We start from the raw sequence: 115,343 nt of genomic DNA on the forward strand, positions 1-115,343 counted from the left end.
GACTGCACCAGCATCGTCTCGTCCTGCTTCAGCGTCCGCAGCGTGCGCTGCATCGCATCGAAGGAACGCCAGTCCCGGGCCGCCTTGCCCGTCCCGCCGTAGACGACCAGCTTGTCCGGATGCTCGGCCACCTCCGGATCCAGGTTGTTCTGCAGCATCCGCAGGGCGGCCTCCTGCTGCCACCCGAGAGCCGAGAGGTCGGTGCCGCGGGCCGCGCGGACGGGGCGTGCGCCTGTCATGTGAGTACCTTTCATCGAATTCTCGAAGTCGTCGTGAGGGGAGATCAGCGCAGCGGGCCGGTGACGGACTCCGCGGCGCCGAGCGCCCGGCCCGAGGCCACGTACTGGACGGCCGCCTCGATCTCGGGGGCGAGGTAGCGGTCGGTGCCCGGGCCCGGTACCTCGGTACGCAGTTCGGCGACGACCGCGGCGGAGGCCGGGGCGGGCGTCAACGGCGCGCGCAGGTCGAGGGCGCGGGCCGCGGTGAGCAGTTCGATCGCGAGCACGCGGGTGAGGCCGTCGACCGCCTTGCGCAGCTTGCGGGCCGCGGCCCAGCCCATGGAGACATGGTCCTCCTGCATGGCGCTGGAGGGAATGGAGTCCACCGACGCGGGCGCGGCGAGCCGCTTGAGCTCGGACACGATCGCGGCCTGGGTGTACTGGGCGATCATGTGGCCGGAGTCGACGCCGGGGTCGTCGGCGAGGAACGCGTTGAGGCCGTGGTTGCGCGCCACGTCCAGGAAGCGGTCGGTACGGCGCTCGGCGATCGAGGCGACGTCGGCGACGGAGATCGCGAGGAAGTCCAGCACCGCGGCGACGGGGGCGCCGTGGAAGTTGCCGTTGGACTCCACCCGGCCGTCGAGGGTGACGACGGGGTTGTCGACCGCGGCGGCCAGCTCGCGGGAGGCCACCAGCTCGGCGTGGCCGAGGGTGTCCCGCGCGGTGCCGTGCACCTGGGGCGAGCAGCGCAGCGAGTACGCGTCCTGGACGCGGGTGCACTCCGGGCCGCGGTGGCTGGCGACGATCGCCGAGTCGGCGAGCACGGCGCGCAGGTTGGCGGCGCTGTCGGCCTGGCCGGGGTGCGGGCGCAGGGCCTGGAGGTCGGCGGCGAAGACGGCGTCCGTACCGAGCTGGCCCTCGACGCTCATGGCGGCGCTGATGTCCGCGGTGGCGAGCAGGCGGCGCAGGTCGTGGGCGGCCAGGACGAGGGTGCCGAGCATGCCGTCGGTGCCGTTGATGAGGGCCAGGCCCTCCTTCTCGTGCAGCGTGACCGGCTCGATGCCGGCGGCGGCGAGCGCCTCGGCGGCCGGGCGCAGCTCGCCGTCGGCGTCGCGGACCTCGCCCTCGCCCATGACGGCGAGCGCGCAGTGGGCCAGCGGCGCGAGGTCACCGGAGCAGCCGAGGGAGCCGTACTCGCGGACGACCGGGGTGAGGCCGGCGTTGAGCAGCGCGGCGTACGCCTCGGCGGTCTCCAGGCGGACGCCGGTACGGCCGGTGGCGAGGGTGGAGAGACGCAGCAGCATGAGCGCGCGGATCACCTCGCGCTCGACCTCGGGGCCGGAGCCCGCGGCGTGCGAGCGGACCAGGCTGCGCTGGAGCTGAGCGCGGAGCTCGGTGGGGATGTGGCGGGTGGCGAGGGCACCGAAGCCGGTGGAAACGCCGTAGTGCGGGGTGACGTCGTCGGCCAGGGCCTCGATGACCTTGCGGCTGCGAGTGACCTCCTCGCGGGCGGCGAGGGAAAGCTCGACGGGGGCGCCGTGGCGGGCAACGGCCACGACATCGTCGGCGGAAAGCGCGCCGACGTCGATAACAACAGTTGACATGCCTCAATGAAGCACCAGGTCAGAACCCCTGTTCCATCCCCACCGGCGGCTTTCTGTCTGGTATCCCAGACAACCCCGTCAAGGGCGCGGGGAACTGCGCGCGCAACCACAACGCCGCAGTACCGGGCCACCGGACCGCTCCCCCACGGCGGAAGTCACCGGTCACCCGCGGCTACGCTCAACCGCATGGCCATCGTCCCCGCAGCCGCCCAGGTCCTGGCGATCCTCCGGTACCTCGCCGGCCAGCTCGGCCCCGCTTCCGCGGCCGCGATCAGCCGGGACGTGGGGCTGCCCCGCTCGACGACGTACCACCTGCTCGACACGCTCGCGCAGGACGGGTTCGTGGTGCACCTGGCGGACGAACGGCGGTACGGCCTCGGTGTCAGCGCCTTCGAGCTGGCTTCCGGGTACAGCCGCCAGGCCCCGTTTCAGCGGCTGGCCCGCGCCCCGCTCACCGCGCTGGTCGACCGCACGGGCCACAGCGCGCACCTCGCGGTGCTGCACGGGCGCGAGGTCATCTACGTCATCGAGGAGCGGGCGCCGGGCCGGGCGCCGCTGGTCACCGAGGTCGGCGTACGGCTGCCCGCGCACCTGACGGCGAGCGGCCGGGCCATGCTCGCGCGGCTGCCGCACGCCCAGGTGCGCGCGCTCTTCCCCGACGCGTCGGCCTTCGTCGTCCGCCACGGGCACGGGCCCGGCTCCCTCTCGGCCCTGCGCCACCTGCTGGTGGAGGTGCGGCGGCGCGGCTTCGCCACGGAGGAGGGCGAGGTCACGCCGGGGTTCTCCTCGGTCGCGGCGCCGGTGCTCGATCACAGCGCGCATCCCGTCGCGGGGGTCGCCGTGACGTTCCCCGCCGCCGAGGTGCGGCCGGAGCGCCGGGCGGGCATCGCCGAGCAGGTCCTGCGTACCGCCCGCGACCTGACCCTGCGCATCGGCGGCACGCTGCCGGCACCGTAACGGCGGCAGGCCCGCTCGGGCCCCCGGGGCATGCTCACGGGTGCATGCGCGCGCCCTTGACGATCTTGTCGACGGCGTTCTTCGGGCCGTACACGGCCAGCCCCACCAGATCCAGCTGGTCCCGGCCGACGGCCCGGACCGCGGCGCGGTTGGCCCCGTCGTGGCCGGTGGCGAAGAGGTCGGAGGTGAAGACCGACAGGGCGACGCCCCGGCCGAGCGCGCGGCCGTGCGCGGTGGTCAGCGTTTCCTTGGTCCCCTCGAAGACCAGCACGGGCTGGCGGAACATCCGCAGGTAGTCGTTGCCGTCGGCGTCCGCGTACGGCTCGCCGATCACGTCGGGCACCTCGGTACCGATGCCGCTGACCAGGAAGGCGGTGACGTTCAGCCGCTGCCAGGTCTCCAGGTCCGCGCGGAGCAGGACGGCGATCTTGGTGTCGAAGCGGACGGGGGCGGACGCGGGCGCGTCCGGGGCGGCGGGGTGTTCAGCGGTGTGCGGGGTTTCCATATCGTGGATTCTTCCGAGCCGCTCCCGGCCCCGTCTTGTACGTTTTTTGCATGGTCAGCCGTCCTCGTCCTCAGGTCAGGGCCTGGCGCCCGGCGGTGACCGGGATCGCCGAGGTCTACCACGCGCACCTGACCGGCCATGCGTATCCGCTGCACACGCACGGCGCGTGGACGCTGCTCCTGGTGGACGACGGCATGGTCCGCTACGACCTGGACCGGCACGAGCACGGTGCCCTGCGGAGCGGGGTCACGCTGCTGCCTCCGCACGTGCCGCACAACGGCTCGCCCGCCACACCGGACGGCTTCCGGAAGCGGGTGCTCTACCTCGAACCGGAGGCGGCGGGGCTGGGCGAGGAGTACATCGGGCTCGCGGTCGACGCCCCCGTACTGGAGGACGGCGCGCTGCGCGACCGGATCCACCGGCTGCACGACAGCCTCGTCCTGCCCGGCGAGGAGCTGGAGGCGGAGAGCCGGCTCGCGTTCATCACCGAGCGGCTGCGGGGGCACCTGGAACGGCGCGGCGGACCGGCCGGCGCGCCGGCCGACGCGCCGGAGCTCGCACGGCAGCTGCGCGACCTGCTCGACGCGCGCACCGCGGAGGGGCTGACCCTCGACGAGGCGGCGGGCCTGCTGCACGCCCACCCGGCACATCTCGTACGGGCGTTCAGCCGCGCGTTCGCGATCAGCCCGCACCGGTACCTCACCGCGCGCCGCGTCGATCTCGCCCGGCGGCTGCTGGTGGACGGGATGGCGCCGCGGGACGCCGCTGCCGCCGCCGGATTCCACGACCAGTCGCATCTGACCCGGCACTTCACGCGCATCCTCGGCGTTCCGCCGGGACGCTTCACGGGCCGCCGCGCGGCGCCCGTCACAGGCCGGTGCCCGGCTCCAGCGCCGTCACGGTGAACTCGCCGCCGCAGACCCGCGGCTCGTCGGTGCGGAGGGTCATCGCCTCCTTGGAGCCGGGGGGGTAGGTCTGGAGGAGGTACGGGCTCTTCCAGCACGGGGTGTCCTTCAGCCCGTCCTGGATGGTGTGCAGCACGGCGTACGCGCTGGCGCCCGGCTTCAGGGTGACGGCCTTGCCCGCGCCCCCCTCGCGGGTGGCGGGCTTGCCGATCATCTGGCCGTCGCGCTGGATGAGCGAGACGCCGGGGTAGCCGCGGAGCGTGCAGGTGGACTTGGCCTTGTTGGTGAACACGAGCGGGGTGTGGATGTTGCCCGCGCCCACGTCGGCGCGGCCCAGGCGCAGGCCCAGCTCGTCGGCGGTGCAGCGGTCGGAGGCGCTGTCGGCGGACGCGGACGCCGCGGTACGCGCGGAGGCGGTACGGGCGACGGTCGCCGCACCCTTGCCGGGCGGGATCTGCGAGGCGTCCTGCCCGCCACTGCCGGTGTCGGCGCCGCTGCCGCTCCCGGAGCTGCCGGTGTCGGCGCTGCTGCCGCCGCCCGTGGCGGGGGCGGCCGAGGACGAGGACGCCGCGTCGGACGCGGACCCGGCGGCACCGGAGTCGCCGGATCCGGTGCCCTGGCAGGCGGTGAGCGCGACGGCCGCGGCGGCGGCGATCAGCGTGGCGGTGGCGGCCTTGCGGCCACGGCGGAGACCGGCGTGGTGCGACATGGGAATCCCCTCATCGAGTCGTCGCGTACGGGACTCTCGTCCCGCACGGTTTCACCATGCCGGGTCCCACTGTTGCCTCACTAACAAGCCACTAACGCGCCCCGAACCACGCGAACTCGGCCCGGCGGTCCGGCAGTCCGGCCTACGGGCGGCTACCCGGCCGGCCGCTCGTGGAGCTGCCGGAGGAGGTCCGCCAGCTCCTTCCGGGCCGGCCCGTCCACCAGGCGGCCGTCGGTGACCTTGGCGGCGGCCCGCGGTATCGGCAGGCCCTCGGGGAGGACGTCGGCGCCCATCATCGTGAGGGTCTCGCGGAGCCAGGCCTGCGCGCGGTCGCCACCGAGGGCGGACGGGGAAGCGCTCACCAGCGCGACCGGCCTGGCGTACGGCTGACCACCGCCGACCAGCCACTCCAGGGCGTTCTGGAGGACGCCGGAGGTGCCGCGCGCGTACTCCGGCGTCGCGATCAGCACGCCGTCCGCGGCCCCCGCGCGCTCCCGCAGCTCCGCGACGGCCGGCGGCAGTACGCCCGCCTCCTCCACGTCCTGCTCGAAGAAGGGCAGCCGGCCGAGGCTCGGCGCGATCCGGACCTCGTGCGGCGGGGCACACAGCTCCGCCGCCGTCCGCAGGACAGCGGCGTTCAGCGACTGCTTCCGCAAACTGCCGCACAGGGCAAGGATGTTCATCGCGTCAACTTGTCCGACCAGCTGTCCGAGCGGCCCGGTCCGGCCGGGCGCGACGGCGACAGCCCGCGCGGCGTACAACCGGTCACCGCACGCCGCCCGGGTCCACCCCTCAGCGCCGGCCGCTCGCGACCTTGCCGCGTACCAGGAACCAGCCGCCGACCAGGGCGGCGACGATGAGCGGTACGCAGGCCACCGACCACGCGGCGTCCCCGCCGTCCACGCACATCAGGACCACGACGCCGGCCAGGAAGGCGAGCGTCAGCCAGGACGTGAAGGGCGCGCCCGGCAGCCGGAAGGCGGGCCGTTCGACCTCGCCGCGCGCGGACCGGCGGCGCAGCACCATCTGGCAGATCATGATCATGACCCAGGTGCCGATCATCGTGATCGCCGAGAAGTTCAGCACGATGGAGAACGCCCGCTCGGGCACCACGTAGTTGAGGACGATGCCGAGGATGTAGCAGGACGCGGTGAGCAGAATGCCGCCGTAGGGCACGCCGCGCTTGTTCATCAGGGTGGTGAACTTCGGCGCCGAACCGGCGAGGCCCATCGACCGCAGCACACGGCCCGTCGAGTACAGGCCCGAATTGCAGCTGGAGAGGGCCGCCGTGAGGATCACGAAGTTCATCACCCCGCTGACGCCGGGCACCCCCAGCTTGCCCAGCAGCGTGACGAACGGCGACTCGCCCGCCTTGTACGCGCTCCAGGGCAGCAGCAGCACCAGGAGCAGCACGGTGCCGACGTAGAAGACGACGATGCGCCAGGAGACGGAGTTGATGGCGCGCGGGATGACCTTGCGGGGGTTCTCCGTCTCGCCGGCCGCGATGCCGACCATCTCGATCGCCGCGTACGCGAAGACCACGCCCTGGATGAGCACGACGGAGGCGAGCAGCCCGTTGGGCATCATGCCGCCGTGGTCGGCGATCAGCTGCGGGCCGGTGCTGTGGCCGTCCACGGGGTGCCGGCTGGCCAGCAGCCAGCAGCCGATGGCGAGGAACGCGATGATCGCGGCGACCTTGATGATCGCGAACCAGAACTCGAACTCGCCGAACCAGCGCACCGAGATGAGGTTGGCGGTGAGCACCACCAGCAGCGCGAAGAGCGCGAGCGTCCACTGCGGGATGTCGCGGAAAGCGCCCCAGTAGTGCAGATACATGGCGACCGCGGTGATCTCCGCGATGCCGCTGCACACCCAGTGCAGGAAGTAGACCCAGCCCGCGGTGTACGCCGCCTTCTCGCCGAGGAACTCCCGCGAGTACGAGACGAACGAACCGGACGTCGGGCGGTGCATGACCAGCTCGCCCATGGCGCGGGCGATGAAGAAGGCGAACAGGCCCGTGACGGCGAAGACCACGACCAGGATCGGGCCCGCCGCGTGCAGCCGCTCACCGGCGCCGAGGAAGAGGCCGGTGCCGATGGCGCCGCCGACCGCGATCATCTGGACCTGGCGGTTGCGCAGGCCCGCGGCGTAGCCGCCCTCGCGGACCGGGGCGGCGGAGGCCGCGGGGGCAGTGCCGGGGGCCGCGGGGGTACCGGGAGCCGCGGGGGCTCCGGTGGCCGGCGTGGGCGGTGCCGCCTGCTCGGCTTCTGCTGTGTGCTCCATGGTTCTCCGTGCATAGCGGTACGCCGCACACCGCCCGTTTCCGGGCGTGCGAGGGTCGCGCGCATACAGCGCGGCGTACCTGTTGAAGTGGGCCGGCGCCGATAGGCATGGCCGGTATGTCCATAGGGTGACCGGGCCACCCTAAACCGTTTGCTCAGGCAACTATGAACTGGTGGGTAGCCAAGGTGGCAGCCGCAGTTGCGGCCGTGGTCACGGCCGGCGTTCCGACCGCAGCCCGGTGAGCGCGCCCGCCTGCCCCGCGCCGCTCTCCGCCAGCACCTCCGCGACCGTCTGCGCCGCCCTGACCTGCGCGAACGTCACCGCGCCCGCGTCGTCGACCACGTAACCGACCACGGCCGGGCGCGGCAGGCTGTTGTAGTGGAAGTGGGTCGAGAAGTAGTACGCGCCCGTGTCGTACAGCGCGACGAGATCGCCCGGCGCCAGCTCCGGCAGCTCCCGCCCGCGCGCCACCAGGTCGCCCGCGAAGCAGCAGGGCCCGGCCACGTCCTGCACCAGCCCGGGCGCCGCCTTGGGGCGCCCCCGTCCGTCGAAGGCACCGACGCGCAGCGGCCAGGAGTCGGGCACGAAGACGGTACGGGTCGCCACCTGCGCGCCCGCGTGCGTGACGGCGATGCGCCGGCCGCCGGAGGTCTTGGTGTACTCCACGTGCGCGGCGATCAGCCCCTGCTTGGCCAGCAGCGCGCGGCCGAACTCCGTCACCAGGGCGTACCGTCCGTCGAACAGCCCCGGCACGGTGGCGCGCAGCAGCTCCGCGTACTCGGCGAAGGACGGCGTGACCTCCTCCGACGCGAAGTTCACCGGCAGGCCGCCGCCGATGTCGAGGGTGTCGATCTGCTGCCGCCCCGCCTGCGCGTTGATCTTCTCGGCCAGCTCGTAGACGACCCGTACGCCCTCGGCCATCAGCTCCAGGGGGACGCCCTGCGAGCCGGTGTGGGTGTGCAGCCGGGTCAGCCAGGGACGGTCGCGGAAGGCGTCGAGGACCCACTGCTCCGCGCCCTCGTCCCGCAGCGCCACACCGAACTTCGACGTGGCCGTAGCCGTGCTCATGGCCCCGATGGAACCGGTCCCGACCTGCGGGTTCACCCGTATCCCGATCGGCGGGGCCACCGGCCCTGCCGCCTCCGCCACCAGCGCGTCGATACGGGCCAGCTCCTGCGCGTTGTCGGCGTTGACCGCGATGCCGTGCGCGAGGGCGTCACGCAGCTCGCCGACGGTCTTGGCCGGCGAGTCGAAGACGATGCGCCCGGCGGGCACGCCGGCGGCGCGCGCCAGTTCCAGCTCACCGGGGCTCGCCACCTCGGCGCCCACGCCCTCCTCGTTCAGCAGCGCGAGGACGGGCACGAGCGAGGCCGCCTTCACCGCGAAGGTGTGCAGCACCTCCCCGCCGCCCTCGACGGCGAACGCCGCCCGCAGCTCCCGCACCGTGGCCCGGACCCCGTCCACGTCGAGCAGCCCGAGCACGGGCGCGTCCGGCCCGACCAGCCCCTGCGCGACGGCGGCACGCACGGCCGCTTCCCTGCGGGCGACGGAATCAAGAGCCATGGGAGATGACCTGCCTTCTGTACGGGGACGTGGGGGCGGAGGGGTCCTGTACGGATGTCCCCTGCGTGAGGTCGGAAACCGACCCCGTCACTGTGCAGGTCGGCGCGGGGCGGTGTCTGCGTGCCGGACGACGAAGTCCTGGCCCCGGCCACTGTCGACGTGCACAACACCCGAGCCGCGGCCCCGCGGGCGTGGTGCACCAGCACAACCGCCGGCCCGCACGCGTGGTGCACCGCACCAAAGGCCCGCCGCCGCGCTCCGGCTCTCCGCCTGGCTCCGGCTCCCGGCCTCACTCCAACTTCCCGTCTCACCCCGGCGGGATCAGCCCGGCCCGTCGCAGCCCGAGCTCGGTCAGCAGCCGTACGTCCGCGTCCTCCAGATCCAGCCCGAACAGCTCCCGCACCCGCCGCAGCCGGTAACGGAGCGTATTGGGGTGGACGCCCAGATGACGCGCGGTAGCCGCCGCGTCCCCGAAGAAGGCGAGATGCACGGCGACCGTGCGCGGCAGGTCCGTCCCGTGCTCCGCCTCGTACGCGAGCAGTTCCCGCACCGCGTCCGTCGCCGACGGGGTCAGCTCCGCCACCGCGTCCACCACCCGCATGGCGTCCAGCGCGTGCCGTACGTCGTCGGCCGTGGCGACCTCCGGCGCGCCCCGCTCCCGCAGGACCCGCAGCACCAGCTCGGCGCCGGCCCGGGAGGCGGCGGCCTCCCCCAGCCCCGCGCCGACGGGCCCGATGGCGACCAGCGGCCGTACGCCGCTGCCGCGCAGCACCGTGGCCAGCTCACCGCCCAGGCGGTGTGCCGCACCGGTTGCCGGGTCGGTGAGGAGGACGTCGAGCCGGGCGCCGTCGCGGTGTGCGAAGGCCGGGCTGTGATGCGCGGCGGCGCGCAGGGACGCGAGGTGCAGGGCGCGGTCGAGCGCCTCGGGCAGGGGCGCGGGCGGCGCCGCCGCGACGGTCAGTACCGTGCAGGGGACCTGCGGGTCGACCTCCAGGGCCGCGGCCGAGTCCGGCACGTCCGGCTGCCGCCCTTCGAGGAGGGCCCGCACCGCCTGCTTGCGGCGGGAGGCGGCGGACCGGGACCGCAGTCGGTGGTGCAGCAGATGCGGCACGGCGGTCTCCGCCGCGGCACGCAGCGCGTCGCGCGCGTCGGCCGGCAGCGGCTCCCCGTCGGCGGCGGCCCACAGGGACCCCAGGATCTCGTCCCCACCCCGTACGGCAATGGCGAGCCGCTCGGGAAACCGCCCGTCAGCAGGCCGATGCACCACATCGGGCGTGGCCCACAGGGTGTCGAGGAACCCGCTCTCGGCCAGCTCGGCCACCCGCCACTGCGGCACCCGCCGCCCCAGGATCGTCAGCCGCCGCAACGGATCCGCGGTATCGGCGGTGGGCGAGTACGCAAGGACATTCGAGTCCGGGTCCTCAATGGTGATCGCACCCCCGACCAGCGCCGCGAGCGCGACGGCGAGCCCCGGCAGATCCCCGAGCGCCACGTCGACGGCGGCCTCCTGCCGCGCCCCGCCCCGGCTGAGCGCCGCCCGCAGCAGCCCTATCAGCTCGCCCCACTCGATCCACGGCGCCCGCGCGAGCAACGCGGTCCCGCCCTCGTCCGCCGCCGCGACCAGCCGCTCCGACACCCCGTCCGCGCCCCGCCGCATCACCAGCGCGGCAGCCCCCGCCCGCGCGGCGTCCCGCAGCACCCGCGGAGCATCGTCCGCCGAGGTGTCGACCCCCACCGCGACCAGCACCTGCCCCGCGGCCTCCCACGTCTCCCCCGCGTCAAAAACCCCCACCCCGCGCACCGCCACATCCAGCCCCCGAGGCGCCCGCACCACCTCGACCAGCTCCATCCCCCCGACCCCGAGCACCTCCCCGAGCGACGGCGCGCCGCCACGCGAACCGGTCACGAACGCATCATCAAAACTCGGCCGGGGTTCCATGGGGCCAGTGTCCCCGATACCGGGCACGAGGACCCTGCCGGTCAGGCCCCCGGTACGGGCAACCGCGTGATCACAGAAACCTGTGTGCCGGCTGTGAACCTCCTGTTAACGTGACGCATCTTGTCGATCTTGGGCCGTTCGGCCGATCGGCAAGATGCATACAAAACGGGAGGAAAACAAATGAATCGCAAGCTTGCGGTGGGCGCTCTGACCGGCGCCCTGTTCGTAGGGGGAGCCGGTGCCGCCTTCGCGGGATCGGCAGGAAACGTCGAGGCCGCAGCCTCTTCGTGGCACAAGATATCGACGCGCAAGAGCAGCGGCGTGTCGTTCCACTCGGGCTCGTACAAGTTCGAGCCCAAGGGTGCCAAGCGTGGCGCCTTCCACTGGAAGGGCTACCTGAAGGACACCAGCGCGGGCGACGGCCACAACGTCTACGCGCAGGTCCGGGTCGAGGGCTACGGCTGGGGCCGGTTCAACGGCAAGCAGAAGAAGTCCGTGTGGAAGGACAAGCTCTCCTACGACGGCGCCGCGCTGTACACGAAGGACGCCTGGATACGCGCGTGCCGTGACCGCGGCTCGTTCCATCCGGACAACTGCTCCCCGACCAAGCACTACAAGCGGTAACAAGGGGAGCCGTCCGCCGACCGCCCCGTCCTGAGGGCGGCGGCGTTCACTTACGGTGAGGGGCCCCGGCCGAGGGCGTGTTGACCGCGCGTCCACCGGCCGGGGCCCTGCCCGGCCCACTGGGGGAAACACCATGAATACGACAGAAGTGCTGGCCGCCCGCGGAGTTGACCTCTCCTACGGCTCCACACCCGCGGTGCGCGACGCGCACCTCTCGCTCGCGCCCGGCGAGGTGACCGCGATCACCGGCGCCAGCGGCTCGGGAAAGTCCTCGCTGCTCTACTGCCTCGCCGGAGTGCTGCCGCCGCAGCGCGGTGACGTGTGGTTCGAGGGCCGGCCGTTCAGCAAGCTGGACGACGAGGAGATCAGCACGCTGCGCCGTGAGCGCTTCGGGTTCGTCTTCCAGTACGGCGAGTTGCTGCCGGAACTCACCGTGGAGGAGAACACCGCCCTGCCCCTGCGGCTGGCCGGCCGGCGCAAGGCCCCCGCTCTCAAGGCCGCCGCCGAAGTACTGGAGCGGCTCGGCATCGCCGAACTGCGTGAGCGACGCCCCTCGCAGATCTCGGGCGGACAGAGCCAGCGCGTGGCCGTCGCCCGTGCGCTGGTGCACCGGCCGTCCGTGGTGTTCGCGGACGAGCCGACGGGTTCGCTGGACAGCGCCAACGCGGGCGCGGTGCTGGAGGAGTTCCTTTCGCTGGCCCGCTCGCAGGGCACGGCCGTCCTCCTGGTCACGCACGACGCCGGCGTGGCGGCCCGGGCGGACCGGCACTGGACGATGGCGGACGGTGTCCTGGCCGCGACGGGAGCCGCCGCGTGAGGGAGTTCCTCCTCGGCCTGCGCCTGCTGCTCGGTTCGGGGCGCGGTGCACGGGCCCGCTTCTGGCTGATGACGCTGGGCAGTTCGCTCGGTGTCTGCTGCCTCGCGCTCGTCCTCACCGTGCCGGCCATCCTCGACGCACGCGACGGACGCGCCGGCGACCGCGACCCCGTCGTCTTCTCCGGCAAGCCCACGTCCGGCCGTACGCTCGTCCTCGAACGCACCGACCCGCACGGTTCGCGCCCGTTCAACCGGGTCTTCCTCGCGCGCGGCACCCGGGACACCCCCGGCCCGCCGCCAGGTCTGGACGCCCTGCCCGCTCCGCACCAGGTGTTCGTCTCCCCTGCCCTGCGCGAGCAGCTGCGCCGCGAGCCGGGCCTGAAGAACCTGCTGCCGGGAACGGTGCGGGGCACCATCGCCCCCGCCGGCCTCACCGACCCCAACGAGCTGTACGCGTACGTCGGAGCCGCCGAGAGCGACCTCGGCCACGCCTCCGCCACCCGGGCCCTCAAGAGCTGGGGCAGCGGCTACGCCCCCAACCCCGCCGTGGACCCCTCCACGCTGGACATCCTGCGCTTCACGATGGCCACGCTGGTGCTGCTGCCACTGGCCGTCTATCTCTCGGTCTGTGCGCGGCTCTCGGCCGCCAGCCGCAACCGCCGGCTCGCGGCGCTGCGCCTGCTCGGCCTGAGCGCGAAGGGCACCCAGCGGGTCAACGCGGCCGAGACCGTCGTGGCGGCGCTGCTCGGCGCGGTGCTGGGCATCGGCGAGTACTGGCTGCTCAACCAGATCATGGCCCGGACCGGACTGCCCGGCCTGAAGTGGTACCCCGGTGACGGCACCCCGACCGCCGGCACGCTTGCGCTCTGCCTGATCGGCTGCCCCGTGCTCGCCTGGTTCGTCGGCCGTGCCAGCGCCCGCGCGGCAGCGACCAACCCCCTGAGCACCCGCCGTACGGCCATGCCCCGCACCCCCCGGATCTGGGGCGGCCTGCTCCTGGTCACCGGTCTCGGCATCGTCGTCGGCTACAGCCTGACCGGGCTGACCGCGCACCCGGCGGACAGCTCCGGCATCAATGCCCTGCTCGTGCCCCTCGGAGTGCTCCTGACCGGCCTCGGCCTGGTCCTCTCGATGCCGCTCCTGTCGTACCTCATGGCCCGCCGTCTGGCCCGCTCCAAGTCGCTGACCCTGAATCTCGCGATGCGGCGCAACGAGGTCGAGCCCGGCAGCGCCATGCGCGTCGTCAGCGGCCTCGTCCTGCTCGTCTTCTCCGCGTCCCTCGCGCAGGGCGTCCTGGTCGAGGAGTCCCAGATCACCCGCTCCTCCTCCCCCTCGCAGGAGTACGGGATCCCCCTGGCGGGCCTCACCCCGCACCAGCAGCACAGACTCACCGGCATCCCCGAACTCCGCGCGCACGCACTCGTCATGGAACCGCCCTTCAATCCGAACGCCGAGGGACCGCGCATCCCCGCCCGCGCCCTCGTCGCCACCTGCGGACAGTTGAAGTCGCTGGTACGGCACGTGGAAGGCTGCGTCGACGGCAAGGCCCTGCGCCTGACCGACCCGGCGGTGACACCGGAACCGGTCGCGTCCTCCACGATCCGGCTGCGCCAGGGCGACCGGCACACCTCACTCAAGATCACCGTGCCGCGCCAACGCGTGCTCTTCTCCGGTTACGACGTCACGTCCGTGGACACCCCGGTGCTCTACCCGCCGTCCAAGCTGCCGTCCGGCGCCGTCCCGGCGGCCGGCACGCTCGTCCTGGCCAGCGCCTCCGACCCCGCCACGGTCCGCGCCGTACTGGACCGTATCGGCGCCATCGCCCCCACCGCGGACGTGGACCCGGTCGGCATCAACGTCGACGGACTCCAGCAGATCAGCGTCATCGAAACGCTGCTGGCCCTCGGCATGGTGATGGGCCTGGTGGTCGGCGCCGCGGCGTTCCTGGTCTCCGCGACGGACCGTGCCGTGGAACGGCGCTCCCAGGTCACGGCCCTCGCCCTGATCGGCGCCCGCCCCCGCGTCCTGCGCCTGGTGCAGTGCGCACAGGTGGTGCTCCCCCTGGCGGTAGGCCTGCTCCTGGCCCTCATCACCGGCAAACTCGCCGAAACGTCGTACCTGGTCACCGGCGGCGGCGAAATCTTCTGGGACGACGCAGGCATCCCCCTGCTCGTAGCAGCCGCAGGAACAGTCCTCCTCGCCGCCGTACTCGGCACCCTCCCCCTGGTGGGCCGCCGAATCGACCCGGAGATGATCCGCCGGGACTGAGGCGCCTCGCCCGCGGCGAGCCGCTTCCGATTCAGTGCGCCGGGGTTTCAGTGCTCGAGGCCTTCTTCCACGGGCTGACACCGAGCTTGCCCGTGGTGCCGAGGTCGAGCTCCGGCGTCACTGTCACGGCCCCGGCACCGGACTTGGTCCTGACCTGCACGTACGGGACGTTCGCAGCTATACCGCCACCCGTGGTGTTACGCCACACCAGGCCGGCGGACGCCGCCTCGCCCGGTTTCAGGGTCACCGGCCGGGGCGGCGCGTCGAAGCCGGCCACGGTGGCGATACTGCCGCTGCCGCGCAGGACCCGGATGCCGGAAACCGGTTTCCTGTCCTCGTCCAGCAGCTTGAGAAGCGGATAACCATTGAGGTGATAAGTGCGTTTTCCGCAGTTCCGCAGGCGTAGCCCCACCACGCGTAGCCCCATCGCCGCGTCGCCGGCATCTGCCGTGACGCGGACCCCGGAAGCCGGACAAGGCCCCGACTCGGCCGGGAACTCGTCCGACGGGACGCGCCTGACCTTGGCGATCCGCACCCGCCCCTGGCCGCCCATGACCGTCCGCCCGTCCAGGCGGACGGTACTCCGCACGGTCCCACCGGGCCGCACGGAAGCCACCGTCCGGTTCGTGTTCATCTGTACCCCTCCGGACTCGGACAGCAGGTCGAAGGTGACGGTATACGTGAACGGTTCGGCCTCCCGGTTGGTGACCTCGAAAGCGGCGGTAACCGATGACGGCGCGTCAGCGGTGGACCGGTCGCTGCTCATGCCGATGATCCTGACACCGTCCTTCGCCAGATCGGCGGGGTCACCAGGGATGCCCGGGCTGTCCGCCCCGCTGCCCCCGCCGCCCAGCGCCGAACGGTCACCCGCCGGCCCTGCGACCTCCGACCCGCACGCCGCCAGAAGCAGCCCATTCGCAAGAAACGCCATCAGGACAAGCGGAATGCTCGTACGCATCTTCCGTATCACCTTCGCCTCAGCCATCCCTGAATTGCACGGTCACCGTTAGGATTTGCCACACCCATATGACTGTCTGACGAACGATATGGACGGTCATGCGCCACAGAACCACGAAGCGGGGACAGCACATGCGGGAAGGCCGGTGGACGACGGTCACCGAGTCCGAGTTCGACCACGAGCGCCGCGGTCTGGAAGCCATCCGCGAGCAGTTGCCCGACGCCGACCCCTGGCGGGCCTGGTCGAACTTCACCTTCACCGCGAACACCGGGCACGTCCGGGAGGTCGACCTCCTCGTCATCGCGCCGGGCGGCGTCTGCATGATCGAGTTGAAGAACTGGCACGGCTCGCTCACCAGTGAGAACGGCACCTGGATACAGACCACGCCCAAGGGCCACCGCCGCCCGCATGGCAACCCGCTGCACCTGGTCAACAAGAAGGCCAAGGAGCTGGCGACCCTGCTCGGCCAGAACGGCAAGCGCGTGTGGGTCGGCGAGGCCGTGTGCTTCACCAACGACGGTTTACGCGTCCGGCTCCCGGCCCACGACCAGAATGGTGTCCACACCGTCGCCGAGCTGGTCGAGATGCTCAAGCGGCCACCGCGCGATGCGAGTCGGCGGATCGACGCGACCCGCTCCCGTGAGATCAAGAGCGCCCTGGAGCGCATCGGCATCCGCCGCAGCGACGCGGAGTACAAGATCGGCCCCTATCAACTGGAGCGGCGGTCCTTCGACTCCGGTCCGACCTGGGCCGACTACCTCGCCACCCACAGCGAGTTGCCCGAGGCCGCCCGTGTCCGCATCTACTTGCGCGAGCGCGGTTCGGATGCCTCCATCCGGCAATCGGTGGAGAACGCCGCCCGACGCGAAGCCGCGGTGCTGCGCCGCTTCCGCCACCCCGGTGCCGTACAGCTCAAGCAGTACGACCCGTCGGGCCACTCCGCAGGCCCGGCACTGATTTTCGACTACCACCCGCACACCCTGCGCCTGGATGAGTACTTGCTCCAGTACGGGGAGAAACTCGACGTCCTCGATCGCATGGCACTCGTGCGACAGTTGGCCGAGACGATGCGGTCAGCGCACTCCAGCCGCATCCACCACCGGGCACTGGCTGCCCGTTCCGTGCACGTCATTCCCCGTAACAGGGGCCGCCGAGGCCGGGCCGTCGGCGAAGAAGCCGCATGGCTGGCCCCGCACTTGCAGATCTCCGACTGGCAGATCGCCACGCAGCGCAGCAGCACCGACAGCTCCTCGGAAGGCCTGAGCCGGTTCGCACCGACGGCGCTGTCCGCGATGCACCTGTCCGACGGCTCCGACCCGTATCTCGCCCCCGAGCTCACCGCGCTCAACGCCGACCCGGTGTATCTGGATGTCTACGGCCTCGGCGTCCTCACCTATCTGCTGGTCACAGGCCAGGCACCGGCTGCCAGCCAAGCGGAGCTGGTGGCCCGCTTGGAGGCCGGTGAGGGGCTGCGCCCCAGTTCGCTGGTCGACGGCCTGTCCGAGGACATCGACGATCTGGTGCAGGCGGCCACCGCCTACCGCCCCGTGCAGCGGCTGTCCACCGTGGATGAGTTCCTGGAGATGCTGGAGCTGGTCGAGTCCACGCTCACCTCCCCGGCAATGGCACCCGCTCCGGAAGCCGCCGAGAAGGACGCGCTGGAAGCCGTCGCCGGCGACGTGCTGGGCGGCCGCTGGGAAGTCCGCCGCCGCCTCGGCACGGGGTCGACCAGCCGCGCCTTCCTCGTACGTGACCTGGAGGCCGAGGCGCGCGGCACCCGCCCGCTCGCCGTGCTCAAGGTGGCGCTCTCCGACAGCCGGGGCGAGATCCTGGTCCGCGAAGCCGCGGTGATGCGACAGCTGCGTCCCGCCTCGGGCGTCATCAGGCTCGTCGAGCCGGAGCCGCTGCGCCTCGGCGAGCGCACGGCCCTCGCGCTGGAGTACGTGGGCGACGAGCGCGCGGAGACCAGTGACAGCACCGAGCCGAGCACCCGTACCCGCCGTCGCGAGGAAACCGTCGCGCGTCAGCTGCGCGAGCGCGGCCGCCTCCCGATCGACCAGTTGGAGGCGTACGGCGACTACCTCTTTGGCGCCGTCGATTTCCTGGAGGGCGAGAGCGTCTGGCACCGCGACATCAAGCCGGACAACATCGCCATCCGCGTCCGCCCGAACCGCACTCGTGAGCTCGTCCTCATCGACTTCTCGCTCGCCGGCTACCCGGCGAAGGACTACGAGGCCGGCACGGAGGGCTATCTCGACCCCTTCATCGGCACGCTGACCCGCACCGCCTACGACTCACACGCCGAGCGGTACGCGGTCGCCGTCACCCTCCACCAGATGGCTTCCGGGGAGCTCCCGAAATGGGGAGACGGCTCGGTCCTCCCACGGATGACGGACCCGAAAGAGCTCCCCCACCCGGTCATCGCCGCGGACGCCTTCGATCCCGGAGTGCGGGACGGTCTGGTTGCCTTCTTCAAGAAGGCCCTCCACCGGGACGTCGCACAGCGATACCCCGAGCTCAAGCCGATGCGGGACGCCTGGAAAAAGATCTTCCTGGACGCCGCACAGACCGTGCCGTCCAGCCACCGGTCGTCCCACCACCCCGAGGCAACCGACCGGGCTCTGGCCCCCGGCGTCGCCGCCATCGCGGAAGCCGAGCCGCTCACCGCCGAGCAGCGGCGCGAGCAGCTCGCCGCGCAGGTGACCCGGGACACCCACCTCTCGGCCGCCGGCCTCACTCCGGCCGCGGAGTCCTTCCTCTACGGCCTCGGCATCAACACCGTCGGCGATCTCCTCGACCACAGCCGCCGCAAGCTCGTCAACGCGCCGGGCCTGGGCGCCAAGACCCGCAGCGAGGTGCAGCGCCGCCAGCGCGAATGGGGCGAGCGGCTGCGCGAGGCGCCGGTCTCACCACTGACCCCCCGCGGCCGGGCCGAGGCGAAGGAAGAGCTGGCGCAGCTCACGGCCGCAGAATCGGCGCTGCTCGGCACGCTCGCGACGACCGAGAGCGCGGGCGGCCTGTCCACCGCAACGCTCCGCTCGGTCAGCCTGGACACCCTCGCCACGCTCTTCGTCCCGGAGCTGAACAACAACGGCTCCAATCGCAACAAGGTCGACATGGTCCGGCTGCTCCTGCGGCTGCCCAACGAGCGTGGCGAGCTGCCCGACATCGGCGTCTGGCCCAAACAGAAGGACGTCGCGGACGTACTGGGCCTGTCGGCCGGGCGCATCCCGCAGATGCTCAAGGAAGAGCGCAAGCGCTGGAAGAAGCACCCGGCGATACAGGCACTGCGCGCCGACGTCATGGATCTCCTCGCCGGGCTGGGCCGGGTCGCCTCCGCCGTCGAGATCGCCGACGCTCTCGCCCTGCGGCGCGGCACGCAGCTGTCCGAACGTGAGCAGCGACGTGCGCTGGCGCTCGCGGCGGTACGGGCCGTGGTGGAGGTCGAGCAGCTCGAACCGATGGAGGCCGAGTTCCAGCACCAGCCCAACCGCAAGGCCACGGAAGAAGCCCTGGGCGCGGGCCTGCTCGCGCTGGACGTACGGGAGAACGACGCCCCCGACACCCCTACCGCCCCCGGCCTCCTCGACTACGCGACGCGTCTGGGCCGTACGGCCGACCGCCTCGCCAAGCTCGACACGCTGCCGACCGCGACGACGGTACTCAGCGAACTGGGCGCGCTCACCCCGCCGCCGGGAGCTATCGAGTGGGACGAGCGACGCCTGGTAGAGCTGGCGGCCGCGGCCTCGGTCAACGCCGCGGCAACCCCCCGCCTGGAGATCTACCCGCGCAATCTCCCCCTGGTACGCGCACTGCGCCTCACGCAGGCGGGCCTCGTGCGCCTGATCCCCGGCGTGCCGGAGGAGCGGCAGCCCGGCGTGACCGGCGAGGACGTGCACGAGCGCGTACGGGCCCGTTTCCCCGAGCTGGTCGTCGTCGGCCCCCGCGGCACCGCCACCCACGAGCTGCCGACCGGCGGCCCGCTGACCAAGGCGCTGCGCGACGCCGGCTTCGACCTCACGCTCTCCACCCGCAAGAACACGAAGACACTGCGCTATCTGCCCACGCGGATGGACAACGCGTCCAGCTACCTGACGACCGGTGCCGGCCGCCAGTCCACGGATACGGGCGAGGCGACCCGTTACTCCGACGACCCGCTCCTCGCCGGCGCGATCCGCGCCGAGGAACGTCTCACGGCGTCGGCCCAACGCGACGGATACCGCGTCCTGACGGTACGACAAGGCCTCGTCCGCGAGGCCGTACGGGAACTGGGCACCGGGGGCCGCATCGGCGCCCACGTCCTCTCAGTGACGGAACTATTCCTGGAGTCCATGCACGCCCTGGTCACCCCCGGCACGAAGCCGACATGGGAGACCCTGCTCAAGGCGGACGTGGCCGAGCCCGGGTCTCGGGGTGCGCTCAAGTTCGCCGAGTACGCACGGACGGCGTGGGGCGCGGTGGAGCCGCGGGTACGGGAGCTGCTGGAGACCGGTGCCGGTGTTGCTCTGGCTCCCGTCCTCCTCACCGAGGCCGCGGTCTTCGCGCGGTACGACGCGATGGGCGTACTGGACCGCCTCGCGGAGACAGCACGCCGCGGCGGCCGCGGCTTGTGGCTGCTCGTACCGCAGGGCGACCCGACCCGCGAACCGAAGCTGAGCCAGGCCGCAGTGCCGTACCAGGCGGGCCTGGGCGAGTGGATCGAACTCCCGGACTCGTGGGTCCAGAACGCGCACCGAGCGCATTCGGCGCCGGGGTCCGGCTCCTGACCCGCCTCCGAACCCGACTCTGCCGCCGACGATGTGCGGGCAACCAGGGCCGCAGTCACTGAGAACTGACAACTGAAATCTGAGCATTTCAGCACTTAGAACGACCCGAGGGAGACGCCAAGTGATCGACCGTAAGGCTCTGTTAGAGGACCTGAAGCGGCAGGTCAAAGCGGTCGAGGCGGACCTGGCGAAGCAGGTGAAGTTCGTCGAGGAAGGCATCCGCCTACGCGCCGAGTACGACCGGGCCCGCAAGCTCGGCCGTACGGCGGCGACGTGGAATGCATGGCTCGAAGACCGCGTCACGCAGGTCGCGGTGGCGTGGGTCCTCGGCACAGTCTTCGTCCGCTTCTGCGAGGACAACCATCTGATCCCGGAGCCGTATCTGACGTCCCCGGAGCCGGATCGCCACGACTTGGCACTGGCGCGCTACGAGGCGTACGTCGAGACGGATGCCGACCCGACGTTCCGCGGCTGGCTGGAGGCGGCGTTCGCGGAACTGGGCGCCGGCCAAGCGGGCCGCCTCCTGTTTGACCGCAAGCACAACCCGCTCTTCCAGATCCCGCTCTCCCACGATGGTGCGCGAGACCTGATCACCTTCTGGCGCGAGCACAACGAGTCCGGCGTCCTGATCCACGACTTCACGGACGAGCTGCGTGAGAACGGGGACGGCACGGAGGGCTGGGACACCCGCTTCCTGGGCGACCTGTACCAGGACCTGAGCGAGGCGGCGCGTAAAACGTACGCGCTCCTCCAAACCCCGGAGTTCGTAGAGGAATTCATCCTCGACCGGACGATGACCCCGGCGGTGCGGGAGTTCGGCTACCAGGGGTTAAGGATGATCGACCCCACCTGCGGCTCGGGCCACTTCGTACTGGGCGCGTTCCGCCGCCTCGTGCGCTTGTGGGCCGACGGCCAGCCGCACAAGGACGTACACGAGCGGGTCCGAGCCGCGCTGGATTCGGTACACGGCGTCGACCTGAACCCGTTCGCGGTAGCCATTGCACGCTTCCGCTTGCTGGTGGCAGCGATGGCAGCAAGCGGCGTCCGGACGATGGCGGAGGCCGCGAGATACGAATGGCCGATCCACCTGGCAGTAGGCGACTCACTCCTCAAAACACGGCAGTTGGAGTTAAGCCTATTCGATGAGACGAATGAGGACTCGCTAGCAGATTTCATCTATGCAACGGAGGACGTGCACGACCATTCAGGAATCCTACAGCCGGGACGGTATCACGTAGTGGTGGGGAATCCGCCGTATGTCACCGTAAAGGACAAGAGGCTCAATTCCTTGTATCGGGAGCTGTACGACGCTTGCGGAGGTTCATACGCACTGTCCGTGCCATTCGCCCAAAGATTCTTTGAACTCGCAAAACAAGGAAGCGCCAACGATCACAGCTACGGGCGAGTCGGCCAAATCACTGCTAACTCTTTCATGAAACAGGGATTCGGCTCAAAGCTGATCGAGGAGTACTTCGCTAACAAAGTTGAACTGACAGAGGTCATTGACACGTCTGGTGCGTACATCCCCGGCCATGGAACGCCGACGGTGATCCTCATCGGCACACCACGATCAGGCAAGGATCGCACAACCGCCATCCGAACTGTTCGCAGCGTTCAGGGTGAACCCGGTCCGCCGAAGAACGCCGAGAATGGATACGTATGGAAGTCAATCGTTAACCAAATCGACCACCCCGGTTCCGTTAGTCGATGGACAACCGTAGATGATCTCGACCGTGACCAGCACTTCGGAAGGCAGCCGTGGATCCTACTGGACGGCGGACTGGAGCTCGTTGAGGAGCTACAGGGCGCGAGCACAAAGAGGCTCCTTGACCTCGCGCATGACATAGGCGCTGGAGCCGTTCCGCGCGAACACGAAGCCTACGAGCTCGGTGAAGCTACGCTCCGAAGGCTCGACATATCCTCGAAGTATCAGCGGCCAATCGTAGCCGGTGCGGAGATTCGTGATTACCTTACATGGGACCCGATCACATCCCTTTGGCCCTACTCCAGCCAGGACCTGACCGCGGAGGCACCCGAGGCTGTGGAGCGCGCCCTTTGGCCGCGCAGAGTCCATCTATCCAGGCGTGTAGCTTTCGGAAAGGATCAGCTAGCCAGAGGGCTAACATGGTTCGAGTACTCCATGTTCTTCACGGAGCGATACCGGATTCCACTCTCTATCGCATACACCGTCGTATCGACAAACAACCAGTTTCTACTAGATCGAGGAGGTAAGGTATTCAAACAATCAGCACCTGTCATCAAACTACCAGAAGGAGCATCCGAGGAAACCCATATCGAGCTACTCGGATTACTTAACAGTTCCACCGCCTGCTTTTGGCTTCAGCAAATGAGCCACAATAAAGGCGAGGGAGGCGGAGCGCGAGTCGAGGCCGGATATGCCGCGATGGGTAGCGAATCCTGGAAGAACAACTACGAACTCACAGTCGCCAGGTTGCGATGCTTTCCTTTGCCTTCCTGCTGCCCCACTTCCTTCGCCGGCGCACTGGACTTCCTCGCACAGCAACTCGCCGCCCTTAGTCCGTCCGCCCTCGCCACCGAAGCCACCCCCACCGCCGCCACTCTCCGCGATGCGCGTGTCACCTGGCACTCCACCCGGGCTCGAATGATTGCACTTCAGGAGGAGTTGGACTGGCAGGTTTACTCGCTCTACCAGCTGCACTCCAACGATCTCCGCGTTTCAGAAGACCCCGACGACCCGAACATCCCTGAGCTTGCTCTCGGGGAGCGGGCGTTTGAGATTGTGCTGGCTCGGCGGGTGGCTGCTGGGGAGGCCAGTGGGGAGTGGTTTAAGCGGCATGGGTCTACGCCTATTACCGAGATACCCGAGCACTGGCCAGCCGCCTATCGGGAGGTTGTGCAGAAGCGGATCGATGCCATCGAGAGCAGCCGGGCCATTGGGATGGTTGAGCGGCCGGAGTACAAGCGGCGGTGGGCTACCGAGGGGTGGGATGCGCTGCAGGAGAAGGCCCTTCGGGGGTGGCTGCTCGACCGGATCGAGAAGCGTGAGCACTGGTTCGATGAGAATGAGATGCCCGCACTTGTAACGCTGTCACGGCTTATCGATGCGCTTTCGCGGGATGAGAACTTCGTTTCTGTTGCGAAGATTTACGCGCCTCGGAAGGAACTGCCGACCGTCGTCGCCGAATTGATGACGGACGAGCATGTGCCGTTCCTCGCTGCCCTGCGGTACAAGCCGAGCGGGCTGAAGAAGCGGGAGGACTGGGAGCACGTCTGGGAGCTTCAGCGGGAGGAGGACGCCGCGCCGGACGAGCCCACGAAGCGGAAGATCCGGGACTCCATTCCCGTGCCGCCGAAGTACACCTCGGCTGACTTCCTGCGCCCCTCCTACTGGCGCGCACGCGGCAAGCTGGACGTGCCCAAGGAGCGGTTCATCTCGTACGGGCAGACCAACGCGGCTACTCCTGACCTGTACGGCTGGGCCGGCTGGGACCACCGGGAGCAGGCATACGCCCTCGACGCGCACATCGCCTCCCACGAGGAGCTGACCAGTGAGCAGTTGACTCCCTTCTTGGCCGGGCTGTTGGAACTCCAGCCATGGCTGAACCAGTGGCATGGCGATTTCGATGCCGCCTTCGGCGCATCCCCCGCCGCGTTCTTCCGGGGCGACCGGCAGATGGTGCAGGGCGAGCACGGCCTGACCGATGATGACCTGCGTGCTTGGCGACCGGTCCCGGCGACTCGTGGACGTCGTACCACCAAGAAGTGACCCGCTGAGCACACCACCAACGGCCCCCGCGATCAGCAAATCGTGGGGGCCGTTCTACTGGCGGCACCGTTGGAGCGCTTCAGACGGTCAACTGACCTTCCTTGACGGCGGCAACGAAGGACGCCCAGTCGTCCGCCGGGAACACGAGCATCGGGCCGTCCTGGTTCTTGCTGTCCCGTACTGGCACGACACCGGTGTAGTCGTCGGAAACCTCCACGCACTCGCCGCCGTCCTGATTGCTGTAGCTGCTCTTGCGCCAGGTTGCGGTACTCAGGTCGATGGATCGCACGGCACTTCCTCCAAGATACGCAGGACGAACTTCCGCGACTCGGCCGAGGACAACGCCAGGTCGCGCACCGCATCGTATGCGAGCTGCAACTTCTCGACCGGCTGTGTTTCCTCGATGAGTTCGCCCCGGTAGCCGTTTTCCGTGTACGCCACAGTACGCCCCTCGGGGAGGCGTAGGAACATGACGGCAGCCCCCATCAAGCCGTGCATTCCCGCGCTGTGCGGCAGTACGTGAACTATGAGGTTCGGGCGTTCTGCCGCCTCCGCCAGATACTCCAGCTGCCCCCGCCACTCTCCCGAATCCCGCGGGGCCGTGCGCAACACCGCCTCCGACAGGATCGTACGGAAGGGCGGGGCATCCTCCCCTTCCAGCAACTCCCGCCGCCCCATCCGCGCCCCAACCTGCTGCTCCAGCTCCGGCCCCTTCAGTCCGCCGGCCGCGAGTACCTCTCGCGCATACCCCGGCGTCTGGAGCAAGCCCGGCAGGACGCTCACCGCGAAGTGCCACAGGCTCACCGCCTCAGCCTCCAGCGCCATGTAGCGCCGGTACCGCTCGCGGAACTGTTTGTGGTCACCCGCTGCCAGCTCCCACAGCGCCAGCAACAGACCCGGCGTTTCGTAGTGCTGGTCCAGGGCTTGTACGACCTCCGGACCGCCGAGCGTCTCACCGTTCTCCATCTTGCCGAACAGCGACCAGTCCCAGCCGAGCCGGTCGCCGAGCGGCCGCAGGCTGTAGCCCTTCTGCATCCGGAGCGACCGCAACTCCTCCGCGAACCGTTGACGTGGCTCCTGGCTCCGCCCCGTGATGACCCGTCTCGGCGGCATAGGCGCTCCCCTTCGTACATGTGCGTACGCGTCCGTGGAAGGTGTGGAACTACCGCCGTACGGCGGGGAAGCACAGCTCGCCCGAGGTGCCCGCGGCCTTCTCCGGATACATGCTCGCAATGCCCTCGCTACGCACAGTAATCCACGTCGTGCGACCAGGGCAGCGGAACAACCAAACGGCAGTGGACGACAGAGGGAGAAGGCCCATGACCGCGACAGCCCAAGCAAAGGTGCGGGAAGCCCTGGAGGCCCGCGACGCGCTTGCCGCAGCGTTGCGACAAGCGGGCATCCAGTTGCCCGCAATGGACATCCGCACCCCCTGGGCGGGCGAGGCGCGGTACGCCCTCGTGCAGCTGGGGGTGTGCTCGGCTCCCGTCGCTCTCGCACTGGCGGACGTGATCAGGAACGGGGCCGCCAGGTGACAAGCTCCAGGGGTGAGTACCCCGCTGTCGGCGAAGCCGTTCGGGATGTCGCCTGCGACCGCTTCGGCGTGGTGATGAGCAGTCACGGCACGTACATGCAGCTGCGCCCGCTCAGCGGCGGTCGTGATTGGGACGCAGAGCGGGACTGCGTCGAACCCATTGGACAGGCGGAGTTGCTGAGCGCCCGTCTCACCGAGGTCAACGCGCGCAGCCGGAAAGAGTCCGGACGAAGTTGAGGGAAGGGCGGAGGGCTGGAGGCGGCAAGGCCCCGAGAGGCTTCCGCACCCACTCTCCCGCCCCGGCCCTCGCGCCCCCGCGACACCGTTCCCGCTGGCCCGTTCGTCGCTGACGGCGGGTCAGCCGCCGTCAGTTCAGGGTGCGATGCTGTGGGCAGAGTTTCAGGAGATTCCCATAAGGCGCTTGGCGTGCAGTGTGGATATCGGACAATGTCATGAAGAGACTTGACCTACGTACAACAGAACGCCATGTCGCACGGCACCACTCCGGGCCACACAACGCCGCACCGCAAGCACCACGGACCGCGTCGCCGTACGCCGTCAGAAGGAGAGCGAGACCCGCAATGGCCCAGCAGCCGCCACTGCTCCGCGATGTCATCGACATCAAGGAGTCCATTTCCACCTCGGACTTCGTCCTCCAGCTGTCCGAGGCGACGTCTCCCGGGGGCGCCGAGCACGCGCTCAGGGACTACGTCGTCACGGAGCGGCTGCTGGAGAACTTCGACGAGGCGCTCGGCCTCATCAAGTCCGCTCTGGACGGGCACACTTCCAAGGCGGCCTACCTGCACGGATCGTTCGGTTCGGGTAAGTCGCACTTCATGGCGGTGCTGCATGCGCTGCTCAGCGGGGCCCCGGCGGCACGTTCGCGGGCCGACTTCGACCCGGTGCTCGCCAAGCACGAGTGGCTCGGTACGGACGGGAAGAAGTTCCTGCTCGTGCCGTACCACATGCTCGGGGCCAAGGCGCTGGAGCAGCGCGTCCTCGGTGGTTACGTCAGCCACGTGAAGAAGCTGCACCCGGAGGCACCGATACCGCAGGTGTACCGGACGGACTCGCTCTTCGAGGACATCCGGGCACTGCGGTCCCGGCACGGGGATCAGTTCATCATCGACGGGCTCGCGGCAGCCGACGGGGCGGACGCCGGGGGCGAGGACGACGAGTGGGGCGAGTCCTTCGCCTGGTCGCCGGAGTTGGTGGACAGTGCGCTCGGGGCCGAGGAGGTGCATGAGTCGGGGCAGGCGCTGAACCTGGTAAGTCCGTCGACGCCGGCCGAGCTGCGGGCGCGGCTCGTGCAGGATGCGAGTACGAATCTGCTGCCGGGCTTCGCGAAGAACGCCATCGAGGACGAGAACGGGTTCATCTCACTCGACGCAGGACTGTCGGTGATCGCCGAGCATGCGAAGTCGATCGGCTACGACGGGCTGATTCTCTTCATGGACGAGCTGATTCTGTGGCTCGCCACGCTCATTCATGATCAGAAGTTCGTGGCCCGGGAAGCCGGCAAGATCACGAACTTCGTGGAGGGTGGCGACGCACGCCGCGCCATTCCGGTGGTCTCCTTCATCGCCCGCCAGCGTGACCTGCGCGAGCTCGTGGGTGAGGAGGTGTCCGGTGCGGCGGAGTCGTCCATCCAGGACACCCTGAACCTGGCGTCGGGCCGCTTCGACAAGATCACGTTAGAGGACCGCAACCTCCCGCAGATCGCGCACGCCCGGCTTCTCCAGCCCAAGAGTGTGGAGGCGGCCGCGCTCGTCAACGCCGAGTTCGAGAAGACGCGGAAGGTCCGCCAGGAGGTGTGGGACACCCTTCTCGGCTCCGATCGTGGTGCCGACGGGGTCGGTGCGGATGAGGAGAGTTTCCGGCTTACGTACCCGTTCTCGCCTGCGTTCATGGACACCCTCGTTCATGTGTCGTCCGCGCTGCAGCGGAACCGGACCGGTATGAAGCTGATGGGCCAGCTGCTGGCCGATCACCGCCACGAGCTGCGCCTGGGCGACCTGATCCCGGTGGGCGACCTTTACCCGCTGATCACCTCGGGCGGCGACAAGCCTTTCACCGACAGCCTGAAGGTCGTCTTCGAGGCGGCCGACAAGCTGTACCGCACCAAGCTGCGGCCGTACCTCCTCGCCACGTACAACGTCTCGGAGGAGGACGTCGAGCAGTACATCCACCGTCCCGAGAGCATCACCGACCAGGAGTTGCGGGGGCGGGTGAAAACCTTCGTCGGGGACAACAGGATCATCGGGACTCTGCTGCTCTCCGCGCTTGCGCCCAGCGTGCCGGCCCTTGCCGATCTGACGATCCGGCGGCTCTCCGCGCTCAACTACGGCTCCGTTGTCGCACCGATCCCCGGGCGCGAGTACGGCATCCTGAAAAACAAGGTGGCCGAGTGGGCGGGCCGCTTCCCGGAGATCAAGGAGACCGGCACCGACGCCAACCCGGGTGTCCGGCTGGAGCTCTCCGGCGTCGACGTGGACTCGGTCATCGCCAACGCCAACGTCAACGACAACCCGGGCAACCGTCTCGCGCTCGCCAAGCGACTCCTCGCGGAGGAACTGGGCATCGAACAGGGGCAGCTGATCGACGAGCTGCACTTCGTGTGGCGCGGCACGAACCGCAGCGTCGAGGTCGTCTTCGGGAACATCGCGGACGAGGACGAGCTGCCCGACCACGACCTGGTACCCCAGGAGGAGGGGCGTTGGCGGATAGCCGTCGATCTGCCCTTCGACGAGGGCGCGTACGGGCCCGTGGACGACGTCAACCGCATGCGGCGGCTGCGGGACCGGCAGCAGGGCGAGCGGTCGCGCACCGTCGCCTGGCTGCCGGCGCACCTCGCCGGCCAGCGGTACGCGGACTTCCGGCGGCTCGTCGTCATCGACAAGGCGCTCGCCGACGAGCAGCGCTTCGACACCCAGTACGCCGGCCACCTCAACGCCGACAACCGGGCCCGTGCCAAGGGGCTGCTGGAGACCCAGCGGGAGTCCCTGCTCAAGAACGTCAGAGCCGCCTTCAAGCAGGCTTACGGCCTCGCCGACAAGAAGGCCACGGACGTGGAGCTGGGCTTCGACGACCACCTGGAGTCGCTGCGGGAGGTCGACGGGCTCACGCTCTCCTTCGGCCAGTCGCTGCACGACGGCGTGCGGCACATCGCGGGCAGACTGCTGGCCAGTCAGTACCCGGACCATCCGGATCTCGACCCCGAAGGCAACGGTCCTGCCGTCAGGCCCGCCGATGCCCGCAAGGTGTTCACCCACATCCAGGCCGCGGCCGAGGCCCGGGACCGGCGTACGGAGGTTCCGGCCGGTGACCGCAGGCTGATGCAACGGCTGGCCGGGCCGCTGCGGCTCGGCCAACAGAAGGAGGCGTACTTCGAGCTGTCTCTTTACTGGGCGGACCACTTCCGGCAGCTGGCGCGCGAGCGGGGTGTCACCGGTGACCTCTCCCTGATCCCCCTCACCGACTGGACCGACGCGCCACAGCCGCGTGGGCTGCCCGACTTCCTCGCCAAGTTGGTCGTGGCGTCCTTCGCCGAGATGGACGACCGGGTATGGGTCCGGGGCGGCATGCCGCTCGACCCGGCTCCCGAGCTGTCGCAGATCAAGGACCATGACGCGCTGCGTAGCCAGCCGCTGCCCTCGGAGGAGGACTGGGAGACGGCCCGGCAGCGCTTCGAGACGGTCTTCGGGCAGAAGGCACCCGCGCTACGGCGCGGCCGCATGGTCAACCAGTTCGCCCGCCAGATCACCGAGCAGGCGCGCACCCACCAGGAGCCGGCCGCAGAACTCGTACGGCAGCTGGAGGAACACGCCGTATTCCTGCAGCTCGACGATGCCGACGAAACGGGCCGCCTCGCCCTCGCCCGGCGCGCCGTCGACCTGCTCAAGGTCCTCGTACAAGCGGCGGGCCAGGGTGCGGCCGGAGCCAGGAAGACGGTGGAAGCACTTGCCGCCTTCGACCTCGGCCCGGTGACCGCCGAGGCCTGCGGGACGTCCCTCACCAAGGCGCGAGCGGTGGCCGAGGCGCTGGCCTCGGCGTCGTGGAGCACCCTGGACCTGGCCTCGGCCGAGGGCCCGGAAGGGGAGGCTCTCCTTGAGTCGCTGCGGAACGTCGCTCGCGACGTGCAGCGGCCCAGCAACGACCTGCAAGGTGCCCTGGTACGCACGCAGCGCGAGGTACTGGCCCTGGTGAAGCGCAACCGTGCGGCGGCCACACCACCCCCCGCGCCCACTCCTGCACCACCGCGTGCCGGTGACGTGCCGCTGACCACGGAGACCAGCCACCCGCCTGTTTCCGAGACGGCGTCCCCTTCGGCCGCCTCCGGGAAGGGTCGGGCGGGGCGTGGCCGGCGTTCCGGCGGAGGAGTGACGACGGCCGCCCGCGCGGTGTCCGAACTGCGCGCGGAGCTGGCCGAGCTGGCGTCGAGAGACCCCGGTGCCACCATCGAGATCACTTGGCGGGTGATCGACTCATGAGCGCTGCAGCCACCACGGTCGCCGTACGACTGAACCTGGCGACCGTCACTCAGTACCTGTCCTCCCGCACCTCGCTCGTCGCCTCCCTCACCGGCAGTGGCAAGCGCCGGGCGGTCCTGCTGCGCTCCGCGCCGCAGTGGGACGGTCCCGCAGAGCCCGTGTGGGGCGATGGGCAGACGGCGCGTGTCGCGACCGGGCCGTCGCCGCTCGCCGTCCACGAGCTGGTCCTGGACCATCTCGCGGAAGGGGCGACGGGACCGGCCGTCCTTGTCGTACTCACCGATCGCGAGCAGAAGGAACTCGACCCGGCGATCCTGGCCCGCGCCCACAAACAGGGCGTCGAGGCCGTGGACAGCTGGGACGTGGTCCGCGAGGCGTTCGGTGCCCAACAGGTCGATCCCCGCCTCAAGGATGCCAACTGGGCAGCGGAGGCGCTGCTGGACGCTACCCCGCCGGGTGGCTGGCCGCCCCTCGCAGGCGGCATCCTGTCCCGACGTACGGCCCTGTCCGCTCTGGCGCTGCGCCGGCTGCGGCTGGGCCGGTACGACACCGAAGCAGGCCGCTCGAGCAGTGCCCGCGCGGGCGACAGCCTCGACACCCATGCCCTGCTCGGCTGGTCCCTGACCCCCGGCGGGCCGGAGCGGCTGCTCGAACTGCGTGGCCCGGAACGCGCCGGTTTGGCGGCGTTCCTCGGTGAGGAGGACCAGGCCGGTCCGGGCGGGCGAGCGCTGCTGGCGCTGGCCGACGCCGAGCATGGTCCGGAAGCGGTGGCCTTCGGCCTGGTGTGCGCGGCGCTGTGGCTGCACGCCGAGCCGGACGCCGTCACGTACCGGGCGCGGGGGCGTGCCGAGCGCTGGTTCGGGGAGCAGCCGCCGGCCGCCGGTGAACAGCTCGACGCCTTGGTGTCCGCCTTCGGACGGGCGTCGGAGGAATATCTCTGCGCGCTGCTGGCCTCCGCGGCACGCGGCACGGGCGACACCACGGAAGGCGCCCGTGAGGCACGGCGGATCAGTGACACGGTCCTGGACCGGGCGTCCGCGCTGGTCCGCCAGTTCGGCGCGGAGGCCGCCGCCCAGGCGAGTCCGGTGCTGGCAGCCGGCCTGGAGGCCAGGTTCGCGGCCGTCGGCCGGGCGCTGGCCTCGGAGCGGCCTCTTGCCGTCGCCGAGGCGGTCCGCGCCCTGAGTGCCCACAAGCGTGCCGATGCACCGGAGGCCCGGGCGCGTCTGGAGCGGACCCGGATGGCTCAGCGACTGGCCCAATGGCTGGCCACGGAGCCGGCCGTCGAGTCCGAGACGGTGGCTGCCACCATCCAGCGCCAGGTCGCCGAGACCGGTTGGGCGGACAGCGCGCTGGATCACATCGAGGCGGGCGGGGACCCCGACCCCGTACTCAAGGCCGCCTACGACAAGCTCTGCGTACGGGTCCGGCAGCGGCGGCACGAGATCGACCGCGCCTTCGCCGGCACCCTGGCCGGCTGGACAGCCGCGGGTACGCCGCCCCGCACGATGCTGACGGTGGAGACGTTCCTCGACCGGGTCGTGAAGCCGGTCGTACGAGGCGGGGACGGCCGACGTGTACTGCTGATCGTCCTGGACGGGATGAGCGCGGCCATCGCCGGCGAGCTCGGTGAGGACCTCCGCTCGTCCTGGGCGGAGTTCGATCCGGTGAACGAGGGCGCGCCGCGCCGTCGCGCGATGGCTGCTGCCCTCCCCACGCTGACCGCGGTCTCCCGTACCTCCCTGTTCGCGGGGAAGCTGATGACGGGGACGCAGGCCGACGAGGAGCGGCTGTTTCCCGCCCACGGGTTCTGGGGCGGGGCGCCGGCCGCCGTGTTCCACAAGGACGACCTGCGGGCCGAGAGCGCCGGAGACACGTTCGGTCCGGCGCTCACCGAGGCGCTCGCCGACGAGCGGACCCATGTCGCCGTGGTCCTGAACACCATCGACGACCGGCTCGCCAAGGAGCAAAAGCTCGGCGACGGGGCCTGGCACATCGACGAGATCGGCTCGCTGCAGGACCTGCTGCGGGTCGCTGCTGCCCAGGGCATGGCAGTGATCCTGACCAGCGACCACGGTCATGTCGTGGACCGGCACGGCGTCAGGCAGGAAGCGGCCACCGTGCCGGAGTCCGCCCGCCACCGCGCTTCCGGCGGGGCCCTGGGCAGCACCGAGATCACACTCTCCGGGCCGCGCGTGGTCTCCCCCGAGCCCGGTGCCTCGTTCGTCGCCCTGTGGGACGCGGACACCCGCTACACGGCTCGCAAGGCGGGATATCACGGCGGGGCGTCGCTCGCCGAGTTCGCCATCCCGGTCCTCGCGTTCCTGCCGTTCGGTGCCCCGCCGCCCAAGGACTGGCGAGAGCTGGGTGACCAGCGTCCGTCCTGGTGGTTCCTGGACGGGCAGCCACCCGCGCCTGCCGCGGTGCGGGCCGAGGCAGCCGTGGTGCCGCAGAAGCCGGGCCGCCAGCAGCAGAAGCCGACGAAGGCGCAGCTGGAACTGGCCGAGACCCATGAGTCGCTGTTCGACGTCGCCCCCTCCGTACCGACGTACGAGGGGGACGCGGCCCGGGGCGACACCGCGCCGCCGGTCGCTCCGGACGAGGCGCTGGTCGCCGCGCTCTTCGACTCGGAGGCATTCCGGGACCAGGTGGGCCTGCTCGCCCGCAAACCGCCGACGGACAAGGTCGAGAAGGCGCTGCGTGCCCTTCTCGACGCGGGTGGCACACTCCCGGTGACCGCCGTGGCACAGCGCGCCGATCACCCGGCCGGCCGTGCCGACGGCTTTGCAGCGGTCCTGCGTCAGCTCCTCAACTACGACGGCGTCCAGGTCCTGGAAACGCTCCCGGACGGGCGAACCCTGCGACTCCATACCGGTCTGCTGCGGGAGCAGTTCGGGCTCGACTGAGCCCGCTCACAGAGGAGCGTCCCTGGGGCTGCCGTGCTAGCCTCGGCTCCAGGGACGTCGTCAGAAATTCAGATCACAGACGCCCGGTTCGCCTCAGGCCCCGCGGATGCGGGGCCTTTGTGCTGCTCACAAGGCGCCCAAAGGTGCTGGTGAGCGACGTGCGGGGCGATGAAGGACCACAGCTTTTCGTTTGCCTTGCGTGCACGGGCATCGCCGTCCTGGCCGCTGATCAGCCGTCGATGCAGGTACGCGATCAGGTCAGCAGCCTGCAGCAGACGGCTCGCCTTCGAAGGCGCGAAGTGAATGGTGTCGACGAGGCACGGAAGCGTGCTGCTGATGCCCCCGCCGGTGCCCACGGACTGGTAGTCGCGGAAATGACGGCGATGATCATCGGCGCCGTCGATCTCGTCGGCGATCACCAGGGCAAGCTCGTCACGGTTCTCCACCTGGTCACAGATCTGCTCCAGCAGATGCCGCAGCACCACTTGGTGAGGCGGCGGAAGGGACTCGTCACAGGGTCGATGTGCCCAGTACGCGCGCAGATCGAGTCCTCGGACGATCACCTGTACGTCATGCGCACCGATCGCCTTCATCGCGTCCCCGTAGACACCGATCCGGGCCCGGATCATGTTGCTGCCCTTGCGGCCCATTCGCTGCCAGTCGTCCCGGGCCTGCACCAGGGCGTGCCCGTGCAACTCGGCATCCCGGCCGACCGGGTAGCTGTCTGCTGCTTTCTGCACGACCGAGTCGAGGGCCCGGTGCAGCGGCCGCAAGTGCTTCTCGGCCACCATGAGGGCGACCATCCAGTAACAGTCGTTGTCGTACGACTCGTCGACGTAGGTCAGCAACACAGAGTGAGTGTTTCACAGAGCAACTCTTCGGAACTCTTGAGTCCGGCGGTGCCGCGGAGGCCGTCGGGCACGCGGCGCCATTTCAGTGCGGATGGGACACTGAACAGGTGAGTGCTGCCAACTCGACTCCCGTGTCCGCTGTTTCCCTTGCCCGCCGACGCACCGTCATTGACGCGCTGCGGCGCGGCGCGGTGCCCGAGAGCGGACTCGATCTGCTGGCCACCGGCCTGGGCCGCTTCGAGGCCGCGCTCGACGCCGAGTTGGCAGCGGTCGCCTCCGGAGCATCGGTGTTCAAAGCCGTACGCGGTGAGTACGGATCGGGCAAGACGTTCTTCACCCGGTGGCTGGGCGAGCGTGCCAAGCGGTTGAACTTCGCCGTGGCCGAGATCCAGGTTTCGGAGACCGAGACACCGTTGCACAGACTGGAGACCGTGTACCGACGCCTCACCGAACGGCTGACCACGTCGAGCTTCCCGCCAAGTGCCCTCAGGCCGGTCGTGGACGCGTGGTTCTACGCGCTGGAGGAAGACGCCCTTGCGGCCGGCTCCACCGAGGACAACCTGCCGAGCGAGGTGGAGAAACTGCTGACCGCGCGTCTCTCCGAGGTGTCACGGCATGCCCCGTCCTTCGCGACGGCACTGCGGGGGTACCGGTCCGCTCTCACCGACGGGGACGAGGCGACAGCGGCCGCCGTCCTGGCCTGGCTGGGTGGCCAGCCCCATGTGGCCGCAGCGGCCCGACGGTCCGCCGGAGTACGCGGCGACCTCGACCACTTCGGTGCCTTCGGCTTCCTGCAGGGCCTGCTAACTGTCCTGCGTGACTCGGGGCATCGCGGGCTGTTCGTCGTCCTCGATGAGGTCGAGACGCTTCAGCGGGTGCGGTCGGACGCCCGCGACAAGGCACTGAATGCGCTGCGGCAGCTCATCGACGAGGTTCACTCGGGACGTTTCCCCGGTCTCTACCTGGTGATCACTGGTACGCCAGCATTCTACGACGGTCAGCAGGGCGTCCAACGCCTGGCCCCGCTCGCCCAGCGGCTAGCCACGGACTTCACCACCGACCCACGCTTCGACAATCCACGCGCGGTGCAGTTGCGGCTGCCAGGCTTCACGCAGGAGTCACTGGTCGGTCTCGGTGTGACCATCCGTGATCTGTACGCGGCGGGGGCCGGCGCTCCCGACCGCGTCAAGGCTCTCGCGGACGACGCGTACGTTGCCGATCTCGCCCGGGCAGTGGGCGGGGCGCTCGGCGGGAAGGTCGGAGTAGCGCCCAGGCTCTTCTTGAAGAAGCTGTTGGGTGACGTCCTCGACCGCATCGATCAGTTCGAGGAATTCGACCCCAGGCAGCACTATCGGCTCACGGTGGCGAGCAGCGAGCTCACGGATGTGGAACGGAACCTCGCAGCCGCAACGTCAGCAGATGATGTCGAGCTGGACCTGTGATGGCCACCAGCGCTGATCCCATCGATCGACTCGATCCCGTCGTACTCCACCACGTGGTGAACACGCTCGGCTGGCCCGATCTCAGGCCGCTCCAGCGCGCCGCGATCCGCCCGCTGATGGACGGCGAGGATGCGGTACTCCTCGCTCCCACGGCAGGCGGAAAAACCGAAGCCGCCTGCTTACCGATCCTCTCGTCCATGTCCGAACAGCGTTGGTCAGGCCCCTCGGTGCTCTACCTGTGCCCCCTCAAGGCGCTGCTCAACAACCTGGTGACCCGTATCGATACGTACGCACAGTGGCTCGGGCGCCGCGCGGCCCTCTGGCACGGGGACACCCCGGAATCACAGCGGCGACGCATCCGTACCGATGCACCGGACATCCTCCTCACCACGCCCGAGTCGTTGGAAGCCATGCTGATCGGGGTGAAAACCGATCACGCTCACCTGCTGGGGAACGTCCGGGCAGTCGTCGTGGACGAGGTACATGCCTTCGCGGGCGACGATCGCGGATGGCACCTGCTGGCCGTACTGGAACGCCTGGAGCGGGTCACGAGGCGTCCCGTCCAGCGGGTCGGGCTGTCGGCGACCGTGGGGAACCCGTGGCAGCTGCTCACCTGGCTCCAAGGGGCGGAAGCGGGGAAGCGGCCAGGGCAGGTCATCGCCCCGGACCTCCCCGCCATTGCGGGCGCCGACCACGCACTCGGTCCGGTGTCGGACGGTGTACGCCCGGCCGGTGAGGTGGAGCTGGACTACGTGGGCTCCCTCGACAACGCCGCCAAACTCATCGCCGCCCTGCACAGCGGCGAGAAGCGACTCGTGTTCTGCGACTCGCGGCGACAGGTGGAACACCTGGGCGCAGCACTGCGAGCGCGCGACGTGACGGTGTTCCTCTCCCACGCCTCACTGTCCGCCACGGAGCGGGCCAGATCAGAACAGGCATTCGCGGAGGCGCGCGACTGCGTCATCGTCTCCACCTCCACGCTGGAACTGGGCATCGATGTCGGAGACCTGGACCGCGTCATCCAGATCGACTCACCCCGCACCGTGGCCTCGTTCCTGCAGCGCATCGGCCGTACGGGCCGGCGACCGGGAAGTACACGTAACTGCTTGTTCCTCACCACCCGCAAGGACGCCTTGCTGCAGGCGGCCGCGCTACTACTGCTCTGGGGGCGGGGCTGGGTCGAGCCGGTGACGCCACCGCCCGAGCCGCGGCATCTCGTGGCGCAGCAGCTGCTCGCCATCGCTCTTCAACAGCACAAGATGGGCGATCAATTGTGGGCCGAGCAGTGGAACGGTCTGGCGCCGTTCGACCGCTCGGCGTCTCCCATCCTGCGCCACCTGGTGAGTACGGGCCTTCTCGATACGGACGGCGGCATGCTGTTCATCGGCCCCGAGGCCGAACGGCTTTTCGGCCGGCGCCACTTCATCGAGCTGACCGCCTCTTTCACCGCACCCCCGCAGTTCACCGTGCTGTCCGGACGTACGGAGATCGGGCAGACGGATCCTTCCGTCCTGACCGAAGAACGGCCGGGACCACGCCGGCTGCTGCTCGGCGGACGCAGCTGGCAGGTGACCTTCATCGACTGGGTACGCAAGCGGGTCTTCGTCGAGCCGGCCGACAGTGGGGGCGTCGCCCGATGGACGGGCAGCGAACTCGTCGGGCTGTCGTATGCGCTGACGCGCGCGATGCGTGAGGTACTCCTCGGAGCCGAACCCCCGGTATCACTCACCCGGCGCGCCGAAGTGTGCCTGACCAAGTGGCGTGAGGAAGACGCTCCTTGCCTCGTCCATCCCGGGGGGACGCTGGTGACCCGGGCGGGGACCGATGTGCGCTGGTGGACCTGGGCCGGGTACCGCGCCAACGCGACGCTCGCGGCGAGCCTGCCGTCGATCACCGACCCCGTGCAGCGGCCCACGGACAACTCCCTGCGGCTGCGCGAGGACCTGACGCTCGACATGTGGCGCGAGGCCCGTGAAGGCACCGACGGAGGTACGGCACTGGTTCTACCGGACGTCGATCGCCGCGCGGTGCACGGCCTGAAGTTCTCCGCTGCGTTGCCGGAGCGAATTGCAGTGGCCACGGTTGCCGCTCGACTTGCCGACTTCGACGGGGCGCGCGCCGCTCTGACGGAACCCGTGCGTTTTCACGCTGGTGTCTCGCCCTGACAAGGTCGTGCATGACGTCCCTCGGACTCAACTGCTCTTCAGTAGCGGCCGCGCAGCTTCGGCCAATCTTCCAGCTTTGTGCAGCTGTCGAAAGCGGAATTGTGTACGCCATTTCGACACGACACCCAGCCCAAAAGGGGAGTTTCTTCCGCGTGGCGTCGAGTCTGCTCACGAACAGTTATCATCGCGAATCATCCGACTCTGCGCGCAATTGCATGCGGGATTCCACGCGAGGGCACAGCATGAAGAACACTTGCCCGCAAGAGGCGTAGCGACGAGAGGTAACCGGCATGGGCTTCGAACGATCCGGCGAGAGGTGCGACATGCTGCGGTTCGAAAACGGCGTCCGCGCAAGTGCCATCGAAGGCGTCCACTGGCGGAAGAGCAGCCTGAGCGGGCCTCAGGGGAACTGCTTGGAAGTGGCAAACCTGGCGCAGGGAGAGGTAGCAGTACGGAACTCCCGATTCCCCCATGGTCCGGCCCTGGTGTACACCCGGGCAGAGATGGCAGCTTTCCTCAAGGCCGCCAAGGACGGCGAGTTCGATTACCTGACTGACTGAAAAGCATTCGAGAACGACTGTTCACGCACACGAGTGGCCTCCGGGATGTGGATAATGGGCTGCCAAACACTATTCCTGGAGGCTGCATGCCGGCCCATCATGTCCGACGACTCGGCGCGCCGGTCACGCACCTGGCGGATTGGAGGCGGCCCGCCGCCAAGAATCCGCAGACGGCGTGGATTGTGATCGGTGCGTACCTCCAACAACTGCGTCAGCAGCGCGGACTGAAAATCGACGACGTCAAAGACGTGATACACGCTTCGGCATCGAAGATCAGTCGGCTGGAGAACGGCGAGCATGCCATGGCCGACCGGGACGTCAGCGACCTGCTCACCTTCTACGGGGTCGATGACCAGAAAAAGGCGGAGGTCGCGGAACTGCTGGAGGCCGCCAAGCGGGATCCGTGGTGGAGGCCGTTCACCGATGTGACGCCCGATTGGCTCCAGCGGCTCATCGGTCTGGAGGCCGCAGCGGAGGCAATACATCTCTACGAGACACTCTATGTTCCCGGCCTGCTGCAGACACGGGACTACGCACGTGCCGTCGTGGCCGCCGGCACCCCCACACCCAGTGAGGATCAGATCAGCAAGCGGGTGCAGGTCCGGATGCGGCGACAGGAACTGTTGACGGACGGGTGCCCGCCACGACTGTTGGCGCTGCTGGACCAGAGCGTGCTGCTCCGTCATTACGGCGGTCCGCAGGTGATGCTCGATCAACTCCGGCATTTGGCGGACCTGGCGATGCGAGAAGCCATCGACATTCGGATCATGCCCCTGCAGAACGCCAAAGCTCGGGTCGCATCACATTCGGCCGTCACTCGTCTTATGTTCCCGCAGGGGGTCTACCTACGAGACATGATCTACCTTGAGGAAATCAACGGCGCACGCTATCTGAGCAGGACGACGGATGTCGAGAGCCACAGCACTGCGCTGTCGGAGCTATGCCTCGCTGCAGCCAGCCGTAAGGAGAGTATGCGCCTGCTGGAACAGGCGATCGACGGCCTTCAGGGCACCGCAGGGTGAGCCGACCTCCCGCGCTCCTCTAGCGTATACAGGCCACGCCACCGTACTCGATCCATTCTTGTGAGCGTTGTCGAGGCGCCACCTCGGTATCCGGTCGCCACCTGGACACCTCTACCAGATGTCCAGGTGGGTCGAGAATGTCGAAGTCGGCAACGTACGACTCCACTTCGTGCCGCGCTCGTACCCGCCCCCAACCCGAACCGAAGTAGTGCCTCATGAAGGCTGTCGCCTTCTCCCGCATCGCGCTTTCATCGCTCACGAGATGACTGAGGACCACGAAGCTTCCTGTCGGCAGCCGCTCAGCAACCCGACGCACCAATTCCCCGGGGCCGACCTCATCGGGAAGGCAGTGGAGGACAGAAGTGAAGAGGGCTGCCACCGGCCGTGTCAGGTCGAGCAGCTCCGCAACATCAGGATGGCCGAAGATGGCGTCGGTATCGGTGATGTCTGCCTGGATCACGACGGTTTCATCATTCGCGTCGAGCAGACTGCGCGCATGGGCGTGAACATGCGGGTCGTTGTCGATGTACACGACCCGTGCATCCTGGTCGACCTGTTGCGCTACTTGGTGCACGTTCTTCGGTAAGGGCAAACCGGAACCGTGGTCGAGGAACTGGCGCACTCCGTATTCCTTGGCCAGGACGCCCACCGCGCGCTCAAGGAATAATCGGTTGTTCCTGACCAGTTCGCGGGTGCTCGGAGCCATATCGAGCAGTTCTCGACCGACCTGCCGATCGGCTTCGTAGTGTTCATGCCCGCCCAGGAACCAGTTGTTCATGCGCGCGAAACTGGGGCGAGATGCGTCGATGATTCGAGAAACGGGTTCTTCTCTGTACTCCACCCAGCCCCCTGCCGCCGTCAGTCTCAGGCACTTCGGTCGTGGAATGCGACCATGCTAGAAAGCGATCAGCAGGGGGCCAAGTCCCAGATGGGTGAAGCGGACTTCAGCAGGGGTATATCGGCCAACCACCGGACCACGAAATGGAAGCCGCGGGCCGGCATGGGTCACCGCCGCCCGTCTCACTTCCCAGCTCAGCCCGGTCGTACCGCAACTCGGGTACAGCACTGCAGCGTTCGGCGTCCCGTAAGTGACGCATCACGGTCGGCTGATCAGCGCCCATGAGATCCGCGGCTTCGATCAAGGGCAGCCTCATGCAGTGGAGCAGAACGATGGCGTCGGCCTGCTGGACAGGGAGCACACGGTGCACCACATCGACGGCCTGCGTGCTCGAGACCACGCAGGCAATCTGGTCACCCAGGACACGCCAGGCGACCAGAGCCGGGTTGTTGCTGCTTAAGGCCTGACCCCACTGCGGAGACAGGGCTTTGAGGGCGGACTTGGCGATAACTTCCCCCAGGACACGGTTTCCGGTGCGGGCCTGGGCGTACCGAGCGTAACGCTGTTCGTAAAGCAGGCAGAACGCCCGATACACCAAGGCCTGGTACTCGGCCGCCGGAGGCGACTCGCGCATCGGAGTTCCCCCCGTCCTACTGCGCTTCCGGGTGCGCGACAGGCATGCGTTCGCCCGCGATCCGTCCGTCACGGACGACTCCTCTCTGCTGCGGATGTCACCAACACTTCTTCGGGGCGGTATGCATACGCTCACGCTGAGGAAGCGAGTGACAGAAGTACCGGTCGGCGGCCGTTCTGCAACCGCCGACCGGTTGCCCTCAGCTACGTCGGATCCGTCGGTAACGGATGGTCGTCCCGGCAGCGAGCCCAGCCGCTGCACACAACAGCCCCTTCACCGAAGGGAGGAGGTCGCCTGGCGGTATGCAGAGCACCGCCACGACAATCACGATGGCCACGCTCAGCCGGACCGTGACGTCCCATGCAGCCACACAAAAGGTTTGCGTACGGGGTAACCACGGAATGCTAGCTGCGTACGCCATTGAGGGCCTCCCAGGTTCTCGGCGTCGTGAACGATCGAGCACGGTATTCCTCCTGGTTCGATCGGGCAGCCCCAGGCAGGGGCCAATCCTGCCTGGGGCTTTTGCATGACACCTGGACGCTACAACTCGAACAACGCCACTGACAGAAAAACGCGTACTCGTGCAAATGCATAGGACGCTTACTCACAGCGCTGCCGCCACGAACAGCCGCTGCGGCCACACTTGTTGAGGGGCGAGCGAACAGACTCGATCACGTAGTGGAGAATCTCGAAGAGGTGCGATCAGTTAGTTGATTCTTTTCGTTCACAGAACGAAGAGAATCGGTCTGCTCAAGGAGCGAAGCCGAGTTCGCCTCTCCTCTCCCTCGCCTTGGACACCCCCGCGAAAGAGCACACGATCGAGCGTTACACGGAATCCGAGATTCCGGTCCATGAAACTGCACATGCAAAGACCGGATGACATTGCACATGCCGATCCGCATGCCCGACAGAGAGAGCTGCCGCGAGACAGTCCCGGTGTACCCGGCTGCAACTTCACGGCAGCTGAAGGGGTCAGCGCCCCTTGTCCTCCGGCACCAGGATCGCCACGCACTCCACATGATGCGTCATCGGGAAGAGATCGAAGGCCTGGAGGCGCTTGGGGGTGTAGCCGGCTGCGGCGAAGTAGGAGAGGTCGCGGGCCAGGGCGGCCGGGTCGCAGGCTACGTAGGCGATGCGGCGGGGGGTGAGGGAGGCGAGGTGTTCGACGGTCTTCTTGCCGGCGCCGGCGCGGGGCGGGTCGAGGACGACGAGGTCGACGTCCTCGATGCCGGTGCGGGGGAGGATCTGGTCGACCTTGCCGTGTTCGATGCGGACGCGGTCGTCGTCGGCGAGGTTGTGGCGGGCGTCCTCCACCGCGCGCTTGCCGGACTCGATGCCGAGGACGGCGCCCTTGTCGCCGACGCGGTCGGCGAGGGCACCGGCGAAGAGGCCGACGCCGCAGTAGAGGTCCAGGGCCATGTCGCCCTTCTTGGGCATCAGGCCGCGCATGACCGTTTCGACGAGGAGGTCGGCGGCCTGCGGGTGGACCTGCCAGAAGCCGCCGTTGCCGACGCGCCAGGTGCGTTCGGCGGCGCGTTCGCGGACGAAGGGGCGGCCGTGGACGCGGTGGACGCCCTTGTCCTTCTCGCCGACGCGCATCACCGATACCGGCTTGTCGAGCTCCACGATGGGGAGGCGGCCGCCGGGCTTCGGGGTGAGGATGACCTGGCGGTCGTGCGAGCCGGAGGCGGCGATGGCCTCGACGGTGGCGATCGCCGGCCAGTCGCGCTTCTCGATGCCGAGCTCGGAGACGCCGGGGGCGGCGATCAGGCAGCGGTCGATCGGCTGGACCTCGTGCGAGCGGTGCTTGCGGAGGCCCGCGCGGCCGTCGGCGTCGATGGCGTACTGGACGCGGGTGCGCCAGGCGGGGACCTCGCCGGCGGGGAGCTTGTCGCCGGGGGCCGGTACGACCGTGCCGTCCCAGCCCGCGTCCTCGGGGGTCAGGCCCGCGAGGCGCATCAGCTGCTCGGCGATGACCTCGCCCTTGAGGCGGCGCTGGGCGCCCGGCTTGGCGTGCTGCCAGTCGCAGCCACCGCAGCGGCCGGGGCCGGAGAACGGGCAGGGGGCCTCGACGCGGTCCTTGGAGGCGGTGAGGACCTGCACCGCGTCGGCGCGGAGGAAGCGGGCGCCCTCCTCGCCGTCGGTGACCTTGGCGATCACGCGCTCGCCGGGCAGGGCGTGGCGTACGAAGAGGACCTGGCCCTCCTCGGTACGGGCGATGCAGTGGCCGCCGTGCGCGACGGGGCCGACCTCGACCTCGTACTCCTCACCGACCAGTGACGTCCGCTCGGTGCCGGCCTGCGGGTTCTTCGGGTCATGCGGCATGGCGAGCGAGCTCCAGGGGGTGGGGTACGAGGTGCGGACAACAGCCTTCTAGTCTACGGGCCGCCGCGCCGTGCCTCGGGCAGCGCGGCGGCCCGGGCCCACCCCCGGTGGCGCGCTCACTTCTTCGTGGCCGCCTTCTCCTTCTTCGGCTGGGTGACCGGGCCGCGGCGGACCGAGCCGGGCGCGTTCCACTCGGCGCGCTTGCGGGCGCGGACCTTGGCGGCCTCGGAGGAGTCCAGCTGCCAGGGGACGGAGGTGACCATCACGCCCGGGGTGAAGAGGAGCCGGCCCTTCAGGCGCAGCGCGGACTGGTTGTGCAGCAGGTGCTCGTACCAGTGGCCGACGACGTACTCCGGGATGAAGACGGAGACCGCGTCGCGCGGGCTCTCCTTGCGCAGCGACTTCACGTACTCGATGAAGGGCCGGGTGATCTCCCGGTACGGGGAGGCCAGGACCTTCAGCGGGACCTCGATGCCGCGGCGCTCCCACTCCTCGCGCAGCGCCTTGGTCTCGGCCTGGTCGACGTCCACGCTGACCGCTTCGAGGGAGTCGGAGCGCATCAGCTTGGCGTAGTTCAGGGCCCGCAGGGTCGGCTTGTGGACCTTGGAGACCAGGACGATGGAGTGCACGCGGGAGGGGCGGGCGACCTCCTCGTCGGGCGAGTCCGCCGCGGCGATCTCCTCGGCGACCCGGTCGTAGTGCTTACGGATCGCGGACATCGTGACGTAGAAGATGACCATGCCGAGCAGGGCGACCCACGCGCCGTGGCTGAACTTCGTCACCAGGACGACGACCAGGACCAGGCCGGTGAAGGTGGCACCGAAGGCGTTGATCGCGCGGGAGCGGTGCATCCGGCGCCGCTTCGCCTGGTCCTTCTCCGTGGTCAGGTGGCGGTTCCAGTGCCGGACCATGCCGATCTGGCTGAGCGTGAAGGAGACGAAGACGCCGACGATGTACAGCTGGATCAGCCGGGTGGAGTCGGCGCCGTAGATGTAGACGAGTATCACCGCGGCGCCGGCGAGCAGCACGATGCCGTTGGAGAACGCGAGCCGGTCGCCGCGGGTGTGCAGCTGGCGCGGCAGGTAGCGGTCCTGCGCGAGGATCGAGCCGAGCAGCGGGAAGCCGTTGTAGGCGGTGTTCGCGGCGAGGAAGAGGACCAGCGCGGTGGCGGCGGCCAGGATGATGAAGGGCAGCGTCCCGTCGCCGAAGACGGCGGCCGCGACCTGCGAGATCACCGGGTTCTGGGTGTAGCCGGAGCCGACCGGGGTGCCATTGTGCAGCAGGTCGGTGGCGGGCTTCTCGGCCATCTTCACGCCGGTGACCATGGCCAGCACGATGATGCCGCAGAACATGGTGACGGCCAGGCCGCCCATCAGCGCCAGCGTCGTCGCGGCGTTCCGCGACTTCGGCTTGCGGAAGGCGGGGACACCGTTGGAGATGGCCTCGACGCCGGTGAGCGCCGCACAACCGGAGGAGAACGCGCGCAGCAGGAGGAAGACCAGCGCGAAGCCCGCGAGGCCGCCCTGCTCGGCGTGGATGGTGTAGTCGGCGGTGGGGGCCTTCATGTCGTCGCCGAGGATCACGCCGCGGAAAGCGCCCCAGAGGATCATGATGAAGACGCCGGCGACGAAGATGTACGTCGGGATGGCGAAGAGCTTCCCGGACTCCTTCACGCCGCGCAGGTTCATCACGGTCAGCAGGACGATCATCGCGATGGCGCAGAACGTCTTGTGCTCGACCACGAAGGGGATCGCCGAGCCCAGGTTCTCCACTCCGGAGGAGATGGAGACGGCGACGGTGAGGACGTAGTCGACCAACAGCGCACTGGCCACGGTGAGGCCGGCCTTGGGCCCGAGGTTGGTGTTGGCCACCTCGTAGTCGCCGCCGCCGCTCGGGTACGCGTGCACGTTCTGCCGGTACGACGCCACGACCGTGAACATCAGCACCACGACGGCGAGCGCGATCCACGGGCTGAAGTGGTACGCGGACACACCGGCCACGGACAGGACGAGCAGCACCTCCCCCGGCGCGTACGCCACGGAGGAGAGCGGGTCGGAGGCGAAGACGGGGAGTGCGATGCGCTTGGGGAGAAGGGTCTCTCCCAGCTTGTCGCTGCGCAGTGCGCGCCCGATCAAGATGCGTTTGGGCACGTCGGTCAGTTTGGACACGCAGAGGATGCTAAGCCTTCGTCAAGGGCCCCGCCCACCCGCCACCCGAGGGGGCGGCGCGGCTCTCGGAACACGCCGCCCGACTGGTCCGCACCGCCCCCGGAGGGTCTCGCGGGGGCTACGGAATCCGTTGTTCCGCTGACCCGTACGGACCGCGTACGCCCCTCTTCCGGGTCCCCCGAAAGGCGGAACTGCCTGCCCCGGGCGGGGTGTCCACACCCTCACCCCCGTGGAGGGTGCCGACATCCGATCCGCTGCCGGCGGCCCGGCGGGCGCGCAGACCCCTGACGCTGCGCCGCCCGCCGTGCACCCGCCGGTGCGACCCGATGGTGGCATTCGCCACGGCCTCGGCACATTGCCGGTTCCCGGCAATCTTTACGCGATTTTGATGGCTCACCGACCCCCGCTTGCCCCACCGCCCGGCGCGTGCGGAGCCGGTGCGGAGCGGACGCCCGGAGGAGCTACAGCGGCCGGTCCGGCCAGCCCAGCACACGCGCCCCCATCGCCGCCGTCTCCAGCGTGTAGCGCTGCAGCCCGTCGGCCGGGTCGTAGCCGGTCAGTTCCTTGATGCGGGCCAGCCGGTAGGAGAGGGTGCGCACGCTGACCTGGAGCCTGCGGGCCGCCTCGGCGTTGACGTACGCCGTCGCCGCGCAGGCCCAGATGGTCTCCAGCAGCGGCCGCGCGCCGCCGCGCCCCTCGGTCAGCGGCCCCAGCACGCTGTGCACGAGGTCGGCCATGGCGGCCCGGTCCCGCAGCAGGACGGGGAAGACCAGCAGGTCGGCCGCGTACAGCACCGGGTCGGCCAGCTCCAGCTGGACCGCGAGCTCCAGCGCGCTCAGCGCCTCTTCGTACGAGGTGACCACGCCGCCGGCGCCGGGGTGCGGGCGGCCGACCGCGATCCGGTGCGCGCCGCGTCCGCCGGGGTCCGCGGCGCGCGCGTGCCGCGCGAAGACGTCCAGGGCGCCGTCCCGGCCGCCCTGCGCCACGCACACCAGCCGCCCGCCCTTGGTGGCGATCAGCACGTCCCGGTCGCCGAAGCGGGTCAGCAGCTCGCGCTCCACGCGCCGGACCACCGGATGCAGGTCGTCGAAGCGCTCCGGGCCCTCCGCGACGGCCACCGCGTGCTCACCGGCCAGCCGCAGCCCGAAGCGCTCGGCCCGTTCGGCGAGCCGGCCCAGGTCGCTGCGCCCGTAGAGCAGGTCGTCGACGAATTCGCGGCGGGCCGCCTCCTCCTGCCGGACCGCGAGCCGCTGCGCCCGCTCGTGGCCCTCGCCGAGCGCCGCGACGGCCGCCTCGACGGCCGCGAGCACCGCGTCACCGGTACGGGCCCGCTCGCCGGCCCCCGCGGCCCGCGCCACCCCGGGCAGCGAGCCCCACAGCCGGCGGGTCTCCCCCAGGTAGCGGCCGATCAGCTCGCGCAGGCCCTGGCCCTCCTCGGCGGCCCGCTCGCCCAGGTCGCGCAGGGCGTCCAGCTCGTCGCGGCGGGGCAGCCGCCCGGTCCGCGAGATCTCGCCCAGGAGGTCGGCGTATCCGTCGAGGTCCTGCGATTCCGCTGCGCCGCGCTCCACTTGTCGTGCTCCCTGCCACCGCTCTGCCCGGCTCCCGCGGGCCGGTTCCGGGGCCTTGATTGCCGACTCCCGGACATCGGGACGCTATCAACCCTGCCGGGTCCCGGCAGGTCCGCCGCGGCGGGACCCGGCGGGGTGCGGCCGACGCCCCAGCAGCTCCCCCAGCCCCTCACGGGTGGCGGCGATGACCACGCGGTCCTGGGGCCGCAGGACGTAGTCGCGCGGCAGGTCGCGGACCAGCCGGGCGGGCTGCCAGCTCTGCCCGTTCGCCGCCATGTTCTCCGGGTCCTCGGCAGGGTCGGCGGACGCGCCGATGTTCACGGCCACCACCCGCAGCCGCCCGGCCCGGAACACGTCCTCCGGCCTGCGCCCCACCAGCTCGGTCTGGCCGCGTACGTCCACATGGGCGACGAGCAGCAGCCGGCGCTCCACGGGGATGGCGCCCAGGATCTGGCGGCCCATCATGGCGCCGGCGAAGGCGGGCGCCGCCAGGAAGGAGACGCTGCGGCTGCGGGTGACGGCGGTGGGATGGGCGGCGCGCAGGGTGCGGTAGACGGCGGTGGCGAACCGGTCGTCGAACAGCCGCAGCGTCACCCGGAGCTGCGGCTTGACCGACCTGGCGTACAGCGACGCCTCCAGGTTGGTGCTGTCCTCGCTGGTCAGTGCGAGGAGGGTACGGGCGCGGGCGACCCCGGCCGCCTCCAGCACGCCGTCCTCGGTGGCATCACCGAGCACGGTCGGCACCCGCAGCCGGCGGGCCAGCGGAATGCCGCGCGCTTCGGGGTCCTCCTCGACGCAGACCACCGGTACGCCCAGCTCGCGCAGCCGGGCCAGGACGCGGGTACCGACCTTGCCGAGGCCGAGCAGGACGACGTGTCCGGAGAGGCCGCGCGGCGGGCGGCGCAGCTGGGCGGCGTTGCGGAAGGTGCCGAGCGCTTCGAGGGCCGCGGCCACCAGGACCGGCAGCAGGAGCAGCCCGGTGAGCCCGGACAGCAGCTGCAGCACCTTGCGGACCATGTCCTCGTCGACCGCCGGCTCGTTGATCGCGAGCAGGTCCAGCAGGGAGAGGTAGACCGCGTGCATCGGCGCCTCGCCGGTGAAGAGGGTGGAGACGACGGCGAGTATCAGGACGGTGGCGACGACGCCCACGACGGCCCAGCGCAGCCGCCGGGAGAAGAGCGAGCCGAGGGGCGCGCCGCGGCCGGTGAGGCGGCGGGCCGGCGACCGTCCCCCGCGGTAGGCGACGGTCTCCAGCGCCACGGTGGCGCGGCCGGCCGCCGCCGCGGCCTCGGCGTCGTCGGGCAGCAGCGTCGGCCCGTCGTCGTCGGCCCCGGTGTGCCTGCGGCCGCCGCGGTGCCGGTGACGGCCCGGCGGGGGCGGTTCCGGCGCCGGGTCGCCCTCGTGGGCGGTCTCGTCCGAGGCGGAGGGGGAGAGCAGGGCCAGGGTGGCCAGGCCGCGGTCGGCGCGCGGCGGGGCGGGCGCGCCCGGGGTGTGCTCCACGGCCCGCAGCAGCAGCCCGTCGACCTCGATGACCTTGCTGGTACCGGCCACGGCGGTGGCGGTGAGCGCGGGCGCGACCGTGTCCGCGTCGGACAGGACGGTGGTGGAGGCGTCGATGTCGGAGGTGTCGGACCAGACCACGGCGGCCGCCTGGTCCAGCAGCTCCTCCAGGTGCTGTCCGAGGCGGCGGTTGTAGAGGCGGATGACCAGCCGGAGCCGGGGGTTCATGCGGCGGGCGCGCAGCGCGGCGTGGATGTTGGTCTCGTCGTCGTCATACACGAGGGCCAGCGCGCCGGCCTCCTCCACGCCCGCCTCGGTGAGCGTCTCGTCGTCGGGCTCCGGCGCCTGGAGGACGCGTACGTCGTCCTCCACCGCGTCCGGTGGCCCCGCGCCGTCGGGCGCGCGCCCGCCGTCCGCGGTGGCCGTACGGCCGACCGCCGCGGTCACCCGGCCGAAGAGGGCGCTCGCCCGGCCGAGGCCGCGGGCGGGCTCGGGGACGCGGGGGCCGCGCGGATCGCGTACGGAGGGAACCACGAGGGTGACCCGCTCGCGGTAGACCTCGCGCAGCTCCACGGCGAGCCGGTGGGCCAGTGAGTCGTCCCCGCACACCACCATGTGCGGGGTGGGCGGGGCCGGTGGGGACTGCTGTGGCACAGGAGACAGTGAGGACACGTCGCACAGCATGCCTGTTCGAAGATCACCGAGTCAGCCCGTTCCGGCCCTCAGGAGCGTTCCGATACGGACGAGCGTTCCCGTACTGACGAGCGTTCCGGCCCTCAGCAGCATTTCGGCCCTCAGCAGCATTCCGGCCCTGACGAGAGGAGTCCCGCAGTGACCGACCGGACCGGACCGCCGGCGGACCCCGGCTTCCCCGCGCCTCCCTGGCGGGCCCGCGGCACCCTGTGGCTGTCCCTCTTCACCACCCGCGAACCGCTGCCGCTCCCCGCCGACCTCAGCCCCCTCGGCAGCCGGCACTCGCTCGCCGTACTGCTCGTGCGCTACACGGAGGGGACCCTCCGTTACGACGAGTTCGCGGTCGCCTCCCCGGTCCGCCGCGGCCGCCGCGTGGGGCTGCACTGCCACGGCATCCGGGTGGACTCCGCCGCCTCGCTGCGCGGCGGCCGCGCCCTGTGGGGCATCCCGAAGGAGCCGGCCCGCTTCTCCTGGAGCGAGGACTCCGTACGCGTGTCCGACGACGCCGGGACGCTCGCGGCCCTCCGCCTGGGACCGCTCGGCAGGTGGCGCGTCCCCGTGCCGTACGCTCCCGGCCACGTCTTCGGGCGGATCGGCGCGGACCGGATCCACCTCGCAGGGCGGCTCTCCGGACGGCTCGGGACCGGCCGGCTCGGCGTCCAGGAGTGGAGTGGGCGACTGCCAGAGCTGCGGCGCGCGGACCCCCTGTGCGCGCTCGCCCTCTCCCCCGCGCGCTTCTTCTTCCCGGCGGGCACCCGCCAGGGCCCGGCCGCCCCCGCCCTGCACCCCTGAACAGCGAGAGGAACGTCCGGCGAACAGCGACCGGCACATCCGGTGAACGCGGGTCGGCACGTCCGGTGAAGGGCAGAAGTCCCGTCGCCGGGCCTGCCGGTTACGGTGGTGTCGCACATCAGCGGGGGCAACTCCCCCGTTGCCGCATAAGCTCGTGACCGGGCGTTGCCGGGGCCGGGAGCCCCGGGCGGGCCGGTACGCCGGAAAGAAAGTTGTGAGCAGGGTGTTGAGGCAGGCCAGCGGGCCTACGAGGAGTGCGGGGTAAGCGGGACGATGCACATCGTCATCATGGGCTGCGGGCGGGTCGGATCCGCGCTCGCACAGACCCTGGAGAACCAGGGCCACACGATCGCCGTGGTCGACCAGGACCCGACCGCCTTCCGGCGGCTGGGCTCCGGCTTCGGGGGCCGCCGGGTGACCGGCGTCGGCTTCGACCAGGACACCCTCCGCGAGGCGGGCATCGAGGAGGCCGGGGCGTTCGCCGCGGTCAGCAGCGGCGACAACTCCAACATCATCGCCGCCCGGGTGGCCCGCGAGATGTTCGGCGTGGAGAACGTCGCGGCCCGCATCTACGACCCGCGCCGCGCCGAGGTCTACCAGCGCCTGGGCATCCCGACCGTCGCCACCGTCCGCTGGACCGCGGACCAGATGCTGCGCCGGCTGCTCCCCTCGGGCGCCGAGCCGCTGTGGCGGGACCCCAGCGGCGGCGTGCAGCTCGCCGAGGTGCACACCGACGAGTCCTGGGTCGGCCACAAGGTCAGCCGCCTCCAGGAGGAGACCGGGGTACGGGTGGCGTTCCTCACCCGGCTGGGCGAGGCGATCCTGCCGACCTCGCAGACCGTCCTGCAGGAAGGCGACCTGGTGCACGTGATGATGCGCACCGACGACGTGGAGAAGGTCGAGGCGGCATTCGCCGAAGGGCCCGAGGAGGCAGGCGCATGAGGGTCGCGATCGCTGGTGCGGGAGCGGTGGGCCGCTCCATCGCGGGTGAGCTCCTCGAGAACGGTCACGAGATCCTGCTGATCGACAAGGCGCCGACGGCGATCTCCGTGGAGCGGGTGCCGCAGGCGGAGTGGCTGCTGGCCGACGCCTGCGAGATCACCTCGCTGGACGAGGCGGCCCTGCAGCGGTGCAACGTCGTCATCGCGGCGACCGGTGACGACAAGGTCAACCTCGTCGTCTCGCTGCTGGCCAAGACCGAGTACGGCGTGCCGCGGGTGGTCGCCCGCGTCAACAACCCGAAGAACGAGTGGCTCTTCAACGAGTCCTGGGGCGTCGACGTGGCCGTCTCCACGCCGCGCCTGATGTCCGCGCTGGTCGAGGAGGCGGTGAGCGTCGGCGACCTGGTACGGCTGCTGCGCTTCAGCCACGGCGACGCCAACCTCGTCGAGCTGACCCTGCCGCCGGAGGCCGCGCTGGCGGGCACCCAGGTGGGTGACGTGGAGTGGCCCGAGGACACCTCGCTGGTGACGATCATCCGCGGGACCCGGGTGCTCACGCCCAACAAGGAGGACGCGCTGGAGGCCGGCGACGAGCTGCTGTTCGTCGCGGCACAGGCGCGGGAGGAGCAGCTGGAGGACCTGCTGTCGATGCGGAAGCCTACGGAGTAGGCGGTTCGCCGACGTACGGCGAGGGCCCGGAACCGGTGCGGTTCCGGGCCCTCGCCGTATGCGGAGCGGTCAGACGCCGGGCGCGTCCGCCTTGGCCTCCTCGGCCTTCTCCTTGGCCTCCATCTCCGCGATCACGTCGATCGGGGCCGGGGCCTTCGCGAGGAAGATCCAGGTGAGGTAGACGCAGAGCAGGAACGGGGGGATGCCGAGTGCGACCTTGACCCAGCCGAGCTGCGTCGCGTCGCCCCACCAGTACAGCGGGAAGAGGATCGCCGACTTGGCGAGCAGGATGATGCCCCAGGCCCAGGTGGACTTGGTGTACGCCTTGAACCGGCCGGGGTTGCGGGTGCGCCAGGAGAGGTTCTCGCGCAGGATCGGGCCGAGCAGGACGCCGATGAGCGGGAACCGGAAGACCGCCGAGAGGATGTACACGACCGCGAGGCCCAGCGTGTACAGCATGCCGGGCAGGTAGAAGTTCTTGGCGTCGCCGGACATCATCGCGAAGACCGCACCGAAGGCCACGCCGAAGACGCCGCTGAAGGCGTGCTTGAGGGTTTCCTTGCGGGCGAGGCGGGCCAGCGCCAGCACGACCGTCAGGCCCAGCGCGACGATCGCGGCGAGGTGGATGTCCCGCTTGATCGTGTAGATCAGTACGAAGACCAGTCCGGGGACCGTCGTGTCGACCATGCCCCAGAAGCCGCCGAACGCCTCCAGGATGGCCTTCTCGGCGGCCGCCTTGTCGGGGGCGTGCGTCGCCCCGCGTGGGTCGGACGGCGCTGTCGCACCGTCCGCCGGCTGGTCCTCGTTGCTCGTGGTCGTCTTCTCGAACGACGTCACCGGCTACTCCTGTCCGAGCGGTCGGAGTTCGTACTTCGGATTGAACAGCACCCGGCGCCCGTGGCTCATGGAGATCCGGCCGGAGGCGATGAGCTTACGGCCCGGTTCTATGCCGGTGATGGCGCGGCGGCCCAGCCAGACCACGTCCAGCGCCGCCGAGCCGTCGAACAGCTCGGCCTCCAGCGCCGGCACCCCGGCCCGAGGACGCAGCGTGACGTGCCGCAGCGTGCCCGTGACCTTCACGATCTGACGGTCGTCGCAGTCGCAGATCCGCGTACAGCCCGCGTTCTGCGCGTCCTGCTGCAGCTCGGCGGACTGCAGCTCCTCCTCGGAGGAGGACAGCCTGTCGAGCATCCGGCGGAAGCGTCCGGCCGGCTTCTCGGAACGGGTCCCAGCACTCATACAGCCAGCGTACCGGCCGGCTCCCGGCCGGATCACGGCGTGCGCCCGGGAACCGGGGCCACCGACACCTGGATACGTATCACTGTTCGAAGCGGTAGCCCATGCCCGGCTCGGTGACGAAGTGCCGCGGATGCGACGGATCCGCCTCCAGCTTGCGCCGCAGCTGGGCCATGTAGACCCGCAGGTAGTTGGACTCGGTGCCGTACGAGGGGCCCCAGACCTCCTGGAGCAGCTGTTTCTGGCTGACCAGGCGGCCGGTGTTGCGGACCAGCACCTCCAGGAGGTGCCACTCGGTGGGGGTGAGCCGGACGTCGCGGCCCGCACGGTTGACCTTCTTCGCGGCCAGGTCGACGGTGAAGCCCTCCGTCTCGACCAGGACGGCGGCGTCGGCGGGCCCGGTGGGCTCCGCGCGGCGCACGGCGGCGCGCAGCCGGGCCAGCAGCTCGTCCATGCCGAACGGCTTGGTGACGTAGTCGTCGGCGCCCGCGTCCAGGGCCTCGACCTTCTCGTCGGAGGTCTGCCGGGCGGAGAGCACCAGGATCGGCACGCGGGTCCAGCCGCGCAGCCCCCTGATCACGTCCACGCCGTCCATGTCGGGCAGGCCGAGGTCGAGGACGACCACGTCGGGGTGGCGGGCGGCGGCGAGCCGGAGCGCGGTGGCGCCGTCGGGCGCGGCGTCCACCTCGTACTTGCGCGCCTTGAGGTTGATCACGAGGGCGCGGACGATCTGCGGCTCGTCGTCGACCACGAGCACCCGGGTCATCGGGCCTGCCTTTCCCGCGGACGGACCGGGGGCCGCCGCAGTCGGTGTACGGGGAGCGGGCGCGGTCATGTCGTCGCCCGGGCGGGGAGGCCGGGGGTGACCGGCGGGTTGCCGGGCGCCGCGCGCAGGGTGAGGACCATGGTCAGACCGCCTCCTGGGGTGTCCTCGGCGGCGAGCGTGCCGCCCATGGATTCGGCGAAGCCGCGGGAGACGGCGAGGCCGAGGCCGACGCCGGCGCCGCGCGGGGCGTCGCCGTAGCGCTGGAACGGCTCGAAGATGCGGTCCTTGGCGGAGTCGGGGACGCCGGGCCCACGGTCCACGATGCGCACCTCCACGCGCTCGCCGAGCGCGCTGGCGGCGACCGTGACGGGCGCGCCGTCCGGGCTGTACTTCACGGCGTTCTCCACGAGGTTCGCGACGCACCGCTCCAGCAGGCCGGGGTCGACGGCCACGATCGGCAGCTCTTCGGGGATGTCCAGGCAGACGCTGCCCTCGGGGACGCCGCCGAGCGCCATCGGGACGACCTCGTCCAGGTCGGTGTCGCGGATCAGCGGGGTGACCGTGCCGGTCTGCAGCCGGGACATGTCGAGCAGATTGCCGACCAGGTGGTCCAGCCGGTCGGCGCCGTCCTCGATGCCCGCCAGCAGCTCGGCCTCGTCCTCCTCGGACCAGGCCACGTCGTCGGAGCGGAGCGAGGTGACGGCGGCCTTGATACCGGCCAGGGGCGTACGGAGGTCGTGGCTGACGGCGGCCAGCAGGGCCGTACGGATGCGGTTGCCCTCGGCCAGCTCGCGGGCCCGCGCCGCCTCGCCGACCAGCCGCTGCCGGTCCAGGACGACGGCCGCCTGGGCGGCGAAGGCGCCGAGCACCCGGCGGTCCTCCGCGGGCAGCTTCCGGCCGGTGAGCGCGAGGGCCATGAACTCGTTGACCGGCATGTCCACGTCCGCGTCCTCGGGGCGGCGGGGCGCCCTGCCCTCGCCGACGCTGCCCGCGCAGGTCCAGGGCTCGACATCGCTCTCACGTTCAAGGAGGGCGACGGCGTCCATGGCGAAGGTCTCGCGCACCCGTTCCAGCAGGGCGTCCAGCGTGGTCTCGCCGCGCAGCACGCTGCCGGCCAGGAACGACAGGATCTCCGCCTCGGCCCGCAGCCGGGCCGCCTGGTGCGTACGGCGGGCCGCCAGGTCCACGACCGAGGCGACGGCCACCCCGACCGCGAAGAAGATCACGATGGCGACGATGTTCTCGGGATCCGCGATGGTGACGCTGTGCGTGGGCGGCGTGAAGTAGAAGTTCAGCAGCACCGAGCCGACGGCGGCCGAGGCGAGTGCCGCCAGCAGCCCGCCGAGCAACGCTGCCGCCACGGTCAGGAAGAGGAACAGCAGCACGTCGTTGGCGAGCCCCGGGCCGCTGTCGATGTTGTACAGCAGCAGTGTGAGCAGGACCGGCCCGAGCACGCCGGTGAGCCAGCCGGCCAGCACGCGGGAGCCGCTGAGCCGGGCGCCGCGGGCCACCGGCAGGCCGCGGCCCTTGGCGACCTCGTCGTGGGTGACGATGTGGACGTCCAGGTCGGGGCCGGAGTCGCGGGCGACGGTGGCGCCGACGCCGGGCCCGAAAACGTATTGCCAGGCCTTGCGGCGGCTGGAGCCCAGCACGATCTGGGTGGCGTTCACCCCGCGCGCGAACTCCAGCAGGGCGCTCGGGATGTCGTCGCCGATGACGTGGTGGAAGCTGCCGCCCAGGTCCTCGACCAGGGTGCGCTGGACGGCCAGCTCCTTGGGAGAGGCGCCGGTGAGCCCGTCGCTGCGCGCGATGTACACCGCCATGACCTCGCTGCCGGAGCCCTTGGCGGCCATCCGCGCCGCACGGCGCAGCAGGGTCTTGCCCTCGGGGCCGCCGGTGAGGCCGACCACGATGCGCTCGCGGGCCTGCCAGGTGGAGCGGATGGAGTGCTCGGCGCGGTACTGCTGGAGGTACTCGTCCACCCGGTCGGCCACCCACAGCAGCGCCAGCTCGCGCAGGGCGGTGAGGTTGCCGGGCCGGAAGTAGTTCGACAGCGCGGCGTCGACCTTGTCGGAGGCGTAGATGTTGCCGTGCGCCATGCGGCGGCGCAGCGCCTGGGGCGACATGTCGACAAGCTCTATCTGGTCGGCGCGGCGGACCACCTCGTCGGGAACCGTCTCGCGCTGCCGTACGCCCGTTATGGACTCCACCACGTCACCGAGTGACTCCAGGTGCTGGATGTTGACGGTGGAGACGACGTCGATGCCGGCTTCGAGCAGTTCCTCGACGTCCTGCCAGCGCTTGGCGTTGCGGGAGCCGGGCACGTTGGTGTGGGCCAGCTCGTCGACCAGCGCGACGGCGGGCCTGCGGGCCAGCGCCGTGTCCACGTCCATTTCGGTGAACGTGGTGCCCCGGTGGCTCAGCTCCCGGCGCTCCAGTTCCTCCAGGCCGTGCAGGAGCACCTCCGTACGCGGCCTGTCGTGATGCTCCACGAAGGCGACGACGACGTCCGTACCGCGCTCCAGGCGCCGGTGCGCCTCGGAGAGCATGGAGTACGTCTTGCCGACGCCCGGTGCCGCGCCGAGGTAGATGCGAAGCTTGCCGCGTCCCATGGCCCCATTGTCCAACTTGTGAGCTGCCCACAACCGGGCCGTTCCGCCGCCGACCCTACCGAGCAGGAACAGGACGAAAGCCGCATAGGGGGAGCCCGGAGGGTGGTCTTGACGGGACCCTGACGGGTAGCGCGGGCGGCGGCGGTGTCAGTGCCGCCGACTATTGTGTTGAGAAGGGGACCTCGCTGCACCCCCGTAAGGGGAACGAGGGGCGAAACGGTACGGCGCCACGCGTCGCGCAGCCCGCGCCCCGCGCCCCACACACGCCTGCGCCCCACACACCCCTGCGGCCCGCCGCGCCCCTGCCGTACGGGGCGCCGCGGACCGCAGGATGCGTACGGGCGCGGTCAGCGGATCTCGGTGATCTCCGGGCCGCGCTCCAGGCGCTCCACGCCGCCGCCGAAGCGGGACTGCGAGACGTCGTCCTGCTGGACGCCCTCGGGCACCATCTGCGCGTCGTCGGGGAGCTTGAGGACGATCGGGTCGCGGGGCGCCATCGGTCCCTCGCCGCGCACCACGACCGTGTCCCGGAAGATCTGCTCCAGCAGCCCGGCGGCCTGCGGCTGCACCGCGCCCTGGCCGGAGATCACGCCGCGCAGGAACCAGCGCGGGCCGTCCACGCCGACGAACCGCACGACCTGCACACCGTTCGTCCCGTCCGGCAGCTGCACCGGCACCTGGGCGCGCAGCTCCCAGCCCAGCGGGCCGTCGACGGTGTCGATGACGCCGCCCTGCTGGGTGATGCCGGAGGCGATCTCCTCACGGACCTCGCCCCAGATGCCCTCGTGCTTGGGCGCGGCGAAGGCCTGCAGCTGCACGGCGCTGTCCTGGAGCACGATGGTCGCGGCGACGATCGCGTCACCGGCGACCTCCACCCGCAGCTCCATGCCCTCCACACCCGGTACGAAGAGGCCGCCGAGGTCCACCCGGCCCTCGCCCGGATTGCCGACCTCGGAGACGTCCCAGGGGCCGTCGGGGCGCGGGGCCGGCGGAAGGTTCACGCCATAGCTCTCGTCGTCCGCGCCGGACTCGTCCGAGGTGGTCTCCTCGGCAGGATCGACCGCCTCGACCGCGTCGTCTGGAGCCTCGTTCTTCTTGCGACGTCCGAACACGTCACTGTCCTTCCCGGTCGGCACCGACCGATGCGTATCCATTCCCGCCCGTGGGGCCGCCCACCGCCGCATGACCGCCGGTGGACCCGAATCCCCCCTCGGCCCGCGCCGAGCCGGGAAGCTCCGCCACCTCGTGGAAGCGCACCTTCTCGACCTGCTGGACGACCAGTTGGGCGATCCGGTCGAACCTCTCGAACCGCACACTCTCGCGCGGGTCCAGATTGACCACGATCACCTTGATCTCCCCACGGTACCCGGCATCCACCGTCCCCGGGGCATTCACGAGTGCCACACCGCAGCGGGCTGCGAGGCCCGACCTCGGGTGCACGAACGCGGCGTACCCCTCGGGCAGCGCGATGGCCACCCCCGTGGGCAGTACCGTGCGCTCCCCCGGGGCCAGTTCGGCCGCCTCCGTGGTGACGAGGTCGGCCCCCGCGTCGCCCGGGTGCCCGTATGCGGGCAGCGGAACCTCCGGATCGAGGCGCCGGATGCGTACGTCCACGGGGTGCCGCGTCTGCTGGGTCTGAAGGGGCTCGGTCACGGGTTCACCTCGAAGGCGCGGGCGCGGCGTACTTGGTCGGGGTCGGCCATCGCGGCCTCGATCTCCTCGGGCCGGCCGTTCTGGATGAAGTGCTCGACCTTCACCTCGATGAAGACCGCGTCGGCGCGGACCGCGACCGGGCCGTCCGGGCCGCCGATCCGGCCCTCGGCGCGTGAGTAGATCTTCCGCCCGTGCACCGCGGTGACCTCGGCGTCCAGGTGCAGGACCGTACCGACCGGCACCGGGCGCAGGAAGTCGGTCTCCAGGCGGCCGGTCACGGCGATGGCCTGGAGCAGCCAGTTGAGCGAGCCGAGCGTCTCGTCCAGGGCCGTGGCCAGTACGCCGCCGTGCGCGAGGCCCGGCGCGCCCTGGTGGGCCTCCTTGACGGTGAACTCGGCGCTGACGCGTACGCCCTCGCCGGCCCGCGCCTCCAGGTGCAGGCCGTGCGGCTGCTCTCCGCCGCACCCGAAGCAGCGGTCGTAGTGCGCGCCGAGCAGCTCGCCGGGCGCGGGCGCTTCGGGGTGCCGCACGGGCGCGGCGGCGTCCGGGGGCGGCGTCAGCGATGTCCTGTCTCCACTCACAGGTGGAGACCCTACCCGCGCGCGCGGAGCACGCGTGCGCACGTGCCAAGCTGGTGCCATGCAGTCGTACGAAGAACGCCTCACCGCACCCCGCTCCTGGTGGGTGATCGCCGCGGCCGTCGGCGTCGCCTGCGCCCTGATGCTGCTGCCGCTCGGGACGCTGCCGATGCTCGGCGGGCTGGTGGGTGGCGGCGCGCTGGCCGCCGTGCTGGTGAGCGCGTACGGCTCGGCCCGCATCCGGATCGTGGGCGGCGCGCTGATCGCCGGGGACGCGAAGCTCCCCGCGGAGGCGCTGGGCGAGGCGCACGTGCTGGACGCCGAGGAGGCCCGGGCGTGGCGTACGTACAAGGCCGACACCCGTGCGTTCATGGTGATGCGGAGCTACATCCCGACGGCGGTGCGGGTCGAGGTGACCGATCCGGCGGATCCGACGCCGTACGTCTACCTGTCGACGCGGCACCCGGAGGAGCTGTCGGCGGCGCTGGCGGCGATCCGGGCCTGAGGGCGCCGTACGGGGGCGTTCTCGGGGCTTGCGGGGACGTTCTCGGGCTGGAGCTCAGGGGCGCTGGGCTCAGTCGTCCCGGCCGGGCTCCCGGCGGCCGGAACGGCCGGTTCTGGCGCGGCCGGTGAGGCTCTTGGGCGCGGGGGCCGGAGCCGGGTCCGGGAGCGCGTCCCAGGGCACCTGGCGGCGGCGCAGGTCCCGGCGGACCTTGTCGGCCAGCTTGGCGGTGTCCCGGCGGTTCATGAACGCGCCGACCGCGGCGCCGATCATGAACGGCGTCATGCTCGGCAGGTTCCGCATCATTCGCTTCATGATCTGCTGACGCAGCTCGCGCTTCATCTGTCCGCCGAGCGCGAGGTTCAGCGAGGCGGGCGCGGCGATGTCGACGCCGCGCTCCTCCGTCCAGGCCTGGACGAATGCCAGGCCACGTGCTCTGAGGCCGCCCTGCGGGCGCAGGCCGTACACCTCGTGCAGCTCGGCGAGGAGTTTGATCTCGACCGTGGCGACGCCGACGACCTCGGCGGCCAGCTCGGCCGGCATGGCGGGCGGCACCGGCATCATGGCCGCGGCGCCCACTCCGGCACCGACGGTCGCGGTGCCTCTCGTCGCCCCCGCGACGAGTTTGTCGGCCAGCTCCTCGGGGGTCAGGCCGGGGAACTGGCGGCGCAGCGTGGCCAGGTCGCGGACCGGGATCCGCGGGGCGGTCTCGATGATCCGGTCGGCGGTCCAGGCGAGTCCCGACCGCACCGTGACGCCGCGCTTGCGTGCGCCGTCGACCGTTCTGGCCGCGAGCGTGGCCGCGCGGCCACGCTCTCTCAGCGCTTCGGTGCCCCGCTCCGCGGGGAGGGCGGTCCGGTCGGTGGGCACGGACGCGGTCTCGCCGCGTGACTGTGCCCCGGCCGCCGGACCGGTCTCGCCCTGATTGCCTCTACGGAACGGTTTCACTGAGCTTCACCTCACGCTGTCGTCCCGGTGACCGCGGCTCTGTGCGGCGCCTGTCCGGGAGACCACCGGTCTCCCTCGCGGGCGCGTACGGGCCACGGCCTCGGCCCGCCGTCAGGCCGCGCAGTCGCGGCAGATCGGCTGACCGTTCTTGTCCTCCGCGGCCAGCTGGCTGCGGTGGTGGACCAGGAAGCAGCTCATGCAGGTGAACTCGTCCTGCTGCTTGGGCAGGACCCGTACGGCGAGCTCTTCGTTGGAAAGGTCGGCGCCGGGCAGCTCCAGGCCTTCGGCCTGCTCGAACTCGTCGACGTCGACGGCCGAGGCGGACTTGTCGTTCCGCCGCGACTTCAGCTCTTCGATGCTGTCCTCGTTGAGGTCGTCATCGGTCTTGCGTGGTGTGTCGTAATCCGTAGCCATGGTCGCTCTCCCCCTCTGGGTGTCTGCGGTGTCTCAGCGCTCGTAACGCGTGAGAGGCCGGACTTGTGCCCGACCTGAGGCGGAGATTTTGCCTCACATCAAGGTCTGTTACTCAATCGACACCCAACCGCACCCCTGAAGAGGTGATCGGATTGGATGGCGATAGGACCGTACACGGTCCTAAAGTCGCACCTCGCGCTTGCCATCACGTGTACTTCCCGTGATCAGCCCCCCGGGAAACCCGGAGTTTCCCGGCCTTTCGCGGGCCAAAGCGATCACGGAGAGTAGACGGCCCGGAATTCGCGTCTGTGATCGATCACACACGTCCGGACTGACGAACGGACCGGTCGAATTCCGCGCAAAGCGAACTCGGGGCGAAGGATGACCGGACACCCCGGGCCGCGTCAAGCCGGACCCGCTGGTGCGGTGGCCGGAACTCCTACACCGGGAGCACCACGCGCATGTCCATGCCTCCGCCCTCACGAGGTACGGCCGTGATCGTGCCGTCGTGCGCCCGGACCACGGACCGCACGATGGACAGGCCGAGGCCCACGCCCTTGTCGCTGCCGGTGCGCTCCGTACGCAGCCGCCGGAACGGCTCGAACAGGTTCTCCACCTCATAGGCGGGGACCACCGGGCCCGTATTGGAGACCACCAGCACCGCCCAGCCGGGCTGCGCTTCTGTGGTCACCTCCACGAATCCGTCCTCGGGCACGTTGTACCGCACGGCATTCTGTACGAGGTTCAGCGCGATGCGCTCCAGGAGGACGCCGTTGCCCTGCACGAAGACCTGCTTGCGTACGCCGCGCAGCTCCACGCCCTTGGCCTGCGCCTCGCCCCGGGACTGCTCGATGGCCTGCGAGGCCACCTCGGAGAGGTCGACCGGCTTCCGGTCCACGATCTTGTTCTCGCTGCGCGCGAGCAGCAGCAGCCCCTCGACGAGCTGTTCGCTGCGCTCGTTGGTGGCCAGCAGGGTCTTGCCCAGCTGGGCCAGCTCGGGCGAGGCGTCCGGGTCGGCGAGCTGCACTTCGAGGAGCGTGCGGTTGATCGCCAGCGGCGTGCGCAGCTCGTGCGAGGCGTTCGCCACGAAACGCCGCTGCGACTCGAACGCACGGTCCAGCCGGTCGAGCATCTCGTCGAACGTGTCGGCGAGCTCCTTCAGCTCGTCGTCCGGGCCGCCCAGCTCGATCCGGCGGTGCAGGTCCGAGCCGGCCACCCGCTGCGCGGTCCGCGTGATGCGGCCCAGCGGGGACAGGACCCGGCCCGCCATCGCGTACCCGAAGGCGAACGCGACGACGGTCAGGCCGACCAGCGCCATCAGGGAGCGGTTCAGCAGGTTGTTCAGGGCCACCGCGCGCTGCTGCGAGATGCAGGTGTTGATGGCCGAGTTCAGCTGGTCGACGTTGTTGGTGGCAGCACCGGGGCAGCGGTCGGTGACGATCCGGAAGTCCGACCCGATGATCTTGAACGGCAGCTGGTTGCCGTCCTGAAGGGCGTTGGCGGCCAGCATGTAGATGATGGCCAGCAGCACGATGCCCGCCATCAGGAACATGCCCCCGTACAGCAGCGTGAGCCGTATCCGGATGGTCGGGCGCAGCCACGGGAAGGGGCGGACCGGCGGCTTCGGGTCCCAGGTGGGCTTGGGCGGTGCGGGCGGCGACTGGGGCGCCGCGGGTGTCGTTGCCATGCTGCTGCTCAGATCCGGTAGCCGGAGCCCGGTACGGTCACGATCACCGCGGGCTCGCCGAGCTTGCGGCGCAGCGTCATGACGGTCACCCGGACCACGTTCGTGAACGGGTCGGTGTTCTCGTCCCAGGCCTTCTCCAGGAGCTGCTCGGCCGAGACGACCGTGCCCTCGCTGCGCATCAGGACCTCCAGCACCGCGAACTCCTTGGGCGCGAGCTGGACCTCCTTGCCGTCGCGGAAGACCTCGCGGCGGTTCGGGTCGAGCTTGATGCCGGCCCGCTCCAGGACGGGCGGCAGCGCCACGGTCGTACGGCGCCCCAGGGCCCGTACGCGGGCGGTCAGCTCGGTGAAGGCGAACGGCTTGGGGAGGTAGTCGTCGGCGCCGATCTCCAGGCCCTCCACGCGGTCGCTGACGTCGCCGGAGGCGGTCAGCATCAGGACGCGGGTGGGCATGCCCAGCTCGACGATCTTGCGGCAGACGTCGTCGCCGTGGACCAGCGGGAGGTCGCGGTCCAGCACGACGACGTCGTAGTCGTTGACCGCGATCCGCTCCAGCGCGGCCGCGCCGTCGTACACCACGTCGACCGCCATGGCCTCCCGGCGCAGTCCGGTGGCCACCGCATCGGCGAGCAGCTGCTCGTCCTCGACGACGAGTACACGCACGTCGCTAGTCCTTCCTCACGGCCCCGCCGAACAGGGCACACACAATTTTCGAGCACATCCATCCTGCCCCGAAGAGCCGTAAACCGGCTGTAAGAGGAGGTGCGGACGCTCGCCGCGGGGCCGCGGCTACCCGATTGGCAGCGATTCACCGACTTCTTGAGGTTTCCGTGAGGTTCGGCATGGGGAGGACGATTGCACACTCGCGATCACGCCTTGCATGACGCCGTACCGGGACCGGACGGCAGTCCGCGGGGACCACGCCGTGATCTCCCTCAGCCACACCCCCGTGGACGAGGGGCCCACACCCGTCGGCACACCCCCGTGCCACCGACCCACGACGAGGGGGCGCACCATGGACGCGTTCACCGCAGGCATTCTGCAGCGCATAAAGAGCACCGAAGCCGACCTGGACCGGGCCCGCGAAACCGGCGACGACTTCCTCGCCGACGTCGAGCAGGCCGAGCTGGAGGACCTGCAGCGGCTGGCCTCCGAGCACGGTGTGGAGGTCGGCGCGCCCAGCGTCTGATCCCCGCCCGCCCCGTACGAAGGGCGCCCCGGCACCGAGGGGACGGTGCCGGGGCGCTTCGTCGTGTCCGGGCGCCTGCACGGGCCGTACGGCGGCGTACGCGCATCCGTACGCCGCGCCCGGGCCCGCGTCAGTCGTGCCAGGCTCCCAGGTCCTCCAGCAGGGGCTGGAGCGCCTCGAAGACGGCCGGGGAGGCGGCGACGGCCAGGGCCGGGGAGACCGGGTCGCCGGCGCGGCCGCCGGTCAGTGCGCCGGCCTCACGGGCGATCAGCTCGCCGGCCGCGTAGTCCCACGGGTTCAGACCGCGCTCGTAGTAGGCGTCCAGCCGGCCGCAGGCCACGTCGCAGAGGTCGATCGCGGCCGAGCCGCCGCGCCGGATGTCGCGCACCTGCGGGAGCAGGGAGCCCAGGACGGCGGCCTGCGCGGCGCGCCGCTCGGCCACGTACCCGAAGCCGGTGCCGACCAGCGCCTGGGAGAGCGGCGGCGCGGGCCGCACCCGGACCGGCGCGCCGTTCAGGAAGGCGCCGCCGCCGAGCACGGCGTGGCTGGTCTCGCCGCGCATCGGTGCCGCGACCACTCCGACGAGCGTCTCGCCGTCCTTCTCGGCGGCGATGGACACCGCCCAAGAGGGCAGGCCGTAGAGGTAGTTGACGGTGCCGTCGACGGGGTCGATCACCCAGCGGATCCCGCTGGTCCCCTCGGAGCTGGCGCCCTCCTCCCCCAGGAAGCCGTCCTCGGGGCGGCGCTCGGAGAGGAAGCCGGTGATCAGCTTCTCGGAGGCGATGTCCATCTCGGTGACGACGTCGATGGGGCTGGTCTTCGTGGCGGCCACCCCGAGGTCGGCGGGGCGGCCGTCGCGCAGCAGCTCACCGGCCCGGCGGGCGGCCTCCAGGGCCAGCGCGAGGAGTTCTTCCTTCAGTTCACCGCTGTACGGCGAGGCGTCCTTCAGGGGATCGGACACGGTGCTCCTTGTTCGTACGGAAGGTCCCGCGGGCGGCGCTCACGGCCGGCCCGCGGGCCGCCGCGGCGCGTACGCCCCGCGGGCCGGGCAGCCGGGCCGCACGCCGTCGGGCGGCCCGGGGGCGGGCTCTCAGGCCTCCGCCGGCACGCCGCTCCAGTCGGCGCCCGCGGCGGCGGGCCGGGGGCTGCGGGCCGGGCAGCAGCCGACCGGGCAGAGGTCGTGGCTCGGGGCCAGGGCACCGAGCGCGCAGCGCTCCGGGGAGCGGCCGCGCTCCGCCGCCGCACGCTCCAGGAGCAGGTCGCGGACGGCCGCGGCGAATCGCGGGTCGGCGCCCACGGTCGCGGAGCGGGCGACCGGCAGGCCCAGCTCGGCGGCCTTGGCGGTGGCCTCCGTGTCGAGGTCGTACTTGACCTCCATGTGGTCCGAGACGAAGCCGATGGGGGCCATCACGACGGCCGGGACGCCCTGGGTGTGCAGCGTCTCCAGGTGGTCGCAGATGTCGGGCTCCAGCCAGGGGATGTGCGGGGCGCCGCTGCGCGACTGGTAGACGAGCTGCCAGGGGTGGGCGATGCCGGTCTCCTCGCGCACCGCCTCGGCGATCACCTTTGCCACGTCCAGGTGCTGGGCGACGTACGCGCCGCCCTCGCCGTCCTCGGTGTGCTCCTCCGGCCGCCCCGAGGTGTCGGCGGCGGCGGTGGGGATGGAGTGCGTGGTGAACGCGAGGTGGGCGCCCGCGCGGACGTCCTCGGGCAGCTCGGCGAGGGAGGCGAGCACCCCGTCGACCATGGGGCGGACGAAGCCGGGGTGGTTGAAGTAGTGCCGCAGCTTGTCGACCCGCGGCACCTCGAGGCCCTCGGCCTCCAGGGCGGCGAGCGCGTCGGCCAGGTTCTCCCGGTACTGCCGGCAGCCGGAGTACGAGGCGTACGCGCTGGTGGCCAGCACGGCGATGCGGCGGCGGCCGTCGCGGACCATGTCGCGCAGGGTGTCGGTGAGGTACGGCGCCCAGTTGCGGTTGCCCCAGTAGACCGGCAGGTCCAGGCCGTGCTCGGCGAAGTCCTTGCGCAGGGCGTCCAGCAGTTCGCGGTTCTGCGCGTTGATCGGGCTCACACCGTCGAACAGGAAGTAGTGCTGCCCCACCTCCTTGAGCCGCTCACGCGGGATGCCGCGGCCGCGCGTCACGTTCTCCAGGAACGGGACCACGTCGTCGGGCCCTTCGGGACCCCCGAAGGAGAGGAGGAGCAGGGCGTCATAGGGAGCAGGCACTGACTGTTCGGGCATGTTTCGATCCTCCCACCCGCCACTGACAGCCGGAAAACCGGAGGCACCTTCCGTGCGTCACCCGTAAGCTGTATGGCCGCAGTACGTTCCTTACTGCCACCCTGTACCGACCTCCCGCGGTCCCCGCGGATCCTCACCTGGCGGAGCGCCCCCTTGCCCAGTCCCTACCGCGCCCTGTTCGCCCGGCCCGGCACGAAGTCCTTCTCCGCCGCCGGGTTCCTGGGGCGCATGCCGCTCTCCATGACCGGCATCGGCATCGTCACGATGGTCTCCCAGCTCACGGACCGGTACGGACTGGCGGGCGCGCTCTCGGCGACGGTCGCCCTGGCGGCCGCGGTACTGGGCCCGCAGATCTCCCGCCTGGTGGACCGGCACGGCCAGCGCCGCGTCCTGCGCCCCGCCACGCTCGTCTCCCTGGCCGCGCTCGCCGCCCTCCTCGTGGCCGCCCAGCAGCGCTGGCCCGACTGGACACTGTTCGTCTTCGCGGCCTGCGCGGGCTGCGTCCCGAGTGTCGGCGCGATGGTCCGCTCCCGGTGGGCCGAGGTCCACCGCGCCTCCCCCGAGATGCTGCACACCGCGTACTCCTGGGAGTCGATCGTCGACGAGTTCTGCTTCATCGTTGGGCCGATCCTCGCCATCGGGCTGTCCACGTCGTGGTTCCCCGAAGCCGGGCCGCTGCTGGCCGGTGTCTTCCTGGCTGCGGGCGTCTTCTGGCTGACCGCGCAGCGCGCCACCGAGCCCGTCCCGCACCCCCGCGAGCACCACACCAAGGGCTCCGCGCTGCGCTCCCGGGGCCTCCAGGTCCTCGTGGTCACCTTCGCCGCCACCGGCGCGATCTTCGGGGCGATCGACGTGGTGACGGTGGCCTTCGCGGAGGCCCAGGGCCACAAGGGCGCGGCCAGCCTCGTCCTCGCGATCTACGCGTTCGGTTCCTGCTCGGCAGGCGCGGTCTTCGGGATGCTGCGCCCGGCCGGCCCCGCAGCGCGCCGCTGGGTCCTGGGCGTCCTCGCCATGGCCGTGAGTATGATCCCGCTCCAACTGGTCGGGAACCTGCCGTTCCTGGCCGTGGCGCTCTTCGTCGCGGGCCTGACCATCGCTCCCACGATGGTGACCACCATGGCCCTGGTCGAGCAGCACGTACCGCGCGCACAACTGACCGAGGGCATGACCTGGACGAGCACCGGGCTCGCGGTCGGGGTGGCGCTCGGCTCGTCGGCCGCCGGCTGGGTGGTGGACGCGGCCGGGGCCCGTGCGGGGTACGCGGTGCCGGCCGTGGCGGGAGCGCTCGCGGCCGCGGTCGCGTTCCTCGGATACCGCCGGCTGCGGCCGGCGCCTACGCGGGCGGGGGCACCCCTGCCCCCGGTGACGGGAGGGCTGGGCGCACATGACAGTGGTTCGAGCGACTCGGGAGAACGTGTGGCGTAACTGGGCGGGGAACGTCCAGTCCCACCCCGTACGGAGCGTGGCCCCGGCCTCCACAGAGGAGCTGGCGGCGGCGGTACGGCAGGCGGCCGCCGACGGGCTCACCGTGAAGGCGGCCGGCACCGGCCACTCCTTCACGCCCGCCGCAGTCACCGACGGCCTCCTCATACGCCCCGAACGGCTGGTCGGCATACGGAAGGTGGACCGTGCCGCCGGCACGGTCACCGTGGCCGCCGGCACGCCCCTGAAGGACCTCAACGCGGCGCTCTCCGGGCAGGGCCTGTCGCTGGCCAACATGGGCGACATCATGGAGCAGACGGTCTCCGGGGCCACCAGCACCGGCACCCACGGCACCGGCCGGGACTCCGCCTCCCTCTCCGCGCAGATCGTGGGCCTGGAGCTGGTCACCGCCGACGGCTCCGTACTCCGCTGCTCCGCACAGGAGAACCCGGACGTCTTCGCGGCGGCCCGGCTCGGCCTGGGCGCGCTCGGCGTCCTCACGGAGCTGACCTTCGCGGTCGAGCCGGAGTTCCTGCTCACCGCCCGGGAAGAGCCGATGCCGTTCGACCGGGTGACCGAGGACTTCGACGCCCTCGTCACGGAGAACGAGCACTTCGAGTTCTACTGGTTCCCGCACACCGGGAACTGCAACACCAAGCGCAACAACCGCAGCCAGGGCCCCGCGGCACCGAACGGCACCGTCAGCGGGTGGGTCGACGACGAGCTGCTCTCCAACGGCGTCTTCCAGGTCGCCTGCGCCGTCGGCAAGGCGCTGCCCGCCACCATCCCCGGCATCGCCAAGCTCTCCAGCCGCGCGCTCTCCGCCCGTACGTACACCGACATCCCCTACAAGGTGTTCACCAGCCCGCGCCGGGTGCGCTTCGTGGAGATGGAGTACGCCGTCCCCCGGGAGGCCGCGGTCGCCGCGCTACGGGAACTGCGTGCGCTGGTGGAGCGCTCCGGCTTCCGGATCAGCTTCCCCGTGGAGGTGCGCACCGCGCCCGCCGACGACATCCCGCTGTCCACGGCCTCCGGGCGGGACACCGCCTACATCGCGATGCACATGTACCGGGGCACGCCGCACGAGGCCTACTTCACGGCCGCCGAGCGCATCATGACGGCGCACGGCGGCCGGCCGCACTGGGGCAAGCTGCACACCCGGGACGCGGCCTACCTGGCGGCGGCGTATCCGCGCTTCGGGGAGTTCACCGCGCTCCGGGACCGGCTGGACCCGGAGCGGGTGTTCGCCAACCCGTATCTGCGGCGGGTGCTCGGCGACTGAGGCGCGGCGCCGGCCCCGGGGCGGGGCCGCGGGGCCGGCGTCCGGCCTCAGGAGGAGCCGGGGGCCGGCGTCCGCTGCGCGTCCTGGGCGCTGCCGGAACCGTCCTCCGTGTCCTGATCGCCGGTCGCGCCGTCGTCGGCGCCGTCGGTCGGCGTCGGCGCCGGATCCGAGGAGGACTCGCCCCCGTCGCTCGGCGACGGGCTGGGCGAGGTGGACGCACCGTCCGACCCGTTCTCCGTCCCGCTGCCCCTGTCCGTGTCCGAACCCGAGGGGGACGGGGAGCCGCCGTCCGAGGTCTCCGGCTGCGGCGTCGGCGACTCGGTGGCGCCGCCGCCCTTCTCCGTGTCCCCGGTCGACGTGCTCGGCGAGGGCGTCGGCGTCGTCGGGGCGCTGCCGCCACGGCCGGAACCGAAAAGGTTGGTGACCGACGTGCCGCGGCCGCCCGCCGCGTCGTGCCCGGTCGCCAGCTCGAAGGCGGTGACCCCGGCCATCGCCAGCAGGAAGACCGCCAGCCCGACGAGCCAGGTACGGCGCCGGCCCCGCCATCGGGTGCCGTACAGGGTCCGGCCGACCTCCTCGTCGGGGGTCTCCGCCACGGAGGCACCGATGGGCGGCGCCGCAGAAGCGCCGCCGGGCGGCTCCGCGACCGTACGCAGCGCCATCGTGCGCGTGTCGTGCCGCGGCACGGGGCGGGTCTCGTCCTCGTACCGGGGCACGGGGCGGGTCTCGTCCTCCGCGCCTTCGGGGGCGGTGGGACAGAGCGCACGGGTGGCCACCTCCGACAGCACGGGCAGCGCCCGTGTCGCGTCCGCCGCTCCTGAAGCGGCGGCGGTCCCCGTACCGGGCTCGCGCTCGGCGGCCCGGTCCATGGCCGCCGCGACAGAGGTCACCTCGTCCTCGGCGCCGTCGCGGCCGAACGTGGGCAGGACCATCGTCACGCCCGGGTCGGCAGCCGATGCGGCCCCCGAGCCCTCGCGCGCGGGCGTACCGGGAGCGGCCGCCCGGCCACCGAGCTGCTGTCTGCGGCGCGGCTTGGGCCGCGTACTGACAGTCGCCTCCTTGACCTGCTCGCCCGTGCGGCGGAAGAGGTGCTGGAAGATCGACCCGCCCGTGGTGGCGACCACGCTCACCACGCCCGCACCGATGACCGTTCCGTAGACGCCGAGCCGACCGGCAAGGTAGGCGGCGACCGCAGCGGCGAGCGCACCGCCCGCCACCTGGGGGATGCTCAGGTCGAGACGTTTCTCCTTCCCGGTCTTCTTTGTGTGGCTATCGGTTCTGTCGTCCATTCCACGCCCTTGATCGACGCTTCGATCGGTCTTGCACACAGAAGGGACATTTGGGCGAACTGGATAGTTCCGTTTCTGGCGATTCTGTGAAGCACGCCACATTTTCGGCGTACGTCACCGCGCGGCCCGGATGTAGAGAGGTCGACAAGGCGACCGGACTCCGCTGTCCAGCGAAAACTTGGCGGCGCGGCTACCCACCGCGGTGGTCCGAATGGAGTACTGTTGCGAATCCTGGCCCCGGTTTCCCGTCCGGCTGCCCGGACCCACGGGAGGGGCCTCCAAGGCGGCACCCGCCCCGGGGCGCCGTCATTCGGCACGGGGGGCTGGTACACAGGGCAACCGGTACGGTCACCGGAGGTCGCAAACTGGTTACCGTGTCATAACGGCGTTTCAGGGCCACTGCCTGACGCGCCGGGCAACTCGGCAATGTTGTGGCAGGCTGCACCCGGGCAGGCCACACTCGACTAGCGGAAGCAGCGACGCACGTGACGTCGGCAGGCACCACCCGGGAGGTCCCCATGCCCGAACTGCGTGTCGTGGCCGTATCGAACGACGGCACACGGCTGGTGCTCAAGGCTGCGGACAGCACCGAGTACACGCTGCCGATCGACGAGCGGCTGCGTGCCGCGGTGCGCAACGACCGTGCACGCCTGGGCCAGATCGAGATCGAGGTGGAGAGCCACCTCCGGCCACGCGACATCCAGGCCCGCATACGGGCCGGCGCGTCCGCCGAGGAGGTCGCCCAGCTCGCCGGTATCCCCGTCGACCGGGTGCGGCGCTTCGAGGGCCCCGTACTGGCAGAGCGTGCGTTCATGGCCGAGCGCGCCCGGAAGACACCCGTACGCCGCCCCGGCGAGAACACCGGTCCGCAGCTGGGCGAGGCGGTCGCCGAGCGGCTGCTGCTGCGCGGCGCCGACAAGGACAGCGTGCAGTGGGACTCCTGGCGCCGGGACGACGGCACCTGGGAAGTGCTGCTGGTCTACCGCGTCGCGACCGAGCCGCACTCCGCGAGCTGGACGTACGACCCGCCCCGGCGGCTCGTGCAGGCCGTGGACGACGAGGCGCGGTCGCTGATCGGCGAGACCGACGACACCCCGGAGCCGAGCTTCCCGTTCGTCCCGCGGATCGCCCGGCTGCCTCGGGACCGGCCGCTGGACCGCTCCCTGGACCATCAGCAGCCGGCCGAGCGGCCCGCGCCGCAGGCCGCCGAGGACGAGGACGTGCCCGTTGCCTCGGCCGAGGAGCTCGACGAGCGCGACCCGAGGGACTCGCTCACCAGCCTCCTGGAGGCGGTGCCGAGCTTCCGCGGCGACCTGGTCGTCCCCGAGCCCAAGACGCCGCCGGACGACGAGCCGCAGACGGAGGCCGAGGTCGAGGAGCCGCCGGCCCCCGCCGCGAGCGCGGGCGCGGGTTCCGCGTACGCGGACGTGCTGATGCCCCGCTCGGTCGCGGGGCACCGGGACCGGCTGAAGGGCACCACCGACCGCCAGGCCGAAGCGGACGGCGTCCGCCCCGGCCGCCGCGCCGCCGTGCCCAGCTGGGACGAGATCGTCTTCGGCACGCGACGCGGCAAGAAGCCGGACGCCTGACCGCCCGGCGGTCAGGCGCGGACAGCCAGGGCCGGGTAACGGCCTCGCGGCTTCGGCTCCCAGACGCGGAAGGTGCGGAGCAACTTCGGTCTCCAGGTGCGGAAACGGTCCTGCAGCTGGTCCTCCATGGCTGCCCCTGGGGGCACGCATGGCGCCTGCCCCTGGGGGTTCTGCGTGGGTGCCCGCGGCCTCTGGAGGGCCGGCTCCCGGCGGCCCCCCGGGGGGATAGTCCGCGGTCCGCGACCGGTCACGGCCGGTCACGCGCTGCCGCCCGGGCACGTACGCCCCGGTGGCGGCAGCGGTGAGGTGACGGTCGACCCGGTACGTCCGCCCTCCCGGCGGCGCCGGGCGCAGTACGTCCGGTCAGCCTGCTTCGGCGCCCGTGGCCACTGGCCGGGACGGGTCGGACGACCACTCGCTCCAGGAGCCGACGTACAGGGCCGCCGGTACGCCCGCCACGGCCAGCGCCAGGATCTGGTGGGCGGCGGAGACCCCCGAGCCGCAGTAGACGCCGACCTCGGCGTCCGGGACGGCCCCAAGAGCGGCGAAGCGCTCGGCCAGTTCGGCGGCCGGCCGGAGCGTCCCGTCGGCGGTGGCGTTCTCGTTCGTCGGCGCGGAGCGCGCCCCGGGGATGTGGCCGCCGACCGGGTCGATCGGCTCCACCTCGCCGCGGTAGCGCTCCCCCGCCCGCGCGTCCAGGAGCACCCCGCGACGGGCCAGAGCGGCCGCCTCGTCGGCGTTCAGCACCGGCAGGGCACCGGGGGCCACCGTGAAGTCGCCGGGCTCCACAGCGGGTTCCTCGGTGGTCAGCTCACCGCCCGCCGCCCGCCACGCCGCAAGGCCGCCGTCCAGGACGCGTACGGACTCGTGCCCCGCCCAGCGCAGCAGCCACCAGGCCCGGGCGGCCGCCCAGCCCTGGGCGCCGTCGTACACGACCACCTCGCTGTCCTTGGAGATCCCGGCCGCGCGCATGGCGGCGGTGAAGACCTCGGGGTCCGGGAGGGGGTGCCGGCCGGCGGCGCCCGCTGGCCCGGCCAGTTCGGTGTCCAGAGCGACGTAGACGGCACCGGGAAGGTGGCCCGCCTCGTACTCGGGGCGCCCGGGCGGGCCACCGAGCTGCCAGCGGACATCGAGGAGCACCGGAGGCGTACCGCCCGCAAGCTCGCTCGCCAGTTCGGAAGCGGAGATGATGGCATTCATGGCCCCATCCTCGCGCAGTCACGGCCGGGCCACGCCGATCATGAGCAAGTCCGTCCGGAAGCGCGGAGGACGGTTCACGAAGAGAACGAAAACACGGAGAGCGGCGCACGAAGAGGGCGGTGTCCGGCTGCACGAAGAGGGCGAGGGCTGCGTACTAGAAGGTCCGCGTACTAGCGGGTCCGCAGGCGGCAGGCAGAAGGCCGTCAGGAGGGCCGTCACACCGGGCGGTGACATCGGCAGAAACGAACCTGCGTCATCACATCGGGCGCTCTCCGGCACAGCCACACACCCGGTTCTCACGATTCGGACGACGGGCGGCGCGGCCGACCCGCCCAACGCACCCGAGGGTGCGAGCATCTGCACGGCACAGCCCTGACCCGTACGGTCCCCCGATGGCCCGAGGAGCGAGCGACGATGACGACCGAGGCAGCGAGTCCGCGGGTGCCCGGCACCCCGTGCTGGGTGAGTCTCATGGTGCACGGCCTGTCCACGACGCAGGACTTCTACGGTGCGCTGTTCGGCTGGGAGTTCCGGCCCGGGCCGCAGCAACTCGGCCCCTACGTACGGGCGCTGCTCGCCGGCCGTGAGGTGGCGGGCATCGGCGTGCTGCCACCGGAGCGGCGGCTGGCCATCGCCTGGACGCCCTATCTCGCGAGCGACGACGCGGACGCCGTCACGGAGCGCATCCGCGCCTGCGGCGGCACGGTCGGGGTCGGGCCGCTGGACGCCGACCGGGCGGGGCGGATGGCGCTGGCCTCGGACCCGCAGGGCGCGGTCTTCGGGGTCTGGCAGGGCCACACGATGAAGGGCACGGCGGTGGTCGGCGAGCCCGGCACCCTGGTGTGGAACGAACTCGTGACCCGAGAGGCCGCCGAGGCGGGCACCTTCTACGAGCACGTCTTCGGCTTCGAGACGGAGGCGGGGCCGGGCCCCGACCGCGTGACGCTGTGCCTCAAGGGGCGCCCGATGGCGAGCATCCGGGGCATGGGCGACACGCTCCCTCGTGAGCGGGGGCCGCACTGGACCACGTACTTCGCGGTCTCCGACACGGACGCGGCGGCCCGCCGCGTCGTGGAGCTGGGCGGACGGGTGACCGGCGAGTCACGGGAATCGGCGCACGGGAGGCTGGCGGTGGTCACCGACCCGGAGGGCGCGGAGTTCCGCGTGATCCAGCGGTGAGCTCCGGGCGATCAAGCACTGATTTCCCTGTGCTCCAGCGCTGAACGGAACGGCCGCCGGGCCTCGCTCTCCTGACCGGCCGCCCTCCGCCCCGTCTCACGCCGCCGGCTCACTCCCCGCGTCGACCGGAAGGACGTCCGGGGAGAGCGCGGCCGCATGCGCGGAGGCGGCGGTCTGACGGCGCCTGTGGTGGCGCCGGCAGAGGACCTCGTACCCGACCTCGGTCCCGGCCGCGTGCACGTCCCCCACGACCACCTGATCGCCCTCGACGACCATCTGCCCGCCCACCGTACGGGCGTTGTGCGTCGCGCGGGCGCCGCACCAGCACAGTGCCTCGACCTGGAGCACCTCTATACGGTCGGCCAGTTCGACCAGCCGCTGGGAGCCGGGGAAGAGCTTGCTGCGGAAGTCGGTGGTGATCCCGAAGGCGAAGACGTCCAGCTCCAGGTCGTCCACCACGCGGGCCAGCTGCTCGATCTGGGCGGGGGTCAGGAACTGCGCCTCGTCGGCGATGACGTAGTCGACCCGGGCCCCGGAGCTGATCCGGCCGACGACGTAGGCGTAGAAATCCAGGTCGTCGGCGACCTCCACGGCCTCGACGGCGAGACCCAGCCGAGAGGAGAGCCGGCCGGCACCCGCCCGGTCGTCCCGGGTGCAGATCATGCCCTGCAGGCCGCGGGCCGAGCGATTGTGCTCGATCTGCAGCGCGAGCGTCGACTTCCCGCAGTCCATCGTGCCGCTGAAGAACACCAGTTCAGCCATGGGGGATGTGGTCGCCTTTCGGGCGCGTCGGGCCGTACCGACGGCAATCGGGTCGTATCGGGTTGTACGAAGAGTGGAGTTACGGGGAGGCGGCGGGGGCCGAGGTCGGTGGTGGCGGGCGGGCGGGACATGCGGCGGGCGCCGAGCCACGAGGGGGCCCTGACACTTGCCGCACCGGCGTGCGCCGCCGGATCGATGCGCGCCGCCGGATCGATTCGCCCCCCCACTTCCCCCATGGGGGAGCGGAGATCCCCTGCTCAAAACAGTAACGGGTGCCACTGACAACGCCCTCGGCGCCGTTGTTCAGGTGCGGACTTCCAGGAGGGGGACGAGTTGTTCGACCGGGGTCATGGAGCCGTGCATGCCGACCATGGCCGATTCCCGCGGTTCGGTCTCGCTTGCGATGATCACCATGTCGGCGTGCGCGGCGGCCACCACATCACCGATTCTGCCCCGTACCCGGTCGTCGACGCGCGGCCCGAACCATCCGGCGGCGATCGCCTCCTCGCGCCCGGCCACCCACATCCGGTCGCCGACCACCTCGCGCCAGACGGCGAGCACGTCGTCGGCCGCCCCCGGATGCGCGTACAGGTGGCGGCAGCGGCCCTCGCCGCCCAGGAGGCGGACGCCTGCCTTCAGCTCCCAGTCCTCGTCGAAGTCGACGCGCGACTCCGGGTCGAACGGGATGTCGATCATGCCGTGGTCGGCGGTGACGTACAGGGCCGAGCGCGGCGGCAGCTGTTCGGCGAGCCGCTCCGCGAGGCGGTCGACGTACATCAGCTGGCCGCGCCAGGCATCGGAGTCGACGCCGTAGCGGTGCCCCTTGCCGTCGACCTCGGAGTAGTACGTGTAGACCAGCGACCGGTCGCCCGCGGCGAGCTGCTCGGCGGCCAGGTCCATCCGGTCCTCGCCGGAGAGCCTGCCGTGGAACGTGCCGCCGCTGAGCGCGATCTGGGTGAGCGGCGTGCGCGCGAAGTCGGGCGCGGAGACCTGGCAGGTGTGGATGCCCGCGGCGTCCGCCTGCTGGAAGACCGTGGGGTACGGCTGCCAGGCGTGCGGGTCGGTCCACGGGTACCAGCGCAGCTGGTTCATCAGCGCGCCGGCGGCGGGGTCCTGGACGGTGTATCCGGCGAGGCCGTGCGCGCCCGGCGGCAGGCCCGTGCCGACCGAGGCGAGCGAGGTGGCCGTGGTGGACGGGAAACCGGCCGTCATGGGGCGCCCGGTGCCGTTCATGGACGTGCCGAGCAGCGAGGTGAGGAACGGCGCCTCGTCCGGGTGCGCGCGCAGCACGTCCCAGCCCAGACCGTCGATCAGGAAGACGCAGGCGCGGTCCGCGGGGGCCAGCTCCAGGCCCGTCGGCTGCGCGTGCGCCAGGCCCTGGCCGGCGGTGATGGCGGGCAGCAGGTCGGCGAGCGAGCCGGTGCCGTAGCGGGGTACCGGCGCGGTGTCGAGGTCCAGCGGTTCGGGCCAGGCGGACGCCGGGTCCACGGCGTAGCCCGCCATCAGCGGGCGGCCGAGGCGGCGGTGGCTTCGGAGAGCGCCTGGGCGAAGGCGAGCGTCTGCCGGACGGTGTCCGGGCCGTCGCCGGCCTCGCTGACGCGCAGCGAGAGGTCGTCGGCGGTGGAGGAGCCGGTGTAGCCGTGGTCGGCCTCGCAGTTCGGGTCGCCGCAGCTGGCGGGCTCCAGGTCGAGCCGGGAGACGGCGCCCCAGCCGATGGTCAGCACGACCTCGCGGGGCAGCTGGCCGGGGGTGTAGGCCTCGGGGTTGGCGACGACGCGGCTGAGCACGACGGACGAGATGCGGCCGAGCTTCACGGACTCCGTGGAGGTGGTGGCGTACGGGGTCGGCGACGTGGCGTCGGCGGCCTGCTCGTCGGTGTGGCTGACGATGAAGCGGGTGTCCGTGAGGACCAGGACGGTGACGTGGCGGCGGACCTCGTTGGCGTCGAAGGTCGTCTCCTGGTGGACCACGTACGACACCACGGGCTCGCCGCCGATCGCGGCCTGCACCGCCTCGGCCACGAGTGCCGGGTAATAGCCGCTGCGCTCGATCGCCGCGCGCAGCCCCTGGGTCGTCGTACCGGTCTTAGCCATAGGGTCCATCCTACGGGGCTCCGGGGGCGGTACGGCCCGCAGGCGACGGGGGCCGGGGGTCAGTACGCGGGGAGGCGGCGGGGGCCGAGGTCGGTGGTGGCGGGTGGGCGGGCGAGGCGTACTGAGGCGCCGAGGACGGAGAGTCCGTGGGGGGCGACGACGACCGGTTCGAGGTCGATGCCGACGACCTCGGGGTGGTCGTCGACGAGCCGGGAGAGGCGCAGCAGCAGTTCTTCCAGGGCCGCGCTGTCCACGGGCTGCGAGCCGCGCCATCCGAAGAGCAGCGGCGCGCTCCTGATGGAGCGGATCTGTTCGGCGACGTCACGGTCGGTGGCGGGGATGAGGCGGTGCGCGGTGTCGCCGAGGAGCTGGGAAGGGGCACCGGCGAGCCCGAAGGAGAGGACGGCCCCGGCCGCGGGGTCGATGGAGGCGCGGACGAGGGTGTCCACGCCGCGCGGCACCATCGCCTGCACCACGAGGCGCAGCTCTTCGGGCTTCCCGAGGAAGTCGGTCAGCTCCTGGTAGGCGCGGCGGAGGGCGCGTTCTCCGGGGAGGTCGAGGCGGACGCCCCCGAGGTCGGCGCGGTGCCGCAGGTGCGGGGCCGTGGTCTTCAGGGCGACGGGGTAGCCCAGGGCCTCGGCGGCGCGTACGGCGGCGTCCGCGTCGGGTGCGGGGAGTGCGGCACGGACGCGGATGCCGTAGCGGCCCAGGAGGGCGGCGGCCTCGTCGGCGGGCAGCGCCACGGAGCGGTGCGGTTCGGCGTCGGTGGTGAGCTCGTCGAGCAGCCGCTCGATGTCGGCGCCGGCCGCGGCCTCCTGGATGTCGTCGTACTCGGGGACTCTGCCGGGTGCTGCGGCCTCGCGGCGCCAGGTCGCGTACCGGACGGCCTCGGCGAGGGCGCGTACGGCCCGTTCGGCGGCGGGGTAGGCAGGGATGCGGGGCAGGCCGCCGGGGCTCGCCCGGGGAGCTTCGGGGGCGTTCTCGGCGGCTTCCGGCGCGGGGGCCTGCCGGTCCGACTCCGGGGCTTCCGGCCCGACGGCGTGCCGGTCGGCTTGCGTCGCGGCGGCTTGCGGGTCCGATTCCGATTCCGGCGCGGCGGTGTCGCCGGCGGCTCCCCGCCCGTCCGAGGCTTCCGGCCCGCCCGGAGCCCCCGGTCCATCCGGAGCCCCCGTTTCGTCGGTCGTGCGCGAGTCGGCCGTGCACGACAGGGCCCCGGCGAGCTCCTCCATGGCGAGGTGGACGACGGTGACGGGCTTGGCGGGCCCTTCGGCCGCGGCCTCGCGGAGGGCGGTGGCGAGGGCCGCGATCTCCTCGGGGTCCGCGCTGCTGCCTTCGGCGACCCACGGGATCGCGGTGATCAGGACGGCGTCGATGCGGTCGCCGGCGAGGGCATCGGCCAGCGCGGCGCGGAACTGGGCGGTCGTGGCGGCGAAGGGCAGCACATGGGGGTGCTGCGGGCGCAGGCCCTCGGTGAGGCAGGCGTCGTACGCGAGGAGGGCGAGCGCTTCGGAGTTGCCGAGGATCGCGACACGGGGGCCGGCGGGGAGCGGCTGGGAGGCGAGCAGCAGGCCCGCGTCGATCAGTTCGGTGACGGTGCCGACGCGGATGACGCCGGCCTGGCGCATCAGGGCGGAGACGGTGGAGTCGGGTACCCGGGTGGCGGGGACGGCGTGCCCGAGGGGGACGGTGCCGCTGTGCCGGGCGCCCTTGACGACCACGACGGGCTTGGCGGCGGCGGTGCGGCGGGCGAGCCGGGTGAACTTGCGGGGGTTGCCGATCGACTCCAGGTAGAGCAGCGCGACGTCGGTGGCGGGGTCCTCGTACCAGTACTGGAGGAGGTCGTTGCCGGAGACGTCGGCGCGGTTGCCGGCCGACACGAAGGTGGAGACCCCGGCGATGGCGCCGTCCCCGGAGCCGCGTTCCTGGAGGGCGCTGAGCAGTCCGATGCCGATCGCGCCGGACTGGGTGAAGAGGCCGATGCGGCCGGCGCCGGGCAGCCGGGGAGAGAGGGAGGCGTTGAGGCGGACGCCGGCCGCGGTGTTGATCAGGCCGAAGGCGTTCGGGCCGACCAGTCGCATCCCGTAGGAGCGGGCCTGGCGCAGCAGTGCGCGCTGCTTCTCGCGTCCTTCGGGGCCGGCCTCGGCGTATCCGGAGGTGAGGATGACGAGCCCCTGTACGCCGTGTTCGCCGCAGTCCTGTACGACGTCGGGGACGTGTGCGGCGGGTACGGCCACGACGGCGAGGTCGACGGGGCCGGGGATGTCGCGGAGCGAGCGGTAGGCCGGTACGCCCTCCGGGTCCAGCGTGCTGCCGCCTTCGGGGAAGGCGTGGTTGACGGCGTACGTGTGGCCGGTGAAACCGGAGTCGAGGATGTTCCGGAGGGCGGAGCGGCCGACGCCTCCGGGGGCGCGGCCGGTGCCGAGGACGGCGACGGATCCGGGGGCGAGCAGCCGCTGTACGGAGCGGGCCTCGGCGCGGTGCTCGCGGCCGCGCATGACGGCCACGGACTGCTCGGTGGGTTCGAGGTCGAATTCGAGGCGGACGACGCCGTCTTCGAAGGTGCGCTTCTGGGTGTACCCGGCGTCCGTGAACACCTTGATCATCTTGGTGTTGGCGGGCAGCACCTCGGCGGCGAAGCGCCGGATGCCGCGTTCGCGGGCGACCGCGGCGATGTGCTCCATGAGTGCGGAGGCCACGCCGCGGCCCTGGTGGGCGTCCTGCACGAGGAAGGCGACCTCGGCCTGGTCTGCGTCGGGGCCGGTGGCGGGGCGGCCGTCGGCGTTGATGCGGTCGTACCGGACCGTGGCGATCATCTCGCCGCCCACGAAGGCGGCGAGTCCGACCCGGTCCACGTAGTCGTGGTGGGTGAAGCGGTGCACGTCGCGGTCGGAGAGCCGGGGGTAGGGCGCGAAGAAGCGGTAGTACTTCGACTCGTCGGAGACCTGCTCGTAGAAGGAGGTCAGGTGTTCCGCGTCGTCCGGGGTGATGGGGCGGATCCGGGCGGTGCCGCCGTCACGCAGCACCACGTCGGCTTCCCAGTGGGCGGGGTAGGCGGCGGCATCCGACGGCGTCTCCATGCGGACAGCGTACGACCGGCTGCGTATCGGGGGCCGGTCGAAGTGCCCCGAAGGCCGCACGGACACGACCGTACGTGCCCGGCGGCGGGACGGTGCGTACGACCGGGTCTCAGCATGCGTACAGCCGGGGCGTGACGCAGGCTTGGACTTCTAGGATCCGAGCGCTCGCCCGGGCTGGGCACACCGGACCACCGGTGCCCGCGTGAGACACTGGTCTAGACAACTTCTCCGACCCGAAGGGCAACACAATGGCTGAGCGCCGCGTCAATGTCGGATGGGCCGAGGGTCTGCACGCCCGCCCCGCCTCGATCTTCGTCCGTGCGGCCACCGCTTCCGGCGTGCCGGTCACGATCGCCAAGGGCGACGGCAACCCCGTCAACGCCGCTTCCATGCTCGCGGTCCTGGGCCTCGGCGCCCAGGGCGGCGAGGAGATCGTGCTGGCTTCGGACGCCGACGGCGCCGACGCGGCGCTGGACCGCCTGGCGAAGCTCGTCTCCGAGGGCCTCGAGGAGCTCCCGGAGACGGTCTGACCCTTCGGGCAGACCCGGCGGGCCCCACGCCGCCGGAACGGCCTCTCACGGCCCCGCCACGGACCCGCCCACGGGTCACGGGCGGGGCCGTTGCACGTCCAGCGGGAGGCCGTTCCGGGTACGGCGGGGCCGCTCCACGTCCCGGCGGGCCGGATCCCTTGCCGGCCTGCACGGAATTACCGGGCCGAGCCGCCCGCCGAGCAGAATTCGACGGCACACACGTAAAGTCGCACGCAGAATTACCCTGCCGGGCCCACACCCCCGAATTCAGGCACGCCGATCACGGCGGGCAGAATTCCCCCAGGAGTTGTATACGCCAGCACTGTTAATTCTGCACGCGCGCCATGTTTACGGACGGTTTCGCTTCCCTCACCGCGGGTGCGGGACGGCGCAGCCGGTGGGCGGGCAGCGTGCGCTCCACGTGGGCGGCGGTCAGTGCGCGGGCGCGTTCGGCGTCGCCGCGCGCCACCGCGTCCACGATCGCGCCGAGCTCCTGCCAGTAGCGGTCCACGTCTCCCGGCGAGATCCGGCCCAGGTCGACCGCGTACACCCAGTCGATCTTGCGGCGTACCTGAACGAGCAGCGCCGTCATACTGGCGCTGCCGCTCGCCTGCGCGAGCGTCCCGTGGAACCAGCCGTCCAGTTGCCGCAGGTCGTCGGGGTTGCCGTGGCGGGCTCTCGCGCGTCCCACCCCGACCAGGCCGCGCAGCACCTTCAGGTGCGCGGCGGAGCGGCGGGCCGCGGCACGGGCGGCGCCCAGGGGCTCCAGGAGGAGGCGGATGTCCAGGAGGTCGGCGGCCTCCTGCTCGGTCGGCTCGGCGACGCACGCGCCCGCGTGCCGGCGAGTGGTGACGAACCCCTCGGACTCCAGGGTGCGCAGTGCTTCGCGTACGGGGACGCGGGAGACGCCGTACCGGGAGGCGAGGAGTTCCTCGATCAGCCGGGAGCCGGGCGGGAACGCGCCGGAGACGATGTCGTCGCGAATCGCCGTGCAGACCGCATGCGCCGAAATATTTCCTCGCATCGTCCGTGCCTCCGCCGCAATCCTCCGGAAACGCCGCCGGGCGGCGCCTTTTCCGTGACTCTATGACACCGGGCCGCCTTTTCCGACAGCCGTGACGAATTCCTGGATATTTTTTGGCCGAGGAAAGGGGTGCGCGGGAACGCGGGGGCGGAAGCGCGTCCGGAGACGCCGAAGCCCCGGCCGTCGGGCCGGGGCTTCGGGTGGTACGCGGAGTGCGCCTACGGTGCGCGGTCGTCAGACGTTGACGCCGTGCGAGCGCAGGTACGCGATCGGGTCGATGTCCGAGCCGTACTCCGGGCCGGTGCGCGCCTCGAAGTGCAGGTGCGGGCCGGTGGTGTTGCCGGTGTTGCCGGACAGCGCGATCTGCTGGTTCGCGGAGACCTTCTGGCCGACCGAGACGCCGATGGACGACAGGTGGCCGTACTGGGTGTAGGTGCCGTCGTCCATCTTCAGGACGACGTTGTTGCCGTACGCGCCGCCCCAGCCGGCCTCGACGACGGTGCCGGCGCCGACGGCGTGGACGGCGGTGCCGGAGGCGGCGTGGAAGTCGATGCCGGTGTGGCTGCCGGAGGACCACAGGCCGCTGGAGGCCTTGTACGGCGTGGAGACGTAGCTGCCGGAGATCGGCGCGACGAAGCCCGAGGCGCTGAGGGTGGTGCGGGCCTCCGAGCGCGAGGCGCGGGCCTCGGTGGCCTTCTTCTTCTCGGCCTTCTTCTTGGCGGCCTCGGCGGCCTTGCGGCGCTCGTCCTGGGCCTTCTTCTTCGCGTCCTCGGCGCTCTTGACGGCCGCGTCCTCGACCTTGGCGCGGGCGGCGGCGACCTCGGCGGCCTCCTCCTGCGCGTCGGCCTGGGCGACGATGTTGTCGGCGACCCGGTCGCCGGTGTCGGCGATGGCGCGGGTGAGGCCGGTGTCGGTGGTGGCGGCCGGGTCCTCGTTCGCGGCCAGCGCCGGGGAGGCGATGGAAACGGCGACGCCGGTCGCCGCGGCTATGCCGGCGATGTTGCGGGTGGTCCGGGCAGCACGGCCGGGGCGGCGGTGCTTGCCGGTGGCACGGGTGAACGCCATGACCGGCGCACTCCTTTCCTTCCTTCTCGCCTACCGGGTTAGCTGACGGGTTCGGAGCAGGAAGGTCTCCTACGGGCGGCTCCGGGGGGAGTCGCCCGATTCACCCCAAGGGACATGTGGGTCCCCGGCTCCCCTGGCTCGCGCCGTACGGGGACTCGGCGATGACTGCCCGGCGGCCGCGGGTGCGGCGCACTTCTGTCGAACAGCCGGACCGACGCTAAACGGGACATCTCGCGATCAGCAAACAGAAACAGGAGTTTGTGCCGGACGCCACACGGCACGCGAGCAACCACCTACTGCATTCCGGACAAAAGCAGAGATCCCGGGCCGCATTGGCGACCCGGGATCCACTATGTCCTGATATGTGAGCGGCGTTGGCGGCTTTCACGCCACCCCGTGACGACACCGGTACGAGCCGTTCCGGCCCGCCCCGCCGCCGTACGGCGCGAGCGAATTCACAGCCGTTACCGCGACGGCCGGCGGCGCTCCAGCTCCGCCGCCGGCCCGCTCCGTATCAGCCCTTGACGACCGACACCTCGCCGATGCCCAGCTTCCGTACCGGCTCCGCGATCTCCGCGGCGTCGCCCACCAGAACCGTCACCAGCCGGTCCACCGGGAAGGCGCTGACCGCGGCGGCGGTCGCCTCGACCGTGCCCGTCTCGGCCATCCGCCGGTACAGCTGCGCCTGGAAGTCGTCGGGAAGCTCCTGCTCGACCTGGTCGGCGAGCGTCCCCGCGACAGCCGCCGCCGTCTCGTACTTCAGCGGCGCCACCCCGACCAGGTTCTGCACCGCCACGTCCCGCTCGGCGTCGGTCAGCCCCTCGGCGGCCAGCGTCCGCAGCACCTTCCAGAGGTCCTCCAGCGCGGGCCCCGTAGAGGCGGTGTCCACCGAGCCACTGATGGCCAGCATCGCGGCACCCGTACCGTCCGCGGAGGACCGCAGCACCTGGCCGAACGACCGCACGCCGTACGTGTAGCCCTTCTCCTCGCGCAGCACACGGTCCAGCCGGGACGTCAGGGTGCCGCCCAGGCAGTACGTGCCGAGCACCTGCGCAGGCCACACCCGGTCGTGCCGGTCGGCGCCGATCCGGCCGATCAGCAGCTGGGTCTGCACCGCACCGGGCCGGTCCACGATCACGACGCGGCCGGTGTCGTCGGCCACGATGGGCGACGCCGCCACCGGCTCCGCGGTCGAGCCCGCCCACGCCCCGAGGGTCTCCTCCAGCGCCGCGTCCAGGTCCACCCCGTCGAAGTCACCGACGACCACGGCCGTGGCCGTCCCCGGACGCACGTGCGCCTCGTAGAAGGCACGCACCGCGGCGGCGTCGATACGCGCCACCGTCTCCTCCGTGCCCTGCCGCGGCCGGGACATCCGGGCCGTGGCCGGGAACAGCTGCTTGGACAGCGCCATCGCCGCCCTGCGCCCCGGATTCGCCAGCTCGTGCGGGATCTCGTCCAGACGGTTGCGCACCAGGCGCTCGATCTCGCCGTCGGGGAAGGCCGGGGCACGCAGCGCGTCGGCCAGCAGGCCCAGCGCCTTCGTGAGGCGCGAGGCCGGCACTTCGAGGGAGACCCGGACACCGGGGTGGTCGGCGTGCGCGTCCAGCGTGGCGCCGCACCGCTCCAGCTCGGCCGCGAACTCCTCGGCGTCGTGCTTGTCGGTGCCCTCGGAGAGCGCGCGCGCCATGATGGTGGCGACACCGTCCAGGCCCGCGGGCTCGGCCTCCAGCGGCGCCACGAGGTTGATCTCGACCGCGACGACCTGCTGGCCCGGCCGGTCGGCGCGCAGCACCGTCAGGCCGTTGCCGAGCCGGCCGCGCACCGGCGCCGGGAACGCCCACGGCTTCGGCTGCCCGGCCTGCGGCTGCGGGTGGAACGTCATGGTGGGGGTCACGGCTTCGGTCACTGCGCCGCCTCCTCGGTCTCGGTGTCGTGCTGGGCGGCGGTCGCGTCGGCCTCGGTGGCCTCCACAGCGGCGGCCTCGGCGGGCCCGGTCGGCTCGTAGACCAGCACCGCACGGTTGTCCGGACGCAGCCGGGCCGCGGCGACCGCCTGCACCTCCTCGGGAGTCACCTCCAGAACGCGCTGTACGGCGCTCAGCGCGAGCTGCGGGTCACCGAACAGCACCGCGTACCGGCACAGTTCGTCCGCGCGCCCGGCGACCGTCTCCAGGCGGTCCAGCCACTCGCGCTCCAACTGGGCCTGCGCCCGCTCCATCTCCTCGGCGGTCGGGCCCTCCTCGGCGAAGCGCTTGAGCTCCTCGTCCACCGCACGCTCGATGGCGGGCACCTCCACGCCGGCCGACGTCTTCACGTCCAGCCAGCCCAGCGAGGGCGCGCCCGCCAGCCGCAGCAGCCCGAAGCCCGCCGCGACGGCGCTGCGGTCGCGGCGCACGAGGCGGTTGTACAGGCGGGAGGACTCGCCGCCACCCAGGATCGTCAACGCCACGTCCGCGGCGTCAGCCTCACGGGTGCCGTCGTGCGGCAGCCGGTACGCCGCCATGAGGGCCCGCGAAGGCACCTCCTCGTGGACGACCTCCCGCAGCTCCCGGCCCATGGTCTCGGGCAGCGAACCGTCCCGCGGCGGCTGCTTGCCGTCGTGGCCCGGGATGGAGCCGAAGTACTTCTCCGCCCAGGCCAGCGTCTGCTCGGGGTCGATGTCGCCCACGATGGACAGCACGGCGTTGTTGGGCGCGTAGTACGTACGGAAGAACTTCCGCGCGTCCTCCAGAGAGGCCGCGTCCAGATCGGCCATCGACCCGATGGGCGTGTGGTGGTACGGGTGGCCCTCCGGGTAGGCCATCGCCGTCAGCTTCTCGAACGCCGTCCCGTAAGGCACGTTGTCGTACCGCTGACGGCGCTCGTTCTTCACCACGTCGCGCTGGTTCTCCAGCGACTCCTCGTCCAGCGCGGCCAGCAGCGAACCCATCCGGTCCGCCTCCAGCCACAGGGCGAGCTCCAGCTGATGGGCCGGCATGGTCTCGAAGTAGTTCGTCCGCTCGAAACTCGTGGTGCCGTTGAGCGAACCGCCGGCGCCCTGCACCAGCTCGAAGTGACCGTTGCCCTTCACCTGCGCCGAGCCCTGGAACATCAGGTGCTCGAAGAGGTGCGCAAGGCCCGTGCGGCCCTTCACCTCGTGCCGGGAGCCGACGTCGTACCACAGGCAGACCGCCGCGACGGGGGTCAGGTGGTCCTCGGAGAGCACCACGCGCAGGCCGTTGGCCAGCCGGTGCTCGGTCGCTGTCAGGCCGCCGGACCCGGCTTGTTCTGTGGCCGTGTGACCCATGGGCATGTACGTCCCTTCGATCCGCTTGCGAGGAAGTTCTGTCACTGTATGCAAGCGCGCCGACATCTGGCGAAGTTCCCGCCCGGCACCCCGCCGCAAGGAGATTCCCCGGAACGAGGCCCGCCGCACATCCGGCTCGGACGGGCGTACGGACGGGTCGCGGTCGGCGTTGTCAGACCCGCGGGCCACAATGGTCCGCGACAGGCTCAGCCGTTGAGCACCCAGCACCGGCACCGAGCCTGCCGCCCGGCAGGACGGACACGCACGCGCGCCGCCCCGCCGGAACAGCAGACGCCCAGCCGTAAGCGAAGCCGAGTTCGAGCGAAGGAGCCGCAGCCGCGATGGCCCGCCGCAGCACGAAGACCCGACCCTCAGGGGGCACCCCCGAGCCCCAGGACTTCGAGGAGCGGATCCTCGACATCGACGTCGTCGATGAGATGCAGGGTTCCTTCCTGGAGTACGCGTATTCGGTCATCTACTCGCGCGCCCTGCCCGACGCACGCGACGGCCTCAAGCCCGTACACCGCCGCATCCTGTACCAAATGAACGAGATGGGCCTCCGCCCCGACCGCGGGTACGTCAAGTGCGCCCGCGTCGTCGGCGAGGTCATGGGTAAGCTCCACCCGCACGGCGACGCGTCCATCTACGACGCGCTGGTGCGCATGGCGCAGCCCTTCTCCATGCGGCTGCCGCTCGTCGACGGCCACGGCAACTTCGGCTCGCTCGGCAACGACGACCCGCCCGCCGCCATGCGGTACACCGAATGCCGCATGGACTCCGCCACCTCCCTGATGACGGAGTCCATCGACGAGGACACCGTCGACTTCCAGCCCAACTACGACGGCCAGGAGCAGGAACCGGTCGCCCTCCCGGCGGCCTACCCGAACCTCCTCGTCAACGGCGCCTCCGGCATCGCCGTCGGCATGGCGACGAACATGCCGCCGCACAACCTCGGCGAGGTCATCGCCGCCGCCCGGCACCTCATCAAGCACCCCAACGCCGACCTCGAGACGCTCATGAAGTACGTCCCGGGGCCGGACCTGCCCACCGGCGGCCGCATCGTCGGCCTCTCCGGCATCCGCGACGCGTACGAAAAGGGCCGCGGCTCCTTCAAGATGCGCGCCACCGCGACCGTCGAGAACGTCACCGCGCGCCGCAAGGGCCTGGTCGTCACCGAACTGCCCTTCACGGTCGGCCCCGAGAAGGTCATCTCCAAGATCAAGGACCTGGTCGGCGCCAAGAAGCTCCAGGGCATCGCCGACGTCAAGGACCTCACCGACCGCGAGCACGGCCTCCGCCTCGTCATCGAGATCAAGAACGGCTTCAACCCCGAAGCCGTCCTGGAGAGCCTCTACAAGCTCACGCCCATGGAGGAGTCCTTCGGCATCAACAACGTCGCGCTGGTCGACGGCCAGCCGCTGACGCTGGGCCTGAAGGAACTCCTGGAGGTCTACGTCGACCACCGCTTCACCGTGGTGCGCCGCCGCAGCGAGTTCCGCCGCACCAAGAAGCGCGACCGGCTGCACCTCGTCGAGGGCCTGCTCACCGCCCTCGTCGACATCGACGAGGTCATCCGCCTCATCCGCTCCAGCGAGAACAGCGCCGAGGCCAAGCAGCGCCTCATCGAGCGCTTCGGGCTGAGCGACATCCAGACGCAGTACATCCTCGACACCCCGCTGCGCCGCCTCACCAAGTTCGACCGCATCGAGCTGGAGTCCGAGCGCGACACCCTCCGCGCCGACATCGAGAAGCTGACCAAGATCCTCGACTCCGACGCCGAGCTGCGCAAGCTGGTCTCCAACGAACTGGCCGCGGTCGCCAAGAAGTACGGCACCGACCGCCGCACCGTCCTGCTGGAGTCCTCCGGCGCCACCGCCGCCGCGGTGCCCCTGGAGGTCGCCGACGACCCCTGCCGCGTCCTGCTGTCCTCCACGGGCCTCCTGGCGCGCACGTCGGGCGGCGAGGGCACCTTCGACATCGACGCCAAGCGCGCCAAGCACGACGTCATCGTCTCCGCCGTACCCGCCACCGCCCGCGCCGAGGTCGGCGCGGTCACCTCCACGGGACGGCTGCTGCGCCTGTCGGTCATCGACCTCCCCCAGCTACCGGAGACAGCCGCCGCACCCAGCCTGTCCGGCGGCGCGAAGATCTCCGAATTCCTCACCCTGGAGGACGGCGAGGAACTGATCTGCCTCACCACCCTCGACGAATCCTCACCGGGCCTGGCCCTGGGCACGGAACACGGCGTGGTGAAGAGAGTCGTACCGGACTATCCGGCCCACAAGGAGGAGTTGGAGGTCATCTCCCTCAAGGACGGTGACCGCGTCGTCGGCGCCGTCGAACTGCGCACCGGCGAGGAGGACCTCGTCTTCATCACCGACGAGGCCCAGCTGCTCCGCTACCCCGCCGCGCAGGTACGCCCGCAGGGCCGCGCCGCCGGCGGCATGGCCGGCATCAAGGTCGGCCCCGAAGCGAAGGTCATCTCCTTCACCGCCGTCGACCCGGCCGTCGACGCGGTCGTCTTCACCGTCTCCGGCTCGCACGGCACCCTGGACGACGGCGTCAGCACCGCCAAGCTCACCCCGTTCGACCAGTACCCGCGCAAGGGCCGCGCGACCGGCGGCGTCCGCTGCCAGCGCTTCCTGAAGGGCGAGGACCACCTCATCCTGGCCTGGGCCGGCGCCGCCCCGGCCCGCGCCGCGGACACCAAGGGCGCCCCGGTCCCCCTCCCCGACCCCGACCCGCGCCGCGACGGCTCGGGCTTGCCGCTGGTCAAGCCGGTGGGGGCTTTGGCTGGGCCGGTGTAGGGACGGACGGTGTAGGGACAGACGTGGGATCGTCTGGTTGAAGCCCGGCGTGGTGCGGCCTTGGGGGCGTACGACGCCGGGCTTCGGGGGTTGTTGGGGCGGTGGAGCATGGGGGGCGGCGGTCGTCCCTGCGGGGGAGCCCCGCTTTACTCGCTCTCCCCCGTCTCGTCCATCCCCTCCATCTCCTCCGTCTCCTCCGGTTCTTCGTCGGGCGCGGTGGATGGTACGTACCGCAGTACGCCCCACATCGCGTGCGGGTCGGTCTCCTCGGGGGCGGTGTCACGGCAGCCGTCCAGCTGCTTGCGCAGGTCCGGGGCGTCGATGCCGGACCCGATGAGCACCAGCTGCGTCAGCCGCTCCTCCTCCGCGTCCCACTCCCCGGGGTAGAACCGCAGGAAGCCGCCGACCGCGTGCACGGTGAACTTCTGCTCGCTCCCCTCCACCCCGAAGTGCACGAACCCCTTGATGCGGTACAGCCCGGCGGGCCGCGCGTCCAGGAACTCCATCAACCGCCGCGGATGCATCGGCTCGGCCGACGTGAACTCGACCGTCTCGTAGGCCGAGTGCAGATGCCGCCCATGACCGTGCTCGTGCCCGTCACAGCGCTCATGTCCACCATCGGCACCGACGCCGGCTTCCTCCTCGTGCTCGACCTCCTCCCGGAGCAGGTCCTCGAAGGACATCTGCCCCTCGGACACGCCCTCCCGAGGACGACGCTCGAAGAGCAGCTCCGGATCGACACGCCCGTACGCGGCAGGCACCACAGGCGTACCGGGTGCCAGTTCCCCGAGCGTGCCCAGCAACCCCGTACGCCGGTCGTCACCGATCCGATCGGCCTTGTTGAGAATCACGAGGTCCGCGATCCCCAGATGCCGGTCCAGCTCCGGGTGGCGGATGCGGGTGTTCTCGAACTCCGCGGCGTCGACCACCTCGACCAGCCCGCCGTACACGATCCGGTCGCTGTCGCTGGCCAGGATCATCCGGATCAGCTCCTGCGGCTCGGCCAGACCGCTGGCTTCGATGACGATGACGTCGATGTGGGAGGACGGCCGCGCCAGGCGCTCCAGGTAGGTGTCCAGCTCGCTGGTGTCGACCGCGCAGCACAGGCACCCGTTCCCCAGCGACACCATGGAGTCGACCTGGCCGGCGACCAGCATCGCGTCGATCTCGATCGCCCCGAAGTCGTTGACGACCGCCCCGATCCGGGTGCCGCCGCTCCGGCTCAGCAGATGGTTCAGCAGGGTCGTCTTGCCGGACCCCAAGAACCCGGCAAGCACAACAACGGGAATCTGCGGCGCCACAGGCCCCTCGGCAACCGGCACCGGACTCTGCCCGGAAGCTGGGTCCCCACTTGAACCCGAGGCCGACCCGGCCGCTGCGCCCTCCCCTGGAGCCGACTCCAGGTCCGCCGCCGCGTCTCGGGCAGTCCCATGCCCCTCGGCCTCCGGGGTCGAGGCACCCGGGTACTGCGTGCTGCTGCTGGTCAAGGGGGCGCCTCCAGTGCGTCCGGTCGGTACTGAGTACGGGAGTCGAGCGCGACGGACGCGGCCCGGCCGGGAGACAGCCACCCCGGCACCCACTACCGCGTACTGCCTACCGTCGTACGCCCCTGATGACCCGAACGATCACCAGCCCGCCGACCCCTCCAGGATATTGGCGCCGCGGCCACACCTCGCCGCTCCCCAAAGCTCACAGCCACGTTCCATCCTCCCTCCTACCCCGGCGCCTTCTCACCCGACTCCGTACCTCACGCCTTCTCACCCGGCACCGCGCCTCACCTCGCTCCGCCTCTCCGCCTTCGGGGGCCCTCCCCCCCCCTACCCCCGACCCCCACCCCTTCACCCGAACGGCGGAAAGCGGTCATTTCGCGTCTATCGCGCGGGCTCAGGGCCTGGCGCGGGGAAACGCAGCGGTGGGCTCCGGACATTGCGGCTGCTGTGTCCGTCGGGGATGCGGTACTCAGGTTAGGGTCACCTATGTGAGTACCTGCGCAACCGCCTCCCGTATGGCGGCCGAACCTCTGGCCGGTACGGCGGCCACCGCCCGTACCTGGCTTCTCATCGAGCAGAGCGGACCCTGGGGCGCCCAGGCACTCACCGACAGCCATCTCGATCCGGCCGTCGGCCGCGCCCTGGAAGCCGCCACCGCGGACACCGACGTACGCGTCGCCCTCATCCGCCGTCCCGGTCGGCACGCCGACCGCCGGGCCGGGGCACTGCGCCGGGTTTTCCTCGCCCACACCGCACCCGGCCGGTCCTGGATCCGCTCGGCGCACATCGCGGACCCTGCCTCGCTCCGCGATCTGGACTTCGCGGCGCTGAGTGCGGGCGAGCACGGCAGTATTTGGGAGCCGTACCAGGACGAACCGCCGGTGCTCGTGTGCACGAACGGCAAGCGTGATCGTTGCTGTGCCGTGCTCGGCCGGCCGCTCGCCGCGGAGCTGGCGGCGGACGGTATGGAGGCGTGGGAGGTCACGCACATCGGTGGCCACCGCTTCTCCCCCACGCTCTTCGTGCTGCCGTACGGATACGCGTACGGCCGGACCGAAGCGCCGCTGGTGAAGGACGCCGTCGTAGCGGCGCGTGACGGGCGCGTCGTCATCGACCACTGCCGGGGCCGCTCCACCTGGGACCGGCCGGCACAGGCGGCGGATCTCGCGGTCCGCGAGGCGATCGGTGAGGAGCGTGCCGCTGTCCTCGATGTCACCGGCACCGAGGTCCGGCCGTCCGCGGGAGGCGATTCTCCTTCCTGGGCCGTCACGCTCGCGCATGTCGACGGCCGCTCCTGGCAGGTCGTCGTCGAGCAGCGGACCGGTGACACCGCCGCTCCGGCCAGTTGTGGAGCCGCCATCGCTCCGCCGACGTGCATGTTCGTTTCAGGCATCACTGCCCACTCCCCCGTTGCCGATCCGGTTGTCGATCTCGTTGTCGATCCTGTTGGCGGCCCCGTTGTCGGTGCCGATGTTGCTCACGCGGAACCGCTGACCGGCCCCGCGAGTGAACCCGTCACCGGGCCCGTCGTCGGCGCCGCTCCCGGGCCCGTCGCCTGATCCGTCGTGCGTGCGATGTGACACGTGTTGCGATCTTGCGATCGCCGTGACGACTGGTCGACGCGATCGATGCGATTGCCGCGCCCGTCGCACCCGGCCGCTTACTCTCCGTGATTACGTCTGAAGGTTAGGCAATTTTGGCCGGGGCGCGGGCGGCCTGTGGATAACTTTCGCCAGTGGGGTGTCACCAGTTTTTCCACCGCCATCCACCGTCATCCACTGCCATCCACCGCCACCCGCCGTCATCACCCGGTGGTTCGCCCCGCCCCGCGATTACCCCACCTCCGCGCCCCCGCTTACTGTTCGTTCCTATGGGCGACAGAGCCGAGGAGAGAGCGGGCGGGCCCGGGACGGCCGGTGAGCCGCGGAGCGGCGGCCGGGCGTGGCTGCGGCTGCGCTGGCCGCGCCGTGTGTTCGCGCAGGTCCTGCTGGTGCAGCTGGCCATCGCCGCCGGGGTGACCGCGCTGGCGACCGGCCTCTTCCTCGCGCCGCTCAGTGCGCAGCTGGACGATCAGGCCATGCGCCGTGCCCTGGCCATCGCCCAGACGACCGCTGCTCAGCCGCGCCTGGACGAGGCGCTTGAGGCTTCCCGGCCCTCCCGCGGCGGCCCGGTCCAGGCGGCCGCGGAACGGATTCGCCGGGCGACGGGCGCCGAGTACATCGTGGTCATGGACGAGCACGGGGTGCGGTGGTCGCACACCGACCCGAAGGAGATCGGGCGGCACGTCTCCACGGACCCGAGCGCCGCCCTCTCCGGGCGGGACATCATGCAGATCGACGAGGGCACCCTCGGGCGCTCTGCGCGCGGCAAGGTGCCGTTGCGGGACGAGGCCGGCCGCATCGTCGGTGCCGTGTCCGTGGGCATCGCGTACGAGAGCGTGCAGCAGCGGCTGCTGTCGACCGTGCCGGATCTGCTGGCGTACGCGGGCGGGGCGCTGGCGGTGGGTGCGCTCGCGGCCTACCTCGTTGCCCGCAGGCTTCAGCGTCGTACGCATGACCTGGCCTTCTCCGACATCTCGGCGCTGCTCGCCGAGCGGGAGGCGATGCTGCACGGCATCCGAGAGGGGTTCGTCGCGCTGGACGCGCAGGGGCGCATCCGGCTGATGAACGACGAGGCGCAGCGGCTCCTGGATCTCCGGGCGGAGGACACCGGGCGTTCCTTGGAGTCGGTGCTGCCGCCTGGGCGTACGACGGATGTGCTGGCCGGGCGTGCTTCGGGGGCCGATCTGCTCACCGTCAGTGGGCAGCGCGTCCTGGTGGCGAATCGGATGCCGACGGACGACGGTGGTGCCGTGGTGACGCTGCGGGACCGTACGGAGCTGGAGCGGCTGGGCCGGGAGCTGGACGGTACGCGGGGGCTGATCGACGCGTTGCGGGCGCAGGACCACGAGCACGCGAACCGGCTGCACACGCTCCTCGGGCTGCTCGAACTGGGCCTCTACGAGGAGGCGGTGGAGTTCGTGACGCATGCGGTCGGGGTGCATCGGGCCACGGCCGAGCAGGTCACCGAGCGGGTGCACGACCCGTTGCTGGCGGCGCTGCTGGTGGGCAAGGCGACGGTCGCGGCCGAGCGCGGCGTGTCGTTGAGCATCGCCACGTCGACGCGGTTGCCGGACCGGGTGGTGGATCCGCACGGTCTGGTGACGGTGGTCGGCAATCTGGTCGACAACGCGCTGGACGCGGCGGCGGGTGAGCGGGACGGACAGGTCGAGGTCGAGGTGCGTACCGAGGGCCGTACGGCGATCGTGCGGGTCAGTGACAACGGGCCGGGGGTGCCGCGGGAGCGGCGTCAGGAGATCTTCACGGAGGGGTGGACCACGAAGGAGCCGCCGGCGCACGGTAAGCGCGGGATCGGGCTGGTCCTCGTGCGGCGGCTGGCCGAGCGCTACGGGGGCGGCGCGGAGGTGGACGAGCGTCCGGGTGGCGGCGCGCGGTTCACGGTGACGCTCCCCGATGCGCTCGCGGACGCCCTGTCCGAGACGCACGGTTCGGTGGTGGATGGGGAATCGTTGGCGGGTCCCACGGGAGGCGCACGATGATCGACGTACTCGTCGTCGACGACGATGTCCGGGTGGCGGGGATCAATGCCGCGTACGTGGCGAAGATCGCCGGTTTCCGGGTCGTGGCGCAGGCGCACACGGCTGCTGAGGCGCTGACTGTTCTGGAGAGCACGCCGGTCGATCTCGTGCTGCTGGACCACTACCTCCCGGACGAGACGGGGCTGCAGCTGGTGGCCCGGTTGCGGCAACACGGCCTGCACACGGACGTGATCATGGTGACGGCGGCGCGTGACGTCGCCACCGTGCGGGCCGCCATGCGGCACGGCGCGCTGCAGTACCTCGTCAAGCCGTTCACGTTCGCGGGGCTGCGGTCGAAGCTGGAGGGGTACGCCGCGCTGCGACGGACCTTCGAGGACGGCGGGCAGGCGGAGCAGTCCGAGGTGGACCGGATCTTCGGGGCGCTGGGTGCCGCCAACGCGGGCTCCGCCGAGCTGCCGAAGGGGCATTCCACGGCCACGGCCGACAAGGTGCGGTCCGTCCTGCGCTCCGCCGACGGCGCGCTGTCGGCGCAGGAGGTGGCGCGGCAGGCGGGGCTGAGCCGGCAGACCGCCCAGCGCTACCTGAAGCTGCTGGAGCGCGCCGGGCGGGTCAGGCTGACGCTCCGGTACGGCGAGACGGGCCGGCCGGAGCACCGGTACGACTGGGTCTGAGCGGGCTCCCGACGCTCCTCGGGGGTTCTGCGGACTCACGAGGCCCTCGGGCGGTTCTGCGGGCTCATGAGGCCATGAACGTCCTCGGGGCGGTTCCGCCGGCTCACGCCGCTCCCGCGCCGGTCAGTGCCCGTACCTCCGTCTCCGCGTGGCGGGCGGCGGCGTCGGGGGCCGCGGACGAGGTGACCGTGCCGAGCCAGCCGAAGAGGAAGCCGAGCGGGATGGAGACGATGCCCGGGTTCTCCAGCGGGAAGAGCTGGAAGTCCAGCCCGGGGAAGATCGCCGCGGGGCTTCCGGAGACGACCGGGGAGAGCACCACGAGGGCGAGCGCGGGGAGCAGCCCTCCGTAGACGGACCAGACGGCGCCCCTGGTGGTGAAGCGGCGCCAGAAGAGGGCGTAGAGCAGTACGGGGAGGTTCGCGGAGGCGGCGACCGCGAAGGCGAGGCCCACGAGGAAGGCGACGTTCAGGTTCTGGGCCAGGAGGGCGAGGGCGATGGCCACCGCGCCGACGAGGGCCGCGGCGATCCGGGCGACGGCGACCTCGCGGAGGCCCGTGGCCGGCTCGCCGGTGGCCGCGTCCGGGCGCGGGGAGGCCTGGCGTCGTCCGGTGCGGTTGCGGCGCCGCAGAGCGCCGTACAGGTCGTGTGCGACGGAGGCCGAGGAGGCGAGGGTGATGCCGGCGACGACGGCGAGGATCGTGGCGAAGGCGACCGCCGCGACCACGGCGAACAGGATCGTTCCGCCGGTGGAATCCGGTCCGCCTCCGAGGTCGAGGGCGAGAAGCGGTACGGCGGTGTTGCCGGCCGGGTTGGCGGCGCGTACGGCGTCGGTCCCGAGGACCGCGGCGGCGCCGAAGCCGAGCGCGATCGTCATCAGGTAGAAGCTGCCGATCAGGGCGATCGACCAGACCACGGAGCGGCGGGCGGCGCGGGCGGTGGGCACGGTGTAGAAGCGGGACAGGATGTGCGGCAGGCCGGCGGTCCCGAGGACGAGCGCGAGCCCGAGGCTCAGGAAGTCCAGCCGGGCCGTCCAGGTGCCGCCGTACTTGAGTCCGGGTGCGAGGAAGTCCGCACCGTGCCCGCTGCGTTGTGCCGCTGTCGTGAGCAGCGTGCCGAGGTCCCCGTGGAAGCGCAGCAGCACGAGGAGGGTCAGGGTGATGGCGCCGCCCATGAGGAGCACGGCCTTGATGATCTGGATCCAGGTGGTGGCCCGCATGCCGCCGCAGATCACGTAGAAGACCATGAGGGCGCCGACGCCGATGACCGTCCACGTGCGTGCGGTGTGGCCCGTGCCGCCGAGCAGGAGGGCGACGAGGCTGCCGGCGCCGACCATCTGGGCGACCAGGTAGAGCACGGAGACGGTGAGGGAGGAGGCGCCTGCGGCGATGCGGACGGGGCGGCGGCGCATACGGGAGGCGACGACGTCGGCGAGGGTGTAGCGGCCGCAGTTGCGGACCAGTTCGGCGACCAGGAAGAGGACCAGGAGCCAGGCGACGAGGAAGCCTACGGAGTAGAGCAGGCCGTCGTACCCGAAGAGGGCGATGAGGCCGGAGATGCCGAGGAACGAGGCGGCCGACATGTAGTCACCGGCGATGGCGAAACCGTTCTCCATGGGTGAGAAGAGTCTGCCGCCGGCGTAGAACTCCTCTGCGGAACCGTGCCTGCGGCGGCCGGCCCAGGCGGTGACCGCGAGGGTCACGGCGATGAAGGCGCTGAAGAGGACCACGGCCAGGATCTGGTGGTCGTCGGTCGCCGCGGTGGCGGCGAGGACTGATGGACGGCTGGTCACCGGACGTTGCCTCCTGTCATCTCCTGGGTCTCCCAGCGCAGGTCGAGCGCGGCACGGTCCCGGCGCAGCCGGGCGTGCCGGGCGTACGCCCAGGTGAGCAGGAAGGTGGTGACGAACTGTCCGAGCCCGGCGAGCATGGCGACGTTGAGCGGGCCGAGCACCTGGCGGGCCATCACGCCGGGGACGGTGACGGCGGCGATGACGTACGCGAGGTACCAGGTGAGGAAGAGGGCGGTGGCGGGCACGACGAAGCTGCGGTAGCGGCGGCGCACCTCCTGGAAGGCGGCGCTGCGCTGCACGGTGAGGTACACGTCGGCGTGGCTGGGGTCGCCGGGCCTCTCGGGGGCGCCCGCACGCTGTGCGGGAAGGCCGGGCCAGGCGAGGGCGGAGGGCGTCGTCCCGGCCGGCGCGTCCTCGGCCGGTGCTGCGTCGTCCCGTGCTTCGACGGCCGACTGCGTGCCGTCCGTGTACGTGTGCGCTTCGCCATCCGTATGCGTGTGCACGTCGCCGTCCGTGGACGTGCGCGCATCGCTGTCCGCGTACGTGCGCGCGTCCGGCTGCTGTGCCGGCTCCTCCCCCGCGTCCTCCCGTTCGGCCGCCCCCTGTCCGGCCTGTCCCCGGGCGAGGGTGTCGTACCAGGGGTCGTCGAGCCGGACGGCTCCGGCCGGGCGGCCGTCGTGCTTCTCCACCGGGCATCTCCTTGATCCGCGGCCTGTCTGGCCGTGCGCCCAAGGATGGACAGATTCGGTGGTCCCCGGACATCCATCGCGAATCCTTCACCCCATCAGGTGACGGACCAACTGGGATGTTTTACAGCCGTGTTGAGCGCGAACGGGGGCGGTGACACGCTTCCGGGTCACCCCGGGGGCCGCGCGATGCCGTGCCGGTAGGCGTAGTGGATCGCCTGCGCCCGGTCCCGCAGGCCGGCCTTGGCGAAGAAGTTGTTGATGTGGGTCTTCACCGTGGCGGTGGAGACGTGCAGCCGGCGGGAGATCTCGGGGTTCGAGAGCCCCTCGGCGACCAGCGCGAGCACTTCGGTCTCCCGGGCGGTGAGGCCGTCGGGCGGCTCCGTGGCGGCCGCCGGCGCGTGGGCCCCCGGTACGGGCGGCGCCTCGGCGAACCGTTCCAGCAGCCGCCGCTGGATCTGCGGCGAGAGCCCCGCCTGCCCCGACATCACGTCCTCGACGGCCCGCACGATCTCGTCGCCGTCGGCATCCTTCGTGAGATAGCCGCGCGCACCTGCCCGGAGCGCCGGGAAGAGGGACTCGTCGTCGGCGTACGTCGTCAGGACGACGACCTGAGTGGCGGGGTGCCGCTCCCTGATGCGACGCGTCGCCTCGACACCGTCGCAGCGCGGCATCCGGAGGTCCATCAGCACGACGTCCGGGGAGAGTTCGGCGGCCAGGCGGACCGCCTCCTCCCCGTCGGAGGCCGAGCCGACGACGTCGATGCCGGGCAGCAGCCCCAGCAGCATCACGATGCCCTCGCGCACCACGGTCTGGTCGTCGGCGACCACCACGCGCGCGTTCACGCCGGCACTCGCAGCCACACCACGAAACCCTCCTCCTCGGGGCCCGACTCCAGCGTCCCGCCGAGCAGTTCGGCGCGCTCCCGCATCCCCCGCAGACCGTATCCGGAGCCGCTGTCCGCGAGCTCCCCGGGCACGTCTCCGCCCCCGGAGTCGCGTACGCGCAGCCCCACCTCGTCCGCCGCGTACTCCAGGCGCAGCTCCACGCGCGCTCCGGGGGCGTGCTTGCGGACGTTGGTGAGCGCTTCCTGTGCAACTCTGCGGACGGCGAGGCCGGCCTCCGGGGGCAGCGTGCGGCTCTCCCCCACGATGTCCAGCCGGGCGCCCTCGGAGGCGGCCAGCTCGCGCAGGAAGGTCTCCACGTGCGCCATGTCGCCCCGCAGTGCGGACAGCGCCTGGCGGGTACCGTCCAGGCCCTCGCGGGCCATCCTGCGGGCCGTCGTCACCCGTTCGAGTACCTCGGCGCGGGAACCCTCCAGGTCAGGGCTGCGTTGGATGAGCAGACGGGCGGCTTCCAGGTGTACGAGCTGCGCGCTGAGGCTGTGGGCGAGCACGTCGTGGATCTCGCGGGCGATCCGGCCGCGTTCGGCCAGCGCCGCCGATTCGGCCTCGGCGGCCCGTGCCTCGGCCTCGGCCGCGCGGGCGGCGCGTTCCTGGGCCAGGAGCCGGTGGGCGTTGCCGCGTGCCTCGGCGTCCAGGCGCAGGGTGTAGCCGGCGAGGGCCAGTCCGGCGGTGGTGAGCGCCGTGCCCCAGAGGCCGTCGTCGGTGAGCAGGGCGTACCCGCCGAGCGCCGCGGCGGTGCAGGGGATCGCCGCGGCCAGCGGCAGACGTTCGAGCGCGGTGACGGCGCAGGCGCACCACAGCACGACGGAGGGCACCGTCAGCCCCGCCTCGTGGAAGCCGAAGGCCCCGGCCTCCAGGAGGAGCAGCAGGGCCACGGAGGGCCACAGCAGGTGGCGGAGGGAGGTGCGGAAGAGGACCCAGAAGGCGGCTCCGGCGGCGAGGACGCCGGCCGCTCCGGCGGGCACGACCCAGCCGCGTACGTCCGGGTCGGCTGCCGTGGTCCACAGCAGCGCGCCCAGCACAATGACGCGGACGAGCCGGGCGAGCCGCCTGCGCATGACGCTGATGCCCTCGTGGGAGAGCGCTTCGCGCAGCGGCCAGCGCGTCCAGGAGCGCAGCGGCACGGACAGCGGCACGGACGCACGCTCCTGTTCTTCGTGGCTCACCTGGGGGCAGCAACACCGTACGACGGGGCGAGCGTCCCGGCCCGCCAGGCCAGGGCGCCGGACTGGGCGAGCAGCAGGGCCGCGACGGTGAGGAGGGTGGCCTGGCCGTTCAGGTGGACGCCGAGAAGCGCGCCGAGGCCGGTGAGGCCGAGGCGTACGGCGACGCCCGCGCCCCAGACCGCGGCCGTCACGCCGCGCCCCTTGGACCACACGACGCCGTCCCGGTCGGTCCACACGCGCGAGGTCCAGGCGATCCCGGCGCCCGTGGCGAGCCCGGCGGCGATGCCGGCGCCGAGGAGGAGCGCGGAGCCGACGGGGTGGGTGGGGTCCAGGAGGGCGCCGCCGGACCGGCTGATCGCGACGTAACCCAGGACGGCGGGCAGCACCCACCAGCTCCTGCGGTCGGCGGCGACCTTCCGGGCGCTGAACTGCCGGACGATGACGAGGGCGGCGACCGCCGCGATGACGAGGATGGTGGGCACGCCGCCCATGGTTCGAGCCTCCGGGTGCGGGACGATGTCGGCGCTTTCCACGCTAGGAACGGGCGGCGGCGTGCGGATCGGCCCGCGGGTGGGACCCGGGTGGAGATGCGCGGAGGGCCGTCCACCCGTAGGTGGACGGCCCTTCCGGCGCGGTGGTGCTCAGGTGTCGATGCGCGAGAGGTCCAGGGACGCGGCGGAGTTGGTGATGAACTCCTTGCGCGGCGCGACCTCGTTGCCCATGAGCAGGTCGAAGGCCTTCTCGGCGTTCTCCAGGTCGCTGATGTTGATCCGGCGCAGGGTGCGGTGGCGGGGGTCCATCGTGGTCTCGGCGAGCTGGTCGGCGTCCATCTCACCCAGACCCTTGTAGCGCTGGATGCTGTCCTTGAAACGGACGTTCTTGCGCTGGAGTTCCAGGAGCGTCTGCCGCAGTTCGTTGTCCGAGTACGTGTAGATGTACTTGTCCTGGCCCTTCTTCGGGTTGATCAGCTCCACGCGGTGCAGCGGCGGCACGGCGGAGAAGACCCGGCCCTGCTCGATCATCGGGCGCATGTAGCGCTGGAAGAGCGTGAGCAGCAGCGTACGGATGTGCGCGCCGTCGACATCGGCGTCGGCGAGGAAGATGACCTTGCCGTAGCGGGCCGCGTCGATGTCGAAGGTGCGGCCCGAGCCGGCTCCTATCACCTGGATGATCGCGCCGCATTCGGCGTTCTTCAGCATGTCCGAGACCGAGGACTTCTGAACGTTGAGGATCTTGCCGCGGATCGGCAGCAGCGCCTGGAATTCGGAGTTGCGGGCGAGCTTGGCCGTACCGAGCGCCGAGTCGCCCTCCACGATGAACAGCTCACTGCGGTCCACGTCGTCGCTGCGGCAGTCGGCCAGCTTGGCGGGCAGCGAGGAGGACTCCAGCGCGGTCTTCCTGCGCTGCGCCTCCTTGTGCTGCCGGGCCGCGATCCGGGTGCGGGCGGCCGCGACGGCCTTCTCCAGGACCGCGCGGGCCTGGGCCTTCGCGTCGCGCTTGGTGGAGGTCAGGAATGCCTTCAGCTCCTTGGCCACCACGTTGGCGACGATGCGGTTGGCCGCGGACGTACCGAGGACCTCCTTGGTCTGGCCTTCGAACTGCGGCTCGGCCAGCCGTACGGTGACGACGGCCGTGAGCCCTTCGAGGGCGTCGTCCTTGACGACGTCGTCCTCGGCGACGCGCAGCATCTTGGCCGAGCGCAGCACCTCATTGACCGTCTTGGTCACGGAGCGTTCGAAGCCGGTGACGTGGGTGCCGCCCTTGGGCGTGGCGATGATGTTCACGAACGACTTGAGGGTCGTGTCGTACCCGGTGCCCCAGCGCAGCGCGATGTCCACGCCGAGCTCGCGCGTCACCTCGGTGGGCGTCATGTGCCCGCGGTCGTCCAGGACCGGCACCGTCTCCTTGAAGGTGCCCTGCCCCGAGAGGCGCAGCACGTCGCAGACGGCCTTGTCCTGGGCGAGGTACTCGCAGAATTCGCTGATGCCGCCGTCGTAGTGGAAGGTCTCCTCGCTCGTCCCCTCGGTCTCGATGCCGCGCTCGTCCCGTACGACGAGGGTGAGGCCGGGCACGAGGAAGGCGGTCTGGCGGGCGCGGGCGTGCAGCGTCTCCAGGGAGAGCTTGGCGTCCTTGAGGAAGATCTGGCGGTCGGCCCAGTAGCGCACCCGGGTGCCGGTGCGGGTCTTCGGGATGCGCTTGCCCTTGACGAGCCCGCCGGTGGGGTCGAAGGGGGCATCGGGGCCCGACTCCGTGAAGATGCCGGGAACGCCGCGGCGGAAGCTGATGGAGTGCGTCTTGGAACTGCGGTCGACCTCGACGTCCAGGCGGGCGGAGAGCGCGTTGACCACGGAGGCGCCGACGCCGTGCAGGCCGCCGGAGGCCGCGTACGAGCCGCCGCCGAACTTGCCGCCGGCGTGCAGCTTGGTCATGACGACCTCGACGCCGCTGAGGCCGGTTTTGGGCTCGACATCGACGGGGATGCCGCGGCCGTTGTCCTTCACCTCCACGGAGCCGTCGTCGTGCAGGATCACCTCGATGCGGTCGCAGTAGCCGCCCAGCGCCTCATCGACGGAGTTGTCGATGATTTCCCACAGGCAGTGCATCAGACCCCGGCTGTCGGTGGATCCGATGTACATGCCGGGGCGCTTGCGGACGGCCTCCAGTCCCTCCAGGACGAGCAGATGCCGCGCGGTGTAGTTGGATCCGTCCCGGTCTGCCCCGGTCAGCACGGCGGTGGACGGCACGGACATCTCGGCGGTCACGCGGTTCGCTCCTCGCTGAATTTCTGGTGGTCCGCATTCCGCGGACCCTGGTGTGGCGGTGTCGCCGGTCAGAGGGTACCGAGGCCTTGGTAGAGCCGTTGTGACGCCACCCGTAAGCGGGCCCATGCTAGTAGATTTTCGCTCGTACGTTCTATTCCACGTGTGGGTGACGTGAACATCACGTTCCCTTCGAGGCATGAACCATTTAGGCTCCGGGCACGTCCTCATCAACGACCGGCAACCCAGCCGGTGAGGACAAGGCCCGACCCGACACCTCGAATCAGACCACCGCAATACGGCTCATTCGCCGCCACCCGGCAGCACCCGGCCGCCTCGGAAAAATTTTTTCGAGGAAAAGCCACGAGCGGGAACGTTTTCGGCCTGGTTGGATGTTGACCCTGGTACGACAGCTCGTCGAGCTAGAGAAGAGGCGACGTGACTACTGTTCTGACCCCCGCGAGCCCGCTGACGGCCGCTGACCGCTGCGACCGCTGCGGCGCACAGGCTTACCTGCGCGTCGTCCTGATGTCCGGCGGCGAACTGCTCTTCTGCGCCCACCACGGTCGCAAGTTCGAGCCGGAACTCAAGAAGATCGCCGCGGAGATACAGGACGAGACGGAGCGGCTGACCGCCACTTCGGCGTCCGCGTCCGAAGAGGAACGCTGACACATCGCACCGACGACGAGCGAGTAGCGGCCACGAGCCGTGCGCGGGCGGTTCCCCCGGATCACCGGGGAGACCGCCCGCTCTCGTACTCGCCCGTCCGCCTCACGGCCTGCGGCGTTCACGGCTCCTCCAGGGAGCTCGCACCGCACGGCCCGGGGCCTCTCCCCCGTCGAGGGGCACCCCGGGCCCTTACACGGCTCTCCAGCCGCCCTCCCGCCCCCACTACCACCGGCGGCCCACGCGGCCGCCCTCAGCGCCCTTCAGGCGCCCTGACCCAGCACCGCCTGCCTGGCCGCGGAAACCCGCGTGTAGACACCGGGCTTGCCCGCCTCGCCGCAGCCGGTCCCCCAGGACACCAGCCCCACCAGACGCCCGTTCGCCACGAGCGGACCACCACTGTCCCCCTGGCACGCGTCGTGCCCGCCCTGCTGCGTGCCCGCGCAGAGCATCGAGGCAGGGTCGTAGGTACCGTCCACACTCTTCGGGTACGCCCGGCGACAGGAGGCGTCCGGCATCACCTGCACCCGCGCCGCGCGCAGCACCGAGGAATACGTACCGTTGCCGGTCGTGTCACCCCAGCCGTAGACCGCCGCCGGCGTCCCCGGCCGGTACGCGCGGTCGTACGTGCCCGCCATCGGCAGCGCACGCCCCGGAGCGGTCCCGCGCAGCCTCACCACGGCGAAGTCCCCGGCATTCGTCGTCGCGTCGTACGAAGGATTGATCCAGACGCTGCGGGTCGCCATCTCCCTGCCCGCCCGGCCCCGCAGATCAGTACGTCCGACGATCACTCGCAGGTCCGGCACGGCGTCCGGCGACGCACCCAGCACGTCCTTGCCCATGCAGTGCGCCGCGGTGAGCACCGTTGAAGGGCCCACGAGCACACCGCCGCAGAACTGCCCGGAACGCTCGTCCCCGAAGCGCTCACGGCTCGCCAGTGCCACGACCCACGGGCTCGACGAAGCCTGCACCTGCCGTCCGCCCACGATGACACTGTCCGCGGCCGCTGGCCCCGGAACTCCGAGTACGGCGACGGCCGGCGCGATGGCGGCGAGGACCGTGGTGACAGCGCGGATGCGGATGCCCATACCGACTCCTGACTCTGGGGGAGCTTTCGTACACCCAGAGTGAGTCAGCGTGTCGCGCGCCGCACCCCGGACACGCCGGGGGCCCGGCCACCCCCCATCGGGAGCGGCCGGGCCCCTATGCCCTGTGACCTGCGACGTCAGTCGAGGTAGTCGCGGAGCACCTGCGAACGCGAGGGGTGCCGCAGCTTGGACATCGTCTTGGATTCGATCTGACGGATACGCTCACGCGTGACGCCGTAGACCTTGCCGATCTCGTCCAGCGTCTTGGGCTGGCCGTCGGTGAGGCCGAAGCGCATCGAAACGACGCCCGCCTCACGCTCCGAGAGCGTGTCAAGGACCGAGTGGAGCTGTTCCTGCAGAAGAGTGAAGCTGACCGCGTCGGCCGGCACCACGGCCTCGGAGTCCTCGATGAGGTCACCGAACTCGCTGTCGCCGTCCTCGCCCAGCGGCGTGTGCAGCGAAATGGGCTCGCGGCCGTACTTCTGGACCTCGATGACCTTCTCGGGGGTCATGTCGAGTTCCTTGGCCAGCTCCTCCGGGGTGGGCTCGCGGCCCAGGTCCTGGAGCATCTGGCGCTGCACACGGGCGAGCTTGTTGATGACCTCGACCATGTGGACAGGGATACGGATCGTACGCGCCTGGTCGGCCATGGCGCGGGTGATCGCCTGGCGGATCCACCACGTCGCGTACGTGGAGAACTTGTAACCCTTGGTGTAGTCGAACTTCTCGACCGCACGGATCAGACCGAGGTTGCCCTCCTGGATCAGGTCCAGGAACAGCATGCCGCGGCCGGTGTAGCGCTTGGCCAGCGAGACCACGAGGCGGAGGTTGGCCTCCAGCAGGTGGTTCTTGGCGCGGCGGCCGTCCTCGGCGATGATCTCCAGCTCGCGCTTCAGCTTCGGCGCCAGCTTGTCGGAGTTCGCCAGCTTGTCCTCGGCGAACAGACCGGCCTCGATGCGCTTGGCGAGCTCCACCTCCTGCTCGGCGTTGAGCAGCGGGACCTTACCGATCTGCTTCAGGTAGTCCTTGACCGGGTCGGCGGTGGCGCCGGCCGCGGCGACCTGCTGCGCAGGGGCGTCGTCCTCGTCGTCGTCCGACAGCACGAAGCCCGCGGCCTCGGCACCCTCGGGGGTCTCGGGCGCGTCGCCCTTGCCCGGCGCCGCCGGGGTCTCCTCGACGCCGTCCTCTTCGAGGATCTCGTCGACCGCGTCCTTCTTGGCGGCCTTCTTCGCCGTCGTCTTCTTCGCGGCCGTCTTCTTGGCCGTGGCCTTCTTCGCGGTGACCTTCTTGGCCGCCGCCTTCTTCGCCGGGGCGGGGTCCGCCTCGGCGCCGGGGCCGTCCACCGCCGCGGCCGAGGCCAGCGGCATGGCCGGGGCGGCCGCGGTGGTCTTCTTCACCGCGGCCGTCTTGGCCGCGACGGTCTTGGTGGCGGTGCGCTTTGCCGGACTCTTCGCTGCGACGCTCTTGCGGGTGCGCTTGGGCGCCTCTGCGGCACTGACCATCAGCGTCACACCCTCCTCGTCGAGGATCTGGTTGAGGCTGCGCAGAACGTTCTTCCACTGGGTTGGCGGAATCTGGTCAGCCTCGAAGGCCCGACGCACGTCATCGCCGGCGATCTGCCCATCAGCCTTTCCCCGCTCGATGAGCGCCATCACAGACTCGGACTCGGCGATCTCCGGCGGGAGCGTACGGGATGTGCTGGCCGACACGAACAACCTCTCGGAACGATGGAAACGGCTTCCGACCCCGTCCACTGTGGACCGGAGCCGACGACCGTCGGCGGGGGTGGGCCGACGGCGCAAGGGCAACCAGGGAGTTGAACAGCGCCGCGAACGGCCGCCGTATTCCCTCCTCGGCTATCACCTCTTAAGTCATCGCGCTCTCCCGCAGAGCGTTACGCCCAATCCGCGTGGCCCGAGTCACACCCCATAACGTCACATTTTTATCGATGTGGGGGCGTACTGGAGAGATGAGGGCGAGAGGCGGCGCTTCGGCGGACCCCCGGGCCCCGGGAGGAGCGAGAGGAACGCCGGGCGGTCGGCCGGTGCCGGCACGTCCCGCCGCGCCGCCGTCCGCGCGTGCGACACGGCCGGGCGGGCGGCCGCGCCGCACGGAGACGTACGGCTCGGCGACCGGCCCACTGGCTCGTACGGGCAGCAGACTCGTACGGGTAATCGACTCGTACGGGCAGTCGACTCTTACGGGCAGCGCAGCAAGCACAGCCTGGTTGCGGTGCTCGCCTGCGTGCTCGTGCTGCCTGCCTCGTGCTGCGTTGCGGTGTACGTGGTCACTCACGGCGCTTCGGCGTAGCGGCGGCGCTGCGGCGCTGCCCGGTCACCGCGGCGTTGCCCGGCCACTGCGTCCTCGCGCCGGCACCATGCGCCTCGCAGCCCTCGCCGCAGGAGCGGGGCGCGGCGGGGCGCCTCCGCCACGGGCGAACGTCCGGCGCGACCGGTCGATCGAGGCGAACGGCCGGAGTGTCCCGTGGGGTCGACCGGCGGGAGCGACCGGGCGAGGGCGGTGCGGCGTACGGTTTCTGCTGGGCAGGGGCCCCGGGTCGCCGGTCGGCCGCGCGCCCGTTGGGGCAGCGTCGCCGTTCGGTACGACCGGGCGCAGGCACCGCTCAGAAGCGATTGGGTCCGACCGAGCACGACCGGGTCCGATCGCACGTGACTGACTCCGGGCGCCGTTCAGTGCTCGCGAGGGGCGGGAACCACGTGGTCCACCGCGCCCGCTCCTGGCACTCCGGTCTCGCCGTCGGTCGCGAGCAGCTGCCGCATCGCGACCTCCGCACCGGCGGCGTCGCCCGCGCCGATCGCGTCGACGATCTTCATGTGCTGGCCGACGGAGGTCTCGACGGGGTGCTCGCAGCCGAGGGCCGAGCCGCCGGAGACCTGGAGGGCGGCGGAGACGATGCCGGAGAGGTGCTCCAGCATGCGGTTGCTGGTGAGCTGGAGGAGCAGCGAGTGGAACTCCGCGTCCGCACGGGCGAACGTCAGGGAGTCCCCCTGGGCGGCGGAGTGGCCCATGATCTCGACCATGTCGGCGAGGCGCTGCTGCACGTCCTCACGGCCGTGGCCCGCGGCGAGGCGGGCGGCGAGCGGCTCGATGGTCCAGCGCAGCTCGCACAGCTCCCGGCGCTGGTCGTCGCGCTGCGGTCCGTACGCCCGCCACTCGATGATGTCGGGGTCGAGGAGGTTCCAGTCGCTGACCGGACGGACCCGGGTGCCGACGTTCGGGCGCGCGCTGACCAGGCCCTTGGCCTCCAGGACGCGCAGCGATTCACGGACGACGGTCCGGGAGACCTCGAAGCGCTGGCCGATCTCTTCCGGGACGAGCGGACGGTCGGCGCCGAGGTCGCCGGAGACGATCATCTGGCCGAGCTGCTGGACCAGTTGGCCGTGCAGGCCACGGCCACGGCTGCCGGCGGTGCGGCGGCCGACCCGGGCCATCTCGCTTTCTTGGCCGTCCCATACGGGAGCCACGCGGTCGGTGCGCTCGCCACCGACGGCGTCGGCGTAGGGGTAGCGGTCGAGCTCGCCCGGGCCGGTGAGGCCGGAGTCGGCGGGGCGAGTCGCGGTCATCATGGTGTGCGCAAGGGTACTCACGCATCCTTTGTCGGCGACGTGCCGGACCGCCTTGAGGGCTTTGGTGAAAAGCACACGAAAGGGTGATCGCTCATCACCCTACAATTGACGCTTTATCGGAAGGAACCAGACGCAATACGCGGAGCTGAGGACAGTTCACGCGATGCGGAGTTCGAATGGCGTCGGCGCCTCAGACGTACCGCTACGCGCTCGACCCGCCGCTCACCTCGCCTTTCACGTCGTCCACACCCTTGACCCCGGCCTCCTCGGCCGCCTTCCCGCTTCCCCTGATCCCTTCCCCGGACCTCCGCATCTCACGTTCTTCTGTCATTTTCACCCGTCAGATGCACTTGAGAGGTTCGCCTGTCACTTCTCCGCCCCTTACCGCTGTTCCGCGTCCCGCGCATCCTCAACGTGCCCTCCGGCGCAAGGCCGTGACGGCATATGCGCACAGCAGGACGGCGAGCGACAGCCCCATCGCGCCGACCACCGGCTGCGCCGCCAGTCGCCAGGCGGCATCGGTCAGCTCACCGACCCGGGACGGCCACCGGACCGCGGCCGTGGCCTGCACCCGCGCCGGGAAACCGATTGCCGAGCGCGCCGTCGCATCGCTCAGCAGCCCCTGGACGAGCGGGACCACGGCGACGGGCACCGCCAGGACCGCCGCCAGCCCCATGGCGGTCGACCGGAAGATCCCCGCCGCGAGGAGGCCGGCCCACGCGGACCCCACCAGCAGCGCGGCCCAACCGAGCGACAGCAGCGGCCAGTCGGCGACCGGCGGTAACGCCTGCACACCGAAGACGTAGCCCACGGTCACGCTGCTGAGAAAGGCCGAGGCGACCGCCAGTACGAGCGCGCTCGCCGCACTGATCAGCAGCTTGGCGCCCAGCAGCCGCAGTCTGCGGGGTACGGAACCCTGTTCGGGCGCGAGCGCCGGGTACCGGAACTCCTGGCCAAAGGCGAGTGCGCCGATCAGACCGGCCCCCACCGCGGCGGGCGGGAACGGCAACCGGTCCGGCCACCCCGCCAGCGCACGCGCCGCCGACACGTCACCGCCGCGCGCCAGCACCCATGCCAGGACGAGCGACACGAGCAGTACGAGCAGCCCGACGCCCATCGCCGTACGGTCACTGACCGCCCGCCGGATCTCGTACCGGACCGGCCATGCGGGCCCCGGAGCGGGCAGCCGCGGCAGCACGAGGCGGGAGGGCTGAACCCTGCCGCGCGGGGTGGAGGCGGGGTGCGGCGTACGGGGGGCGGGGGCGGGACCGGGGTTGTGGGGGTGGCTGCGGGACGGGGCGTTGGGGGTGCCCGTTGAGTTTTCGGGGCGAGGAGCTTGTGCGTCGTCGGCGGGGATGACGGGGAGTTCGAGCGTCGTGGTGAGTTCGCTGCCGTTGACGCTGTCGTTGCCGTTGGCGTTGGCACTGCCATTGGCGCTGGCGCGGTCCGCCACCGAGAGGACGCGGCCGGAGGTGGTGACGCGCCTCCGGCTCCCCTGGAGGCCTCCGGCCCGCTCCGCTTCTCCCGTGCCGCCGGGTCCCGACACGCTGGGCCCTGAGACGCCGGGTCCCGAGACGAGGGCGCAGTGACCTCCCGCGTCCTTCCGTACCGGCTCACCGGGGTTCGCGTTCGCCTCGGCGGTTTCGTCAGATGCGACCGGGGTGATGTGCGTTTCGGCGTACGCATCTGAGTACGCCTCCGCGTGCGTCTCTGCGCTCTCGGCGTCGTCGGGCCGTCGGCCGTTCTCGTACGCGTCCGAGTGCGGGTCGTCCGCCGACCGCTCGTGCGGCGATCCGGCGTACCTCGCGTCGCTCTTCTCGTACTCCCCCTCGTCCTTGGCGGCCTCCGCGGCCACCATCGCGACGTGGCCGGTCGCCAGCCTCGCCGCCAGCCGGCCATCGGCCCGGTTCAGCGGGATGGTCGGCCTGGCGTCGCCGATCTCGTCGGCGAGCTGGTGCACGAGGATGCCGTGCCGGTACGCCGTGTCCCCCACCAGCGCGCAGTTGCTCCCGTAGACAGCGATGCGGTTGCCGCTCTCGCGTACGACCTCCAGCGCCTGCTCGGCGCGCGGGTCCACGGCCGGGTCGGCACGCTGCCACTCGTCGACCAGGATCGCCGCCAGCCGGTCCGCGTGCGGGGACCGGACGCTGACGCGCGGGCGCAGCCGGGTGTGCGTGAAGTCGGCGGCCTCCTGGTCGGCGAGCAGCCGGCCGTCCTCGACCGTGACGATCCGGTCGCCCAGCCGGGCAGCGGTCTTGGGGTCCGAAGCCGTGACGAGCACGCTGCCGCCCTGCGCGGCGAATCCCCGCAGCAGCCCGTACAGCCACGCCGCCTCGCGGGGCGACACCCCTTCGTCGGGTTCGTCGAGGAGCAGCGTGTGCGGGTCGCCGAGCAGGGCGGCCGCCATGCCGAGGCGGCGGTCCATGCCGCGTGAGAACTCGCCCAGCCGCTCCTCCGCCAGGCCGCTGAGGCCTACGACCTCCAGGACGTCCTCGGCGCGGTCCGCCGGGACGCCGGCCGCCGCGGTGAGCATCCGCAGATGCGACCGGGCGGTGCGGGTGGGGTGGCCGGGTACGTCGCCGAGCAGCACGCCCAGTTCCCGCGCCGGGTTCGGCAGGCGGTGCAGGGGGCGGCCGCGGAAGAGGGTGATGCCCCGTCCGCGCTCCATCCGCAGCATCAGGCGCAGCGCCGTCGTCTTGCCCGCTCCCCTGGCCCCGAGGAGGACCGTGACCTGGCCGGCCGGCGCCTCGAAGGTCAGGTCGTCCACGGCGGGCGGCAGGCCGCGACGGGCCTCGCTGGTCAGTCCGACGGCCTGGATCATCGCGCGCCTCGCCCGGTACGCGGCTGCCCGGCGCCGGGAGCGCGCCCTGCGGTCGCCGTCACGGCCGTCATCGGGATGACCACCGTGATCGCCGTGATCGCGGCGGGGGCCGAGGGGCGGGCGGTGGGACGGCCGAGGGGACGGCTGGAGGGGTGGGCGGGGGAAGCGGGGGCGGACGTTGCGAGCGCTGCGGGGACTGGAGGACTCACCCCGCCACGGTAACCCTTAATGTCCAATTTGCCCGCAATGCCAGGCGCATTGCGGCGCTCGTGTCCCGCTGCCCTCCGGGGGGGGCTCCCCCCCCGCCCCCTCCCACCACCCCCTCACCCATGAACAGCAGATACAGCACACAGCAGACACAGCGGGCACAGCAGGCACAGCCGCTACAGCACGCCCAAGAGCAGCAGGCGCAACGCGCCTACGAGCAGCAGCCACCAAGCGCCGCCCCCGGCTCACACCTCCGGTCGGAGCATCGGGGGGTTCAGCAGCGTGGCGCCGCCTGCGCTGAAGAGCTGGGCCGGGCGGCCGCCCTGACGGGTCGTCGTCCCCCCGGTCGGGACGAGGAAGCCCGGCGTGCCGGTCACCTTGCGGTGGAAGTTGCGGGGGTCCAGGGCCACGCCCCAGACCGCCTCGTAGACCCGGCGCAGCTCTCCGACCGTGAACTCCTGCGGGCAGAACGCGGTGGCGAGCGAGGAGTACTCGATCTTGGAGCGGGCCCGTTCGACGCCGTCCCCGAGGATGCGCGCGTGGTCGAAGGCCAGCGGCGCGGCCTGGTCGCCGTCCCGGACGAGGCCGTTCTCCTGCTCCAGGAGCGTCTCGACGGGCGCCCAGCGGGCGCCGTGCGCGTCGCCGCCGGCGCGCGGTGCCGGCAGGTCGGGCGCGAGCACCAGGTGGGCGACGCTGACGACGCGCATCCGCGGGTCGCGCTTGGGGTCCCCGTACGTGGCGAGCTGTTCGAGATGCGCGCCGGGGGCCAGCTGGGGGCCCGCCGGGCCGTGCGCCTGCAGGCCGGTCTCCTCGGCGAGTTCCCTGGTCGCCGCCGTCTCCAGGTCTTCGTCGGCCCGTACGAATCCTCCGGGCAGGGCCCACCGTCCCTGGAACGGTGGCTCACCGCGGCGGACGGCCAACGCGCACAACGCGTGTTTGCGCACGGTGAGCACGACCAGGTCGACGGTGACGGCGAACGGGGGGAAGGCCGACGGGTCGTAGGGAGGCATGTCGCGATCATAGTCGTCCGCCTGACGATAAACAGGCGGTCCACTTCTTCACGCCCCCAGTTGCAGGCCATCTGCCGCCTCCTCCACCATTCCCAGGCCACGGCCGCCGACACGGACGGAGAACGGCTGCTCCGCGACCGTCAGACCGGCGACGTGCAGGGCGCCCAGCGGCGTCCCGGAGAGCGGCCGTACGGAGAGCGTGCCGCCCGGGACGTCCGGGCGGATGCCCACCGGGGCGAGCAGGGCGTGCACCGCGCCGGCCGCGGCCACCGCGGCGGGCCGGCAGGCCGTGGGATGCGGTACGGGGGCGCCGTCGCCGGTGCGCTGGTGTCCCGCGTACATCTCCGGGAGGCGGTACCCGAAGCTCTCCGAGGCGTCCAACAGCCCTCTGATCAACGACGCCGCCTCCGTCTCCCGGCCCGCGGCGGCCAGCGCGGATGCGGCGACGGCGGTCTCGTGGACGCGGACCGCTCCGCTGCGGTGCCCGAAGGGGTTGTAGCCGTCCTCCTTGCTGCCGAGGCCGCGCAGGCCCCAGCCGGTGTCGAGGACAGGGCTGTTCAGCAGTTTCGCGACCTGTTCCGTGCGGACGCCGTCGAGCAGTCCGGGGGCGTACGTCCCGCTGCCGAGCAGGCCGGTGTCCAGGAGGTGCGCGGCACCGGAGACGAGGCGCGTGAGCGGCCGGCCGTCGGGGGCGCACAGGGCCGCGGGGCGGCCGCCGCCGGGGTCGTCGATCCAGAAGTGGTCGCGGAACCGGCGGCGCAGTTCGGCGGCCCATTCGCGCAGTTCGTCGGCGCCGGGGCGGTCGCAGGCGTCGAGGAGGTCGGCGCCGAGCAGCGCCGCGCGGTGGGCGTGCGCCTGGGTCTCGCAGCGGTAGGGGCCGGCGGGGGCCGGGTCGGGTACGCAGCCGGCGCCTGCCGAGGGGCCGGCTGCGCGGGCCGATGTGGCGCGCAGCCAGGTGAGGCAGCGTTCGGCGGCGGGCAGCAGGCGTTCGACGTCGGGGGTGGGCAGGCCCCATCGCCGGGCTTCGGCGAGGACCGCGGGGAACAGCAGCGTTGCCTCGATGCCCGTGCAGCTCGGTGGCGAGTGGGGGCCCGCGTCCCGCAGGGGGCCGGGAATTCGGCCGAAATCCGGCCCTGGTGCCGCGTGTTGGCTGCGGGCGAGGGTGCGGAGGGTACTGGCGGCGAGCCGGGTGCCGAGCGGGAGGAGCATGCGGGCCGCGGCCAGGGCCTCCGCCGGGGCCGGGGTGCACCGCCAGGGGATGCCGGCCGCGAGTCCGGTGTCGGCCGGTACGGCGGGGTCCCGGGTCAGGAGGCCGTTGAGGTCGTCGAGTGCGGTGGTGAGCAGGGTGCTCGCGCGGGGGTCGTCGCACTGGAGGCGGGCGGTGGACCAGGGGCGGGGTGGTCGAGTGGCCTGCGTTCCGGCGGCGGTGGGGAGAGCGGTTCCTTTGGTGGGTGGGTGTGCCGGCCCGGTGGTGCCGCTGCGGACGGTGAGTTCGATGGTGCGTGGGGCGCCGGGTGGCAGGTCCAGGTTCCAGCGGAGCAGTCCGGCGGCGGCGAGCGCGTCGTCCGGTGGCGGGGAGGCCGTGACGGTGGCGTGGACGGTGTCGGTGGTCCAGCGGAGGCCGGCGGCGTGGACGGCGGCGGGCAGGTCGGGTCCGGGGAGCCCGAGGGCGACGGCGCTCAGTTCGGCGAGGTCGGTGGTGAAGGTGATCTCCACGGGGAGGCGCAGGGCCCGCGGGGTGTTGTTGTGCAGCGTGATGCGTTCGGTGCCGTCGGCGTTCCGCAGGCGTTCGACGAGGAGGCCCGGGTCGGGGCCGGGGTCGTGGGGCGTGCGGAGGGTGCCCGTGAAGCGGGCGTGGTCGGCGCCGAGCGTCCTGGCCTGCACGGTGAGCGGCTGGGCTCCGGCGACTCGGAGGATGCAGCGGGCGAGGACCCGCCTGCCGGAGCGGTAGAACCCTTCCATGCCGCTGCCGGTGAGCTGGCCGTTGGTGCCGGAGGAGATGGCGAGGGCGGGCAGGGCCACGCAGATCAGGGCGGTGTGGACGGGTTGCGGCTCGGGTGGGCGGGTCGGCGGCGCGGCGCGTTGCCGTGCGGGGGCCGGGTGGGTCTGCGGCGGGGTGGGGAACATGCCTGCCATGGGGGGTGCTCCCTGTTGTGGTGGGGATTCCGTACGGGTCGCGCCACCTAGGGGAACGCCGCGGCCGATACGCAGGTCACGCCGGAACGTCAGGTCGGGTGTGTTCATCGCGGGCTCCGGTCGTCGCTCCGGTCCTCCCGGCGGCCTCCCGCGGGACCGGTGCGCGGGTGGGGCCGCCCCGCCCGGGCGCGTGCCGCGGGACGGGTGCGAATGCGGTGTCCGGCGCGGCGATCGGCACGCGAGCGGCGGGCCGGCGCGCGTCCCGTCCGGGGGACGGTCGCGTCGGTATCGGCGGTGTCGGGGTTGTCGGGGGTGATCTCGGTGGTGGTGCCGACGGGGGTATCGGCGTTGGTCCCAATGGCGGTGTCCGTGCCGGTGCCGGTGTCGATCTCGGTGTCGGTGCCGGTGCCGGTGCCGGTGCCGGTGGGGTTGCCGGTGGCCGATTGAGCATCGGGCCGACGGGTGGCACGTAGGCAGTGGCGGAGTTTGGCGGGGTCGAGGCCTTCGTTGAGGGCCCGGTGGAGGAGTTGGGCGAGGAGGTAGTCGGGGTCGAGGGTGAGGGCTCGGCAGAGGGCGACGCGGGCGGAGGCGGTGTCGCCGGTCTCCCAGGAGACCCAGCCGGCCAGGGTGAGCGGGGGGACCGCGTGGGTTTCGTAGGCGTCGGGGCAGCGGCGGGCCAGGGCGCGCCAGAGGCGCAGGGCGGGTGCGGCGTCGGGGCCTTCCGTCCAGGCGGCGACGTGGTCGCGGGTGGGGCGGTCCTGGAGGCCGAGGATCATTTCGGCGGCCTCGCCGTTGCTGAGGAGGGCGTCGTCGCAGGCGTCCTTGGCGCGGTGGCTGCCGGTGGGCGGGTCGCCGCGGAAGGTGTGGAGGGAGCGGGTGAGGAGGGCGAGGGTCTCGTCGCGTACGGCCTCGGGGTCCTGGCCGGAGAGCATGCGCGGGACGAGGGCGGCGGCCGCGGCGTCGAGGGCCTTGACCTGGTCGTCCGCGCGGGCGCCGGTGTGCGGGGCGAGGCGGGCCTCCATGTCCTTGAGCGAGCCGCGTACCTGGACGCCGGAGTAGGCGGCGGCCGCTGCCATGACGGAGGTGCCGGGCAGGGCGAGCGGGGTGCCGGCGGCGGGGCAGCAGCGTTCGTCGGGGCAGACGTAGGACCAGAAGCGGCCGTGGGAGAGGCAGAGGGCTTCGAGGACGGGGACGTCGCGGCTGCCGCAGGCGGTGCGCAGTCGCTGGGCGAGGGGGTGGAGGCGGTCGCGTACGTCGCGGCCGGTCTCGGTGGCGGTGGGGTCCTGGCAGAGGAAGACGATGATGCCGCCGGGCGGGGTGCCGCGCTCGCGGGCGGCGGTGATCAGGCTGTCGGCGAGCTGGTCGGCGATGTAGGGCCATTGGGCGGTGTCCGCGGGGATGCCGAGCCGGACGCGGCCGCCGAAGCGTCCGCGTTCGCCGTGGACCGCGACGAGGACGATGCTGTCGTCGGGATAGAAACCGAGCAAGTACGGGAGGGCGTCGGCGAGTTCGGCGGGGCCGCGCAGCGTGACCTGGGCTTCCGGGCCGGCCGGGGCGGTGGGGCGGGGGTCTGCCGGGTCGGCCGGCTCGATGTGCGGGTTCATGAGCCGAAGATCCCGCGGTGCGCGGCGCCGCGGCGACCCCTGTGGACAACTGCAGGGTGATTAAAGTTTTCCACAAACCATCACGGGTGCGCGGGCGCCGGACAACTGCCGCGCGTGTTCGGCGGGCATACGTCCGACCGTGCAGGTCGCAGCGGTTTCCGTTGCCGATGGCGGTCGCGAACGCGCCGGGGCGCGGCATCGGCACCCCTCCTCAATTGGCCGCGATCCAGCGGGTATTGGAGGGGTCTTGGAGTTCCGGGCGATCTGTTCATGCTGTTTACAAGTGATTAGATTGTGCGCGTGATGCGATCCACAAACGTTTCCGGAACCGATCGTCGTGCGCTGATCGCGGCTTCGGTCACCGTTGTTCTTTGGGCTTCGGCGTTCGTCTCCATTCGCGCCTCGGCCGACCACTTCAGTCCTGGCGCTCTGGCACTGGGCAGACTCGTGACCGGTTCCGTCGCATTGGTGTGCGTATTGCTGGTCAAACGGGGCGGTTTACCGCCTCGTAAGGCATGGCCGGGCATTGTGGGATCCGGGGTCCTCTGGTTCGGGGTCTACATGGTGGTCCTGAACTGGGGTGAGCAGAAAGTCGACGCCGGCACGGCTTCCATGGTGGTCAATGTCGGACCGATGGTGATCGCCCTGCTGGGCGGCTGGCTGCTCAAGGAGGGGTTCCCGCCGCTGCTGCTGCTCGGCATGGGCGTGTCGTTCGTGGGCGCGGTCGTGGTCGGCTTCTCCACGTCCGGCGAGGGCTCGTCCTCCGTACTGGGTGTACTGCTCTGCCTGCTGGCGGCGGTGGCGTACGGCGCCGGGGTGGTCTCGCAGAAACCCGCCCTGCGGCACGCGACGGCGATGCAGACCACGACGTTCGGCTGCCTCATCGGCACGGTCTGCTGCCTGCCCTTCAGCGGGCAGCTGGTGTCGCAGCTGTCCGAGGCGCCGCTCTCGGCGACCCTCAACGTCGTCTACCTGGGGCTCTTCCCGACGGCCCTGGCGTTCAGCACCTGGGCGTACGCGCTGTCGCGGACGACCGCGGGCAAGATGGGGGCGACCACCTACGCGGTGCCCGCCGTCGTGGTCCTGATCTCCTGGATCGCCCTGCGGGAGGTGCCCGGCTGGGTCACCCTCCTCGGTGGCGTCATCTGCCTCGGCGGGGTCGCGGTCTCCCGGAGGCGCGGCATCCGCACACCGCAGGAGCCGCCTGCCGCGCCCGGACCGGAGCCGACCGGGTCCGAGGCCCCCGCGACGGAAAGCACGCGCTGAAGCGCACGGAACGGCACACAGGAGGGGCCGGCCGGGGAACGTTCCCGGCCGGCCCCTCCGTCATGTGCACCGCCCCGCGGCGGCCCGCGCCGCTCTTCGTGCGAGCGGGCACGTCACAGGACGATCGTCGTCTCGTTCCGTGCCAGCAGATAGCCGAGCTGTACCCGGGTGTGCGCCCCGAGCTCCTGCTTCATGGCCGCGATGTGCCCTTGCAGCGACCGTTCGCTGATGCCCAGCCGGCGCGCGATCCGCTTGTCCGAGTACCCCCCGATCAGCAGGCTGCTGATCGATTCCCGGAGTGACGGAATGACCTCGCCGGCCGCTTTCGCCGCATGCAGCGGAACGAACGGAAAATCCTTCGCCCGGTCCCAGGAACGCTCGAAAGTATCCTTGAGGAAACGCACCACCGCCGGCTCACGGACGGCAATCGCATGCGTACGGCTTTCATTCGCCGAAATGAAGGCGACCGCGTCGTCGATGACGATCAACCGGTCGAAGAATTCGGCCAG

The 115,343-nt window shown here is 71.3% G+C and carries 85 protein-coding genes, 1 pseudogene and 1 riboswitch (1 of these 87 running past the window's edge); of the genes and pseudogenes, 31 read left to right on the forward strand and 55 right to left on the reverse strand.

Going from position 1 to position 115,343, the window contains the following annotated elements; translation table 11 throughout:
• Positions 1–239 (reverse strand): annotated as a pseudogene (locus tag ABZ840_RS26380) (urocanate hydratase); the annotation flags it as partial.
• A gap of 44 nt (positions 240–283) precedes the next feature.
• A complete protein-coding gene (gene hutH / locus ABZ840_RS26385; protein ID WP_361562871.1) occupies positions 284–1,822 on the reverse strand; it encodes a histidine ammonia-lyase in 1,539 nt (512 codons plus the stop codon).
• Between the two features lie 186 nt (positions 1,823–2,008).
• On the opposite strand from hutH, the gene ABZ840_RS26390 reads away from it, so the two are divergent.
• Positions 2,009–2,779: an IclR family transcriptional regulator gene (locus ABZ840_RS26390; RefSeq protein WP_361562873.1), complete on the forward strand. Its 771-nt coding sequence runs from the start codon at positions 2,009–2,011 to the stop codon at positions 2,777–2,779.
• A gap of 34 nt (positions 2,780–2,813) precedes the next feature.
• Here ABZ840_RS26390 and ABZ840_RS26395 read toward each other — a convergent pair whose 3' ends face one another.
• Positions 2,814–3,284: a DUF2000 domain-containing protein gene (locus ABZ840_RS26395; RefSeq protein WP_361562874.1), complete on the reverse strand. Its 471-nt coding sequence runs from the start codon at positions 3,282–3,284 to the stop codon at positions 2,814–2,816.
• 50 nt (positions 3,285–3,334) lie between these two features.
• On the opposite strand from ABZ840_RS26395, the gene ABZ840_RS26400 reads away from it, so the two are divergent.
• Positions 3,335–4,189 (forward strand): AraC family transcriptional regulator, encoded by an 855-nt coding sequence (locus ABZ840_RS26400; protein WP_361562876.1) that lies wholly within the window; start codon positions 3,335–3,337, stop codon positions 4,187–4,189.
• Here ABZ840_RS26400 and ABZ840_RS26405 read toward each other — a convergent pair.
• From ABZ840_RS26405 to ABZ840_RS26425, 5 genes are all read right to left on the reverse strand, one after another.
• A complete protein-coding gene (locus tag ABZ840_RS26405) occupies positions 4,152–4,898 on the reverse strand; it encodes a DUF4232 domain-containing protein (protein WP_361562877.1) in 747 nt (248 codons plus the stop codon). The genes ABZ840_RS26400 and ABZ840_RS26405 overlap by 38 nt on opposite strands.
• 152 nt (positions 4,899–5,050) lie before the next feature.
• On the reverse strand, positions 5,051–5,581 hold the full coding sequence (locus tag ABZ840_RS26410) for an NAD(P)H-dependent oxidoreductase (protein WP_361562879.1): 531 nt from the start codon (positions 5,579–5,581) through the stop codon (positions 5,051–5,053).
• A gap of 109 nt (positions 5,582–5,690) precedes the next feature.
• Entirely contained in the window at positions 5,691–7,016 is a 1,326-nt protein-coding gene (locus tag ABZ840_RS26415) for an amino acid permease (protein ID WP_361563126.1), read from the reverse strand.
• Positions 7,017–7,391: 375 nt separating this feature from the next.
• On the reverse strand, positions 7,392–8,744 hold the full coding sequence (locus ABZ840_RS26420) for a diaminopimelate decarboxylase (protein ID WP_361562881.1): 1,353 nt from the start codon (positions 8,742–8,744) through the stop codon (positions 7,392–7,394).
• A 307-nt stretch (positions 8,745–9,051) separates the two neighbouring features.
• Positions 9,052–10,650 carry a helix-turn-helix domain-containing protein gene (locus tag ABZ840_RS26425; protein ID WP_361562883.1) on the reverse strand — a complete coding sequence of 533 codons (1,599 nt, stop codon included), beginning with the start codon at positions 10,648–10,650 and terminating at the stop codon, positions 9,052–9,054.
• A 213-nt stretch (positions 10,651–10,863) separates the two neighbouring features.
• Between ABZ840_RS26425 and ABZ840_RS26430 the strand changes: the two genes are divergently transcribed.
• The 3 genes from ABZ840_RS26430 to ABZ840_RS26440 all read left to right on the forward strand — a co-directional run bounded on the left by ABZ840_RS26430 (position 10,864) and on the right by ABZ840_RS26440 (position 14,391).
• Complete coding sequence (locus ABZ840_RS26430) at positions 10,864–11,307, forward strand: hypothetical protein (protein ID WP_361562885.1); 444 nt, start codon at positions 10,864–10,866, stop codon at positions 11,305–11,307.
• A 133-nt stretch (positions 11,308–11,440) separates the two neighbouring features.
• The gene (locus tag ABZ840_RS26435; protein ID WP_361562887.1) at positions 11,441–12,124 is read left to right on the forward strand and encodes an ABC transporter ATP-binding protein; all 684 of its coding nucleotides are present in this window, start codon (positions 11,441–11,443) and stop codon (positions 12,122–12,124) included.
• Positions 12,121–14,391: an ABC transporter permease gene (locus ABZ840_RS26440; protein ID WP_361562889.1), complete on the forward strand. Its 2,271-nt coding sequence runs from the start codon at positions 12,121–12,123 to the stop codon at positions 14,389–14,391. The genes ABZ840_RS26435 and ABZ840_RS26440 overlap by 4 nt, the downstream gene beginning before the upstream one ends.
• Positions 14,392–14,422: 31 nt before the next feature.
• On the opposite strand, the gene ABZ840_RS26445 is transcribed toward ABZ840_RS26440, so the two are convergent.
• Positions 14,423–15,376, reverse strand: coding sequence for a DUF4232 domain-containing protein (locus ABZ840_RS26445; protein ID WP_361562891.1), 954 nt, complete (start codon positions 15,374–15,376; stop codon positions 14,423–14,425).
• A gap of 104 nt (positions 15,377–15,480) precedes the next feature.
• Between ABZ840_RS26445 and pglW the strand changes: the two genes are divergently transcribed.
• Positions 15,481–20,115 (forward strand): BREX system serine/threonine kinase PglW, encoded by a 4,635-nt coding sequence (gene pglW / locus ABZ840_RS26450; protein WP_361563128.1) that lies wholly within the window; start codon positions 15,481–15,483, stop codon positions 20,113–20,115.
• A gap of 121 nt (positions 20,116–20,236) precedes the next feature.
• Entirely contained in the window at positions 20,237–23,863 is a 3,627-nt protein-coding gene (gene pglX, locus ABZ840_RS26455; RefSeq protein WP_361562892.1) for a BREX-2 system adenine-specific DNA-methyltransferase PglX, read from the forward strand.
• A 79-nt stretch (positions 23,864–23,942) separates the two neighbouring features.
• Here the strand turns inward: pglX and ABZ840_RS26460 are convergent, their stop codons facing one another.
• Together ABZ840_RS26460 and ABZ840_RS26465 are read right to left on the reverse strand one after the other, a co-directional pair.
• The gene (locus tag ABZ840_RS26460) at positions 23,943–24,152 is read right to left on the reverse strand and encodes a DUF397 domain-containing protein (RefSeq protein ID WP_361562894.1); all 210 of its coding nucleotides are present in this window, start codon (positions 24,150–24,152) and stop codon (positions 23,943–23,945) included.
• Positions 24,134–24,976, reverse strand: coding sequence for a helix-turn-helix transcriptional regulator (locus ABZ840_RS26465; protein WP_361562896.1), 843 nt, complete (start codon positions 24,974–24,976; stop codon positions 24,134–24,136). The genes ABZ840_RS26460 and ABZ840_RS26465 overlap by 19 nt, the downstream gene beginning before the upstream one ends.
• 206 nt (positions 24,977–25,182) lie before the next feature.
• Here ABZ840_RS26465 and ABZ840_RS26470 point away from each other — a divergent pair, with 206 nt between their 5' ends.
• From ABZ840_RS26470 to pglZ, 3 genes are all read left to right on the forward strand, one after another.
• Positions 25,183–25,398, forward strand: a complete 216-nt coding sequence (locus ABZ840_RS26470) for a hypothetical protein (RefSeq protein ID WP_361562898.1) — start codon at positions 25,183–25,185, stop codon at positions 25,396–25,398.
• A 580-nt stretch (positions 25,399–25,978) separates the two neighbouring features.
• Positions 25,979–29,887: a phage resistance protein gene (locus tag ABZ840_RS26475; RefSeq protein WP_361562899.1), complete on the forward strand. Its 3,909-nt coding sequence runs from the start codon at positions 25,979–25,981 to the stop codon at positions 29,885–29,887.
• Positions 29,884–32,790 carry a BREX-2 system phosphatase PglZ gene (pglZ, locus tag ABZ840_RS26480; protein ID WP_361562901.1) on the forward strand — a complete coding sequence of 969 codons (2,907 nt, stop codon included), beginning with the start codon at positions 29,884–29,886 and terminating at the stop codon, positions 32,788–32,790. Before ABZ840_RS26475 ends, pglZ begins: the two co-directional genes overlap by 4 nt.
• A gap of 68 nt (positions 32,791–32,858) precedes the next feature.
• Here the strand turns inward: pglZ and ABZ840_RS26485 are convergent, their stop codons facing one another.
• Complete coding sequence (locus ABZ840_RS26485; RefSeq protein WP_361562902.1) at positions 32,859–33,641, reverse strand: DUF3800 domain-containing protein; 783 nt, start codon at positions 33,639–33,641, stop codon at positions 32,859–32,861.
• A gap of 107 nt (positions 33,642–33,748) precedes the next feature.
• On the opposite strand from ABZ840_RS26485, the gene brxD reads away from it, so the two are divergent.
• From brxD to ABZ840_RS26505, 4 genes are all read left to right on the forward strand, one after another.
• Positions 33,749–35,083 (forward strand): BREX system ATP-binding protein BrxD, encoded by a 1,335-nt coding sequence (brxD, locus tag ABZ840_RS26490; protein WP_361562903.1) that lies wholly within the window; start codon positions 33,749–33,751, stop codon positions 35,081–35,083.
• The gene (locus ABZ840_RS26495; RefSeq protein ID WP_361562905.1) at positions 35,083–37,248 is read left to right on the forward strand and encodes a DEAD/DEAH box helicase; all 2,166 of its coding nucleotides are present in this window, start codon (positions 35,083–35,085) and stop codon (positions 37,246–37,248) included. The genes brxD and ABZ840_RS26495 overlap by 1 nt, the downstream gene beginning before the upstream one ends.
• A 323-nt stretch (positions 37,249–37,571) precedes the next feature.
• A complete protein-coding gene (locus ABZ840_RS26500; RefSeq protein ID WP_361563130.1) occupies positions 37,572–37,808 on the forward strand; it encodes a DUF397 domain-containing protein in 237 nt (78 codons plus the stop codon).
• Between the two features lie 86 nt (positions 37,809–37,894).
• Positions 37,895–38,830, forward strand: a complete 936-nt coding sequence (locus ABZ840_RS26505; protein WP_361562907.1) for a helix-turn-helix transcriptional regulator — start codon at positions 37,895–37,897, stop codon at positions 38,828–38,830.
• A 19-nt stretch (positions 38,831–38,849) separates the two neighbouring features.
• Here ABZ840_RS26505 and ABZ840_RS26510 read toward each other — a convergent pair whose 3' ends face one another.
• The gene (locus ABZ840_RS26510) at positions 38,850–39,671 is read right to left on the reverse strand and encodes an SAM-dependent methyltransferase (protein ID WP_361562909.1); all 822 of its coding nucleotides are present in this window, start codon (positions 39,669–39,671) and stop codon (positions 38,850–38,852) included.
• Between the two features lie 316 nt (positions 39,672–39,987).
• Between ABZ840_RS26510 and ABZ840_RS26515 the strand changes: the two genes are divergently transcribed.
• Positions 39,988–40,128, forward strand: a complete 141-nt coding sequence (locus ABZ840_RS26515) for a hypothetical protein (RefSeq protein WP_361562910.1) — start codon at positions 39,988–39,990, stop codon at positions 40,126–40,128.
• A 1,146-nt stretch (positions 40,129–41,274) separates the two neighbouring features.
• Here ABZ840_RS26515 and ABZ840_RS26520 read toward each other — a convergent pair.
• From ABZ840_RS26520 to ABZ840_RS26535, 4 genes are all read right to left on the reverse strand, one after another.
• Complete coding sequence (locus tag ABZ840_RS26520) at positions 41,275–42,627, reverse strand: TRAM domain-containing protein (RefSeq protein ID WP_361562912.1); 1,353 nt, start codon at positions 42,625–42,627, stop codon at positions 41,275–41,277.
• 116 nt (positions 42,628–42,743) lie between these two features.
• The gene (locus ABZ840_RS26525) at positions 42,744–44,795 is read right to left on the reverse strand and encodes an APC family permease (protein WP_361562914.1); all 2,052 of its coding nucleotides are present in this window, start codon (positions 44,793–44,795) and stop codon (positions 42,744–42,746) included.
• 461 nt (positions 44,796–45,256) lie between these two features.
• Positions 45,257–46,363: a helix-turn-helix domain-containing protein gene (locus ABZ840_RS26530; RefSeq protein ID WP_361562916.1), complete on the reverse strand. Its 1,107-nt coding sequence runs from the start codon at positions 46,361–46,363 to the stop codon at positions 45,257–45,259.
• Positions 46,364–46,450: 87 nt separating this feature from the next.
• A complete protein-coding gene (locus tag ABZ840_RS26535) occupies positions 46,451–48,478 on the reverse strand; it encodes an NAD-binding protein (RefSeq protein ID WP_361563132.1) in 2,028 nt (675 codons plus the stop codon).
• Between the two features lie 216 nt (positions 48,479–48,694).
• Between ABZ840_RS26535 and ABZ840_RS26540 the strand changes: the two genes are divergently transcribed.
• From ABZ840_RS26540 to ABZ840_RS26550, 3 genes are all read left to right on the forward strand, one after another.
• Positions 48,695–49,348 carry an acetoacetate decarboxylase family protein gene (locus ABZ840_RS26540; protein ID WP_361562918.1) on the forward strand — a complete coding sequence of 218 codons (654 nt, stop codon included), beginning with the start codon at positions 48,695–48,697 and terminating at the stop codon, positions 49,346–49,348.
• A gap of 273 nt (positions 49,349–49,621) precedes the next feature.
• Positions 49,622–50,290, forward strand: a complete 669-nt coding sequence (locus ABZ840_RS26545; protein WP_361562920.1) for a TrkA family potassium uptake protein — start codon at positions 49,622–49,624, stop codon at positions 50,288–50,290.
• On the forward strand, positions 50,287–50,958 hold the full coding sequence (locus ABZ840_RS26550) for a TrkA family potassium uptake protein (RefSeq protein ID WP_361562922.1): 672 nt from the start codon (positions 50,287–50,289) through the stop codon (positions 50,956–50,958). The genes ABZ840_RS26545 and ABZ840_RS26550 overlap by 4 nt, the downstream gene beginning before the upstream one ends.
• Positions 50,959–51,027: 69 nt before the next feature.
• Here the strand turns inward: ABZ840_RS26550 and ABZ840_RS26555 are convergent, their stop codons facing one another.
• The 7 genes from ABZ840_RS26555 to ABZ840_RS26585 form a co-directional block, all read right to left on the reverse strand.
• Entirely contained in the window at positions 51,028–51,795 is a 768-nt protein-coding gene (locus ABZ840_RS26555; RefSeq protein WP_361562923.1) for a DUF3159 domain-containing protein, read from the reverse strand.
• A 3-nt stretch (positions 51,796–51,798) separates the two neighbouring features.
• Positions 51,799–52,197 (reverse strand): OB-fold nucleic acid binding domain-containing protein, encoded by a 399-nt coding sequence (locus ABZ840_RS26560; RefSeq protein ID WP_110944724.1) that lies wholly within the window; start codon positions 52,195–52,197, stop codon positions 51,799–51,801.
• 79 nt (positions 52,198–52,276) lie between these two features.
• Positions 52,277–52,960 carry a response regulator gene (locus tag ABZ840_RS26565; protein ID WP_361562925.1) on the reverse strand — a complete coding sequence of 228 codons (684 nt, stop codon included), beginning with the start codon at positions 52,958–52,960 and terminating at the stop codon, positions 52,277–52,279.
• A 65-nt stretch (positions 52,961–53,025) separates the two neighbouring features.
• Positions 53,026–55,572: a sensor histidine kinase KdpD gene (locus tag ABZ840_RS26570; RefSeq protein WP_361562927.1), complete on the reverse strand. Its 2,547-nt coding sequence runs from the start codon at positions 55,570–55,572 to the stop codon at positions 53,026–53,028.
• Positions 55,573–55,919: 347 nt separating this feature from the next.
• Positions 55,920–56,684 (reverse strand): DUF3710 domain-containing protein, encoded by a 765-nt coding sequence (locus tag ABZ840_RS26575; RefSeq protein WP_361562928.1) that lies wholly within the window; start codon positions 56,682–56,684, stop codon positions 55,920–55,922.
• 1 nt (position 56,685) lies between these two features.
• Positions 56,686–57,225: a dUTP diphosphatase gene (gene dut, locus ABZ840_RS26580; RefSeq protein ID WP_361562929.1), complete on the reverse strand. Its 540-nt coding sequence runs from the start codon at positions 57,223–57,225 to the stop codon at positions 56,686–56,688.
• Complete coding sequence (locus tag ABZ840_RS26585) at positions 57,222–57,806, reverse strand: PaaI family thioesterase (protein WP_361562931.1); 585 nt, start codon at positions 57,804–57,806, stop codon at positions 57,222–57,224. Before ABZ840_RS26585 ends, dut begins: the two co-directional genes overlap by 4 nt.
• Before the next feature lie 58 nt (positions 57,807–57,864).
• Between ABZ840_RS26585 and ABZ840_RS26590 the strand changes: the two genes are divergently transcribed.
• A complete protein-coding gene (locus ABZ840_RS26590) occupies positions 57,865–58,308 on the forward strand; it encodes a DUF3093 domain-containing protein (protein WP_361562932.1) in 444 nt (147 codons plus the stop codon).
• 69 nt (positions 58,309–58,377) lie between these two features.
• On the opposite strand, the gene ABZ840_RS26595 is transcribed toward ABZ840_RS26590, so the two are convergent.
• The 4 genes from ABZ840_RS26595 to ABZ840_RS26610 form a co-directional block, all read right to left on the reverse strand.
• On the reverse strand, positions 58,378–59,175 hold the full coding sequence (locus tag ABZ840_RS26595; RefSeq protein WP_361562934.1) for a hypothetical protein: 798 nt from the start codon (positions 59,173–59,175) through the stop codon (positions 58,378–58,380).
• Between the two features lie 189 nt (positions 59,176–59,364).
• Positions 59,365–59,667, reverse strand: a complete 303-nt coding sequence (locus tag ABZ840_RS26600) for a DUF4193 domain-containing protein (RefSeq protein ID WP_003982531.1) — start codon at positions 59,665–59,667, stop codon at positions 59,365–59,367.
• A gap of 439 nt (positions 59,668–60,106) precedes the next feature.
• Positions 60,107–61,354, reverse strand: coding sequence for a HAMP domain-containing sensor histidine kinase (locus ABZ840_RS26605; RefSeq protein ID WP_361562935.1), 1,248 nt, complete (start codon positions 61,352–61,354; stop codon positions 60,107–60,109).
• 8 nt (positions 61,355–61,362) lie between these two features.
• A complete protein-coding gene (locus ABZ840_RS26610) occupies positions 61,363–62,016 on the reverse strand; it encodes a response regulator transcription factor (RefSeq protein WP_030062975.1) in 654 nt (217 codons plus the stop codon).
• A 352-nt stretch (positions 62,017–62,368) separates the two neighbouring features.
• Between ABZ840_RS26610 and ABZ840_RS26615 the strand changes: the two genes are divergently transcribed.
• Complete coding sequence (locus ABZ840_RS26615) at positions 62,369–62,542, forward strand: hypothetical protein (protein ID WP_361562937.1); 174 nt, start codon at positions 62,369–62,371, stop codon at positions 62,540–62,542.
• Between the two features lie 130 nt (positions 62,543–62,672).
• On the opposite strand, the gene ABZ840_RS26620 is transcribed toward ABZ840_RS26615, so the two are convergent.
• Positions 62,673–63,503, reverse strand: a complete 831-nt coding sequence (locus ABZ840_RS26620) for an inositol monophosphatase family protein (RefSeq protein ID WP_361562938.1) — start codon at positions 63,501–63,503, stop codon at positions 62,673–62,675.
• A gap of 129 nt (positions 63,504–63,632) precedes the next feature.
• On the reverse strand, positions 63,633–64,781 hold the full coding sequence (locus ABZ840_RS26625; protein WP_361562940.1) for a ferrochelatase: 1,149 nt from the start codon (positions 64,779–64,781) through the stop codon (positions 63,633–63,635).
• 153 nt (positions 64,782–64,934) lie between these two features.
• Between ABZ840_RS26625 and ABZ840_RS26630 the strand changes: the two genes are divergently transcribed.
• Together ABZ840_RS26630 and ABZ840_RS26635 are read left to right on the forward strand one after the other, a co-directional pair.
• Entirely contained in the window at positions 64,935–66,206 is a 1,272-nt protein-coding gene (locus tag ABZ840_RS26630) for an MFS transporter (protein WP_361562942.1), read from the forward strand.
• Positions 66,166–67,485: a D-arabinono-1,4-lactone oxidase gene (locus ABZ840_RS26635; protein WP_361562943.1), complete on the forward strand. Its 1,320-nt coding sequence runs from the start codon at positions 66,166–66,168 to the stop codon at positions 67,483–67,485. The genes ABZ840_RS26630 and ABZ840_RS26635 overlap by 41 nt, the downstream gene beginning before the upstream one ends.
• A 47-nt stretch (positions 67,486–67,532) precedes the next feature.
• Here ABZ840_RS26635 and ABZ840_RS26640 read toward each other — a convergent pair whose 3' ends face one another.
• Positions 67,533–68,774, reverse strand: coding sequence for a hypothetical protein (locus ABZ840_RS26640; RefSeq protein WP_361562944.1), 1,242 nt, complete (start codon positions 68,772–68,774; stop codon positions 67,533–67,535).
• Between the two features lie 485 nt (positions 68,775–69,259).
• Between ABZ840_RS26640 and sepH the strand changes: the two genes are divergently transcribed.
• On the forward strand, positions 69,260–70,363 hold the full coding sequence (sepH, locus tag ABZ840_RS26645; RefSeq protein ID WP_361562946.1) for a septation protein SepH: 1,104 nt from the start codon (positions 69,260–69,262) through the stop codon (positions 70,361–70,363).
• 363 nt (positions 70,364–70,726) lie between these two features.
• Here the strand turns inward: sepH and ABZ840_RS26650 are convergent, their stop codons facing one another.
• Positions 70,727–71,563 (reverse strand): sulfurtransferase, encoded by an 837-nt coding sequence (locus ABZ840_RS26650; protein WP_361562948.1) that lies wholly within the window; start codon positions 71,561–71,563, stop codon positions 70,727–70,729.
• A gap of 414 nt (positions 71,564–71,977) precedes the next feature.
• Here ABZ840_RS26650 and ABZ840_RS26655 point away from each other — a divergent pair, with 414 nt between their 5' ends.
• Positions 71,978–72,742 carry a VOC family protein gene (locus ABZ840_RS26655; protein WP_361562949.1) on the forward strand — a complete coding sequence of 255 codons (765 nt, stop codon included), beginning with the start codon at positions 71,978–71,980 and terminating at the stop codon, positions 72,740–72,742.
• Between the two features lie 96 nt (positions 72,743–72,838).
• On the opposite strand, the gene ABZ840_RS26660 is transcribed toward ABZ840_RS26655, so the two are convergent.
• The 4 genes from ABZ840_RS26660 to ABZ840_RS26675 form a co-directional block, all read right to left on the reverse strand.
• On the reverse strand, positions 72,839–73,504 hold the full coding sequence (locus ABZ840_RS26660) for a thymidine kinase (protein ID WP_361562951.1): 666 nt from the start codon (positions 73,502–73,504) through the stop codon (positions 72,839–72,841).
• A gap of 303 nt (positions 73,505–73,807) precedes the next feature.
• Entirely contained in the window at positions 73,808–75,007 is a 1,200-nt protein-coding gene (locus ABZ840_RS26665) for a nucleotide pyrophosphatase/phosphodiesterase family protein (RefSeq protein ID WP_361562953.1), read from the reverse strand.
• The gene (locus ABZ840_RS26670; RefSeq protein ID WP_361562956.1) at positions 75,007–75,597 is read right to left on the reverse strand and encodes a DUF5998 family protein; all 591 of its coding nucleotides are present in this window, start codon (positions 75,595–75,597) and stop codon (positions 75,007–75,009) included. Before ABZ840_RS26670 ends, ABZ840_RS26665 begins: the two co-directional genes overlap by 1 nt.
• Before the next feature lie 59 nt (positions 75,598–75,656).
• Positions 75,657–78,674: a GNAT family N-acetyltransferase gene (locus tag ABZ840_RS26675; RefSeq protein ID WP_361562957.1), complete on the reverse strand. Its 3,018-nt coding sequence runs from the start codon at positions 78,672–78,674 to the stop codon at positions 75,657–75,659.
• Positions 78,675–78,922: 248 nt separating this feature from the next.
• Here ABZ840_RS26675 and ABZ840_RS26680 point away from each other — a divergent pair, with 248 nt between their 5' ends.
• A complete protein-coding gene (locus ABZ840_RS26680) occupies positions 78,923–79,204 on the forward strand; it encodes an HPr family phosphocarrier protein (protein WP_030260828.1) in 282 nt (93 codons plus the stop codon).
• A gap of 325 nt (positions 79,205–79,529) precedes the next feature.
• Here ABZ840_RS26680 and ABZ840_RS26685 read toward each other — a convergent pair whose 3' ends face one another.
• The 4 genes from ABZ840_RS26685 to ABZ840_RS26700 all read right to left on the reverse strand — a co-directional run bounded on the left by ABZ840_RS26685 (position 79,530) and on the right by ABZ840_RS26700 (position 84,578).
• Positions 79,530–80,228 (reverse strand): GntR family transcriptional regulator, encoded by a 699-nt coding sequence (locus ABZ840_RS26685; protein ID WP_361562959.1) that lies wholly within the window; start codon positions 80,226–80,228, stop codon positions 79,530–79,532.
• 234 nt (positions 80,229–80,462) lie between these two features.
• Entirely contained in the window at positions 80,463–81,293 is an 831-nt protein-coding gene (locus ABZ840_RS26690) for a M23 family metallopeptidase (protein WP_361562961.1), read from the reverse strand.
• Positions 81,294–81,305: 12 nt separating this feature from the next.
• Positions 81,306–81,464, reverse strand: a riboswitch (cyclic di-AMP (ydaO/yuaA leader).
• Between the two features lie 343 nt (positions 81,465–81,807).
• On the reverse strand, positions 81,808–83,175 hold the full coding sequence (locus ABZ840_RS26695; RefSeq protein WP_361563133.1) for a pitrilysin family protein: 1,368 nt from the start codon (positions 83,173–83,175) through the stop codon (positions 81,808–81,810).
• Between the two features lie 20 nt (positions 83,176–83,195).
• Entirely contained in the window at positions 83,196–84,578 is a 1,383-nt protein-coding gene (locus tag ABZ840_RS26700) for a pitrilysin family protein (RefSeq protein ID WP_361563135.1), read from the reverse strand.
• A gap of 341 nt (positions 84,579–84,919) precedes the next feature.
• Between ABZ840_RS26700 and ABZ840_RS26705 the strand changes: the two genes are divergently transcribed.
• Positions 84,920–87,385 (forward strand): DNA topoisomerase IV subunit A, encoded by a 2,466-nt coding sequence (locus ABZ840_RS26705; protein WP_361562963.1) that lies wholly within the window; start codon positions 84,920–84,922, stop codon positions 87,383–87,385.
• A 146-nt stretch (positions 87,386–87,531) separates the two neighbouring features.
• On the opposite strand, the gene ABZ840_RS26710 is transcribed toward ABZ840_RS26705, so the two are convergent.
• Entirely contained in the window at positions 87,532–88,686 is a 1,155-nt protein-coding gene (locus ABZ840_RS26710; protein WP_361562965.1) for a CobW family GTP-binding protein, read from the reverse strand.
• A 677-nt stretch (positions 88,687–89,363) separates the two neighbouring features.
• Here ABZ840_RS26710 and ABZ840_RS26715 point away from each other — a divergent pair.
• From ABZ840_RS26715 to ABZ840_RS26725, 3 genes are all read left to right on the forward strand, one after another.
• Positions 89,364–90,434: a sucrase ferredoxin gene (locus ABZ840_RS26715; RefSeq protein WP_361562967.1), complete on the forward strand. Its 1,071-nt coding sequence runs from the start codon at positions 89,364–89,366 to the stop codon at positions 90,432–90,434.
• Between the two features lie 311 nt (positions 90,435–90,745).
• Positions 90,746–92,473, forward strand: coding sequence for a sensor histidine kinase (locus ABZ840_RS26720; RefSeq protein ID WP_361562969.1), 1,728 nt, complete (start codon positions 90,746–90,748; stop codon positions 92,471–92,473).
• Positions 92,470–93,144 (forward strand): response regulator, encoded by a 675-nt coding sequence (locus ABZ840_RS26725; protein ID WP_361562971.1) that lies wholly within the window; start codon positions 92,470–92,472, stop codon positions 93,142–93,144. Before ABZ840_RS26720 ends, ABZ840_RS26725 begins: the two co-directional genes overlap by 4 nt.
• Positions 93,145–93,247: 103 nt before the next feature.
• Here ABZ840_RS26725 and ABZ840_RS26730 read toward each other — a convergent pair whose 3' ends face one another.
• From ABZ840_RS26730 to ABZ840_RS26755, 6 genes are all read right to left on the reverse strand, one after another.
• Complete coding sequence (locus ABZ840_RS26730; protein WP_361562973.1) at positions 93,248–94,933, reverse strand: cation acetate symporter; 1,686 nt, start codon at positions 94,931–94,933, stop codon at positions 93,248–93,250.
• On the reverse strand, positions 94,930–95,436 hold the full coding sequence (locus ABZ840_RS26735; protein WP_361563137.1) for a DUF485 domain-containing protein: 507 nt from the start codon (positions 95,434–95,436) through the stop codon (positions 94,930–94,932). Before ABZ840_RS26735 ends, ABZ840_RS26730 begins: the two co-directional genes overlap by 4 nt.
• Positions 95,437–95,789: 353 nt before the next feature.
• The gene (locus tag ABZ840_RS26740; RefSeq protein ID WP_361562975.1) at positions 95,790–96,482 is read right to left on the reverse strand and encodes a response regulator transcription factor; all 693 of its coding nucleotides are present in this window, start codon (positions 96,480–96,482) and stop codon (positions 95,790–95,792) included.
• A complete protein-coding gene (locus tag ABZ840_RS26745) occupies positions 96,461–97,648 on the reverse strand; it encodes a histidine kinase (RefSeq protein WP_361563138.1) in 1,188 nt (395 codons plus the stop codon). Before ABZ840_RS26745 ends, ABZ840_RS26740 begins: the two co-directional genes overlap by 22 nt.
• Positions 97,649–97,686: 38 nt before the next feature.
• Positions 97,687–98,181: a DUF1453 domain-containing protein gene (locus ABZ840_RS26750; RefSeq protein WP_361563139.1), complete on the reverse strand. Its 495-nt coding sequence runs from the start codon at positions 98,179–98,181 to the stop codon at positions 97,687–97,689.
• 150 nt (positions 98,182–98,331) lie between these two features.
• Positions 98,332–100,452, reverse strand: a complete 2,121-nt coding sequence (locus tag ABZ840_RS26755; protein ID WP_361562976.1) for a DNA topoisomerase IV subunit B — start codon at positions 100,450–100,452, stop codon at positions 98,332–98,334.
• A 435-nt stretch (positions 100,453–100,887) separates the two neighbouring features.
• Between ABZ840_RS26755 and ABZ840_RS26760 the strand changes: the two genes are divergently transcribed.
• Positions 100,888–101,118 carry a hypothetical protein gene (locus tag ABZ840_RS26760; RefSeq protein WP_361562978.1) on the forward strand — a complete coding sequence of 77 codons (231 nt, stop codon included), beginning with the start codon at positions 100,888–100,890 and terminating at the stop codon, positions 101,116–101,118.
• Positions 101,119–101,378: 260 nt separating this feature from the next.
• Here ABZ840_RS26760 and ABZ840_RS26765 read toward each other — a convergent pair whose 3' ends face one another.
• The 7 genes from ABZ840_RS26765 to ABZ840_RS26795 all read right to left on the reverse strand — a co-directional run bounded on the left by ABZ840_RS26765 (position 101,379) and on the right by ABZ840_RS26795 (position 113,568).
• The gene (locus tag ABZ840_RS26765; RefSeq protein ID WP_361562979.1) at positions 101,379–102,203 is read right to left on the reverse strand and encodes a serine protease; all 825 of its coding nucleotides are present in this window, start codon (positions 102,201–102,203) and stop codon (positions 101,379–101,381) included.
• Positions 102,204–102,340: 137 nt separating this feature from the next.
• Positions 102,341–103,918, reverse strand: coding sequence for an RNA polymerase sigma factor (locus ABZ840_RS26770; RefSeq protein WP_361562980.1), 1,578 nt, complete (start codon positions 103,916–103,918; stop codon positions 102,341–102,343).
• A gap of 975 nt (positions 103,919–104,893) precedes the next feature.
• Positions 104,894–105,865, reverse strand: a complete 972-nt coding sequence (locus ABZ840_RS26775) for an FCD domain-containing protein (protein ID WP_361562982.1) — start codon at positions 105,863–105,865, stop codon at positions 104,894–104,896.
• A 334-nt stretch (positions 105,866–106,199) separates the two neighbouring features.
• Complete coding sequence (locus tag ABZ840_RS26780; RefSeq protein WP_361562984.1) at positions 106,200–108,611, reverse strand: ATP-binding cassette domain-containing protein; 2,412 nt, start codon at positions 108,609–108,611, stop codon at positions 106,200–106,202.
• Positions 108,612–109,063: 452 nt separating this feature from the next.
• The gene (locus tag ABZ840_RS26785) at positions 109,064–109,828 is read right to left on the reverse strand and encodes an NUDIX hydrolase (protein ID WP_361562986.1); all 765 of its coding nucleotides are present in this window, start codon (positions 109,826–109,828) and stop codon (positions 109,064–109,066) included.
• 48 nt (positions 109,829–109,876) lie between these two features.
• Positions 109,877–111,955: a glycogen debranching N-terminal domain-containing protein gene (locus ABZ840_RS26790; RefSeq protein WP_361563141.1), complete on the reverse strand. Its 2,079-nt coding sequence runs from the start codon at positions 111,953–111,955 to the stop codon at positions 109,877–109,879.
• Between the two features lie 113 nt (positions 111,956–112,068).
• A complete protein-coding gene (locus tag ABZ840_RS26795) occupies positions 112,069–113,568 on the reverse strand; it encodes a DUF4192 domain-containing protein (RefSeq protein WP_361562987.1) in 1,500 nt (499 codons plus the stop codon).
• Positions 113,569–113,871: 303 nt separating this feature from the next.
• On the opposite strand from ABZ840_RS26795, the gene ABZ840_RS26800 reads away from it, so the two are divergent.
• The gene (locus ABZ840_RS26800; RefSeq protein WP_361563143.1) at positions 113,872–114,834 is read left to right on the forward strand and encodes a DMT family transporter; all 963 of its coding nucleotides are present in this window, start codon (positions 113,872–113,874) and stop codon (positions 114,832–114,834) included.
• A 113-nt stretch (positions 114,835–114,947) separates the two neighbouring features.
• Here ABZ840_RS26800 and ABZ840_RS26805 read toward each other — a convergent pair whose 3' ends face one another.
• Positions 114,948–115,343, reverse strand: partial view of a LuxR C-terminal-related transcriptional regulator gene (locus ABZ840_RS26805; RefSeq protein ID WP_361562989.1) — the 3' end only. The gene runs 465 nt beyond the window's last position; the window shows 396 of its 861 coding nt (coding positions 466–861); its start codon lies beyond the right edge, outside the window; it ends in the stop codon at positions 114,948–114,950.

Origin of the sequence: Streptomyces sp. NPDC047117, from assembly GCF_040643545.1 — a bacterium.
Taxonomy (GTDB): Bacteria; Actinomycetota; Actinomycetes; order Streptomycetales; family Streptomycetaceae; genus Streptomyces.

Coding starts and splice junctions, on each gene's coding strand:
- hutH (WP_361562871.1), bottom strand. CDS start 1,822: ATGTCAACTGTTGTTATCGACGTCGGCGCGCTTTCCGCCGACGATGTC.
- ABZ840_RS26390 (WP_361562873.1), top strand. CDS start 2,009: ATGGCCATCGTCCCCGCAGCCGCCCAGGTCCTGGCGATCCTCCGGTAC.
- ABZ840_RS26395 (WP_361562874.1), bottom strand. CDS start 3,284: ATGGAAACCCCGCACACCGCTGAACACCCCGCCGCCCCGGACGCGCCC.
- ABZ840_RS26400 (WP_361562876.1), top strand. CDS start 3,335: ATGGTCAGCCGTCCTCGTCCTCAGGTCAGGGCCTGGCGCCCGGCGGTG.
- ABZ840_RS26405 (WP_361562877.1), bottom strand. CDS start 4,898: ATGTCGCACCACGCCGGTCTCCGCCGTGGCCGCAAGGCCGCCACCGCC.
- ABZ840_RS26410 (WP_361562879.1), bottom strand. CDS start 5,581: ATGAACATCCTTGCCCTGTGCGGCAGTTTGCGGAAGCAGTCGCTGAAC.
- ABZ840_RS26415 (WP_361563126.1), bottom strand. CDS start 7,016: ATGATCGCGGTCGGCGGCGCCATCGGCACCGGCCTCTTCCTCGGCGCC.
- ABZ840_RS26420 (WP_361562881.1), bottom strand. CDS start 8,744: ATGGCTCTTGATTCCGTCGCCCGCAGGGAAGCGGCCGTGCGTGCCGCC.
- ABZ840_RS26430 (WP_361562885.1), top strand. CDS start 10,864: ATGAATCGCAAGCTTGCGGTGGGCGCTCTGACCGGCGCCCTGTTCGTA.
- ABZ840_RS26435 (WP_361562887.1), top strand. CDS start 11,441: ATGAATACGACAGAAGTGCTGGCCGCCCGCGGAGTTGACCTCTCCTAC.
- ABZ840_RS26445 (WP_361562891.1), bottom strand. CDS start 15,376: ATGGCTGAGGCGAAGGTGATACGGAAGATGCGTACGAGCATTCCGCTT.
- pglW (WP_361563128.1), top strand. CDS start 15,481: ATGCGGGAAGGCCGGTGGACGACGGTCACCGAGTCCGAGTTCGACCAC.
- ABZ840_RS26465 (WP_361562896.1), bottom strand. CDS start 24,976: ATGCCGCCGAGACGGGTCATCACGGGGCGGAGCCAGGAGCCACGTCAA.
- ABZ840_RS26470 (WP_361562898.1), top strand. CDS start 25,183: ATGACCGCGACAGCCCAAGCAAAGGTGCGGGAAGCCCTGGAGGCCCGC.
- ABZ840_RS26475 (WP_361562899.1), top strand. CDS start 25,979: ATGGCCCAGCAGCCGCCACTGCTCCGCGATGTCATCGACATCAAGGAG.
- pglZ (WP_361562901.1), top strand. CDS start 29,884: ATGAGCGCTGCAGCCACCACGGTCGCCGTACGACTGAACCTGGCGACC.
- ABZ840_RS26495 (WP_361562905.1), top strand. CDS start 35,083: ATGGCCACCAGCGCTGATCCCATCGATCGACTCGATCCCGTCGTACTC.
- ABZ840_RS26500 (WP_361563130.1), top strand. CDS start 37,572: ATGCTGCGGTTCGAAAACGGCGTCCGCGCAAGTGCCATCGAAGGCGTC.
- ABZ840_RS26505 (WP_361562907.1), top strand. CDS start 37,895: ATGCCGGCCCATCATGTCCGACGACTCGGCGCGCCGGTCACGCACCTG.
- ABZ840_RS26520 (WP_361562912.1), bottom strand. CDS start 42,627: ATGCCGCATGACCCGAAGAACCCGCAGGCCGGCACCGAGCGGACGTCA.
- ABZ840_RS26535 (WP_361563132.1), bottom strand. CDS start 48,478: ATGGTGGTGTGCGGGGACGACTCACTGGCCCACCGGCTCGCCGTGGAG.
- ABZ840_RS26545 (WP_361562920.1), top strand. CDS start 49,622: ATGCACATCGTCATCATGGGCTGCGGGCGGGTCGGATCCGCGCTCGCA.
- ABZ840_RS26550 (WP_361562922.1), top strand. CDS start 50,287: ATGAGGGTCGCGATCGCTGGTGCGGGAGCGGTGGGCCGCTCCATCGCG.
- ABZ840_RS26560 (WP_110944724.1), bottom strand. CDS start 52,197: ATGAGTGCTGGGACCCGTTCCGAGAAGCCGGCCGGACGCTTCCGCCGG.
- ABZ840_RS26565 (WP_361562925.1), bottom strand. CDS start 52,960: ATGACCCGGGTGCTCGTGGTCGACGACGAGCCGCAGATCGTCCGCGCC.
- ABZ840_RS26570 (WP_361562927.1), bottom strand. CDS start 55,572: ATGGGACGCGGCAAGCTTCGCATCTACCTCGGCGCGGCACCGGGCGTC.
- ABZ840_RS26590 (WP_361562932.1), top strand. CDS start 57,865: ATGCAGTCGTACGAAGAACGCCTCACCGCACCCCGCTCCTGGTGGGTG.
- ABZ840_RS26600 (WP_003982531.1), bottom strand. CDS start 59,667: ATGGCTACGGATTACGACACACCACGCAAGACCGATGACGACCTCAAC.
- ABZ840_RS26605 (WP_361562935.1), bottom strand. CDS start 61,354: ATGGCAACGACACCCGCGGCGCCCCAGTCGCCGCCCGCACCGCCCAAG.
- ABZ840_RS26615 (WP_361562937.1), top strand. CDS start 62,369: ATGGACGCGTTCACCGCAGGCATTCTGCAGCGCATAAAGAGCACCGAA.
- ABZ840_RS26625 (WP_361562940.1), bottom strand. CDS start 64,781: ATGCCCGAACAGTCAGTGCCTGCTCCCTATGACGCCCTGCTCCTCCTC.
- ABZ840_RS26635 (WP_361562943.1), top strand. CDS start 66,166: ATGACAGTGGTTCGAGCGACTCGGGAGAACGTGTGGCGTAACTGGGCG.
- ABZ840_RS26640 (WP_361562944.1), bottom strand. CDS start 68,774: ATGGACGACAGAACCGATAGCCACACAAAGAAGACCGGGAAGGAGAAA.
- ABZ840_RS26650 (WP_361562948.1), bottom strand. CDS start 71,563: ATGAATGCCATCATCTCCGCTTCCGAACTGGCGAGCGAGCTTGCGGGC.
- ABZ840_RS26655 (WP_361562949.1), top strand. CDS start 71,978: ATGACGACCGAGGCAGCGAGTCCGCGGGTGCCCGGCACCCCGTGCTGG.
- ABZ840_RS26660 (WP_361562951.1), bottom strand. CDS start 73,504: ATGGCTGAACTGGTGTTCTTCAGCGGCACGATGGACTGCGGGAAGTCG.
- ABZ840_RS26665 (WP_361562953.1), bottom strand. CDS start 75,007: ATGGCGGGCTACGCCGTGGACCCGGCGTCCGCCTGGCCCGAACCGCTG.
- ABZ840_RS26670 (WP_361562956.1), bottom strand. CDS start 75,597: ATGGCTAAGACCGGTACGACGACCCAGGGGCTGCGCGCGGCGATCGAG.
- ABZ840_RS26675 (WP_361562957.1), bottom strand. CDS start 78,674: ATGGAGACGCCGTCGGATGCCGCCGCCTACCCCGCCCACTGGGAAGCC.
- ABZ840_RS26680 (WP_030260828.1), top strand. CDS start 78,923: ATGGCTGAGCGCCGCGTCAATGTCGGATGGGCCGAGGGTCTGCACGCC.
- ABZ840_RS26685 (WP_361562959.1), bottom strand. CDS start 80,228: ATGCGAGGAAATATTTCGGCGCATGCGGTCTGCACGGCGATTCGCGAC.
- ABZ840_RS26690 (WP_361562961.1), bottom strand. CDS start 81,293: ATGGCGTTCACCCGTGCCACCGGCAAGCACCGCCGCCCCGGCCGTGCT.
- ABZ840_RS26695 (WP_361563133.1), bottom strand. CDS start 83,175: ATGACGTTCCACCCGCAGCCGCAGGCCGGGCAGCCGAAGCCGTGGGCG.
- ABZ840_RS26700 (WP_361563135.1), bottom strand. CDS start 84,578: ATGGGTCACACGGCCACAGAACAAGCCGGGTCCGGCGGCCTGACAGCG.
- ABZ840_RS26705 (WP_361562963.1), top strand. CDS start 84,920: ATGGCCCGCCGCAGCACGAAGACCCGACCCTCAGGGGGCACCCCCGAG.
- ABZ840_RS26720 (WP_361562969.1), top strand. CDS start 90,746: ATGGGCGACAGAGCCGAGGAGAGAGCGGGCGGGCCCGGGACGGCCGGT.
- ABZ840_RS26725 (WP_361562971.1), top strand. CDS start 92,470: ATGATCGACGTACTCGTCGTCGACGACGATGTCCGGGTGGCGGGGATC.
- ABZ840_RS26750 (WP_361563139.1), bottom strand. CDS start 98,181: ATGGGCGGCGTGCCCACCATCCTCGTCATCGCGGCGGTCGCCGCCCTC.
- ABZ840_RS26765 (WP_361562979.1), bottom strand. CDS start 102,203: ATGGGCATCCGCATCCGCGCTGTCACCACGGTCCTCGCCGCCATCGCG.
- ABZ840_RS26780 (WP_361562984.1), bottom strand. CDS start 108,611: ATGATCCAGGCCGTCGGACTGACCAGCGAGGCCCGTCGCGGCCTGCCG.
- ABZ840_RS26785 (WP_361562986.1), bottom strand. CDS start 109,828: ATGCCTCCCTACGACCCGTCGGCCTTCCCCCCGTTCGCCGTCACCGTC.
- ABZ840_RS26790 (WP_361563141.1), bottom strand. CDS start 111,955: ATGTTCCCCACCCCGCCGCAGACCCACCCGGCCCCCGCACGGCAACGC.
- ABZ840_RS26795 (WP_361562987.1), bottom strand. CDS start 113,568: ATGAACCCGCACATCGAGCCGGCCGACCCGGCAGACCCCCGCCCCACC.
- ABZ840_RS26800 (WP_361563143.1), top strand. CDS start 113,872: ATGCGATCCACAAACGTTTCCGGAACCGATCGTCGTGCGCTGATCGCG.